Genomic DNA, 112,965 nt, shown 5'->3' with positions numbered 1-112,965 from the left:
CCGGTGTGCACGTCGGCGGCGATGCCCTCGATCTTGGTGCACCAGCCGGCGTAGTAGCGGAAGAACTCCGAGCCGACGGTCACCGTGCCCTGCGCCTGCAGCGGCGTCATGCCGGCGTTCAGCGATTCGAGCTCGGCCAGGATCTCCGCGTTCTGATCGATCAGCTCGCCGACGCGCCACAGGATCTTGGCGCGCTCGCTGGGCGCCTGGTCCCGCCAGACACCCGACTCGGAGGACGCCTTCGCGCGGGCGACGGCGGCGTCGACGGCTTCGGGACCGCAGTCCTTGAACTCGGTGACCTGCTCCTCGGTGGCCGGGTCGACGACCGGGATCGTCTCACCGGAGCCGGGACGTTCACGGATCTCATCCAGCACGGCCTGCACCGACATACCTGCCCCTTCCCGCGACATTGCGATTTCGACAGCGAGGTTATGCGCTTAACCAGGGAATGTCCAGCGGCGGTCCAACTCCGCAGATGAGGTAAATTTCAGCGGCGGATGGTGTCAGATGCGCCGGTTTGCGGCCAGTTGGTTAGGTCGACGACCGTTCGATCAGGCGGGCGACCTCGGTCGGCTCGGACGACGGCGGCGCGGGAAGTCCCAGCCGTTCGAAGACCGCGGCAACCGCGGCGTCGGCGACCGCGCGCGGGTTGAACTCGACTGTCGTCAGCGGCGGCGTGCTCATCGCACCCATCGGGCTGGCATCGACGCCGATCACGGCGAGGTCGCCCGGACAGGACAGCCCTGCCTGGTGGATGCCGTACAGGACGAGGCTCGCGATCTCGTCGCTTTGGCCGCACACGGCGGTCACGCCCTCGCGCACCCAGCCGGCCACGGTGTCGGCGGCCGTGTCCAGGGTGACGACGCCGACGCGGACGGGCGGCAGGTCGCGCGATCGCGCGGCGTGCGCGACGCCCTCGAACCAGTAGTCGCCCAGCGCACGCCATTTGGCGATCCCGGTGTAGGCGAACGCGATCTGGCGATGGCCGCGCGACACGAGGTGGTCGACCCGCAGCTCGCCGACGGACAGGTGCGGGCAGTGCAGCGCGGGGAGCGTCCCCACCTCGATGTGCGGGATGCCCGCCGCCGCCACCGCGCCCGCCGCGGACGCGCTGAGCGGAAACAGGCTGGCGACCGCGACGGGGTCGAGACTCTCGATCGCCTCGACGACGTGGCTGTCGTCCTCGGCTTCGAAGATCTGCACCTGCAGCAGGCCCTGGCGCGCCAGTTCCGTGGTCATCCGGCTGCCGGCCTGCATCGGCATCTCGCCGACGGCCACGTGCGGCAGCACGTAGAGCACCACACCCCCCTTGCCGCGGGCCAGGTTTCGCGCGGCCAGGTTGGGCCGGTAGCCGAGGAGCTTCGCGGCCCGCTGGACCGCCTCGCGCGTTGCCCCGGATATCCTGCGGCCCTCGGCGTCGTTCAGCACATAGCTGACCGTCGCGGTCGAGACGCCGGCCAGCCGGGCCACGTCGGCGGTGGTGGGCCGCACGGCCTTGTTCGCGCTCACCTGCACCACCTTCCGGGCCGCACCCTGCCCCATGGTGGCACGCCTCGCCATGACGGACTAATAGTCGCTGACAATTGGCGACGCATCGAGGGGAACGCATTGAGTCACCGCGCTTCTGACGCGCCGCCACGTTGACACTGTGATCGGGATCATTGTCTACTAGTCCCTGTATCGGCACGCGAGGAGTGCGGCATGAACAAGGACGACCTGATCCTGATCAGCGTGGACGACCACATCGCGGAGCCGGCCGACATGTTCGACGCGCATGTCCCGGCCAAGTACAAGGAACTCGCGCCCCGGGTGGTCCTCGAGCCGGACGGCGTCCAGCAGTGGTACTACGGCGAGGTGCGCGGGCGGAACATGGGCCTGAACGCCGTCGCCGGAAAGCCTCGCGAGATGTACAACATCGACGCCTCGCGCTACGACGAGATGCGACCGGGCTGCTTCAACGTCGACGAGCGGATCCGCGACATGAACGCCGGCGGGCAACTGGCGGGCCTGAACTTCCCGAACTTCACCGGCTTTTCGGGCCAGGTGCTCAACCAGGGGCCCGACCGTGACGTGAACCTGGTGATGATCAAGGCCTACAACGACTGGCACGTCGACGAGTGGTGCGGCGCCTATCCGGGCCGGTTCATCCCGTGTGGCATCCTGCCGCTGTTCGACGTGGCCGAGGCCGCCAAGGAAGTGAAACGGTTGGCCGACAAGGGCTGTCACGCGGTGACATTCTCCGAGAACCCGGAGGCGCTGCAGATGCCGAGCATTCACACCAAGTATTGGTACCCGCTGTTCGAGGCGGTCTGCGAGAACGAGACGGTGCTGTGCACCCACGTCGGCTCCGCGTCGCGGTCGCCCCAGGTGTCGAGCGACGCCCCGCCCAGCGTGCAGATGACGGCGTCGTCGATGATGAGCATGTTCACCTTCACCGAGCTGATCTGGGCTGAATTCTGGTCGGACTTCCCGCAATTGAAGTTCTCGCTCACCGAGGGCGACGTCGGCTGGATCCCGTACTTCCTGTGGCGCGCCGAGCACGTCTACAACCGCCATTCGGGCTGGACGCTGGCGCAGTTCCCGCCCGGCTACCGCGGGCCGGCCGACGTGTTCCAGCGACACTTCTACACCTGCTTCATCAGCGACAAGGTCGGCGTGCACAACATGGACTGGTTCAACGAGGACATGCTGTGCTGGGAGTCCGACTTCCCGCACTCCGACAGCAATTGGCCGTTCGCCCCCGAGGACGTCATGGAGACCATGGGCCACCTGGATGACGCGGTGATCAACAAGATCACTCACGAAAACGCCATGGCCGCATACTCGTTCGACCCGTTCCGGTACATCCCCGAAGAGCACGCCCGCGCCGGTTCCCTGCGCTCCCAGGCCACCGATGTCGACGTCGTCACGCACGTCGGGCGCCTGGCCAGCCAGCGCGATCGCGACGCGTGGACCCGGATGACCCAGTTCGCGCTGCAGGCGCAGGTGACTGCCGAAGCGTCTGACATCTCCGGGCGCGCCACCACGCTGGGCCGGTGACGGTGGCCGCCCGGGCGCCGTTCGCCGGCTGGCGGGTGCTGGAGCTCTCCAACGGCATCGCGGTGTCCTATTGCGGCAAGATGTTCGCCGACGCCGGCGCCGACGTCGTCAAAATCGAATCCACCCAAGGCGATTCGATGCGTCGCTGGTCGGCCGGCGGTTCGGCCGGTGCGCTGTTCGAATATCTCGCCGCGGGCAAGAAGTCCGTGGTGAACGGCGCCGAGACCCCGGTGCTGCTCGCCGGGGCCGACATCGTGCTCACCGACCTGACCGACGGCTGGACCCTCGGCGGCATCACGGCCCACACCGGTCCGGCGGCGGTGGTGGTGGCCGTGACGCCGTTCGGCACCAGCGGCCCCTACGTCGAGGAGCAGGTGATCGCCAACGAGTTCATCCTGCAGGCGTTGTGCGGGTCGACCGCCGGCCGCGGCTGGCCGGGCGACGAGCCGGTGCAGGCGGGTGGGCGCCTCGGCGAATGGCTGGCCGGCACCTTCGCCGCCGCGGTCGCCGCCGCGACGGCCCGCCACGCCGCCCGGGGCGGGGTGGGGGACGTCGTCGACGTCTCGACGTACGAGGCGATGGTCATCGCGATGGGCGGACTGTCGGCCATGTCGGCCAGCGTGCTGGGCCCCGACTCCCTGCTCTACCAACGCGGCCTGGAGTTGCCGTCGATCGTTGCGACCGCCGACGGCATGGTCGGGTTCTGCACCATCACCGCGCAGCAGTTCTCCGACTTCCTGGTCATGATCGATCGCGCCGACCTGGTGGACGACGCCGAGCTGGCATCGTTCGCCGGCCGGGTCGAGCGGCGCGACGAGTTCCTCGGCATGGTCACCGAATGGACCCTGGCCCGCACCACCCAGGAGATCGTGGACCTCGCGGTGGCGTTTCGAATCCCGGTGGCGCCCATCGCCACTCCGGCGACCCTGGGAACCGTCGACCACTTCGTGCAACGCGGGGTCTTCGTCGAATCCGGGCTCGGGGTGCTGCAGCCGCGGGTGCCGTATCGCAGCCCGGCGATGGCGACCCGCGCGCCAGGCTCGCCCCCGCAGCTCGGCGCCGACCACGGGCGCGTCCACTGGCCGCCCCGTCCGCGGCGGGCGGCTGCAGCCGACGCCGGCGCGCTTCCGTTGTCCGGCATCCGGGTAACCGACCTGACCGCCTTCTGGGCGGGACCCGTCGCCACGCAGTTGCTGGGCGCCCTGGGCGCCGACGTGATCAAGATCGAGGGCGTCCGCCGGCCCGACGGCATGAGGTTCTCCGCCGGCCGCCCCCCGGACTGGGAACAGTGGTGGGAGTGGGGCCCGGTCTTCCTGTGCAGCAACAACAACAAGCGCGGCGTCAGCGTCGAGCTCGGCACCGACGCCGGCCGCGCCGTCGCGCTGGAACTCGTCGCGGCAAGCGATCTCGTGATCGAGAACTTCTCGCCGCGGGTGATGGCGAACTTCGGCTTGGAGTGGGACGCCGTCGCGGCCGCGAACCCGCGCGCCATCATGGTGCGGATGCCGGCGTTCGGGCTCGACGGCCCGTGGCGCGACCGCGTCGGATTCGCGCAGACGATGGAGCAGGCGACGGGCATGGCGTGGATGACGGGGCACGCCGACGGGCCCCCGGTGATTCCGCGCGGCGTGTGCGACCCGATCGCCGGGCTGCACGCGGCGTTCGCCGCGGTGGCGGCGCTGGTGATCCGGGACCGCGACGGCGCCGGGATGCTCGTCGAGTCGACCATGGTCGAGGCCGCGCTGAACGTGGCCGCCGAGATGCTGGTGGAGCACTCCCGCAACGGAATCGAGCTGCGGCGCGACGGCAATCGCGGCCCGGGCGCAACGCCGCAGGGCGTGTATCCGTGCCGGGGCGACGACGAGTGGGTGGCGCTGGCCGCGATGGACGACGCCGCGCGAATGGCGTTGGCGGGGCTGATCGCCCGGCCCGAACTCGGCCCGGGCGAAGACGCCTGGCGGGACCGGGCCGACGAGATCGACAAGCAGATCGCGGAATGGGCGGCCCGTCGCTCGGTGGACGATGCGGTCGGCGCGTTGCGCGCCGGCGGGGTGGCCGCGGGGCGGGTCACCGCGCCCGCGGACCTGCTGAGCGACCCGCAGTTGCTGGCCCGCGGCTTCTGGGAGATGGTCGACCATCCGGTGGCGGGCACGTTCCGGTGCACCGGGATGCCGTTTGCGTTCCTCGGCAAGCCGCGGCGCTGGATTCGGCGGGTGCCGCCGCTGTACGGCCAGCACACCGAGGAGGTGCTCACCGGCGTGCTGGGACGCAGCGAACGCGATCTGCACGACCTGCGCGCCGCAGGGGTCACCAGCGCGCGGCCGGCGGGATTGTGAGGTGGCGGTGACGCTGTGCGTGCCGCCGCGCCCCGGCGAGTTGTGCGCGCCGGTCCGATTTCTGGTGCGCCGGGACTCGGTGGTGATGGAACTGACCGCGCGGCACCGGATTACGGGTGTCGAGTGGGACGAAGGCGAGCGCGCGGTGGCGATGGTCGTCGAGCTCACCGACCCGCAAACGGCGCGGCCGATAGACGTGCGCATCGACGTGGTAGAAGTTGGCGCGACGCGCCCCGCATCAACCGGGGGGCGGGCCACGACGATCGGAACCATCGAGCGGGACGGACGCAGATACGACGTCGTGGGCACCTACCTGGGAGTTGTCGCGGATGAGAACTAGCCCGACCAAGCGCACCGCGGCCATCGTCGGGGTGCACAACACCCGCCAGGGACGCCGCCTGGACGGCGAAACGTCACGGAGCCTGGCGCTCAAGGCCATCCACGGCGCGCTCGCCGACGCCGGGCTGGGCCTCGACGACGTCGACGGAATCAGCGCGGGCCCGCTGTCCACCACGCTGATCTACGACCTGCGCCTCGGACCGGCCTGGCAGGGACTGGCTTTCGGGGTCGGCATGATCACCGAGGCGGTCACCGCGATCGAACACGGCATGGCCGACGTGGTCGTCCTGGTCGCCGCCCAGGCGGGCGAATACCGCGACCACGAGGCCACGGCGCCGTGGACGCGACCCGAAAACGAGTTCGTCGCGCCGTGGGGGATGTTCACCACCGCCGAGTTCGCGCTCATCGCCCGGCGCCACATGCACGTCTACGGCACGACCCGCGAGCAACTGTCCGTCGTGGCGGCGACCATCCGCAACAACGGCTCGCGAAACCCCAAAGCGGTTTACTACCAACGGGGTCCGTTCTCCCCCGGGGACATCACCGCGTCACGGCCGATCGCCGACCCGTTTCACCTCCTCGACTGCGCCACCACCTCCGAGGGCGGCTGCGCGCTCGTCGTCGCCAACCTCGACGCCATCGACGTGGCAAGCCAACCCCTTTACGTGCTGGGCAGCGGCGCGGACTTCCACGGCCCGTCGTATCAGCATCCACCGGCGTGGGACCTCGCCGGCCGGCGCGGCGATCACGTGAACGGCGTGGTCGGCCGGCGCGCGGCCGAGCGCGCCTTCGCCCACGCCGGGCTGCGGCCCGACGACGTCGACGTACTGGAGCTCTACGACCCGTTCTCCTTCGAAATCATCCGGCAGCTCGAGGCTTTCGGATTCTGCGGCGACGGCGAGGGCGGCCCGTTCGTCGCCGACGGCCACATCGCCATCGACGGCAGCCACCCGGTCACCACCGACGGCGGAACGATGTCCTTCAGCCACGCGGGCGCCAACCCGCAGATGATGCAGCGAGCCGTCCGCGCCGTCGAGCAGCTGCGCGGCCACGCCGGTGACCTCCAGGTGCCCGACGCGCATATCGCGTTGTGCAGCAACGGGGGAGCCGGGGCCCTGTTCACCACCGTGCTGATCCTGGGAGACGAACCGCGATGACTTCTCTGCGCCCCCAGGCCGGGCCCGTGCCCCATGCCAGCAGCCCGCTCAGCGTGCCCTTCTGGCAGGGCTGCCGGGCGGGCGAGCTGCGCTACCAGCGCTGCGCGGACTGCGGCCTGGCCAACTTCCCGCCGACCGAGCATTGCCGCCAATGCCTTTCGGCCGAAGTGGGCTGGGAGTGCAGCGGCGGCCTCGGCGAGATCTACAGCTGGACGGTGGTGCACCGCCCGGTCACCGCGGAGTTCGAACCGCCCTACGCCCCGGCGATCGTCACGCTGGACGAGGGCTACCAGATGCTGACCAACGTCGTCGGTGTCGCCCCCGAAGATCTGGCGATCGGCATGCGCGTGCGGGTGCACTTCCACGCCGTCGGCCCCGACGTGACCCTGCCGTATTTCACCAGCCAGAACTAGCCGGCCGTGAGCCCCGCGCGCAGCACCGACGGCCTGCCGGTCACCGCCTACCTGGTGCTGGGCGTGCTCGCGGCGAACGACGAACGCCTCACCGCCGGCGAGATCAAGTTACGGGCCGAACTCTCGGTGGGGCACTTCTATTGGTCGCCCTCGGTCAGCCACGTGCGGCGCGAGCTGAACCGGTTGCTGGAGCGGGGCATGGTCGGCGAGATCGGCGCACAGTCCGGCAAGCGCGCGATCACGTTGTACGAGACGACGGACGCCGGGCTCGACGCGCTGCGCCGGTGGGTCCAAGACTTTCCGGGCCAGGACCAGGTGGTGATCAAGCACCCCGTCATCCTCAAGACGTGGCTGGCCCGCGGCGGTGATCCGGAACGCGTGATCGACACGCTGGACCGGCATCTCGAGGCGACCCGGGCCCGGCTGGACGAGGCGCTGTGGTCGCGGCAGCGCTCCCGCGAACTCGGCATCACCGACGATCCGGACCAGCGTTTCTCGTTCGCCGTCCTCGACTACGCGATCCGCGGACTGTATGCGGAGATCTCCAATATCGCGCAGCTGCGTGACGAGATCGCCGGCGGCACAAGCCGGGACCCCGTCAAGCGGGTGCGACGGGCGAAGGGGCAGATCCGCCGCCGGGTGCCGAGGGATCCGGGGTAGCGCCGCGGTAGGCGGTGCCGCGCGCTTCGCGCTCCCACAGGATTTCGCCCTCGGGCACGGTCATTCCCTGGGCGATCAGGTCACGCTTGAGCACCTTGTGGGTGGCGGTGCTGGGCAGCTCGGCGGCGATGCGGACGTATCGCGGCCAGGCCTTCGGCGACAGGTCGGGTTGGGCGGCCAGGAACGCCTCGAGCGCGTCGGGATCGAGCTCGGCTCCATCGTTGAGCACGACCGCGGCCATCACCTGGTCGCCCACCCGCTCGTCCGGCACCGCGTACACCGCGGCGCGGTTGATCGAGCTGTGCCGCAACAGGATTCGCTCGATCGGCGCCGCGGCCATGTTCTCGCCGTCGACGCGCATCCAGTCGGCGGTGCGGCCGGCCAGATAGATCCAGCCCTCGGCGTCGCGGTAGGCCAGATCCCCCGACCAGTACATGCCGTGGCGCATGCGCTCGGCGTTGGCGTCGGGATCGTTGTAGTAGCCGGTGAAAAAGCCCGATCCGCTCGTGTTGACCAACTCGCCCACGGCTTCGTCGGCGTTGGCCAGCGCCCCATGGGCGTCGAAGCGGGCGACGGCGCATTCGGTGACGGTGTCGCTGTGGTAGATCGCGACCCCGTCGGCGCCGCGGCCGATCGAGCCCTTCGGCGTGCCGGGTTCGCGAATCACGATGACCGCGTTCTCCGTCGAGCCGAACCCGTCCTCGACCTGAACCCCGAAGCGGCGCCCGAACTCCTCGATGTCCTTGTCGTTGGCCTCGTTGCCGAACGCCACCCGTAGCGGGTTGTCGGCGTCGTCGTCGCGTTCGGCGGTCGCCAGGATGTAGGCGAGCGGCTTGCCGACGTAGTTCATGTAGGTGGCCCCGTAGCGGCGGATGTCGTCGAGGAAGTTGCTCGCCGAGAACTTCGCCGGCACGATCGACGCGCCGGAGGCCACCGCGGGCGCCCATCCCGCGACCACCGCGTTGGAGTGAAACAGCGGCATGGACACGTAGCAGGTGTCCTGCTCGGTCAGGCCGAAGCGCCCGACCAGGCTGAGTCCCGCGACGGTGGCCATCAGATGGGATACCTGTACCGCCTTGGGATTTCCGCTGGTTCCCGAGGTGAAGATCATCATGAACGCGTCCATGGCCGTGACGTCGCGGTGCGGGACCAGCTCGCCGGCGCCGCCGACGAATTCCTCCCACCGCGGTGTCGAGATGTCCAGGATTTGCGTGCCCGCCAGGTCCAGGCCGTCGAGCAGCGGCCGGTGCTCGGCGTCGGTCACCACGAACTGACAGTCCGCGCGGCGGACGTCGGTGGCCAGCGCTTCGCCGCGCCGCGTGGTGTTCAGGCCACACAGCACGTAGCCGCCGAGCCCGGCCGCCGCCATCTGGGCGAGCATCTCGGGCGTGTTTCCCAGCAGGGCGCCGATATGCAGCGGGCGTTGCGGATCGGCGGCGGCGATCAGGGCGGCGGCCCGCGCGGCCGACTCCGCCAGGTAGTGACTCCAATTCCATTGCAGATCCCCGTGTTTGACGGCGACGCCGGGGTCGGACAGGCGCTTGCGCAGCAGCGCCTGAATCGTGTCGTCAGCCATCGGGACGGTCCACCTTTATTTACGAGACGAGACGGTCCGTCTTATCGTAGCGGGTGGCGTTCCTCAGCCGCCCACCATCATCAGGCCGCCGTCGACCGCGAGCAGCTGCCCGGTGATGAAGCCCGAACCGGGGCCGGCCAGGAAGACCAGCATCGGCCCGAGGTCGCGCGCCGGGTCGCCCAGCGTCCCGCCGAGCGGGATCATCATCTGCATCTGTTGGTCGATGAGCGCGGCGGCGTCGGGGCCGAGGAACTCGCGCAGGCGGTCGGCCCCGGGGGTCTGCACCGCCGGCGCCAGCGAGTTGACGGTGACGTGGTCGGCGGCCCAGGCCTTGGCGGCCGAGCGCGTCCAGGCCTGCACCGCGCCCTTGGTCGCGGCGTAGACGGCCGAGATGGGGCTGCCCATAACGGCTTCCGAGGAGCCGAAGTTGATGATCCTGCCGCCCTTGGGATCCTGGGCCTTCATCACCGCGTAGGCGGCCTGGTTGGTCAGGATCGTCGCCTTCACGTTGGTGTCGAGCAGGAACGAGATGTCCTCGGCACCGACGTATCCGGGAATGCCCGCCTGCCACAGCCCCGCCGCATTGATTAACACGTCGAGGCCGCCCAGTTGCTCGACGGCCTGCTGCACCATCGCCGAAACCGCTTCGGCGTCACGCACATCGCACTGCAGCCAGGCGGCGAGGAGGTCGTCCGGCGGCGGGGTCCGGTGGTAGGTGGCGGCGACCTCGGCCCCCGCCGCGGTCAGGACTGCGACGGCGGCCGCGCCGATTCCGGTGGCCCCGCCGGTGACGAGGATTCGCCGGCCCTGCAAAGGTGCTGTCGCGTCTGGCATGGCGGCAACGCTAGCCGACGCCTACGTGAGCCTCAGGCCCGCACCGCGATCGACGACAGCAGGTCGGCGAGCCGCTCGGGCTGGTCCACCATCGAGAACGTGCGGGCCCCCTCGATCACCTCGAGCCGGGCGTTCGGGATGGTCGCGGCCAGGCGCTCGCCGTCGCCGAGCTCGAAGAACACGTCGTCGGCCGACCAGGCGATGAGCGTCGGCTTGTCGAACTCGGGCAACCGCGCGGCCACGCCCGCCGTGACCTCCGTGCGCAGCGAGCGGGTGAGCTGGCGCAGGTCCTCGGCGACGGCCGGGTCCGACAGCCCCGGGCGCACCCAGGCCGCCGTCAGGTCGTCGATGTCGCGGTGCGCCAGGCCGTCGAACGCGCGCTTGCGCGCGGCCGGCGCGCGCATGGCCTGGGCCACGGCCCGAAACGTCGCCTTGGACTTGGCCGCCAGAATGATCGGCTTGAGGATCGGCGGCGGAAAGTGTTCGAAGGCATCGCAACTCGTGAGCACCAGCGCGCCGAGCCGCTCGGGATGGTGCACCGCCACCAGTTGGGTGACCACGCCGCCGGTGTCGTTGCCGACCAGCACCACGTCCTCGAGGTCGAGCGCGTCCAGCACGTCGGCGACGATGCCGGCCACGCCGGTGATGCTCCGGTCGGCGCCCGGGCGCAGCGGCTGCGGGTGCGCGCCCAGCGGCCAGGTGGGGGCGATGCAGCGCAGGCCGCGATCGGCGAGGCGGGTGCCGACCTCGCGCCACAACTCGGCGCCCATCATGTAGCCGTGCACGAACACCACGGGCCGCCCGTCCTCGGGTCCGGTTGCTTCGTAGTGGATGGTTCCGGCACTAATGTCGATCGTCGGCATAAGACAACTCCTCAGCGAAGGTGGATTTACAAACAGGCTGTCTGTTCGTAAGTTACCAACAGGTTGTATGGAAATCAAGAGACGGACCCAGGAGGAGCGCTCCGCGGCGACCCGCGACGCGCTGATCTCGGCCGCCCGCAAACTGTGGGGCCTGCGCGGCTACGCCGAGGTGGGCACGCCGGAGATCGCCACCGCCGCGGGGGTGACCCGGGGTGCGATGTACCACCAATTCGCCGACAAGGCAACGCTTTTCGCGGGGGTGGTGGAGGTCGTCGAGCAGGACGTGATGGCCCGGATGGCAACCCTGGTCGCCGAGTCGAAAGCGACGACGCCCGCGGCCGCAATCCGGGCCGCCGTCGACGCCTGGCTCGACGTCTCCGGCGACCCCGAGGTGCGTCAGCTGATCCTGCTGGACGCGCCCAGCGTGCTCGGCTGGGCGGGCTTCCGCGACGTCGCACAGCGGTACAGCCTGGGCATGACCGAAGCGTTGCTCGGCGAGGCCATCAACGCGGGGCAGCTGGCCCGCCAGCCGCTGCGACCGCTGGCCCACGTGCTGATCGGCGCGCTCGACGAGGCGGCCATGTACATCGCGACGTCCGACGACCCGAAGCGCGCGCGCCGGGAGACCGGGGAGGTGCTGCGCCGCCTGATCGACGCGATGCTGTCCGAGCGTTGATCGTCGGCCGGCTACGGCGCGGGTTGGGACTGCCGGATGCGCGCCACGGCCTGGGTGCGGTTGTCGACGCCGAGCCGACGAAACGTGGCCAGTGCCGACTCCGCCGCGCGATGTCGCCGCCCACGCTCCACCGGATAAGTAGACCCGGCGCGGCTTCGAATTGTCGGGCGAAAAGCGCGAAGCGTCTAGCGGTGCTGGGCGAAGAACTGCCAGATCGTGTCGGTGGCGTTGAGCGCCGTCGACGGCCCGGGCGCCCCCGCCAGCTCCGTCAGCGGGCTGGGCTCGCCGCCGGGCCACTGGTGGCCCGCGCCGGCCACCGAGATCAGCTCCACGGTGCGCCCGTCGGCGCACCCGGCCGTCAGCGTGGTCACGCTCCCGGCAGTCGCCGAGGTCGGCGGCCCGCACCCGTCGATGGACCGCCAGGTGGCGTTGACCGCCTCCACCGCGGGGCCGTCCACGCGCGGATTTCCGTTGACCGCGAAGGCTTTTCCGGGCCCGCCGTCGTAGGGCACCCGGTCGTCGGCGGTGCCGTGGATCTGCAGCACCGATGTCGGCCGGGCCCGCGAGCAATCGGTCAGCAGGGTGCCGGCGACTGGGGCGATCGCGGCGAAGGTGTCGGTCTGGCAGCCCAGTCGGAGCGCCATCATGGCGCCGTTCGACATGCCGGTGGCGTAGACGCGGGCGCGGTCGATGGGGATCTGCGCTTCGATGGCTCCCACCATCGCGGTGAGGAAGCCGACGTCGTCGACGTTGCCGCGCTGGGGTTGCCCGCAGCACGTCCCGGCGTTCCAGGCGCGGTTGAGGCCGTCGGGATAGGCGACCAGGAAGTGCCCCCGGTCCGCCTCGGCGTCCCAGTGGTAGGACCGTTCGGCCTGCGCGCCGTTGCCGAAGCCGCCGTGCAGCATCACCACCAGCGGCGCCGCGCCGGGCAGCGCCTGCGGCCGGTACAGGTGAAAGGTCCTCTCGATCCCGCCCGCGACGATCGACTGGGTGGACCGCCCGACCGGAATCGACTGGGAGCCGGGCGTTCCCAGCGCGTGTCCGCCGCCGGTGCACCCGCCGAGCACGACGGCCAGGGCCGACACCAAACAGACGGCGAATGCCCGCATGCGCCCATCGTGACACCGCGATCGAGTTTTGACAAGTATCTTGTCAAGTTCGCCGAGGGTGGCACACTCGTCTGCATGCCCAATGCCGAATGGAAGCCCACCGTCCCGGCGCTGGTGAACCTGGTCGCAGCCTCGGGGGCGCCCCGCCTGCGGGCGGCGTTCGCCGCGGCCGGGCTCGACGGGATCCGCCCGGCGCAGGCGGTTGCCCTGGTGCCGTTGCGGGGCGGCGGGTTGCACGCGTCGGACCTGGCCGACCGGCTCAACGTGAGCCGCCAGGCGGTGGCCCAGGGGGTGGCGAGCCTGGAGCGGCACGGCTATGTCACCCGGGTGGCCGATCCCGAGGACGCCCGGGCCCGAATCATCGAGCTGACGCCGCGCGGTCGGCAGGCGCTGCGCGTGATGCGTTCGCACGCAATGGATTTGGAGAAGCGGTGGGAGCGGACCCTCGGGGCCCGCCGATTGGGCGAGTTGCGGGAAACCCTGCATTTGCTGCTCTCCGCGGACAGCGACGCCCGCAGGGCCCGAGTTGTACTAGGTTCGACCCAACGCGATGATTAGGAGGCCGCCGTGCCCATCTTCATGGTCGAGCGCAACTTTGCCGAGGAACTGGAACCCAGCCTCGAGATCGCCGACGGCATCAACCGGATCAACGACGACGCGGGCGTGCGCTGGATGTACTCGTTTCTGTCCGCCGACAAGCGCAAGACCTACTGCCTCTACGAGGCTCCGTCACCCGAGGCCATCCGGACCGCGGCCGCGCGCGCCGGGCTACCGGCCGATGTCATCGTCGAGGTGCGCGATCGCGTCACGTCCGACGGCGCGTTGACCGACATCTGAAGCGGGCTCAGCCCAGCAACTCGTGGTCGGCGGCGTACATCGCCGCCTGGGTGCGGTTGGCAGCGCCCGTTTTGATCAGGATGTTGCGGATGTGGTTGGCCGCGGTGTTGGTGCTGATGTAGAGGCGTTCGCCGATCGCGCGGTTGCTCAGCCCCTCGGCGAGTAGCCGCAGCACCTCGACCTCGCGGTCGGTCAGGCCATCGGGCCCCTGAAGATCTTTGGCCAGCAACGAATCCACCAGTTCGACGACGCGCTTCTGCCCGAGCGGCGCGGCAATGGCGCGGGCCTCGCCGGCCAGGCGCCGGGCGTCCTCGGGGCGGCCATGCGCCGCCGCGAACAACGCGTGGCGGGTCAGCGTGTCGCTGACATGAACCACCGCGCCCATCCGGCGATCCATCTCGAGCGCCGCACCGAAATGCCGCTCGGCCGCGGCGATGTCGCCGTCGAGCGCGGCGATCCGGGCGAGATAGCGGTCGGCGCTGCCGAACAGCGCGACGAACTGGCCGGCGACCAGATTCTTGCCGACATAGCGGGATACATACGGGCGCAACGCGTCCAGCGCCTCGTGGTTGCCCAGCTCCAGCGCCGCCTCGACCATGAATACGAGTTCCATCGGCCACTGCGCCTCGTCGGTGCGGTCGTCGAGTTTGCGGTTGAGCAGGTGGTTGAGGGCGCGGGTCATGCCGCCGTCGCAGCCCAACTCGGTGTACAGCGCGAGCAGCCCGGGCACCCACCGGCCGGCGAACGTCTCGCCGCCGTCGACGAACTCGGCGAACCGCCGCAGGTCCCCGGTCTCGCGCCGGATCATGAACATCTGGACACCATTGGAGCCCTCGGTGTCGAACGCGTCGAACAAATCGCCTGTGCGCAAGGCGATGTCGGCCCACCGCTCGGCGCCGGCAAAGTCACCGCGCAGGAAGGCCAACGCCTGTTCGACGCACGCGCCGACGAAGCCGAAGACCGGTTGCCCGATGGCCCGGCCGGCCCGCCGCATGTCCGCGGTCGACGCGGCCAGGTCGTCGGGCCGCCCGGCCAGATAGCTGACCATCGCGCGAAAATGCGACGACGCCCCCAGCGACTCGTAGTCGCGGCGCGCCAGCGCCATTCGCGACACTTCCGCCGAACGCTCCGCCTGGATCTCACACAGCTCCGGGGTGAGCCCGTGCCACAGGCTGGCCTTGAGGGTGTGCATCAGCGCCGCCGGATCGCCGGCCGCCCGGGCGCGGTCGATGGCGTTGGTGCCGACCTCGCGCGCACGCGCCGTCTCGCCGGCGAACGCCAGCGCCCGCCCGAAACTGCCGAGCGCCTGCACGTAGCGCGGGTCGTCGCTGCCCAGCCCGCTGGATTCCAGCGCCCCCGCGAGCAGGTCGGCCGCCGACGAATCCGATGGGCCGCGACGCCAATTGGCCTCCTCGTAGCCGACGGCGGCCGCCAGCCGGATCAGCGGGTCGTCCATCGCGCTGACGCGCTCGTAGATCGCGCCCGAGCGGGCGAAATCGCCGGCGCGCACGTGATTTGCGGCCGCGTCGAGGTCCAGCCTGGCGCGATCCGTGCGGCTCAGCTCGGGCAGCGACGCCGCCCGCTCGAACCAACGCGCCGCGTCCTCGAAGGCCAGGCTCTGTTCGGCCATCCGCGCCGCCTGGTGCGCATACCGCAGCGCCTGCTCGTGGTAACCCAGCACGTGCGCGCGCAGGTAGTGGTTCGCCAGGCGGGGAATCACCGCCGGGTCCGCGCGGCCCTCGAGCGCTTCGGCGGCCCGCGCGTGCAGGATCCGCAGCCGCGACGCCGCCATCCCACCGACGACGGCCTCCCGGGTGAGCGCGTGCACGAACGAGAATTCGCCGTCGGAGTCGCGAACCGGCCGGATCAGCCCGACGCCCTCGGCGGCGTCGACGGCCGCCAGCGTCGCGGGGAGATCGGTCTCGCCGGCGGCGATGAGCGCGGGCAGATCGAACGTCTCGCCCAGGACCGCGGCCTGCTCGATGACGCCCCGGACGCCGTCCCCCAGGCCGCCGAGGCGGCGGGCGATGGCATCGCCGATCGACGCCGGGACCGGCTGCTGCGAACCCAGCGTGGCCAGCCCGCCCCGGGCCTCCAGGTCGCCGACGAGTTCGGTCAAAAAGAACGGGTTGCCGCCGGTCTTGTCGCGCAGCAGGGCGGCGGCGGTGCGCGCCGCGGCCGGAGCCAATTGCTGGGTGCGCCGCACGAATTCGGCGATCGCCTCGGTGTCCAGCCCGGCGAGATCCAGGCGCCGGACGCCGTCGAAGCGGTGCAGTTCGGCCAGCCTGGTGGTGAGCTCGTCGGAGCGGTCGGGTTCGGTGCTGCGGAACGTGGCCACCACCAGCATCCGGGCGTCGGCGCAGCCGACCAGGACGCGTTCGAGCATCACGAGGGTGGGCAGCTGCGCCCAGTGCAGGTCGTCGAGGATCAGCGCGACCGGTCGATCGATCGTCAGACGCCGCAGGAAACCGGTCAGCGATTCGAACAGCGCCTGCCGGGGCGACGTGACGTCCTCGGCGGGGGCACCCTCGGGCAGGTGGCGGTCCACCCGGGGCGACAGCCGCCGCAGTTGCGGCCCCGCGTCGGCCAGAGCGGCCGCCAGCGAACCCGGCGGCGTGGCGGTCAGCAGCCGGTCCAGCGCCTCGGCGAACGGCGCGTACGGCACGTCCGCGTCGGCCGACGAGCCCCCGACAAGCACGGCGACGTCGTGGTCGGCCAGCGTCCCGGCCACCTCGGCGGCCAGGCGCGTCTTGCCCGCGCCGGGTTCGCCGCCGATGAATACCGCCTGGCGGTTGCCGCCCTCGACGCGTTCCCAGGCCTGCTCGAACGCGGCGAGCTCCGCGGCGCGGCCGACGAGCGGGCCGCGGCGACGTGCCATCAGGTCCGCCGGGAGCGGGGGCGGCACCCATTGCGCCATGGGATCAACGTAATCGCGCCGATCTTGGGTGGTCGATAGTCACTTCTGACTAATCGACCGGCCCGATCGACGACCGCTATGGCGTCTTGAGGAAGACGTCGTTGAGGGTGACGGTGCGCAGGTTGCGGTCGCGGATGATGTCGACGAGTTGACCGTAGACGTGCGTGACCGGCAGGTGGTTGAGGTGGCCGATGACGATGGCCTGAGGGGTGAAGTATTCGTCGGCCATCTTCACGATGTAGTCCTCGGTGATCAGGGTGGAATCCGACAGCGAACCCGACCACAGCGTCGGCACGGTGTAGCCGAGGTCGGCGGCCACCGCGTCGACGGCGGCGTTGCGCTTGGCGTAGGGGGGCCGCCAGTAGGGTTTCGCGCCGACGCCGTAGGTCTTCTTCAGGAATTGGTCGTTGCGGGTCAACTGCTCGGCGATCTGCTCCTTGGACAACGTCGTCAGGTCTGGGTGCGACCAGGTGTGGTTGCCCAGCTGGATCTGCCCGGAATCGACCAGCGGTCGAAGCATCGCCAGGTTCTCGGTCCAGGAGTTGTACACGCCGTTGACGAAAAACGTCAGCCGGATGCCGGTGTCCTCGGCGAACCGCGTATAGGCGCGCACCACCTCGCTGTTGACGCCGTCGTCGACGGTCAGTGCGAGCAGGTCGCCGTCGCCGGGAAGCTTGGTCAGCGCGCCGCCGCCCGGCAGCGGGATGCGCGCGCCGGGCGGCGGGGGCGGCAACAGCGCCGCCGGGGCAATCGGGCCCGAGGTCGCCACGTGCAAGGGGGATGTCTGGGCGAAGGTGCGCGGCTGCGGGTCGACGATCAGGCGGGCCGCGCCCACGCCGGCGACGGTGGCCGCGGCGAGCGCCCCCAGGAAACGTCGGCGGTTCAGCTCCGGCACGCCCCGGCCCTGGTCCGGGACGGGCCGGCTCCGGTGCGACGTTCGTGCGCGCGACCCGGCACCCCGGGCGCCCGCCTCGCGAAACGTCGCATACTCCGCCACCACAGCAGCGAACCGTACCATCGCGGGCTGCATTATGTCGGGTGCGTTACAGGAGGGTCAGCTGTGAATTCGGCGTCGAAAAGGTAACGGTCGCGCGCCCCGGGATCAGTGCGGCGCGCCCCCGCTGCGCTGCGGCAACGCGACGGGCTCGGCGTTGGGGGTGCACAGCGTCGAGGCCAGCCACGGCAGCGCCGCGGCGAACGCCTCGGCGGCGAACGGCCAGTCGTGCTTGCCCGGCTGGCTGACCACCGCGCAGTTGATTCCGTTGGCCGTCGCGGCGGCGCACAGCGCGTGAGCGGCCGCGTCCTGGCCCTCCGGGTTGGCCTCGGGGTCGGTGGTGGGGGCGCCGAGGGCGGGGCCGGCTTCCTGGGCGACGGTGCGCGGACCCGGCGACGCGGGGACGTCGAACCAGCCGGACAGCCCGGTGTAGGGACCGTGCCGGGAGATGACGGTGGTCGGGTCGAACGCGGACCACGCGGCGCCGTCGCCGCCGAACAACCGGGCGATGGTCTGGTCCTTCGAGCCGACGGCGGGGCTGCGGTCGCCGGCGATGTCGACGAACGCGCTGAACAGCTCGGGGTGCATGACGGCCAGGTCGACGGCGCAGGTGCCGCCCATCGACCATCCGGCGACGCCCCAGTTGGCCCGGTCGGCGCTGACCCCGAAGTTCGACACGACGAAGGGCACCACGTCCTTGGTCAGGTGATCGGCGGCGTTGCCGCGGGTGCCGTTGACGCACTCGGTGTCGTTGTCGAACGAACCGGTGGGGTCGACGAACACCAGCACCGGGGAGAAGCCGTGATGGCGGGCGGCGAAGTCGTCGATGGTGGTGAAGGCGCCGCCGGGGCCCAGCCAGTCGGCGGGGGTGTTGAACGCGGAGCTGATCATCATCACCGCCGGCAGCCGGGGCGGCGGGTTGCTGTTGAACCACGCCGGCGGCAGGTACACCAGTTCCTGGCGGTGCGGGAAATGCGACGCGTCGGCGCTGATGTTCACGGGCACCACGACGCCCTTGGCCGGTTTGGTGCCCTCAAGCTGCATCGCGGTGACTCTCAAGCGGTCGATCTGATTGGGCAGCGGTTGCGATGTCAACTGATTCCACGCGGCCATGACCGTTGAGAAGTAACCGACCCAGCCGTTCAGGGCCAGGGCCGCGCACAACACGCACAGGGGTACCGAAACCACCGCCAGGACGCGCCGCCACCAGCGGGCGCCCGGCCACCCCAGCAGCAGCACAGCGAGCGCGAGTCCGCTCATCGCGATCCACAGCCACAGCGACACCGGCGCCGGGTCCCCGGCCAGGCCGATCGAGGTGATGTACCAGTAGGCCAGCGCCGTGGCCAGCGCCGCGACGCCCAGCGCCACCGGGAGCGGCCAGCCCCGCCAGCGCCGCCGGCGCCAGCCGATCGCGGCCGCGGCCACCAGAAGCGCGAGCGCCTGCACCGCCACCGGCAACCACCCGTGCAGCAGGGACAGCTGTTCGACGAAATGAGGCAACGGTTGATGACCTTCGCTAAATCCGATCGGCGGGCCGGATCAACTATCCCACAGGATCGTCACGCGTCGTGCTCGCGAACGAGCGCAGGCGCAGGCTGTTGCCGACGACGAACGCGCTGGAAAGCGCCATCGCGGCGCCCGCCAGCATCGGGTTGAGCAGCCCTAGCGCGGCCAGCGGGATCGCGGCGACGTTGTAGCCGAACGCCCAGAACAGGTTCGCCTTGATCGTGCGCAGCGTGCGCCGGGCGAGTCGGATCGCGTCGACCGCGGCGCGCAGGTCGCCGCGCACCAGGGTCAGATCGGCGGCTTCGATCGCCGCGTCGGTGCCCGTGCCCATGGCGAGCCCCAGGTCGGCGGCGGCCAGCGCCGCGGCGTCGTTGACGCCGTCGCCGACCATGGCGACGACCTTGCCCTCGGATTGCATGCGTTTGACGGCGGCGACCTTGTCGGCGGGCAGCACCCCGGCGATCACGTGGTCGATGCCGACCTCGTCGGCGATGCGCCTGGCGACCCTCTCGTTGTCGCCGGTCAGCAGGACCGGTGTCAGGCCCAGCGCCTTGAACCCCCGGACCGCCTCCGCGCTGGTGGGTTTCACGGCGTCGGCGACGATCAGGACCCCGCGGACGTGGCCGTCCCACGCCACGGCGACGGCCGTGTTTCCTTCCGCTTCGGCGCGGGCTCTGGCCGCTGCCAGGTGTGGGTCGAGGTGCCGGTCGCCCTCGCCCGGCAGGCCTTGCCGCCCGACGACGACGGCGTGGCCGTCGACCACGCCCCGCACGCCGCTGCCGCCCTCGTTGACGAAGTCTCGGACGGGCGGCAGCGCGCCGAGTTGCGCCGCGGCGGCGTTGGCGATCGCCTGGGCGATGGGGTGCTCGGAGGCGTCCTCGACCGCCCCGGCGTAGCGCAGCAGCGTCGCGCGGTCTTCTGAGGAGGAGAAGCGCGGCGCGGCGATCGCGTCGGCGAGCGTCATCTTGCCGGTGGTGACGGTGCCGGTCTTGTCGAGCACGACGGTATCCACCCTGCGGGTCGACTCCAGCACCTCGGGTCCCTTGATCAGCACGCCGAGCTGTGCCGCCCGGCCGCCACCGACCAGCAACGCCGTCGGCGTCGCCAGCCCGAGCGCGCACGGGCAGGCGATGATGAGCACCGCGACCGCGGCCGTCAGCGCCGCCGTGACGGGGAAGCCGGCGGCCAGCCAGATCCCGAGCGTGACGACCGCGATGACGACGACGACCGGGACGAACACACCCGAGATGCGGTCGGCCAGCCGCTGCGCCTCGGCCTTGCCCGACTGCGCCGCCTCGACGAGGCGGGCCATCTGCGCCAGCTGGGTGTCGCCGCCGACGCGGGTGGCGCGCACGACGAGGCGCCCGCCGGCGTTGACGGTCGCGCCGGTGACGGTGTCGCCCTCGCCGACCTCGACGGGGACGGGTTCGCCGGTGAGCATCGAGGCGTCCACGGCCGAGGATCCCGAGACGACGATCCCGTCGGTGGCGATCTTCTCGCCCGGGCGCACCACGAACTCGTCCCCGACCCGCAACCGGCCGGCGGGAACGCGGGTTTCGGCCCCGTCCCGCAGCACCGCGACGTCCTTGGCGCCGAGCTCCATCAGGGCGCGCAGCGCCGCGCCCGCGCGCCGCTTGGAGCGCTTCTCGAAGTAGCGGCCGGCCAGGACGAACAGGGTCACGCCGGCGGCGACTTCGAAGTAGACGTTGCCCGTGCCATCCCGGCGGGCGACGGTCAACTCGAAGCCGTGGCGCATGCCCGCCCGCCCGGCCGTCCCCAGCACGAGCGCGTACAGCGACCACAGGAACGCCGACAGCGTCCCGACCGAGACCAGCGTGTCCATGGTGGCGGCGCCGTGCTTGAGGTTTGCCCACGCGGCCGCGTGAAATGGCCGCCCCGCCCATACGACCACCGGGGCGGCCAGGGCCAGGGACGCCCACTGCCAGTAGGCGAACTGCCACGCGGGGACCATCGCGATCGCGACCACCGGGCTGGCGAGCACGGCCGCGCCGATCAGCCGGGCGCGCAGCGACCTCAGCTCGGCGTCGTCAGAAGGTTCCTCGCGTCGGGGCAGTGCGGCGGAGTAGCCGGCCTTTTCGACTTCGGCGATCAGCGCCCGCGGGTCGTACCCGGCCGGGACGGAAACGGCGGCCTTCTCGGTCGCGTAATTGACCCGCGCGGCGACCCCGTCGAGCTTGTTCAGCTTCTTCTCGATGCGCATCGCGCAGGAGGCGCAGGTCATCCCCGCGATCTCCAGCTCGACGGTGTTCACCGCATCGGTATCCGCAGTCACGCCACCAAGACCGCCTCATAGCCCGCCTCGTCGACGGCGGCCAGGATCGCCTGCGCGTCGATGGGGGCCGAGCTCACGACGACCAGCCTGCCGGTGCGGGCGCTGACGTCCACGCCGTCCACCCCCGCGATCTGGCCGACCTCGGCCCGGACGGCGGCCTCGCAATGCCCGCAGCTCATTCCGGCCACCCGATACTCGGTTGACGTCATGACAATCCTCTCTCATACCCCTAGGGGGTACACACACTTTGGTCAACGCTGCCGTCCCTCGAGGTATTCCCACCGCGAAAGGCGGGCAGCACGATTCTGCCTGTCCCGCCGCTCGGTCACTGCCGCAGGTGTGAACCGCCGCCGATGTACCAGACCTGGCCCGTGATCCAGTCGGCCTCGTCGGAGAGCAGGAAGACGGTGGTTGACGGCCGCCTTGGCGGCGCCGTAGGCGACGTGGTGCGGGTCGCTGCCCAGCGCGGCGCCGGAGGACGTGTTGACGATGCTGCCGCCGCCCCGCGCGAGCAGGTGGGGGAGAACCGCGCGGATGGTGCGGACGTAGCCGAGCAGGTTGACGTCGAGGGTGCGCAGCCAGACGTCCCTCTCGGTGTCGAGGATGGTGGTGTCGCGCCCGAGGTTGTGATCGGACAGGTCGGCACCGACGTTGTGCAGGCCATGGATGGCGCCGAACTCCGCGAGGGTGGCCTCGACGAGGCGCCGCACCGAATCCTCGTCGGCGAGGTCGAATTCCACGGCGATGGCGCGGCCGCCGGACGCGGTGATCCGGCCGGCGGTGGCGGTGGCGCCGGCGATGTTGAGGTCGCCGATCGCCACGCGGGCACCCTCTGCGGCAAGGCGTTCGGCGGTGGCCGCGCCGATCCCGGTGGCGCCACCGGCGACGACGAACGTCGTGCCGGTCAGCCCGCGCATCACACGTAGCCGACGCCGATGTCGACCGAAACCTGGGTGGCGGTGACCAATCGGGATTGGTCGGAGGCCAGCCATGCGACGGCGTCGGCGATGTCTTCGGGCTGGGCGATGCCCTCGGGCAGCAACGGCTTGTGCAAGCCCCGAAGGTGTGGGTAGGTGTCGGCGGCCGACTGGAGCGCCTCGCGCATCCGCCCGGTGCCCATGGGAGTCGAAACCGCGCCAGGGTTCAGGCTGTTGACCCGGATGTTGTGCCGGCCCAGCTCGGCGGCGAACGCCCGCGCCATCCCGACGACGGCGTGTTTGCTTGCGGTGTAGTGGATCATGAACGACTGCATCTTGATCCCCGCTGCGGACCCGATGACGATGATCGACCCGCCGCGACCGCCGTCGATGATGTGCCGGGCGCCGGCCATCACGGTGTTCCAGGTGCCGATCACGTTGGTGTCGATGGTGTCCCGGAACGCCTGGGGGGTGATCTGGTCCCAGGGCGCCGGGCTGCAGATTCCCGCGTTGGCGACGATGACGTCGAGGCGGCCCAGCTCGCCCACCGCGCGGTCGACGGCGGATTGCAGCGCGTCGAAGTCGCGGATGTCGACCTCGGCGGTGACGACCTTTCGGCCGTTGGCGCCCACCAGCTTTCCCGTCTCCGCCAGGTCGCCCGGCGTGGGCGAGTCGTAGGGGACGCTGGCGGGCAGTGGCCCGGCGATGTCGACCGCGATGATGTCGGCGCCCTCGGCGGACAGGCGCACCGCGTGGGCCCGGCCCTGCCCCCGCGCGGCGCCCGTGATCAATGCGACCTTTCCCGAGAGTGATTGGCTCATCTGTGGTTTCGGTTCCCTTCCGTGTTGATTGCGGTGAGTCGCGGTCTTAGTCGCGCGCGATCTTGTCGAGCGGATTGGAGCGTTCGAGCATGCCGTACGCCTCCTCGCCATCCCAGGTGTAGCGGACGCCGGCCTGTTGCACCGCCGGGAAGCTGGACATCTCCTGTTTGAGGGCGTGCATGGAGTACATGTTGTCGTCGTGGTGAATGTCGTGCGTGGAAAGGACCGTCTCGCCGGCAATTTCGATCAGGCCGTCGGCGGTCTCCAGCGTCAGCGAGACGTCCTCGTGCGGGGTCTGTAGCCGGGTCAGCCACGGCGCGCGCACAGCGCGGGCGGGGATGAGGTCGCCGTCGCCGGTGAACACGTATCCCTCGTTGAACGTGGGCCGGCCGTCGTGGCGGGGCGGGTAGGCGATATAACCGAACGCCCGCCCGCTTGTGAACACGGCGGACTGCCAGCAGTGCCCCCAGAACCCGGCGAGCTTGCGCACGCCGGTCCGGCGGATCCGCAACCCGCTGCCGGTGAAGGCGTGTCGTTGTCCGGCGGCCCGGAATTCCCCTGCGGCGGTGAACAACTGCTCGTAGCGCGGCCCGCCCATGATCTCGCCGACCGCGGTGGTCTTCAGCTGTGTGTCCGCGTCGGGCCGCAGCGCCCCCTGCACCCAGGGCGGCACGGCCATCGTCGCCTCGACGTGAAAATCGATGTCCACCACCGGGCCGTCCTTGCTGCCCTGGATCAGGTCGGCCGACGAGGTCTGCACCGCGGGCCCCGCGTAGGACATCGTCCAGGTGGCGAAGGGTTCGACGCACCGGAACCCCAAGCCGCCGGCGCCCAGCACGGTGGGTCGCCCGTCGGGTCCCCGGGCCGGCTGGGAGGCACCGTTGGTGCGTAGCCGGTACACGCGCCCGTCGGGAAAGGCGACGTTGACTTGAATGTCGTGCGCGTCCCAGTTGGCGCCCACCGCCTCGATCCCGATGCGCGGCAGGCCGATCTCGCCGCGGTCGTCGACCACCCAGAAGCTCACGGAGTCACGCATTCCCGGATCCGCGGGGCGCTCGGCCAGCACGTATTCGCGTGACGGGTCGATACCGCCGGTCAGGTCAACGGTCATCAGGTCAGTGCCTCCTACGTTCGAGCGGTCCACCGGGAGGCGCTGTCGACATATCGCGCAAACCGGGGCCGCACCTCGTCGAAATCGATGCCGAACTCGACCGGGTCCGCGGGCGAGCTCGCCTCGCGTTCGGCGGCCGCCTGCGCCCACCAGCTTTGCATCCGCGCCCGGAACTCGCCGCCGACCGGGGTCCCCAGCCACGCATACAAGCCCGCCACCTCGCCGATCGGATCGGCCTGCATGGCCCGGAAATCGATGTCGTAGAACCGGTATTCGGCGCCGGCGGCGCGGAAACGCAGCGCCCGCTCCATGCCCAGCGACCAGTGCTCGACGTTGAGGCGACCGATGTACGGGCGGTCGATCTCGGCGCTGAACGACCCGATGATGTCGGCGTAGAGGTCGGCCACCGACAAGATGACGTCGGTGGGATCGCGGTGCGTCATCACGAACCGCGCGTCGGGAAAGACGGAGTCCAGGGCGTCGAGCCACAGCACGTGCGACGGGCATTTAAGCCGCCACGGGCGTGGCGGCTCGCCCCACTGCAGCAGCTTCATCACCCGGCGCTGATACCGGTACGTCGAGGTCAGGTCGGCGACCTGCACCAACCACCGTGAATACGAGGGGATTTCGGCGAACGACTGGAACATATGCGACGTGAAGTTCAGCGCCATCAGCTCATGGCATTCCATCGGCCCGTGCGTGTCGGCGGGCACGTGGTAGCGGCTGCCCACCATCTCGCCCTTGTCCGGCGGGATGCGCGGGTCGACGCCCCGCACGGTCGACGGCGGTGGGCAGGGTTGCGCGGACTCCCAGCGGCGCAGGTAGCGCACGTCGGGGTCCTGGGCCAGCAGCATCGACAACGCGGTGGATCCGGTACGGGGCAAACCCAATCCGATCAACGGGGTGGCGATCGGCACGTCGTCGATCTCCGGGTGACGGCGATACCAGTCCTCGACCTGCAGGCGCTGCGCGAGATAACCCACGACACGTTGGTGCAGGAACGCGCGGCCGCGATCGTGCAGCCGCGCCTCGTCCCGCAGCGAGGACAGCAGGATTTCCAGGCCTTCTGAAAACGTGTCCTCGCCGAAGTCGGCCAGGCCGGTCTGCGTTCGCGCCTCGCCCAGCACCTCGGCGGGCGTCAGCATGGCGTCAGCCCATCCATTGGCCACCGGCGACGTCGATGGTCTGCCCGCACATGTAGTCGGCCGCCTCCGACGCCAGGAATGCGACCATGTTGGCCGCTTCCTCGGGAAGGCTGGCGCGCCCCAATTGGACCTGGCTCGTGATGGCCTCGTGGATGGCACCGCGCCCGGCGCGCTGCCGATCGTCCTGCGGCGCAAGCAGATACTGGCGCATCTCCGGTTTGATCATGATGCCCGGCGCCACACCCAGCACGTTGACACCGCGCGGCGCGACCTCGTGGGCGAGGTTGCGGGTGAACCCGATGACGCCTGCCTTGCACGCGTTGTACACCACCAGGCCGCGCTGCTGAATGCGGCCGCCGACCGAGCCGATGTTGATGATCTTGCCGGAGCCCTTCGGAAGCATGTGCTGCAGCGCGGCATGCGCGCCGTACATCATCATGGTCAGGCTGCCCAGCACCGTGTAGTCGATCTCCGCCTTGGTCTGCGACTCGAAGGGCCCGGCCGCCACCATCACCGGGTTGTTCACCATGATGTCGAGGCCGCCGAGTTCATCGCGGGCCCGCCGCACCGCGTCGTGCACCTCGTCCCAGTCCGACATGTCGGCCTTGACCGGGACGGCCCGCACACCCCAGCGTCGCTCGACTTCTTTCGCCCGGCGCTCGACTTTCTCGAAGGTCCGGCCGATCAGCGCCACCTCGGCGCCGCAGCCGGCGAGCCGGTTGGCGATCGCCTGGCCCAGGCCGTCGCCCCCGGCGCCGGTGACGAAGGCCTTCTTGGCCGACAGGTCCATCAGGTCGGTCACCCGCTTGTCGATGATGTGCTCCGGTAGGCGATCCAAGCCCAGCAACTGAACCCAGTCCTGCTCGTCCTGCAGTGTCATCGCCAAACTCCTATACCTGTCAGACGCGGGCCCCATCGCATTGCCGACGATATGGCCGGATCGGGGTCGTCAGGTAATACCAAATCGGGAAATCAGTCATGCCGATTTTGTATGACTGGTAGATGTGGAGGCGATGGATACCCACCGCCTGAAGTACTTCTTGCGCATCGCGGAAGAGGGCTCGATCACCCGGGCGGCCACCGCGCTGGGAATCGCCCAGCCCGCCCTGAGCCGCCAGGTCCGGCTGCTCGAGGAGGACCTCGGCATCACGTTGTTCCAGCGGACCCGGCGCGGCGTGCAACTCACCGAGGAGGGTGAGCGCCTGCGTTCCTCGACGGCCGCGCCGCTGCGCCAGTTGGAGCTGGCGGTCCAGTACGCGGGGTCGCCATTGGCGCGGATCGAGCGCGGCTTGTTGCTGGGCATGCCGCCGACCACCGCGGGCGTGCTGGCGGCGCCTCTGCTGGCGAGCCTCGGCGCGGCATTTCCCAACGTGCACTTTCACGTCGCCGTCGCCGACACCGACGACCTCGTGCGACGCATGCTCGGCGGCGCGGTCGATCTCGCGGTGATCAATCCGGTGCCGGACGACCGGCTGTTCTACCGCCATCTGCTGGTCGAGGACCTCGTCCTCGTCGGCGGTCCCGCGTCGGACCTCGCGCCCGATCGGGCGGTCCGCTTTACGGAGCTGGCCGGATTGCCGCTCGTCATGCCCAGCGCTCAGATCGGGATACGCAACACGCTGGAGAACACCGCGCTGCGCCTCAAAGTCGCCATCACGAGCCGCTTTTCGACCGATTCCCACGAGGTGGCGAAGCGCCTCGTGGCGGCCGGACTCGGGTACGCCGTACTGCCGCCGGCCGCGTGCGTCGCCGAAGCCGAGGCGGGACGGCTGCGCCACGCGCCGATCTGCGAACCCCGGCTCACCCACCAGCTCGGGGTCGCCGCGACGTCCCAGCTGGACCTGCCGCGCGAATTCGGCGCGAAGATCGGCGTCCTGATTCGCGAAGAGGTCGCCCGGCTGACCAGGTCCGGCACGTGGCCGGCGACGTTCGAGCCGTCGTCGTCCTGGGACCCGAACTTCGCCGAGCCGCCCCAGGCGTAGCCTCGACTCACCGGACAGCCGGAAGGAGACCGTCATGACCGTCAGCGTCGTCGAAGCGGGGCCCCGCCAGGTGAGTCGATCGGTCGAAGTCGACGCCCCGGCCGCGGAGCTGTACGCGATGGCCGCCGATCCGCGCCGCCACCACGAACTGGACGGCTCGGGCACCGTGCGCGACACCATCAAGGCGCCGGCGAAACTCGCTGTGGGCTCGAAGTTCTCGACACACATGAAGATGTACGGCCTGCCGTACCGCATCACCAGCACCGTGACCGCCCTCGAGCCGGACGCACTCGTCGAGTGGCGCCACCCGATGGGTCACCGCTGGCGCTGGGAATTCGAGTCGCTCTCGTCCACGCGGACGCGGGTCACCGAGACGTTCGACTACAGCCAGGCCGGCGCGATCAAGAACGCACTGAAGTACTACGAACGGATCGGTGCCCGCAAGGGCAACGCCGCGGGCATCGAGGCGACGCTGGCCAAGCTGCGCGACCGCTACGCGGGGTAATTTTGCGATTTTTGCACCGTGGTTTCACGTTCGGCGACGTACTAGCCGACGGTGAGGTATGGACTGTGAGCCCATGGCTTTGGGAGTGAACGCAGGGCGGGATTTCGGGCCCGGTTCCCGCCCACGTTTCACAATGAAAGCCCACGATTCACAATCGATGCCAAGGGCTCGGCGCCGGCTCGCCCCTCAACGAGTTTGTCGCTCATAGGTGGGCAATCGAGACAGGCCACCGGCGCGGGGCGATGGAAGTGACGCTTCTCAATGCGTTGCGGCCTCGGCACTGCCGGGCCAGTTCCTGCTCAAGGATCTCGTGTTGATCGGCGTTGCGCTGTGGACCCTCGGCGACGCGCCGGCGGCGCGAAAAGCGTTCCCCTGACCAATTCCTTGGCCGAGCCGAGCGTGGCCGCGTAAGCCTCCGGCGTCAGGTTGCCGGCACGCTCCGTGAGGCCGCGCGCCAGCGCGTAGATCGCGTCGACCGCGGCCTGCCGGGTGGTGCCGCGCGGTAGCGCCGAGGCGTCCCGAACGATCCCATCGATGGTGTCGCGCAACGCTTTCAGCGCCGTATGCGGTGCCCGGCCGCGCGGGTGGAGGGTACTCTCGGCGCGCATCGCCCGGTCGAACGGGCCCAGGTGGGGGTATTCGCGCAGCAACAGGCCCAACTCGTCCAGGACCGCCCCGACGCGAGCGGCCACGTCGTCGCCCCGCGCGGCGGCGGCCCGCAGCCGTGGGGTCGCGATCTCGTCGATCTCGCCGACGGTCGCGGCGAGCAACTCGGACTTGTTGGAAAAGTAGTGATACAGGCTGCCGCTGGTCATGTCGGCGACCTTCGCGATCTCCCGAATTGTCGCCTGGGAGTAGCCCACTTCGGCGACACAGCGCATGGCAGCGCTGAGGATCCGTGCCCGGGTCCGCTCACCGTCGGCGCCCACCGGGCGACCCACACTCACCGCGCACCTCCGTGCCAGAACCGAACGTTAATCGATCGGCCGATTATATTCACACGGGTGAGGACGTCGCGATGACGCGGGCGCAGCGCGGCCGCCCCGTCGGCGCCAGCGGCGAGGAGACCCGCCGCCGGATCATCGCCGCCACCATGCGCTGCGTGGCCCGGGCCGGCTACTCGCGCGCGACCATCCGCGAGATTGCCCGCACCGCGGAGGTGACCAGCGCCAGCCTGTACAACTACTTCCCCAACAAATCGGAGTTGATCAAAGCGGCCGCCGCCGCCAGGACCGATGTCGCGTTGCCGCGGCTCCGCCACGCCGCCGGCCGCCCCGGCGGCGTCGTCGACCGCATCGAAGCCGTTTTGGACGAATCGGGCCGGCTGATGCGCGAGTACCCCGACCTCGCGGCCTTCGAGTGGGCCATTCGCGCCGAAACCGGTGACTCGGGGTTCGCCGAGTTCCGCGACATCATCGAGGTCATTCTCGGTCCAGTCGACCGGGGTGCGGTGGAAGCGGTCTACTCGCTGATCTACGGCCTGACGGAGTTAGGCGCGTCGCTGCCACCGCAGGACTACCACGCGGCCCTGGCCGCGGCCAAGCGGCTGATCCGCGGGACGCTGTTGGTCTCCAGCGGCGCCGAAACTGCATCCAGAGCGACAAAACGCTGAGATCCACGCGCTGAGCGCAGGCTCGGCGGGGAAGCAGACCCATTGATATGATCAATTGATTGATTATATAGTCGAGGCCGTGACCGAGACGGTGGCCGCGCTCGACGTCGACGCGCTGCGGCGCAAGTACGCCGAGGAGCGGGCGCGTCGCCTGCGCCCGGACGGCATCGCGCAGTACGTGCAGACGACGGGGGCGTTCGCCCGATTCGCCGAGGACCCGTGGGCAGACGGACGGTTCACCCGGCCGCCGCTCACCGACGAGGTCGACGTCGCGGTCATCGGCGCCGGCTTCGGCGGGCTGCTGACGGGGGCGCGGCTGCGCGAGCTCGGGGTCCGAAGCGTGCGGCTGATCGACCGGGCGGCCGACGTGGGCGGCACCTGGTACTGGAATCGCTATCCGGGGATCGCCTGCGACGTCGAGTCCTACGTGTACATGCCGCTGCTGGAGGAGCTCGGCTACGTTCCCACCGACAAGTACGCCAAGGGATCGGAGATCTTCGCCCACTGCCGGCGCATCGCCGAGCACTACGACCTCTACCGCGACGCGTGCCTGCGCACGGAGGTGCACGAGATACGCTGGCATGCAACAACTTCCCGCTGGATCATCCGGACCGACCACGGCGACGAGATGAGGGCCAAGTTCGTCTCGATGGCCAACGGCTATCAGGCCAAGCCCAAGTTGCCCGGCATCGACGGCCTGGGCCGCTTTCGCGGGCACAGTTTCCACACCAGCCGGTGGGACTACGGCTACACCGGCGAAAAGCTGGAGCACCTGGCGACACGGCGCGTCGGCATCATCGGCACCGGCGCCACCGCGGTCCAGTGCGTGCCGCACCTGGGCGCGGCCGCGCAGCACCTGTACGTTTTCCAGCGCACGCCGTCGTCCGTCGACGTGCGGGCCAATCAACCCACGGATCACCAGTGGGCCAACGCATTACGGCCGGGCTGGCAGCGGCAGCGCATCCGGAACTTCCAGGTCCTGACGGCCGGCGGGCAGGCCGACGAAGACCTGGTCGCCGACGCCTGGACGAGCATCACCCGCAAGCTTCCGGTCATGCGCCATGACGGCGCCGGCGCACCGAACTTCGAGCTCGCCGACTTCGCCAAGATGGAGGAGATCCGGGCCCGGGTCGACGAGATCGTGACCGACCCCGCCACCGCCCAGGCGCTCAAACCGTGGTACGGCTACTTCTGCAAGCGGCCGTGCTTCCACGACGACTATCTGCAGAGCTTCAACCGCGATAATGTGACCCTTGTCGATACCCGCGGTCGCGGCGTGCAACGCATCGACGAGGCCGGCGTCGTCGTCGACGGCGTCACCTACGAACTCGATTGCCTCATTTTCGCAACGGGTTTCGAGGTGGGCACCGACTACTGCCGGCGCACCGGGTTCGAGCTGATCGGCCGCGACGGTGTGACGCTCACCGACCGGTGGCGCGACGGCGTGCGCACCTTCCAGGGCCTGTGCGCCAACGGCTTCCCGAATTGCTTCATCGAGAGCATCGCCCAGGCGGGGCTGACGGTGAACTTCCCGTACCTGCTCGACGTGCAGGCCACCCACGCCGCGTGGATCATCGCGTGGGCGCTCGAACACGGCGTGACCGAAGTCGAGGCGTCAGGGGCCGCCGAGGCCGCCTGGGTCGACATGGTCGTGGCCCGCTCCGTCGCGACCGCCGAGCGGGCCAAAACCTGCACCCCCGGCTACTACAACCGGGAGGGAAAGGCCGACGCCAAGACCCGGCAGGGCAGCTTCTTCATCGGCGCGCCAACCGAATACGCCGACATGCTGGAGGCGTGGCGGGCGAACGGGGACCTGGACGGTTACGAGATCCGTGGCGCGGGGACCGGGCCGTGAAGTACCTGGTGGGAAAGGTGAGGGCAGCCACCCGCCGTGGACGCTCGCCTAAGGTGGCGATCATCGGGGCCGGCTTCGGCGGCCTGGGCGCTGCGGTCGCGCTGCGCCGCGCCGGCATCGACGACCTGACGATCGTCGACGGCGCCGACGGGGTCGGCGGCACCTGGCGGCGTAACACCTACCCCGGCGCCGCGTGCGACATCCAGAGCCATCTGTACTCGTTTTCGTTCGCGCCCAACAAGTCCTGGTCCCGCACCTACGCCCGGCAGCCCGAGATCCTGGCCTACCTCGAGTCCGTGGCCGACGGCTTCGATCTGCGCCGCCACCTGATGCTGGGCACGAAGGTGCGTTCGGTGCGATGGAACCCCGGCACGTGGCGCTGGGATTGCGAACTGGACCGCGCCGGCCAGGCCGCGACGCTGAGCGCCGACGTCGTCGTCAGCGCCGTCGGGCTGTTCGGGGCACCGAGGCTCCCCGACATCGAGGGCCTGACCGACTTCGCCGGCACGCTGATGCACACCGCGCAATGGGATCACGGCGTCGAATTGGCGGGCAAGAGCGTGGTGGTGATCGGCACCGGCGCCAGCGGGGTGCAGGTCGTGCCGGAGCTCGCGAAGATCGCCGAAGGCGTGACGGTGTTTCAGCGCACCCCGCCGTGGATGGTGCCCAAGGACGACCGACCTTACAGCGCAACCGAATTGGCGCGCTTTCGGTGCGACCCGTTGGCGGTGCGCCGCACGCGTTGGCAGATCTGGAAATTTCAGCACGACAACACCGCGACCTTCGCCGACGACCCGGTGGTGGCCGCGCGCACCGAGGTGGCGTCGTCGTTTTTGGAGCGCACCGTGGCCGACGCCGGGCTGCGCCGCGCGCTGACGCCGGATTATCCGTTCCGCTGCAAGCGGGTGCTGCTGGGCGACGAGTACTACCGGGCGTTGCAGGCCGAGAACGTCGAGCTGGTCACCGATCCCATCGCGCGGATCGCCGAGAGGTCGGTGATCACCGCGACCGGCCGGGCGGTCGGCGCCGACGTCATCGTGCTGGCCACCGGCTTCGAGACGTCGCGCTACCTGTCGGGCATCGACGTCATCGGGGTCGACGGGCAGCGGCTGCACGAGCTCTGGGGCGCCGAGCCGAGCGCCTACCTGGGTGTCGCGGTCGGCGGATTCCCGAACTTCTTCATGCTGTACGGCCCCAATACCAACCAGGGGGGCAACTCGATCGTCTACATACTCGAGGCCGGGGCGCGGCTGGTGGCCAGCGCCGTGAGCCGGGTGGCGCGCCGCGGCGGGTACGTCGACGTGCGTCCGGAGGCCGAAAGGCGTTACAACGAAGCGCTTTCCGCGGACCTGGAGCGCACCGTGTGGACCTTGTGCGACAGCTATTTCCGTTCGCCCACCGGCCGCATCGTGACCCAGTGGCCGTACACCGAGCTGGAATACGCGCGCCGCACCTGGCGGCTGCGGCCGCGCGAGTGGGTGCACCGCGCCGGCGGGTCAGCCGCCGGCCGCGGCCGCCCTGGCCCGCTCGGTCATCGAGGCGATTACCCCGCCGTCGTTGAGGATGTCGGTGCCGGTGAGATAGCCCGCTTTGTCGCTGGCGCAGAAGGCGAGTAGCTCGGCCATCTCCTCGGGCTTGCCCCACCGCGGGACCGCGGCATCGGCGACCATCGCGCCGGCACCGGCCTGCTCCTCGAGCCGGCCCATCTCGGTATCGACGGAGCCCGGCGAAACCGAGACGATGCGCAACCCACGCGCGTTGAACCTCTCCGCCTGCGCCTGGCTGTACCACCTCACGAAGCTCTTGCTCACGGCGTAGGCGATGCCGGGCCGGAGGTCCTCGGGGACGATGTCGCACGCCGCCAGCATGGCGTCCATGAAAGCATCGGGATCGTCGAGCGCCAGCGGAAATTGCGCTGTCGGAATGATTTCCGCGGGCAACATGTGGGCCGCCATCGACGCGACGTTGACGATCGCGCAGCCCTCGCGTGCTATCGCGTAAAACGCCTCGCCGACATTGACGGTGCCGACGGCATTGGTCCGCAGGATGTAGTCGGCAGGCCCCATGCTTGGGCTCACCCCCGCGGTGTGAATCACCGAGGCGAGCGCGCCGAGACCGCTCGCGGTGTCGAGCAAGTCCGCGACCGCGCCCCGGTCGGTGACGTCGCAGTGGACGGCCGTGGCAGAGATCCCGAGGTCTTGCAGGGTGGCGACCGCGCCGGCCAACCGGTCCTGGCGGACGTCGCAGAGGACCAGGGCGTGGTCGCGGCCGACGATCCTGGCCGTGGCCAGCCCCATCCCGCCCGCGCCGCCGGTGATCACCGATACACGATTCATAACCCTGGACCGTATACGTAGCACGATTTCAGGGGGAGCCGGGTTATGGCATTCAGGCCATTTCCCGCGCCCAGGCGATATGCCCCTCGAAGCCAAGCGAATTCGCCATCAGGCGGTAGCGGTCGCGGTAGTCGCGGTAGGCCGCGTCGTCGCCGCGTGCCTGCGCCTCCAAAGCCCGCATCGGCAACAGCCACAGCTCATTCAAGACGAACCCGGGCTCGGTAGGCACCGCCGCCAGCCGATCGATAGCGGCCTGCGCTTCGGCAAGGTCCTTCCTGCCACTCCTGCGCAGCAACGCTTGAACCAGAGCGGCGGTGGTCGCCGCCACCAACATCATGTCGGCGCAGGCGTATTCCTGTTCGATGGCCGGGCGCAACAGTTCGATCGCTCCGTCGAAATCTCCGATGCGGGCCTTCTCGTCAGCGAAGTGCTTGTCGGCCCAAACGGCCACCAAAAGCGTGAAGCGCTCTTGCAGGGCGGCTTCACGTGCCGCCGCGATCAGCGGGAAGGCATCGTCGCGTCGAGGGCCGCCAAGGGACAAGAGCACCACGCCGCGCACGTACTGGGCGCAGGCCAGCGCCAGATTGTCGCCGGATCGCTCGGCGATTGCGAGCACCTCCGCTGTCTCTTCCAGGTCCGCCGCGCCCGGAAGCCATACACCGTTCGAGATAAGCGAATTTCTGAACAACAGCATCACCGCGCGCAAGCTGGGCTCGAAGGCACGGACCATCGTGGTGGCCTGGTCCACGTCGGCTCTCCAACCCGCGTCTCCGAGCGCGCATCGCGCACAGCCCCGCAGCATGATCGTGCCCACCAATGGAGAGCCGACGATGAGATCGCCCTTGCTGGGGTCACCGTCGGCCAGGTCGATCAGCCGTTGCGCCAGCCGTACGGTGTCGGCCAGCTCGCCGCATTGCAGCTTGGCGGCGAGCGTGCTGTAGAGCAGCCCAAGCGTCAAGGTCGCGTCGCCGAGCGACTCCAGCAGGGTTTCGAGCTCGGAACCCAACCGCGATGCTTCGCGGAATCGGGCGTGCGTGATCAACGCCGGCACCCATCCGGCCATCGCCATGGCCAGCGACACCTTGTCGCCGGCGGCGTCGGCAAGGTCGCGCAGTTCGTCGAACCCGGTGTCGGCCATGCTGCCGCCGGCCAGCCAGGAACTGGCGCACAGCAAGGTCCGCGGTGAGATCCGCATTGCGGCTCGGTCGGTATCGGTGTCGGGCAGCCGGTCCGCGACGTCTTGCGCATGCCGCCAACTCGCACGTGCCGCAGTGAGGTCGCGATGAGTCAACCACGTCCCCGCGCGCATGTACCACCCGAAAGCCGCGTGCATGTCCCCCGCCGCTTTGAGATGTTCGGCGATCAGCGCCGCGTTCTCGCCGGTCGAATCCGGCTCGTGTTGCTCGATCACTGCGGCCAGCCGCCGGTGCAGCTCGGCCCGATCCGCTCTCAGTTGCGACTCGTACGCGACGGAGCGGATCAGCGGATGCCGAAACGCGTACTCGCTCTTCGGGGTAAAGGCGACCTGGTCGACCAGCTCACCCGCGACAAGCTCGTCGAGGGCCGGGTCGATACCCAGGGCGGCAACCAGATCCGGACTGAACCGCGAGCCGATGACCGCCGCGGCACCGAGCGTGCGTTTGGCCGCGGCGGTCAGGCGGTCGATGCGCGCAGCGATGACGGCCTGCAACGTGGCCGGCACCACGGCGTCGGCAGCGTCGCCGCGGAGCAGGTAGGAGCCGCGCTCGCCGTGAATCGAGCCCCGTTCGGCGAGGTCGCGGACGATCTCCTCGGCGAAAAACGGGTTGCCACCGGCACGTTCGGCGATGACGCCGCTCAGCTCGCCCAGCGAGGAATCGGTGCCGAGCAACTCGCCGATCAGCGCCGTCGTCTGCACCGCGCTGAGCGGCCGCAAGGCGATCGTCTGCGCCCCGGGGATCGCCGTGAACGCGCCGCGGTACTCGGGGCGATAGGTGATCAGCACTATCGAGGGGGTTTGGCGAATCACCGCCATGAAGTCGGCCAGCATCGACTCGCTGACCTCGTCGATCCAGTGGGCGTCCTCGATCACGTACAGCACGGGATCGGTCCGGGCCAGCGATGCGGCGTTGACCAGCGCGGTGAGGCGCCGCCGCCGGGCGTCGCCTTCGACGCTGGGCACGTCCACTGCGGGGTCGGCGACGCCGAGCAGGTCGTCCAGCAGCCACAGATCCTCGGCGTCGGCACTGGGAAATCGTCCCCGGAGTTGCGCGCGTGCGGCCTCGCCGGCCAGCCCGTCGACGCCGAGCCCGGCCCGCAACAGCCCAATCACCGCGTGGAACGGGATGTCGCTGGTGTGGGACTCGCAGCAGGTGGTAAAGACTTCCATGCCACGGCTTTTCGCCAGCGCCTCCGATTCACGGACGGTGCGGCTCTTACCGATGCCCGCCGGGCCGACGACACCGATGACGCAGCCGGTCCCAGCGGTGGCCTCGTCGAGGAGGCCGGCGATGGTGTTGAGTTCCCAGTTGCGGCCTACCAGCCGGGGGTCCGTTCTGCTGCGCCGATCGCCCCCGGCCGCGATCAGGCGGCGGGCCGGCACCGGAGCCTCGGACCCTTTGATGCGGACGTTTTCCGGCGTCGCGAGGGTCGCGGTGTCTTCGACCAGCCGGGCCGTCGACTCGCTGAGCATCACCCCACCGGGCGGCGCAACCGACTCCATCCGCTGGGCCATGCCCACCTGCGCACCGATCGCGGTGTAACCCAGTGCACCCGAACCGATTTCGCCGGCAATGACCTGACCCGAATTGAGGCCCACCCGCAGCTTCAGGTCGATGCCGTCGCGGTCATGGACATCGGCGGCGAGGCGTGCGGCCTCATCCTGCAGCCTCAGGGCCGCCAGGCACGCGCGGAAAGCGTGGTCCTCCAAGGCAACCGGCGCGCCGAACACCGCCATGATCCCGTCCCCGGTGAACTTGTCCACCGTGCCGCCGAATCGGTGCACCACCGCCGAGGCCCGCTCCACCAACTCGGCCATGATCTCGCGCAACCGTTCGGCGCCGACCGCGGCCGCGATGTCCATCGAATGCACGGCGTCGGCGAACAGCACCGTCACCTGCTTGTATTCCGCCGGCTTGTCCGGCGGTCCAACCCGCGCGCCGCACTCGTCGCAGAACTTCGCCGTGGCGCGCAACTGCGCGCCGCACGTCACGCACGCCTGTTCGGCTTCGGATGCCCGAGCCACGCGAGCACCATAACCCAATTGGCACGAATCGGTGGCTTACCAGCGGAAAACTCGGTACCGATGCGTTGCTGGGAGCTACTCGTCGGGTGCGTGGTGCGGGTGACCGCTGTGCCGAATCGCTTTCCCGACAAAAGGCGCCTGCAGGGTTGCGACCAGGTGCCGGCGATTGATGACCAGCCCGGCGAGGGCCATCGCGGTGTAGACCCCGCACAGCACCAGCCGCTGCTGCGTCGAGACGAGCGGGAACTGGACGAGGAACAATCCCAGCAGCGCCCACGCCGCGGCGCGCGAGAAGCGCAACCCCAGGATCAACGCGACCCCCATCAGGGTCTGGGTGGCCGTCAGCAGCACTTCCTCGACCTGACGCGAATCGAGCACCAGGGAGAATTTGCCGCCGCCCAGCACATGGGCCACCGGCAAGGACCCGATCAGCAGCGTCCACTGGTTGACCTTCGACGAGATCAGCGTGGCGATGGCCGCCGTGCCGTTGCCGCGGCTGGCGAAAATGACCGCGATGATGAACTCGGGGGCTTCGGAGGCCAGCGGGGCAAGCCACTGGACCAGCAGGAAGCGGTCGATGCCCAGCTCGGTGCCGGCGGCAACCAGGTTGTCCGCGAAGGGCTTTGCGCAGAGCAGGATCACCGCGCCCGACACGGCGAACAGCCCGATGACGGCGATGCGCCTGCCGCGGTCGGGGAGCTCGCCGAGCGCGGCGGCGGTGCCGATGAGGTCGGGTTCCTCGACGTCGCCATGGCTGACCTTGTAGAGGTAATAGCCGAACCAGCCCAGCAGCGCGAGGCCCACCCCAAGGTGGATTTCGCCGCTCGCCGGGATGGCGAACGCGACCACACCGGCGAACAACAGGAACCCGAGCTCCACGCGGTTGGCGGGCTCCAGCGCCAGGCCGGTGGATTTGCCGGCGCCGACTTTTCGCGCCACGAGCATGCTGACCAACACCACGACGGGCCAGCCCAAGCCCATCAGCAACCGGTTGGATCCCGTCATGTTGGCCGCGGCGTACTGGGTGTACTCGGCGTTGTGGCCGGAGGCGTACGCGTAGTAGAGGTCGACGGCGTACTCGGGCAGCACCGCGACCAGCGCGAGGACCGCGATCGCCAGCCCGCCGGAGACGTCGATCTGGGCGGCCTCGGCGGCCCAGGCCAGTAGGAAGCTGGCCGCCACCACCGCGGCGCCGAAGATCAGCAGGGCGGCGACCGGATCCGCGTGTAGCCCCGCCACCCGCATGACGACCGCCGGGGCCATGAATATCGCAGTCATCAGCGCCGAACGGAGCAACGTGAGCCGCCGCGCGCGCGGTGTCGTGGGGACCGCGGCAACGGGCCTGTCTGCGGCCAGCATCGTCATCCTTCACTTCATCGGAGGGGGTGCCGGTCTGGAAACGGCTCTTCTTGCCGTCGCGAACTGTTTTTCCACGTTACCGGTCGAACACCGGGCCAGCAACGTCGCAGGTCGCTGCGGCATGGGCCGGCAGGGGTCCGTCTTTGCTGGTTACTCGTACCGATGCAGAAAGTTCGGGCGGGCTGATCCGAAACTTTGGCAAACCTTCTGGCCGCGCGCGGCTGCGTGTCGAGAGTGAATCCGACGACGGCTTAGCGGCGTGGCGCGTCGCGAAATTACACTCGGGAACGTCAGTCCACCGGCCCCATCGCCGTGGCGCTCATCTGCTTCATGAGTTCGACGATCTGGTTGCGGGTCAGCGACGCCATCATCTGCGTGGCCGCGCGCATGTCCTCGCCCACCATCCAGGTCGGGCCGTTGCTCAGGTTCGCGAACGCCTCGGCGATGACGTCCTCGACCGCGGCGGCCCCCGGCGGCACGTCGTCGGGCGAGCCGATCTGCCCCCGGCTGTGCTCGAGTGCGCGCAACGCGGGCGTATTGGTCTTGCCCAGGATGAGGCCCAGGACGTCGACGCCCTTGTCGTGCAGTTCGGCCCACAGCGCCTCGGCGAGGACCATGTCGAACGCCTTGGAGGCGCCGTAGGCGACCATGTTGGGCCCGCCGGCCAGGCCGGCGCCGGACCCGAAGATGACGATGCCGCCGCTGCCGCGGGTGACCATCGCGGGCGCGAAGTGATGGCACAGCTGCATCGGCACCAGGCAGTTGCGCTGCACCATCGCCTCGGCCGCTTCGAGCGGAACATCGAGGAACGGCTTGAAGTTCGGATCGGCGCCCGCGCAGTACACCAGCATCCCGATCTCGAGGTCGTCGGTGGCCGCGGCGATCGCCGCCGCGGCGCCCGCCTCGGCAAGGTCGACCGCCAGGGTTCGTGTCTCGACCGAAAACCGCGAGTTGATTTCTGCCGCAACCCCTTCCAGTACCGCCTGGCGGCGGGCCAGCAGGACGACGTTGACGCCGCGCTCGGCGAGCCCCGCGGCGAACGCGGCGCCCAGGCCGTCGGAGGCGCCGGCGACCAGCGCCCACGGCCCGTACCTGGTCGCAAATGTCACCTCAATCGCCCCCGACCGTGACCAGCCGCACCTGGGTGTAGCGGCGGCGCACGATGCGCCACCCGGCTCCGGTGCGGACGATCTCGTCGTCGTAGAACCCGATCGCGTTGACGCCGGATGTGTTGTCGCCGGCCATGATCAGGCCGTCGATGTAGGTGCGCGCCGTGGCGCGGTCGCCGTCGAGCGTGATGGCCTGGTTACTCAGCCGGTGCATGGTGTGCCCCGCCATGGCGTGCACCTGTTCCATGAAATCGGTGACCGCGTCGACGCCCCGCCACGCGCCGATCACGCCGTAGTCGAGTTCGCAGTCGTCGGTGAACACGGTCCGGAACAGCGCCCAGTCGCGCCGGTCGATGCCGGTGGCGTAGCGCACCAGCAGCTCCGAGATGTCTTGGCGGTCTTCGCGTTCGGTCATCGGATGTCTCCGTTCGGATGGACCACGATGCGCGGCGGGCCGTCGGATTTGCGGGCCAGGTCCAGCGCGTCCGGGACCTCGTCCAGACCGATGATGCTGCCGACGCTGGGCAGCGGGTCCAGCCGCCCCGACGCGATGGCGTCCAGCGTTCCGTACCAGTCCTGCGGGTGCGGGCCGCCGCCGAACTGGATCGTGACGCCCTGGCGGGTGGCGGTGGTGACGTCCAGCGTGTCGCCGGTGTACCAGCCGCCCGCGCAATAGATCCGGGTGGCCATCTCGGCCGATTCGACGATGCTCTGCAGCAGCCCCGCGGCGCCGACGCATTCGAATATCACAGCGGGACCGGGCATTCCGCGCTCGCCGCGCATCTGCCGGAACGCGTCGAACGCCGACTTCTCGGCGGGGTCGACGAGGACGTGCGCGCCGAAGCGATCGCGGGCCAGCGCGCGGCGGTCGGCCTTGTAGTCGGCCACGATGATCGGGTCGACGCCGCGGTTGGCCAGCGCGGCGACCGCCGACAGGCCGATCGCACCGGCGCCGATGACGACGGGAATCTCGCCGGGCTGGAGCTGCGCCGAGCGCACGTAGAACTCGCCGACGGCGAACGCATCGGTCAGCGCGACCGCGTCGGCGGAGACGTCGCCCGGGACCGCCTTGGCGGCCGCCTCGGAAATCACCAGCAGCTCGGCGAAGCTGCCCTGCGCCTCCGGGTGCTGACCGATGATGCGCATGCCGCCGGCGCCGCCGTCGACCAGCCGAATCGGGATCGACGTCACCCGCGTGCCGACCGGGAACCGATCGGTGCAGCCGGGCCCGTGCCCGACGACCTCGCCGACGAACTCGTGGCCGAGCACGATGTCGCGGTCGGCGTCGTACAGCGACCGGCCCGTCGGATCGTCCACCGCCAATTCGGGGTGGTCCATGAAGTGCACGTCGGACGCGCAGATCGCGGTGCACAGCGTCCGCAGCAGCAATTCGCCCGTGCCCGGCGCGGGGTCGGCTGTCTCGCGGACCCCCAGCCGGCCGTCTCTCAACACAACTGCGCGCAAACGAAGCCTCGCTTGTTTTCTCGAATAATCGATATAAAATCTCGAATGTTCGGCATAACTGTAGGAAGCTCGCCGTAAGGGAGTCAAGCCATTCGCGGATCGCCGTCGGCGCCGACCTCCCGGGTGCTCGACGTTGTCGAGCTCCTCGCGCGGTCGGCGCACGCGCGCCTGCGGTTCTCCGACATCGTGCGCGAGCTCGACCTCACCCAGGCGACGGCACACGCGATCCTCAAGACGCTGTGCGACCGCGGCTGGGCCAGCCGCGACCCCGTCGCGAAGACGTTTGCCCTCGGCCCCGCCCTGGCCGTGGTGGCCGCGCGCACCGACACCGCGCGCCCGCTCGCGCATGCCGCCCGCGCCGCGGCGCTGCGGCTCTCGCGCGACGTCGGCTACGCGGGCTCCGTCGTCGAACGATTCGGTGATTCGTTGGTGGTCACCGCCTTCGAGGGTGATCCCGCCACGCAGCCGGCCGGCATCCCGGGTGATCGCATTCCCTACGCGCCGCCGTTCGGTGTCGCGCTGGCGGCCTGGGACACCGAGGAGGAGCAGCGGGCGTGGATCCGCCGCGGTGCGGGCACCAACGCCGACCGCGCGCAGCGTCTCGAACGCGTCCTGGAGCACACGCGCGAGCGTGGGTTCGACGTCGACTGGACGACGCCGGCGCTGGCGCAGGCCGTCCAGGTCGTCGGCACGCTCGACAGCCACGAGATGCCGACCCCGGTGCGACACATCCTGGACCAGCTGCTCGTCGAGTTCAGCACCATCGGCTTCCTCTCCGACGACAACCCGGGCCGGCGCAAGCAGCCGGTCGTCACGATCGCCGCGCCGGTGTTCGACGATCGCGGCCGGGTGGCCCTGATGCTGGCCGTGCATCCGCTGTGCCCGTTGAGCGCGCGGCAGGTCCGGGTCATCGGCAGGAAGCTCACCGACGAAACGGCGGCCATCGCCGAATCCCAGGCGCGGGCCGTCTAGTTTGGCAATACGGACATATGGGGGCGACCGTAGGGTGTTTCTGTGCTGACGAGCGGGTCGGTGGTTTGCGGGTACCGCATCGAGCGGGTGCTGGGAGCCGGGGGCATGGGCACGGTGTACCTGGCCGCCGACCCCAACCTGCCGCGGCAGACCGCGCTGAAGGTGCTCTCCGCGGAACTGTCCCGTGATCCCGACTTCCGGGCCCGATTCATCCGCGAGGCCGACATGGCGGCCTCGCTCGAGCACCCCCAGATCGTCTCCGTCTACAGCCGCGGGCAGACCGAGGACGGCCAGCTGTGGATCGCGATGCAGTTCGTCGACGGCATCGACGCCGACGCCGCGCTGCGCGACGGGACCATGGCCCCGCAGCGCGCCGTGCACGTCGTCGCGCAGGTGGCCAGGGCGCTCGACTTCGCCCACGCCCACAACGTGGTGCACCGCGACATCAAGCCGGGCAACTTTCTGCTGTCGGGGCCGGCGGGACCCGACGAGCGAGTCCTGCTGGGCGACTTCGGAATTGCCCGCGCCTTCGACGACGTCGGCCTGACCGCGACCGGCTCGGTGATGGCCACCGTCGCCTATGCGGCGCCGGAGGTGCTGTCGAATGCACCGATCGACGGCCGCGTCGACATCTACTCGCTGGGGTGCGCGTTGTTCCGGCTGCTGACGGGCCAGACGCCGTTCCCGGCCAGCAACGGCGCGGCCGCGGTGATGATGGCGCACCTGTTCAGCCCGCCGCCGCGGGTGACCGACGCGATCCCGTCGCTGCCCGCCGCGCTGGATCAGGTGATCGCCATCGCCATGGCCAAGGACCCCGCGGCCCGGTTCCGCTCGGCGGGAGAGCTCGCCGAGGCCGCCGCCGGCGCCCTGCGGGACCCCGCCCGCCGCGCGCCGCTGCCGCCCGTGCCGAGGGGGGCGGTCGGTCCCGCTCCCGTCGGCTCCCCGGCGCCGCCCTGGTGGCAGCACAGCGGGGCGCGCACGATGGCTCCCGGACCGCGCCCGCCCGGGCGGCGCCGCCGGCGGGGCCTGATCGGCGCCGCGCTGGCCGGCATCGTGCTGGTCGTCGCCGCCGCGGTCACCGTCGTCGCCTGGCCCGACGGCGGAACGGCGAACCAGGGTGGCGAACCCGGCGCGGGCCCGGGATCGGGGTCGGTGCCGGCGGCCGCGCAGGGCCCGCCGGCCACCGACGTCGCCACCGCCCAGCTGCGCTCGATCCTGCTGACGTCCGCCCAGATCCCGAGCGGAACCGGCGGGGGACCCCTGGTCCTCGAGCGTGACGGCACCACCCTGCTGGACGACTCCGCCACCCTCGACGACCCGCAGTGCGTGGGCGCGTGGGCGCCCGCGCAGCAGGCCACGTACCGCACGAGTGGCTACACCGGGGTGGCCGTGCAGGACCTGCGGGCCCTGAACGAGACGGCGTGGCAGGGCAGCGTCACCCAGGCCGTTCTCGCGTTCCCGCCGGACAAGGCCGGGCCGTTCTACATGATGCAGCGCGGACAGTGGGGTTTGTGCGGCGGCAAGGCCGTCACGGTGACCCAACCGGGAGCGCCCGGGCAAGCGTGGGAGTTCGGCCAGCCGACCACCACCTCCGGCGTGCTCACTTTGACCGCCACCCTGCGGGGCGGCGGCGGTACGTGCCAGCACGGCATCCAGGTGCGCGGCAACGTCCTGATCGACATCCGGCAATGCCGCACCGGTGGCGCCAACGTCGCGGCACTCGTCACCGCGACCGCCGCCAAGGTGCCTCGCCAATGAAGGGGTGGGAGAAATGACCGCGACGGCAACGAAATTCGCCACGGCCACCGCCGCGCTGGCCGCCGCCGCGATGGTGGCCTCCTGCTCGACCGTGACCGCCGGCACCGCGGTGTCACCGCGCAGCAGCGCCCCGGCACCGGCGGGGACCGCGGCCCCGGCCAATCCGCCCGCCGCGCAGCCACCCCCGACGACGGAGTCCGCCGAAGACCAGATACGCCAGACCGTCATGGCGTTTCAGGACGCCTACAACACCCAGAATTGGGACGCCTACACCGAACTGATGTGCGCGGCGATGCGGGCCGAATTCACCGGCCCCACCATGGATTACCTGAAAAAGACGCGCGTCCAGAACGGCCTCACCACGGTCAAGGTCACCTCGGTCGCGGTCACCGGCGACACGGCTACCGCGACGATGGACGCCCAGAACGAGGCCCTGGGCTTCCGCTCAGTGAGCCTGCCGCTCAAGCTCGAAGACGGTTGGAAGATCTGCAAGCCATGAGCACGCCATAGTGAGTGACGTGAAACGGCCAGCGCGACAGGCGAAACGGATCGCACTCGCGGTACTGCTCGCCGCCGTCCTGGTGGGCTGCCACCACGCGACCGTCGCGGGCACCGCGCGACCCGCCCCCCGAGCGCAGGCGACGCCGTCGGCGCCGGTCAACGTTTCGCAGCTCGACCCGGGCAACTATCCCACGGCCCCGGCGCCCCCACTGGGCGACGCCGGTTCCGAGGAGGCCGGGCGGCTCGTCGAGGGCCGCCGCATGGCCGCCTACGTCGTCGGGCCCTGGCAGGCCGACGCGTCGCTGTCCACCCCGGGCTCCAACTTCGCGGCCACGGTGATCAAAGACATCGACCAGTTCTCCCACGTCACGTGGGCGCCGATCGCCGGCGGCGCCTACCACCTCCCGTTCGTGGTCGGGTTCATGTCCGAGCGGCAGACACCTGGCCCCAATCCGCAGATGTCGCTGCGCAACGCGGTCCTGCGCTTCGCCAGCGCGGCCGCGGCGACGTCGGCCGCGCAGGGCATGCACGACCGGGCGATGCACATGCCCCGCGTCCCCGACGTCACCCCGATCGTGACCGAGCCGGAGCAGGAGCTGCCCATTCCCGGTCACCCCGATGCCGCCGGGGCGGTGCTGACCTTCCAGGACGGCACCCAGATGGTGCGGGAGTTGTCGGCCTTCACCGCGCACGGCCCCTACGTTCTCGCCCAAGTCGTGCGCTGCACCGCCGGGCCCGACTGCGAGGCGCCGCTGGCCGCGCGCGTGCTGGACCTGCAAGTGCCGCTGATCGACGCGTTCCGGCCCACCGACGCCAACCAATTCGCCACTTTGCCGCTGGACCCCACCGGGCTCGTGGCCCGCACCCTGCCGCTACCCGCCGATCAAGTCACCCAGATGTCCGGGGCCGCCTACGAGGCGGCGGGCGCACTGCACCTGGAAGACAACCCAGTCCAGGTCGGGGCCGCGCTGTCGGCCGCCGGCGTGGACTACGTGGCGACGAACCTGACCGCCGTGTACCAGGCTAAGGATCCCGCCGCCGCGCAGACGCTCGCCGGGGCCTACAGCGACATCGCGGCGAAAACCACTGCGGCCCAACCGGCTTCGCCGGTGCCGGGGCTGCCGCAGAGCCGCTGCACGCGTGTCGCGGGGTCCAACGGGCTGGTGCCCCGCTATTGGTGCCTGGCCGCGACGGACCGGTACACGATCAAAACCGTTGCGCGGCAACTCGACAACGCACACCAGCAGGTGGCCGCCCAATACCGGATGCTGAGCGGATAGCTGTGTCGCGGGACTACGTTGTGGACGACCTCGCCGGCTTCGTGGTCGGCGCCGAGCCGGCGGACCTGAGCGGGCCGGCGCGCGCGTCGCTGAAACGCAACGTGCTGGACAGCGTGGCCTGCGCCGTCGGCTCGCTGGACGGCGAGCTGATCGCCACCATCCGTGAACACACCGCGCAGTTCGGCGGCGCCCCGACCGCAACACTCGTCGGGGGCGGGCGGGCATCGGTCGACCAGGCCGCGTTTTTCAACGCGGTGCTGGTGCGCTACCCCGACCTGCTCGACACCTACCTGACGGTGGGCGGACTGTGCCATCCCGCCGACAATTTGGGTGCGGTGCTGGCCGTGGCCGAGCACGTCGGCGCAGGCGGCGCGGACTTCCTGCTGGCCCTCGCGGTCGCCTACGAGGTGCAATGCCGGTTCAGCGCCCAGGTTCCCCTTATGGCGCGCGGCCTCAATCACGCGCTGCAACTGGCGATGTCGGTCGCGGCCGGATCGGCGAAACTGCTCGGGCTCGACGCCGAAAAGACCGCCAACGCCATCGCCGCCGCCGCCGCGGACAACGTCTCGCTCGCCACCGTGCACGCCGAGCCGGTCTCGAACTGGAAGGGCATCTCCCCGGCGATCACCGGCATGCGGGCGGTGTACACGACGCTGCTGGCGGCCCGCGGCATCACCGGACCCAGGTCGCTGTTCGAGGGACCGCACGGCCTGGCGCAACTCCTCGATCAGCCCGTCGATTTCCAAACCGCCGACCGCGCGCTGGCCTGCGTGCAGCAGACCTACCTCAAGCAGTACTGCGCACTTATCCACGGGCAGGCCGTCATCGACGCGGTCCTGGCAATCCGCACCGACAACGGATTGCGCGGCGAGGACGTCGCGCGGGTCAACCTCGAGGTCTTCCAGGGCGCCTACGACTTCGCCGGCGGGGGAGCCTACGGCGACAAGGATCACCCCAATACCAAGGAGCAGGCCGACTACAACCTGAAATACCTCAGTGCGGTGGCGCTGCTCGACGGCGGCGTCGGTCCCGAACAGCTCGAGACCGAACGGGTGCTGCGCGGCGACGTGCAGGACCTGCTGGCGCGGGTGGAGGTCCGGGCCGCCGCCGACCTGACCGCGGACTACCCGCAACGCACGGCGATCCGCGTGCACGTGGTCACCCGCGACGGGCGGGAATTCCACTGCGAACAGAGCGATTACGAAGGATCGCCCACCCGGGCGCTGTCCTGGGCACGCGTCGTCGACAAATTCGGCTGGCTCGCCGAACCATTCTGCGGGCAAGCGCTGCGGGCCGACATCGTCGCCGCGGTCGACCGCCTGGACGAGATCCCGGTCGCCGAGTTCACCGCGCTGCTCGGCGCGGTGAGCCCGACCGCCCGGCGCCCACGGACCAGGGCCCGCTTCTAGGCCCGCTTCTGATGTCCCGTCGTGCGCGCCCCCTTGCATGGTGCGCCGTCGGCAGTCGATGATCGGCCATGCGCAAAGATCGCGGCGGCAACCGGTGGGAATTGGTCACCTGCGCGCTCGCGGGCCATGTCACCTACGCGCCGGACGATGAGGCGCTGGCCGACCGCCTCAGTGGCACCACGGGGCTGGGCGAAGTCTGGCGCTGCCTGCGCTGCGAGGAATTCGTCGTCGGCGCACCGCACGGGCGGGGGGATGCGCAAGACGCGCCGATGATCATGCGCGGCAAGGCGTTACGCCAGGCGATCATCATCAGGGCGCTCGCGGTCGAACGATTGTTCCGCGCGGTGGTGATCGCGCTGGCGGCGTACGCGGTGTGGAAATTCCGCGGGGCGCGCGGGGCCATCCAGGAGACCCTGGACCGCGACCTGCCGATCTTTCGCGCCGCAGGGTTCAAGGTCGACCAGATGACGATCGTGCACGAGCTGGAGAAGGCGCTGGCCGCCAAGCCATCCACCCTGGCCCTGCTGACCCTGATGCTGGCCGGCTACGCGCTGATCGAGGTCGTCGAGGCCGTCGGCCTGTGGCTGCTCAAGCGCTGGGGCGAGTACTTTGCGGTAGTGGCGACCTCGGTTTTCTTGCCGCTCGAGATCCATGACCTGGCCAAGGGCATCACGATGACCCGCGTGGTCACGTTCACGATCAACGTGGCCGCCGTCATCTATCTGCTGGTTTCCAAACGGTTGTTCGGCCTCCGGGGCGGCCGCAAGGCCTACGACGAGGAGCGCAAAGGGGAGCAACTCCTCGACGTCGAGCGCGCGGCGGCCCCGACCTGACGGGCGCGGTCACGCCAGTGTCCGCTTGGGGTGGATGAAGACGCCCTCGGCCTCGACGGTCACGCCGTGCTCGTCGGCGATGTGGCCCACGGCGAACGTCTTGGCGCCCTCGGTGCGCTCGACGTGGGCCTGCGCGCGCAGCGGCCGGCCGAGCGGGGTGCGGCGCCGGTAGCGCAGGGTCAGGGTGCCCGTGTAGGCCGGCCGGCCTGGCTGGTGGGCCGTGGCGCCCAGCACGTGGTCGAGGATCAGTGCAGAGACACCGCCATGGACGTGCTCCGGTGGGCCCTCGTAGGCCGCGCCGAGAACGAATTCCGACCACACCAGCCCGTCGGGTTCGTGGTGCATCACCAGCGGCGGAGCCACCGGGTTGCGCGCACCGACCACGACGTTGCCCCAGGCGATGTTCTGGCCCTCGGGCGTGCGGCGCACCCCGAAGGATAACGGCCGCAGGGCCTGGCTCAATTCGTCCGCGGCACGGTCGATCTTCGCCCGCGCGGCGGCCACCGTCGCGGGGTCGGCCTCGCTGCGGATGCTGACGTCGATGAGCCGGCGAATGGACTCGGCCAGCGGCACGTAAACCGATTCGAGCCGGCGGTGGTCGGCGCAGAGCTCCGGGTCAGACACATAGATAACCTAACAGTGCTGCGCGAGCGGACGGCGGGCATACTGCGCCACGAGGAACGGAGACTCCAATGGGCACCTACGCGATCAGCGGGTCGGCCTCCGGGATGGGCCGCGAGGCCGCGCAGCGGCTGCGCGCCGACGGGCACACCGTGATCGGCATCGACGTCAAAGACGCCGACATCGTCGCGGACCTGTCGACGCCACACGGCCGCGCCGGCGCCGCCGACGGCGTCCTGGCGGCGTGCGGCGGCAGCCTTGACGGCGCCGTGCTGGCCGCCGGCGTGGGCCCCAGCCCGGGCCGGGATCGGCCCCGCCAGATCGCGCAGGTCAACTACCTCGGGGTCGTCGAGCTGCTCGTCGCCCTGCGGCCCGCGCTGGCCGCGGCCGACCGCGGCAAAGCCGTCGTCATCTCCAGCAATTCCACGACCACGGTGCCCGCCGTGCCCGGACGGACCGTGCGGGCCTTGCTCGCGCACGACGCGGACAAGGCGGTGCGATCGGTGCGGCTGTTCGGCCCGGGCGCGCCGACGATGATGTATGCGGCGTCGAAGATCGCGGTCAGCCGGTGGGTGCGCCGGCATGCGGTGCTGCCGGACTGGGCGGGATCCGGGGTGCGCTTGAACGCGCTGGCGCCCGGGGCGATCATGACCCCGCTGCTGGAAGCACAGCTGGCCGATCCCAGGCAGGCCAAGGCGGTCCGGTCGTTCCCGGTTCCGGTCGGTGGCTTCGGCGACGCCGGGCAGCTGGCCGCCTGGATATGTTTCATGCTGTCAGACTCGGCCGACTTCCTTTGCGGCAGCGTTGTTTTCGTCGACGGCGGGACCGACGCCTACTTCCGTGCCGATGACTGGCCGAGGGCGCTGCCGGCGCGCCGCCTGGTCGGGTATGTGCGCCGGTTCAACGCCGGGGTGTGACGAGTCGGGCGGTGCGCCGCCGAATGTGCGTAACGCCACAAAACGGCTTTTCGTGACGTTCACCGCGGCGCGGCGCGGCCGTAAGGCGGGCCCGATGCAATTCAATTGAGACCAACCGGCCGAACAGAGTGAGGGGTGAACCGTGCCGACACTGCAGGACAGGCTGAGTCAGGCGCCGACCCATCTCGGCGCCCGCGCGCGCGAGGCCTTACAAGCGTTGCTGAGAGCCGAACCGCGCCAAGCGGATTCCAAACCCCCGATCATGCGTCGGGGCGACGAGCGCTGCTGACGCGGGGGGTGCGGGCCCGGCCGACTAGCCCGGCTGACGCTGCGCGCGCTCGCGTCTGCGGGCGCGGGAAGCCCGCAGGTTCGCGGCATTGCCACACGTCTTCACGTCGTGCCAGACGCCGCTGTTGTTCTTCGAGCGGTCGTAGAAGGTGGACGCGCACCGGGGGTTGTGGCAGCGCTTGAGCCGCCGCCAGGTGTCGGCGTGCTGGCTCAGCAGAACTTCTGCCCACAGCGCCGACGCCAGCCACCGCCAGCCGGTGCCGGCGGGTTCGAGCCGGACCTCGCCGGTCCGCGACAGCGTCAACGACGCAGGCGTCGCGGCGACGGTGCCGGCCCCTCTCCCGGTCGGGGGTCCCCCGGTGACCAGCGCCGCGATCGCGTCGCGCAGGGCCCGAAGCTTCGCCACATCCGCGGCGCCGAGCGGGGGCGGCCGCAGTTGGTGGCCGCGCGCGATCGACCACGCCCGCACCGCGCCGGCCGCCCAGTCCCCGGCAAGCGCGGTGTCCGCCAGCAGATCCGGCCCGTACCCCTCGATACCAGCGGTGTTGAGGAAGTCCTGAACCAGCGCCAAGCCCCCGGGCGCCGGTGCGATCCCGTACCGCTGTGACGCACGCCATCGCCCGGACATATCCAAAAGCTACTTGATTGTGTCCATGTAGTCCACTAGCCTGACGTAGGCTAAACACTTTCACCTATGTCAAGGAGCACCGGTCATGGTCAACATCCAAGGGGCGACGGTCGTGGTCACCGGCGGGCAGCGCGGTCTCGGCAGGTCCATCGTGGACGAGCTCCTGCGGCGCGGCGCGGCCAAGGTGTACGCCACCGCGCGGGCGCCGAAGCCCAGCGAGGATCCTCGGGTGGTCAGTGTCGAATTGGACGTCACCAAGCCGGATTCGGTTGCCGCCCTGGCGGTTACGGCGCCCGACGCCGACATCGTGATCAACAACGCCGGCATCATCGGGGCGTCGACATTGCTCAGCAGCGACATCGAGGAGGTCCGCGCTGTGTTCGAGACGAACTACTTCGGCGCGCTGCGCGTGGCCAAGGCGTTCGCGCCGATCCTGGCCGGCAACGGCGGCGGGGCGCTGGTCGACATCGCGTCCATCCTGTCCTGGTTGGCCGGTTTTGGCGGCTACGGGGACTCCAAGGCGGCACTGTGGTCGGCGACGAACTCGTTGCGCATCGAGCTCGAAAAGCAGGGCACGCTGGTCACCGGCGTGCACCTGGGCTTCACCGAGACGGACATGACCTCCGGATTCGACGTGCCCAAGAACGACCCGCGGCACGTGGCGCGCCAAATCGTCGACGGCATCGAGCGGGGGGACGCCGAGGTGCTGGCCGACGGCGACACGCGCCACACGAAGGCCGCCCTGTCCGGGCCGGTCGAGGCGCTCCGCGTGGGCTGAGGCGTGCTTGGATAGCGGCATGGAACCGCCGGAACGCATCGTGAGCGCGACCCGCGTCATCGCGGCCAGCGCCGATCGGATCTTCGAACTGATCGCCGATCCCGCCCGCCAGCCGAGCTGGGACGGCAACGACAACCTTGCCTCGGCCGCCCCGGGTCAGCGCGTGCGCCAGGTCGGTGACGTGTTCAAAACGACATTGACCATCGGTGCCGTGCGGGAGAACCACGTCGTGGAATTCATCGAGGGCAGCAGGATCGCCTGGCGCCCGGCCGAGCCCAATAGGCCGCCGCCCGGCCACCTTTGGCGCTGGGAGCTCAGCCCGATCAACCCGAGCCTCACCAGCGTGACCCACACCTATGACTGGACGGAATTGACCGACAGCACGCGGTTGGCCAGGGCGAGCTCGACGACGACCGACATGCTGCGCGAGTCGATGGACCGGCTCGCCGTGCTCGCCCAGGCCTCCGACGGGGAAGCCTGAGACTCAGCCCTTTTTGCCGCGCACCCACTGGAACGTGCCGACATTTTTGACCCGCACGCTGGCGAAGCCGTTGCTTTCCAGGATGTCGCCGATCTCGTCGTCGTCGAACGCGCGCGCTCCGGCGTTGGGCAGCAGCTGCCAAAACCGCGCGGCGCGGCCGGCGGTGGGGACCATGACCGCGAGCCGTCCCCCGGGCCGCAACACCCGGGCGATCTCGGCAAGGGTGGTAGCCGGATTCGGGATCAGTTGCAGAACGGCCAGCGAGACCGCCGCGTCGACGGTGTTGTCGCGCAGGGGAAGTCGCTGCGCGTCGGCCCGGATGAAGCCGACCTGCGGCCCCGCTTCGCTGCGCACGGCGCGGGCCAGCATGGGCTCGGAGATGTCGACGCCGAGGGCCAGCGCCCCAGGGCCGGCCGCGCGGGCCAGCGACGCGGTGACGTTGCCGGGACCCGAGCCGACGTCCAGCGCCACGCCACCCGGCGGGATGTGTAACCACTCGATGGGCAACCGCCATGCGCTGAGCAGCCGGCGCGACAGGGCCTGGGCGTTGTCGTACAGCATCGACCCGATCGGCGAGGCCCACGCCGCCTGGATCGGGCCGGTGTTCTTCTCGACGGCGTCGTCCCCGGCCGATGCGCCGAGCAGGTCCAGGTAGCCCTTGCTGACGTCGGGGTCCGCGGGCGGGTCGGCGAGCAGCTCCATCGCTCGTCGCAGCGCGGGCGGCAGCCAGACATGCACATCGCTCGTAGAAGAGGTCATAGACACCTTCTTACCGCCTGGCCACCGCGCGCTCGCGGACCAGGGCGCACAGGCGCCACTCGCCCGGCACCCCCTTGAGCGCGCTCTCGCCGCGATCGGCGAACCGGTGCCGCGAGCCGGTGACGATGTCACGCACCGTCGAGGACACCAGCACCTCGCTGGGCCCGGCCAGCGCCGCCACCCGCGCGCCGATGTGGACGGCCATCCCGGCGACGTCGCTTTTCGCCGCGCCGCGCACCTCCACCTCGCCCGCGTGGATGCCCACCCGCACCTCGATGCCCAGCACCCGCACCGCGTCGACGATGTCGTCGGCGCAGGCGAGCGCCGCGCTGGGGCTGGAGAACGTGGCGACGAATCCGTCACCGGCCGTGTTGACTTCACGCCCGCCGTAGCGCTGCAGCTCGTGGCGAATGATGGTGTCGTGGTTGTCCAGCAGGTCGCGCCAGCGGTGGTCGCCGAGCAGCGCGGCCCGCTCGGTGGAGCCGACGATGTCGGTGAACACGATCGTGGTGAGCAGCCGTTCGGCGTCCGAGCCGCCGCGCATGCCGGTGATGAACTCTTCGATCTCGTCCAGCATCGGACCGGTGTTGCCGACCCAGTACAGGGTGTCCTCGCCGGGTAGTTCGACCAGCCGCGCTCCAGGGATCTGCTCGGCGAGGTATTGGCCGTGTGCGACGGGGGTGAAGCTGGAGCCGGCCCGGTGCAGGATCAGCGTCGGCGCGGTGATGCGCGGCAGCGCGTGGCGCACGTCGCAGTTGCGGACCGCCAAAATCATCGCGCGGGCCATGCTGGGCGAGGCGGCGCGGTTGCCGGCCGCGTCCCACCAGGTGCGGAACGCGTCGTCGCGGGCGACGCTGGGCGCGATGATGCCGAGCATGTCGAAGCCTTGATCGACGGCGTCGGGATCGACCGCGACGGTGGTGTACGGGTCGACGGTGTCGACGTGCGCGCCCATCGGGTAGTCGGGCGCGTACATGGTGCGGGCCGCGCCGTTGATGACGACAAGGCTGCTGACCCGGTCGGGATGCTCGGCCGCCAGCACGAGCCCGGTCATCGAGGTGAAGCTCGGCGCCACCACCGTCGCCCGCTCGCACCCGACGGCATTCATGACCGCGACGACGTCCTTGGCCCAGAACTCGGGCCCGATCACGTCCACCGAGGGAACGCGCGACGACAGCCCGATCCCGCGCTGGTCCAGCCTGATGACCCGCGCGAACGACGCCAGCCGTCGGTGGAAGCGGTACATCGACGGCTCGGCGTCGACCGAGTCGATCGGAATCGACGGCCCGGGCAGCAGGACCAGGTCTATCGGCCCCTCGCCGAACACCTGATAGGCGATGTCCGTGTCGCCGCAACTGGCATACCGCGTTCGTCGCGCCCCTGGAAACCCAGACACGGCTATCAGGCTAGATCAGGGGACCGACAAGACGAACCCTCAGCGGCCGACGATCGGGACCAGGTAGCGAGCGGCGTAGTCGCGCACCGCCGCGGGATCCGAGGTGTCCAGCCGGTCGGTGGGGAACACGATGATGCCCAGCGCGACGCGCAGCAGGATGTCGGCGATGTTGGCCAGGTCCGGCTCGGGGATGTCGGTCCCGCAGCGCCGAAGGGTATGGGCGATCCCGTCGGCGAACCGCCGGATCGGGAAGACGTGCGATCGCGAGAACATGCCCAGCAGCTCGGGCTCGCTTTCGACGATCCGCGAATACAGCGGCGAGTCTTGAACCAGGCGCACCCCGAGCGCGAACGCCTCGATCACCGCCTGCTGCGGGGTGCAGCCCGCGGTGGCCCGGTCGAGCGTGCCGAAGAAGAGCTCGGCCTCGCGCCGTACCACATGCTCGAGCAGATCGTCCTTGCTCGGAAACCGCCGATAGATCGTGCTGCGGCTGACCCCGGCACGGGCGGCGACGTCCTCGATGTTCGCGCGGCGCACGCCGTAGGTCTCGAAGACCGCCCGCGCGGTATCGAGGATGGTGCGCTCGAGATCGGTGACCGCAGTGACCTCCGTGGGCATGGTCCCCCTGCTTTTGCGGGCTCAGACGACGGGTTGGTAGGCTTTGACACAAAGATACTAGTTTGTGTCTCTGGTGCACAGGCTCACGAGGAGTTCGGCAATGACCGCCCAGCACGGGACGTCCGCGGGTGCCCGCTTCGACAGCGGGGTCCGCGAGGCCGAGCCGATGCCGCTCGACGAGAACGACGCCGCCCCCCGGCTCGGGCCCGAGTCGCTGACGTGGAAGTTCTACGGCGATCACCGCACCCAGTTCTTCGGGTTCCAGCGCACGGCGGGCGTCGAGAACTGCATCGAGCAGCTCGCCCAGGGCGTGCTGGATCACTCGGTCGTCTTCAGCGACACGCTGGGCCGGGCCAGGCGCACCGCCCCGCCCCTGATGAAGACCGTGTACTCCGACGACCCGCACGAGTGGGGCCGCAAGGTCCGCGACTTCCACAAGCCGATCAAAGGCACGATCAGCGACGGCTCGCGGTATCACGCGCTCAATCCGGAGTTGTTCTACTGGGCGCACGCCACCTTCGTCGACCAGGTCATCTACAACACCGATACGTTCATCCGCCGCTTGTCGCGCGAGGAAAAGGAGCAGATCTTCTACGAGGGCAAGGTGTGGTACGCCCTCTACGGCGTCAGCGACCGCGGGCAACCGCAGACGTACGACGAGTTCGTCGCCTACTGGGAGGAGATGCTCGAGCGGTTCGTGCCCCACAAGACGGTCCTGTACGGCACCGGCTACATCCGCAAAGGGATCCCGGGCCCGCGCCGGATTCCCCGGCCGCTGTGGCGGGTGCTGTCGGCGCCGCTCAACGCCTACACCCGCCTGGTCCTGGTCGGGACCCTGCCGCCACAGATGCGCGAGGTGTGCCAGCTGGACTGGAATGCCAAGAAGGAGAGGCGATTCCAGCGGTTCGCCGCGGCGATGCGCGCGCTCAACCCGCTCATCAACCGGCTGCCTCTGACGGTCATCTACATGCCGTGGGCGGCCCGGGCGTGGCGGCGCGCGGGCATCGACCCCCGCCGGCTGCACAACCGCCCGGCATAACCGCATCTCCCGCCGCGGGCTGCTGCCGCGCGAAGATGGGTGGTTAGCCGGTCGCGCATCGGGGCATCCGCTACGTCGGTCGAGGGCCGGCGCAGTGGAATCCGAAGGAGAGCGGCCATGCAGATGACGGGCAACACGGTGCTGGTCACCGGAGGCGGCACCGGAATCGGCCGCGGCCTGGCCGAGTCGTTGCACCGCCTGGGCAACACGGTCGTCATCGCGGGGCGGCGCCGGGAGCCGCTGCAGGCCGTGGCCGAGGCGAACCCGGGCATTCAGACCCTATCGTTGGATCAGGGCGATCCGGCCGACATCCGCCGCTTCGCCACCGAGGTGACCGACCATTTCCCGGACCTCAACGTCGTCGTCAACAACGCCGGCATCCAGCGCGTCGAGGACCTCACCACCAGCGGCCCGAGCACGGCGGAGCAGACGGTGGCGATCAACCTGCTGGGCCCGATCCGGCTCACCGCGGCGCTGTTGCCGTCGCTGCTGAAGAAGCCGCGGGCGGCGATCCTCAACGTCACGTCGGGGCTGGCGTTCCTGCCCAGCGCGCTCACGCCGACGTACTGCGCCACCAAGGCCGCGCTGCATTCCTACACCCAGTCGCTGCGTTTCCAGCTGCGCGGGACGGCCGTCCGGGTGATCGAGATCGTCCCGCCGCAGGTGCAGACCGCGCTGCAGGGCGAGCGGGGCTTCCACGCCGACGCCATGCCCCTGGATGCCTACATCAACGAGACGATGACGCTGCTGCAGCGGCAGCCCGACGCCGACGAGATCCTCGTCGAGCGCGTCAAGGGATTCCGGTTCGCCGAACGCGACGGCGCGTACGACGAGATCTATCCCGTTTTCAACGAGGCGATCACCGCGGGCGCCGGCCGGGCGCCCAAAGGCTGATCAGCTGCCGAAGCCCCCGGGAGTCCCGACGGGAGCGGCGGCGGGGTTGCCGTTGAGGCGGGCGGCCGCGAAAGCCGCTCCCTTTTCGATCATCTCGCCGCCGGACGCGTAGGTGTCGTGGGCGGCGAAGTTCATCCCGTCGGAGCAGACCGGGTCTTCGGGGGCGCACACCTTGATCGTCTTCGACTGGTACAGCGGGCCGATCGCGACCGGCGGTTCGTTGAGGAAGTTCATCGCCCGGACGTTGGGCATGCCGAAGAGCACGACCGAGGCGACGTGGTCGGCAACGTCTGCCGCCATCGGTTTGGGCACCGTCGCGGGGTCGATGCCGTCCGGCACGGCGGCCGACGTGACGAAGCCCATCACGGCCGCGCCCTGCGAGTAGCCGCCGAGCACCATCTGGGTGTTGGGGCAGTCGTGCGCCATGGAGACGACGTGCGCGCCGGCGTCGCGGATGCCCTCCAGGCCGGTGTCCCAGTCGTTGCTGGCGGGGTAGTTGACCGCATAGGTGTCGAGCGACTTGCCGCCGATGCGCCCGCGCAGGTTGTCGATGAATGCCTGGCCCGTCGGGCCGGGGCCGGGGTCTTCACCGGTGCCGCGCGCGAATACCACTTGCGCGTCGGGACACTGGGCGGAGGCGGTGGGGATGGTGGGCGCGAGGATCGAGGCGCTGACCCCCGACGCCGCGACAACAGCGGGACCAAGATAACGGGCGAGGTGACGTGCGATCATGCCGCAATTGTGCCCTTGTGCACCGTTGACTAAACAGTTATTTTTCTGGCAATTTTTTGAGCTTTCGCGGCGCTGGGTCCGCGGATGCGGATCATCCGAGATCGCTTGGGTGCTATGGCCCCCCGCGAGCGCGCCGCGGTCGGTGTGTTTCGCTAGCTGTGGTCCGAGTCGAGGCGCGCGGTCAAGCCAGGAGCCGCGTCCCCCGGCGTGCCATTCGGAATGATTGCGGCAGTGAACGTGAACGCGATAACCCAGCCCTTCTCGAGGGCCGTTCGGGCGGCCACCGACCGATTGGCCAACCCCGCGCGGGTCACCGATCCCGACCGGCTGCGCGGCGCCGTCTCCGGCAAGACCGTGTTGGTGACCGGCGCGTCCTACGGCATCGGCGAGGCGACCGCCCGCAAGATGGCCGCCGCGGGGGCGACGGTGCTGGTGGTCGCCCGGTCGGCGGACCGGCTCGAGGACGTCGCGGCGGCCATCAACGCCGGCGGGGGCCGGGCCGTCGCCTATCCGACCGACCTGTCCGACGAGTCGGCCGTCAGCGAGCTGACGAAGCAGATCAGCGAGAACCACGGACCGCTCGACATCGTGGTGAGCAACGCCGGAAAGTCGTTGCGCCGGTCGCTGCATCACCAGTACGACCGCCCGCATGACTTCCAGCGCACCATCGACATCAACTATCTGGGACCGATCTGGCTGCTGCTGGGGCTGCTGCCGGGAATGCGCGAGCGCGGTGGCGGGCACATCGTGAACGTCTCGAGCGTCGGGGTGCGGGTCGTGCCCGGCCCGCAGTGGGGCGCCTACCAAGCGTCCAAAGGCGCTTTCGATCGCTGGTTGCGCAGCGTGGCACCGGAATTGCACGCCGACGGGGTCGACGTCACGTCGGTCTATTTCGCGCTGGTGCGCACCCGGATGATCGCGCCCACGCCGATCCTGGGCCGCCTTCCCGGCCTGTCCCCGGACGAGGCCGCCGACGCGATCGCCAAGGCCGTCATCGAGCGGCCCCGCACCAGCGAGCCACCCTGGGTGTGGCCCGCCGAACTGGCCTCGGTGCTGCTGGCCGGTCCCGCCGATCGCGCGGCCCGGCTCTGGTATCGGCGGTTCTTCTCCCGCCCCGACGAGGCGCGGCGATGACCGTCCTGGTGTCCGGGGACGGCGTGGCCGCCACCGCGGCCAGGGCGCTGCTGCGGTCGGGGCTGCTCAGCCCACCTTCGCCGATCGCCGGGGTGCGGCTCGTCAACGAGGCGCGGCGCGGCGGCACGAACCCCTACACCCTGTTGGCGGTCGCGGCGGCCCGGTGGCCCCACCGGACCGCGATCGTCGACGACGACGGTGCGCTGACCTACCGCGAGCTGCGTGCGGAAACCGAATCGCTCGCCACTGAATTGCCGGAATTGCCGGGCGGCGGCGCGGTGGGCGTCATGTGCCGCAACGGGCGCGGCTTCCTCGCGGCGTTCTTCGCGGCCGCGCTGGCCGGCGCCGACGTCGTGCTGGTCAACACGGATTTCCGCGACGACGCGCTGGGCGCGGCGCTGGACGCACACCGGATCACGACGATGATCGCCGACGCGGAGTTCGCCGAACGCGTGCGCGCCGCGACTGGCGCCGCAGCGTCGGTCGCCCTCGTCGACCCGGCGACCGTCGGTGCGCGCGACGAGCGGGGGCGGCCCGCCAGACCGGCGGTGGCCGCGCCCGGGCGGATCGTGCTGCTGACATCGGGCACGACCGGCAAGCCCAAGGGGGTGCCGCGCACTCCGCAGCTGCGTTCGGCGGTCGGCGTCTGGGTGACGATCCTGGATCGCACCGGGTTGCGCACCGGATCGCGAATCTCGGTGGCAATGCCTATGTTTCACGGGCTGGGCCTGGGCATGCTGATGCTGACGGTGGCCCTCGGCGGCACCGTGCTGACGCACCGCCACTTCGACGCCGAGGCCGCGCTCGCGCAGGCGTCGCTGCACCGCGCCGACGCCTTCACCGCGGTCCCGGTCGTGCTGGCGCGCATCCTCGACCTGCCGCGGCGGGTGCGGGCCCGAAACCCGTTGCCCTACCTGCGGGTGGCGCTGTCCAGTGGCGACCGGCTCGATCCCGCGCTGGGGCAACGGTTCATGGATTCCTACGGCGACGTGCTCTACAACGGTTACGGCTCAACCGAAGTCGGCATCGGCGCGCTCGCGACGCCGGCCGACCTGCGGGAGGCTCCCGAGACCGTCGGCAAGCCGGTCGCCGGCTGCCCGGTGCGCATCTTCGGCAAGAACGGCCGGCCCGTCGGGCCGCGCGTCACCGGACGCATCTTCGTCGGCGGCGAACTGGCAGGCGAGGGCTACACCGACGGCGGGGCGAAGGCCGTCCTCGACGGCATGACGAGCACGGGAGACATGGGCTACCTCGACAATGCGGGGCGGCTGTTCATCGTCGGGCGCGAGGACGACATGATCATCTCCGGCGGCGAGAACGTCTACCCGCGCGCGGTCGAGAACGCGCTCGCCGAGCACCCCGACGTCGCCGACAGCGCGGTCATCGGAGTCCCCGACGAGCGGTTCGGTCAGCGACTGGTCGCCTTCGTGGTCCGCCGCCCGGGCGGCCGCATCGACCCGGCGACGCTGCGGGACTACTTGAAGGGCAAGGTGTCCCGCTTCGAACAGCCGCGCGAGATCAACTTCGTGGATGCCATTCCGCGGAACCCGGCGGGCAAGGTCGTGCGCAAGGCGTTGCCGACCTGAGGGTCTCCGTGGGCGGCCTTGTCCGGCTCATCAGCCGCCGGGCGTTCCGTCCTCGTTGGGTTCCAGTGCGGCGACCCGGCCGGCCAGCCAGTTGGGCGCCAACACCGACACGGCGGTGGCGCCCGCCGTCGAACCGATTACGCCGGCCCAGGCGACCGGGCCCAGCGGCGTGCACCCGAAGAATTGGCTGACGCCGGGTGTTTGGACGATGGCGACCAGGACGCCCGCGCTGCCCAGCGCCGTGCCGATGACGAGGGGGCTGTGCCGGCGGGTCAGCAGGGTCTGCGCGAGCTGCGTGGTCACCAGCGCGGTGAGACCCATTGTCGCGGTGCGGCGTTCGGTGCCCGGCGTCCAGCGCCCGATCGCCCACGCCGCGGTCGCGCCCGCGGCCGTGACGGCGCCGCGGGTGACGATCTGGCGCATGAGCGGCGCGTCGAGCGAGGGCGGGGGTTCGGACAGTGCCGCGAGCTGAAAGGCCCGCTGCAACTCCTCGGCGTCGAGATCGGCCTCGGCTTCGGCGTCCTCCTCGGGCTGCGGGTACTGCGGCGTGACGGCGACCGCGAGCGCCGGAAACATGTCGGTGAGCAGGTTCACCAACAGCAGTTGGCGGGTGCCCACCGGCGCGCGGCCGGTGCCCAGCGCGGTCCCGATGATGGTGAAGAGCACCTCGCCGACGTTGCCGCCGACCAGAATGCTCACCGCGTCGCGCACACCACCCCACATGCCGCGGCCCTCGACCAGGGCGTCGAGCAGCACGCCGAGGTCGTCGTCGGTCAGGACGATGTCGGCGGCGCCGCGCGCGGCCGACGACCCGCGACCGCTCACCCCGATCCCGACGTCGGCCAACCGGATCGCGGCGGCGTCGTTGGCCCCGTCGCCGACCATCGCGACCGCTTGGCCGCCGCGCTGCAGCGCGGCGACGATCTGGACCTTCTGCTCTGGGCTGACCCGGGCGAACACCTGGACGTCGGCGGCGAGGCGGGCCCGGTCGTCCTCGTCGAGGGCGGCGAGTTCGGCGCCGCTCACCTCGCGGGCGTCCGAGGGCAGGCCCAGTTGTCGCGCGATCGCCCGCGCGGTCACCGGGTGGTCGCCGGTGATCAGCACCACCCTGCGACCCGATTCCACCAGCGCCTCGATCAGCGGCCGCGCCGACGCCCGGGCGGTGTCGGCCAGGCCGACGTAGCCGATCAACTCCAGGTCGTGCGCGGCGGCGTCGACCTCGTCGGCGTCGGTGTCCTCCTCGGTGGTCCCGTGCTCCCAGCGGCGCTGCGCCACGGCGAGCACGCGCAGGCCCTGTTCGGCAAGGCGCAACACCAGCGACTCGGCACGTTGCCGATCGGCGGCGGAGTCGGCGAAGCGGCAGCGCGGCAGGATCTCCTCGGGAGCGCCCTTGACCATCAGCATCGGCGCGGCCCCATCGGCCGCCGTGCCTGCCGCCACCGTGCCGATCGAGGCGGAGTAGCCCCGGCTGGACTCGAACGGCACCTCCGCGAGCACCGTCCAGTCCGAATCGCCTTGGCCGTTCAGGGAATTCGCTGCGGTGAGGATGGCTTCGTCGGTTGCGTGCGCGTGTCCCTGCCCGTTGTGCGGCTGGGTGCAGGCGCGGGCGGCGGCCCGCAACACCCCGACGGCTCGCGGGTCGGTGCCGTCGAGGAAGGGGTCGTCCGCGTTCGTGGTGTGCGGCACGCTGCGCACCAGCCGCAGCCGATTTTCGGTGAGGGTGCCGGTCTTGTCGAAACACACCGTCTGAACGCGGCCGAGGGCCTCGACCGCCCGCGGCGTGCGGACCAACGCCCCCTGCCGCGACAACCGCTGGGCGGCGGCGAGTTGGGCCAGGGTGGCCACCAGCGGCAGGCCCTCCGGGACGGCCGCGACGGCGATCGCGACGCCGTCGGCGACGGCCTGGCGCAGCGTGCTGCGGTGCGCCAACGCCAGACCGGCAACCGCCGCGCCACCGGCCAGCGTCAGCGGCAACACCTTTCCGGTCAATTCCCGCAGCCGCGCCTGCACCCCGGCGGCCGACTCCACGTCGGCGATCGCCGAAATCGCCCGCTGCGCAGCGGTTCCCGCCCCGGTGGCCACGACGATCGCCCGCGCCCGCCCCGCGACGATGGTGCTGCCCTCGAACAGCATGCTGGCCCGATCCGAATCGGCGACGGCGACGGGCTCGACCTGCTTGTCCACCGGCAGCGACTCACCGGTGAGGAACGATTCGTCGACCTCCAGGTCCTCGGCCACCAGCAGGCGCGCGTCCGCCGGCACCACTTCCGGGGCCGCCAGGTCGATGATGTCGCCGGGGCGCAGCGACTTCGCGCTCACGGTGACCGTTCGTTCGGTGGAACGGGCGGCCTCCAGCCTCCGGTGTGCCGTCGCCACGGTGGGCAGCACCACGCGGCGCGCGTGCTGGTCCTGCTCGGCGAACAATTCGGCGACCGCCGCCTCGGCCCGCAGCCGTTGCACCCCACCGGCGATGGCGTTGGCGGTCATCACGCCCGCGACCAACAGCGCGTCGATGTTGCTGCCGACGATCGCCGACGCCGCCGCCCCTACCGCCAGGATCGGGGTGAGCGGGTCGGCGAGCTCTGCGCGGGTGGCCACCAGCAAGCGCCCCGCCCGGGCCGCCGGTCCGCGCAGCGGCGCGACGAGCGGGTTGTAGGACAGGTCGTCGAGGACCTGCCGCCAGGGCGCGACACCGGGCTCGACGGCCAGGGGCCGGGTGCGGCCGGTCAGGCGCGAATAGACGATCTCGGGGTCCAGGGCGTGCCACGCGGTCAGCGGTTGGGGCGTGGGATCGGACAACCGCAGGACCCTGCTGGCCGAAAAGGCGCCCGCCACCAGGGCCGCCGCGGCGGCCGCGTTGACCGGGTTGAGCCAGCGCTGGATCGCCAGGGGGTTGACCGAGCGGGGGTCGCCTCCGGTCACCAGCAACAGGCCGGCCAGCGTGCTGCCGCCCTTGGCCAGGCGCACCGACGACTCGGTGGCCTCCCGGGCCACCGGCAGCGCCGACAGGATCCGCACCGCGGCTGCAAGGTCGGTGCCGGTGATGATGTCGGCGGTCCACGGCGTCGCGGCCTGCGGGTCGTCCAGGGCCACCCCGACGTCGGCGATGGCCAGCGCCGCCAACGTGTCGGTCGACGCGAAATCCCGGTGCAGGGCGGTGATCAGCAGCACCGGCCCGCGATCGGTTCGCAGGTCGCGGACCAATTGCAGCAGTGGCGTGCCGGCCGGATGACTCACGGCGACGCTGGCGGTGAGGTCCTGGGTCCCGGCGACGTGCCGCAGCACCACCCGGGCCCCGGTCCGGTGCGCGGTCTGCAGCAGCGGGATCGCGAACGGGTCGACCTCCCATCCCACGTCGACGCCGCCGACGCGTTCCCCGTCGACCACGAGGTCGGCGCGTTCGAGCCCCTGCGCCGGCGCCGCCGACGGCCCCTGCGCCCGCACCCAGCGCAGCCGCGCGCCGGTGGCCGGCAACTCGTCGGGGTCGGGCTCGGGTGCCTCCTCGCCGTGCAGCAGCGCGTCGGCGACCTCATAGACCCGGTCCTCGTCCCAGCCGGGGATATCGCCGCGCGCCTCGAGCACGGCGCGGGCGTCGCCGCGCAGCGCGGCCCCGTCGATGACGACCACCTTCACCCGATCCAGCCGGCGCAGCGCGCCCGGGTCGAGGATCAGCTGCCCGTCGTTGGCCAGCCCGCGGCCCAGGACCGCGGCGAACGACTGACGGCCCGCGTGCGCGGCGCGCGGCACGCCGGCCAGCAGCGCCCCCGCCGCATCCTCGGTGCCGCCGCCGGCCAGCAGCGCCCCCGCCGCCGCCACCAGCGACGCGTTGGCGGCCTGGTCCGTGTACTCCTCGACCGGGCCGGCCATCGACCCCTTCGCGGTGTCGATCGCGGCGTCGATCGCCCCGCCGACCATGACGTGGGAGACCTCGCCCGCGGCCGCCGCGGCCCAGTTGTGCCGCGGGGCGTGCGAATTCGGCCCGGCCGACGAGATGACCGGCACCACCGGGGCCTGCGGGCGCTTGGGCGTGGCCAGCTCCGGCTCCCGTTCCCGCCAGCGCTGGCGATGCGCCGACGCCTCGGAGATCTGCAGGCCCCGCTGCGCGAGGTCCAGCAGCGGGGTGCCCACGGCGTGGGTCAGCCCGTTGGCCAGGGCCGTCGACGCGCTGAGCGCGATGTCGGTGCCGACGCGGCCCAGCCGCGACTCCAGGACGGCCACCACCCGCGGCTGGTGATTGAGCAGGGCCGCCGCGGCGCGGGCGCTGCGGGGCGCGACGGGCAGCCGGCCCAACCAGCCGGTGACCGCGGCGCCGATCGCCGCGACGTCCATCGCCGCCGCGGTGAACGGCACCACGATCGCCAGGGGATTGCCGGGGTCGGCGAACGGCGCGGTCCGGACCGCCGGCTTCGGGCCCGTCGACGCCAGGTCGGTGGCCACGTTGCAGACCGTTTCGCGCACTTCGTCCAGCACATGATCGGTGTCGGCGTCGGCGTCGAGCTCGAGCACCAGCCGGCCCAGGGCTCCCTCGACGTGCGCCGAGGCCACCCCCGCGATCCTGCGGACCGGTTCCTCCACCACCGCGGCATGCTCGTGCCAGTCGGGGAACGGCAGCAGCGGATCGAGGTCCAGATGCAGCCGGTTCCCGCTCTGCCAGCGCACCGGCGGCGGGACGCCGTTACGGGAGGGGTCGGGCGCGGTGCCCACGCCGATCGCGCGGCCGGTCGTGTGCGCCATCGACTGGACCACCGGGCCGGCCAGCTCGACGACGGGGTTGGTGAACGTCTGAACGGCCTCCGCGGCACCCGCCGCGGTGGCGACGCCGGCTCGCACCAACTGGGCGGCTCCGCCGGTCACGCCAGCGACGACACTGGCCACGCCCGGAACCTTCACTCCACCACCCTTCGACTCCCGCGCCCAATGATCCTGCCGTGTTCGGGGCCTGTCCACATACCTCTCTGGGTGGGCGGCCGCGCGGTCACACCTACGAGTGCGGCGCGTCGAGACTCGCTTACCAGGGGGTGCAATCGCTTCCTGGCACACAGATTACCGGGTTCGCGGCGGGCCAAACCTGTTCGACGGGCGTGGCCGGACGGGCCCGGCGCCGGTGCGGGCACCGGTTGCGGCCGGAAGCGACACGGTCGCGTGTGATGGCTGCCGAACACGTTGGCGGGCAAGGCATTACGAGGGCGGGCCGGAAAACACGAATGCGCGGTAGCCGTCGACCGGCCACGCGCGCACGCTGTGGGTTCGCGGAATACGGGCTATAAAATCCGGTGATTCGCCCTGCCGACGTGATAGCCGGCCGGAAAAGACTTCTCGATGACCTGTAACTGGTGGTCAACCCTGGACTCGAGTTCGAGAACCACGCAGCTGTCGCTGACGGTTTTCGCTTCGAGAACTATGTACCGCTGACCACAATCGGTGATCGGGTCGCCCGAGTGCAATTTCTCGACCGCCACCGACTCCGGTGTTCCGTCCGCCTCCATCCATGACACGTTAGGTCAATTGCAGGGGTGAGGGAATAGGCCTCGCCGCCGCGCTAAGCGCGGTCTCCGCCCGGCTGCTTGAAGAACACGCTGACGCGAGAGATCAGGCCGTCCGCGCTGCGCTCGAACACGAGGCATTCCGGCCACGCGGCGACGGCGCCGTCGATGAAAAACGACTCGGTCAACTCGACGTAGGACAGGCGATCGTCCACGTGCGACACGCGGGTCACGTCCAACCGGTGGCGCTCGAGGTTGGTGATCACCTTGCGCAGGTAGGCGACGTAGCGCTGTTTGCCCTCGACGGCGTCGCAGAACGGGCCTTGCCGGGTAAAGCCGTCCTCGGCGATGGTCGTGGCCAGGCCGTCCCAATCGTGCGCGGCCAGACACCCAAGGTAGCGCTCCACCACGCCGGCGCCGGCGTCAGTCACACCGCGACCTCACGAAAAACACAGTAGGGCACCGCTTCGGCGCGCGGAAACACCGCTGAAAACACCGAAGGGCCGGCGACACGGCGAGAATGGTGCGATGAGTGCACCGGGCGCGGCCGGCCGGCCGGATTCGCCGGCCGAGGGGCCCACCTGCTACCGGCATCCCGATCGCCAAACTCACCTGCGCTGCAATCGATGTGAGCGGTACATCTGTCCGGACTGCATGCGCGCCGCCGCGGTCGGCCACCAGTGTGTGGAATGCGTCCGGGCCGGCGCGCGGACGATTCGGCGGCCGCGCACCCGCCTCGGCGGGCGGCAGCGCTCGGGCCCTCCGGTGGTCACCTACGCGCTGATCGCGTTCGACGTCGCGGTTTTCGTCGCGCAGCTGGCAGCGGGAGGCCTGGAAGAGCAGCTGGCCCTGTGGCCGCCGGCCGTCGCCGACGGCCAGCTGTATCGACTGGCCACCTCGGCGTTCGTCCACTACGGCGCCGTGCATTTGCTGCTGAACATGTGGGCGCTGTACGTCGTGGGTCCACCGCTCGAGATGTGGCTGGGCCGACTGCGATTCGGGGCGCTGTACGCGTTGAGCGGGCTCGGTGGCTCGGTGTTGGTCTATCTGCTGTCGCCGCTCAGCGCCGCAACCGCGGGCGCGTCGGGTGCAATTTTCGGTCTTTTCGCCGCGACGTTCGTGGTGGCGAGGCGCCTCGCCCTCGACGTCCGCGGCGTCGGGGTGGTCATCGTGGTCAACCTGATGTTCACCTTCGGCGCCCCGGCGGCGGGCGCGCGGCCGATCAGCTGGCAGGCGCACATCGGGGGGCTCGCCACCGGCGCCGTGGTGGCCGCGGCCTATGTCTACCCGCCGGTCCAACGGCGCAACGCGGTGCAAGCCGCGGTGACCATCGTCGCTGTGGCGTTGTTCGCCGCGCTGATCTGGTGGCGCACGAACGATATTGTCGCGGAGGTTTTCCCATGAGCTGGTTGGTCGCGCGATCCGAGCACACGCTGTCCGAGGACGTGCCGGCGCCACCGGACGACGTCCGCGATTTCTATGTCGATCTGGACAACATCAAAATGGTCCACCCGCTGATCGTGTCGGTGCAGGCCACGTCGCGCACCGAGACGCCGGAGGGCTACCTGCAGCGCTATCGCGTGGTGGACCGGATCCCGTTGGGGCCATTCACCATCCGGATCACCTACCGCGCGCGCCTGCAGGTCCGAACCGACGGCGACGTGCTGACCGTGATGACCGAGGCTGATCAGTCACCGGGGGTGCGCCTGCGCGGCACGGTCAGCTTCACCCCGATAGGCGGCGGCACCCGCATCACCGAGTGGATCCGGATCGCCGCGCCGCGCCCGTTGGCGCCGGTGACGGCGCGCGAGGCCGTCAAGGCGCACCACGAGATGCTGGCGGGCATCCGGCGCCACTTCGAGTCCCGGTGAGTCCCGCATGAGCCCCGCGTGTCGTCTGCCGAATCCGGCTGCGTCGCAACTAGGCTTGCTGCGATCAAGAGGAGGGGCAGCGACGTATCGGCAGCAACTTTGGCGCCGGACGAGGTGGTCAGGGCGCGCTAGCGGAGGACTCTGAGCCGGGCGGGAGGCACCCCGCCCCGGCGCGTGCTGCCCGGCGACCTCGATGGGTTGCCCCGGTGCGCCGCGTCGGCCGGCTCGGGATCTGGGACCAACCCGAACGGCGCAGCGGCATTCCCGCGCTGGACGGAATACGCGCGATCGCCGTCGCGCTGGTGCTCGTCGGGCATGGCGGCATCCCCGGCGTGGGCGGCGGCTTCATCGGCGTCGACGTCTTCTTCGTCCTCAGCGGGTTCCTCATCACCTCGCTGCTCCTCGACGAGCTCCGGCGCACCGGTCGCATTGAGCTGACCGGCTTTTGGATCCGGCGGGCGCGACGGCTGCTGCCTGCGCTGCTGTTGATGGTGCTCACCGTGGGCGCGGCCCGCGCGCTGCTGCCCAGCCAGTCGCTGGGCGGATTGCGCGACGACGCGATCGCCGCGTTCCTATGGGTGGCCAACTGGCGGTTCGTGGCCCAAAAGACGGACTACTTCACCCAGGGCGCCCCGCCGTCGCCGCTGCAGCACACGTGGTCGCTCGGAGTGGAGGAGCAGTACTACTTCATCTGGCCGGTCCTGCTGATCGCGGTGACCCTGCTGTTGGCCGCGCGGGCCCGGCGTTACTTCCGCCGGGCCACCGTGGGCGGGGTGCGGTTCGCCACGTTCGTGATCGCCACCCTGGGTGCGCTGGCCTCGGCGGCGGCCGCCATCGCCCTGGCCTCCGACAGCACGCGGGACCGGATCTATTTCGGCACCGACACCCGCGCGCAGGCGTTGCTGGTCGGCTCGGCGGCGGCGGCGCTGCTGGTGCGGGATTGGCCGTCGATGAACCGCGGCTGGTGCCTGATCGGGTCCCGCTGGGCGCGGCGCGTCGCCCGCCTCCTGCCGCTGCTCGGCCTGGCGGGTCTGGCGGCGGCGACGCACTATGCGACGGGCGCCGCGGGCGAGTTTCGCCACGGCCTGCTGATCGGGGTCGCCATCGCGTCCGTCCTCGTGATCGCCCCCGTGGCACTGGAACAGCGCGGGGCCGTCGCCCGCGTCCTTGCCCTGCCGCCCCTGGTGGGACTGGGCACCGTCTCCTACGGCGTCTATCTGTGGCACTGGCCAATCTTCTTGGCCCTCAACGGCGAACGCACCGGATGGTCCGGGCTGCCGCTGTTCGCGGCCCGCTGCGCCGCCACCGTGGCGGTTGCCGCCGCGTCGTGGTGGCTGATCGAACAACCGATCCGCCGCTGGCGGCCGGTGCGGGTGCCCCTGTTGCCGCTGGCCGCGGCCGCGGTGGCCAGCGCCGCCGCGGTGACGCTGCTGGTGATTCCGGTGGGCACCGGGCCGGGTCTGCGCGAACCGGGCCTGCCGCCGGGCGTGTCGGCAGTCGCCGCGGTGTCTCCCTCACCGCCCGGGGGCGGACGTCCGGCGCCGCGCGATCCCCACCGGCCCTTCACGGTTTCGGTATTCGGCGATTCGATCGGGTGGACGTGGATGCACTACCTGCCGCCGACACCGGGGTTCGCGTTCCTCGACCACACCGTCATCGGCTGCAGCCTGGTGCGCGGCACCCCCTATCGGTACATCGGGCAAACGCTCGAACAGCGGCCGGAATGCGACGGCTGGCCGATTAGGTGGTCGGCGCAGATCGCCCAGGACCAACCGGATGTCGCGCTGTTGATCATCGGCCGCTGGGAGACCGTCGACCGGGTCAACGAGGGGCAGTGGACCCACATCGGCGACCCGACGTTCGACGCGTATCTCAACGGCGAACTCGAGCGGGCGCTGAACATCGTGGGCTCCACCGGTGTTCGCGTGATGGTGGCCACCGTGCCCTACAGCCGCGGCGGCGAAAAGCCGGACGGGCGCTTGTATCCCGAGGATCAACCCGACCGGGTCAATCTCTGGAACACGATGCTGCGCAAGACCGTTGCCCACCATCGAGGCGTCCAAATCCTCGATTTGAACAAAAAGCTGTGCCCCGACGGCGTTTACACCGCCAAGGTCGACGGCATCAAGGTGCGCAGCGACGGCGTGCACCTCACGCCGGAAGGGGTGAAGTGGCTGACACCGTGGCTCGAGGAATCTTTGAGATAAACACCTAATTGCCGGTGCGGCAGCTGATTTCCATGCTGTCGGCGTCCCGGACGTTGAAGTTGAAGCTCACGTACCCGTTGGCCGGGTTGCGCACGCGGTCGAGATAGGGCCGGGTGTCGGCGGCATTGGCGTTGTCGGCCACCACCAGCGCGCCCGTAGCCAGCCGCGGTTCGAGCAGCTCGAGCACCGGCAGGTAGAGATCCTTCCAGCCGTCGAGCAGGACGAATTCGACGGGCCTTTCCAGGTCGGCCAGCGTGGTCAGGGCGTCCCCCTCGAGAATGGTGATCTCGTCGGCCAAACCGGTCTCGGCGAAGGTCTGCCTGGCCGCCGCGATCTTGGTGTTGCTGAGCTCGGTGGTCACCACCCGCCCGGTGCCGTTGTCGCGCACCGCCGACGCCAGGTGCACGGCCGAGATGCCGAAGGACATCCCGAATTCGACGACCGTGGCCGGCCGGGTGGCGCGCACCAGCGCATAGAGCAGGCGGCCGGCCTCCGGCGTCACCGGGATGTAGAACTCGCTCATGGCCTCGGCGCGCTCCTGCGCGCTCATCGGGCGGTCGAAATCGCCGTGGCGCTCACGCAACTTCGACATCTGATCCTTGGTTTCGGCGTACATCCGGTCGAGCACCGAAGCGACGTTCGGCTCCTGCAAACTGTTGGCCATGACGTCGAGGGTAGGCCCCGAGAGTTTGACGACCACCAGGCCGCGGGGCAAGATGGTCGTGCAAGCACCTCGGTAGGTGAGGCGTCTGCACGGATACAGGCCACTGACCCCGAACGTCGAGAGACGCCCCGGGTCAGGACAGCTCTTCCCGGACCCAAGGGTTGAGCCCAAGTGGCTTCCGGCTCTCAGCGAGCGGGATACGCCGTGCAGTGCCGAAGCTCCGGCGAGAGGGGTGCAACCGGCGGCCCGCCGGTTGTTCGTGCCTCTTCCGTTCAGGTGAATGTGACGACACCCGCGTGTGTCCCGGCCGTGAGGAGGTGAGGGCGAGATGAGTCCCGGCGACAGTTCTTATCCGAATTCCGTCTTGTCCCGATCCGGTTCCGGCCTTCTTTTCGCCGCCTGACCTTTCCTGGACGCCCGTCGGCCCCGCGCGTGGCCGGCGGACAAGTCCGGGCTCAGTCGACGCGGGCGTTCCGAACGCCACGAGCCGATCGGGCCCTCCGAAAGGGAAAGATCATGGCTTTTGTTGTTGCACAACGCTTTGCCGGTCTCACGAGCGGACCGGGCCGGATGGGCCGGCTGCTCGCCGGCAAGCTGCACGCCCGCAGCGCCCTGACTCCGCAGGAGCGGGCCAACCTCTACGTGTCGCGGACCCCGATCGCGGTGGTCACCGCGTCGCTCGGCGGGCATCCGTCGGACCGCGCGGGCACCTACCGGTGAATCGTTCGATTGCGTTGAGATAACGGAGAATTCGATGGCCTTGAGCTCGACCCGGCCGCTCGGCACGGCCTCGGTACCGGACACCACGCCGCGCGCGTCTGGCCAGGCCGTGCTGGATTCCGCGCACGCCGGCGACATCGTCGGCGCGTTCGGGCGCATCCGTCTGGACGGCACCGGCGGCGCGCCGGGTGGCCGCTGGCGGCGACTGCGGACGCTGATGGTCATCACCGGGCCCGGCCTGATCGCGATGGTCGGCGACAACGACGCCGGCGGCGTCGCGACCTACGCCCAGGCCGGGCAGAACTACGGGATGGGCCTGCTGTGGGCGCTGGCGTTGATGATCCCGGTGCTTTACGTGAACCAGGAAATGGTGCTGCGGCTCGGCGCGGTCACCAGGGTCGGCCACGCGCGGCTGATCTTCGAGCGCTTCGGCAAGTTCTGGGGCGCCTTCAGCGTCGGGGACCTGTTGATCCTCAACGCCCTGACGATCGTCACCGAATTCATCGGCGTGGCACTGGCACTCGGCTTCCTCGGCTGCCCCAGGATCGTCGCGATCCCGGCCGCGGCGGTGTTGCTGTTCGCCGTGGTGGCCGGGGGCTCGTTTCGCCGCTGGGAAGCGTTGATGTTCCTGCTGATCGCGGTCAACGTGCTGATCATCCCGATGGTGTTGCTGGTGCATCCCGCCCTGAATCGAAGCGCCGCGGGGTTGGTGCCGCAGTTCCCGGGCGGGCTCAACTCCACCGTGCTGCTGCTGGTCGTCGCGATCGTGGGCACCACGGTGGCGCCGTGGCAGTTGTTCTTCCAGCAGTCCAACGTGGTGGACAAGCGCATCACGGCGCGGTGGATCCCTTACGCGCGAGCCGATTTGATCATCGGGATCGTCGTGGTCATCGCCGGGGCGGCGGCGCTGATGGCGGTGACGGCCTTCGGGTTGGCCGGCACCGCCGACGTCGGGGCCTTCACCGATGCCGGCGCGGTCGCCTCCGCCCTGTCCAGGCATCTGGGCGGCACGGTCGGGATCCTGTTCGCCGTCATCCTGCTGGACGCGTCGCTGATCGGGGCCAACGCCATCGGGCTGGCCACCACCTACGCCATCGGCGACGCGATGGGCAGGCGCCACTCGTTGCACTGGAAGATCAGCGAGGCTCCGCTGTTCTACGGTGGCTACGCGCTGTTGCTCGCGGTGTCGGCCGCGGTGGCGTTCAGCCCCGATCACATCCTGGGCCTGGTGACCCAGGGCGTGCAGGCGCTCGCCGGGGTCCTGTTGCCCTCGGCGACCGTGTTTTTGGTCCTGCTGTGCAACGACCGCGCCGTGCTCGGCCCCTGGGTAAACACGGTGCGGCAGAACATCTTCGCGTGGACCATCGTGTGGTGTCTGGTGCTGCTGTCGCTGGCGCTGACCGCGACGACGTTCTTCCCGGGCCTGTCCACGGTCACCATCGAGGCCGGGCTCGCCGCCGGTGCGGCGGTGGGCATCGCCGGCGGTGCGGTCGCGATCATCGTCGGTCGGCGGCATCGCGACCTGCGTGAGGCAGAGGCCATCGTGGGGACGCTCGGCGGCGGCCTGGATCCCGAACAGGTCGACGAGCTCGACGACACCCCGCTTTTGACGCGCGCCGAACGCCGCGCCGTCCGCCGGCAGGACCGGGCGAGCTGGCAGACACCCGGCCTCGCCATGCTCGACCGGCCCGCCATGTCGCCGATCCGCCGGGTTGGGCTGTTGACGTTGCGCGGCTACCTGGTGGTGGCCGTCGCGTTCGTGATCATCAAGATCGTGCAGGCCGGGGTCATCGGACCGGCGATCTCGTTCTGAATCATCGCGAAACGTGCGGCAGCAGAGCGATTTTGCCGCGGGTGTGTCGCTTCTCGAGTTCTTCGAACGCGTCGGCGACCCGGTCGAGCGGATACGTCGCGGCGACCTCGAAATCCAGGGTGCCCGAGGCGACCAGGTCGGCCATCTCGGCGAGCACGTCGCGTGTCGACGCGTCCACGCTGCCCTCGGTCTTGGCGCCGACCTCGCCGGCCTTCGCAAACGAGATGATGGTGTCGATTCGCTCGGGCGCGACGCCGAGGTCCACGGCGAGCTGGACGTAGTCCGGGCCGAAGAGGTCGATGAACGCGTCGATTCCGTTGGGCGCCGCCGCCCGCAGCCGGTCGGCCAGCCCGTCGCCGTAGGGGATCGGGGTGACGCCGTGGGCGCGCAGCCAGTCCGAGTTGCCCGGCCCCGCGATGCCCAGCACCACCGCCGCGCGCAGGACCAACAGCTGCACGACGAGGCTGCCGACCCCGCCGGCGGCGGCCGACACGGCGACGGTCTCGCCCGGCTGCGGTGCGACCGCGCGCACGGCGGCGTACGCCGTCGCCCCGACGACGTACAGCGAACCCGCCACCTCCCAACGCAATTGGGGAGGCTTACGAATCAGTTGATCGACGGGCACCGCCGTGTGGGTGGCGTGGCTGGAGCGGCGGAAGCTGAACCCCAGGACCTCGTCGCCGACGGAGAACTCGGTGACGCCGGGCCCGGCGACCGTCACCACACCCGCCAGGTCGCTGCCCTCCCCGGAGGGGAAGGTGGCGGGGAAGATGTCGTGCATCGCGCCGGCTCGGATGGCGGCCTCGCCGGGGTTGATCCCGGCGGCGCGGACCTCGACCACGACTTCGCCCGGCCCCGGCGAGGGCATGTCGACGTCGGCCACGTACAACACGTCGCGGTCCCCGTAGCGATCGAACCGCACGGCGCGCGCCCTCGCAGCCGTCATCGTGTGCTCCTCAACCCCCGAACGGCCCATGCCCACGCCAGCATAGGCGCGCCTCCGGGCCGGGCGTGCCGCGTCCTTGTCCCGTCCGGCGTTTCGCAGTAGCGTCAGGCGCCGCGGCCGAACTGTGGATCGAGGCGGAAGGAACGCCATGGAGCTCGCTCGGATTGCCGTCGCCGGCTGGGCGGTCGCCACCATGGTCGTCGGCGCCGCGGCTTCCGGGTGCGGCGGTCGCCACGAGGCCGCGTCGCCGCCGCCGTCCACGTCTTCGACTACCAGCGCCGCCACCGCATCCAGCGGTTCGGTGACCAACCCGTCCCCGGGCCGGCCCACCGATTACAGCTCGTTGCTGATCAAGCCCAACGACATCGGCGGAGATTTCACCACTCCCCAACCGCCCGTACAGAATCCGAACAACGCGGCCGGTGTCGCACAGCTGTACGCCGGCCCCGACAACAGCCGGCTCATCGGGATCACCATCTTGATTGTCAACGATCCCACCGTCATCCCGGCGGGGATCGAGAACACCAAGACGAATTACGTCGGCAGGGTCAGCGGCACGTGGCAGCCGGTCGGCGTCGGCGCCAACGGCTTTGTGATTTCGGGGAGTTCGCCGGGCAACGCCCACGCGGTGACGGTGCTGTTATTCAGCGAGGGCAAGGCGATCGTGAACATCGAATTCGACAGCGCCCCGGACCATCCCGTCGATCCGGCCGTCGCGATCGAAGTCGGTCGCAAGCAGGACGCGGCGATCAAGGCCGGACTGCCGAGCTAGCACCCGCCCACGCCGGCCTAAAAGACGAAGACGGTCAGGCCACGACCTCGATGGGGTCGCCGACGTTGACCTGGTTGAAATACCACGCCGCGTTGTCCGGGCTCAGGTTGATGCAGCCGTGGCTGACGTTGGCGTGGCCCTGGGAATCGACCGACCACGGCGCCGAGTGAACGTACACACCGCTCCAGGTCACCCGAACCGCGTACTGGGCGGTGATCTTGTAGCCCTCGGGTGAGCTCAGCGGGATGCCGATGGTCCGCGAGTCCATCACCACGGTGCGCTCCTTCTCCAGCGCCGTGAAGTTGCCGATCGGGGTCGGGCGGCTGGGCTTGCCCATCGAGGCCGGCATCGTGCGCAGGATTTCCCCGTTGCGGCTGACCGTGAAGGTGTGCCCGGACAGGCTGGCGACGCCGAGGAATGCGTCGCCGGTGTCATAGCCCGTCGTCAGGGCCTGCACCCCGACCGAGACGTGGGTGTGGGCGGGCCAGTAGTGGTTCGGAACCCACTGGACGACGTTTCTCTCGAGCCACTCGAAATGGCCAGGCATCCTGACCGGCGACGTGACCCGGATGGAGCGTTCCGCGGCACCCCGGTCCGCGACGGGGGCGGTGAACGTGACCACGACGGGGTGCGCCACGCCCACCACCGCGCCGTTAGCGGGCGAAACCGAGGCAACTTTGGGCATCGGTTCGGGCAGCGGCACCGCCGCCACGCCGCGCGCGCCGCTGCCCAACGCGCCCATGCCCGCGATCGCTACCATCACGAACAGATAACGGACCGCTCGGCGCATGGCGTTCATCCTTCGGGATGCTTCAACGGACACAACGGTATTCTACTGGCTGTCGGATCATTGCGTTTCCCAGCAAACAATGACGGGTTCGCTGGGCCGACCGATAGCCGCTAGGGCGTGGCGGTGCTGGCCGGGTTGCGGCCGGCCAGGTGTCCGCTTTCCACGCCGGCCGCCGGGTCCAGTTCGCAGTCGATCACCGACGGTGCCCCGGAGGCGATCGCCTCGGCCAGCGCCGAGCGCAGCTCGGACGGCGTGGTGACGTGATATCCCTTGCCGCCGAACGCCTGCGCGATCAGCTCGTGCCGCGCCCGCGCGTTCAGCACGGTCGGCGCCGGATCGTTACCGGACGGCGACTCGTCGCCTCGGTACACCCCGCCGTTGTTGAGGATGACGACGGTCACCGGCAGCCGGTACCGGCAGATCGTCTCGACTTCCATGCCGGAAAAGCCGAACGCGCTGTCGCCCTCGATCGCGACGACGGGATCGCCGGTCTCGACGGCGGCGGCGATGGCGTATCCCATGCCGATGCCCATCACGCCCCAGGTGCCGGTGTCGAGCCGGTGCCGCGGCAACTGCATATCCAGGACGTTGCGGGCCAGGTCCAGCGCGTTGGCCCCCTCGTTGACCACGTATGTCCCCGGGTTGTCCTGCAGCACAGTCCCAATGGCGCCCAGCGCGTTGTAAAACCGCATCGGGTGCGGGTCTTCGGCGAGGCGCTCGCGCATCTTGGCGTCGTTGCGGGCCCGGCGATCGGCCAGTTCCGTGGTCCATTCCGTGGGCACGGAGACGGGATGCGCGGCCAGGGCCTCGCCCAGCGCCGATGTCACCGAGCCGATGTCACCGACCAGTGGCGCGGCGATCGGTTGGTTGCTGTCGAGTTCGGACGCCGCGATGTCGACCTGCACGAACTGGGCGTCGGCGGACCACTGCGGCGATTCCCCGTGGCCGAGAAGCCAATTCAGCCGCGCCCCGATCAACAGCACCACGTCGGCGCGGGCGATGGCCAGCGAGCGCGCGGCCGCGACCGACTGCGGGTGGGAATCCGGCAGCAGCCCCTTGGCCATCGACATCGGCAGGAACGGCATCCCGGTGTCCTCCACGAACTTCCGGATCGCGTCGTCGGCCTGCGCGTACGCGGCTCCCTTGCCGAGCACGATCAGTGGTCGCCGGGCCCGCCCCAGCACGGCCAGTGCCCGCTCGACCGCGTCCGGTGCCGGCAGCTGCCGCGGGGCGGGATCGACCACGCGCCACACGGTGTGAGACGCGGCCGCGGCGTCCAGCGTCTGGCCCAGGACCTCGCCGGGGATGTCGAGGTACACCCCGCCCGGGCGCCCGGAGACCGCGGTGCGAATCGCGCGGGCCACGCCCAGCCCGATGTCCTCGACCCGGCCGATCCGGTACGCCGCCTTCACGAAAGGCTTTGCGGCGCCGAGCTGGTCGAGATCCTGATAGTCACCGCGCTGCAGATCCACCATCGCCCGGTCGCTCGAACCCGAGATCTGGATCATCGGGAAACAGTTGGCGGTCGCGTTGGCCAGTGCGGGCAGTCCGTTGAGGAAGCCGGGCCCGGACGTCGTCAGGCACACACCCGGACGCCGGGTGAGGAATCCGGCGGCGGCGGCCGCGTTGCCCGCGGAGGCCTCCTGACGAAACCCGATGAAGCGGATACCCGACGCCTGCGCGGTGCGCGCCAGGTCGGTGATCGGGATGCCCACGAGACCGTAGATGGTGTCGACGTCGTTGGCCTTGAGGGCGTCCACGACGAGGTGGAAGCCGTCGGTCACACGTGTGGTCATGGGGGCAACTCCTCGAAGTGGTCCTCGGGTAGTTAGTGCCTCGACGGTAACGCGCGCACGGTAAGAAGGGTGGCTATGGGAACCAGCGACGAAACTTCAGGCCCGGCCATCGCGGACCTGGTCTCGACGGCGGCGGGAATCCGGCCGGACGCGCCGGCGCTCGTCGCCACCGCCGACCGCATCCCGCTCAGCTACCGCGACCTGATCGGGTTGGTCGACGACCTGGCCGGGCAGCTGCGGGAGGCGGGCCTGGAGCCGGGCGATCGGGTCGCGCTGCGGGCGGCCAGCAACGCCGAATTCGTGGTCGCCCTGCTGGGCGCGTCGCGGGCGGGGCTGATCGTGGTCCCGCTGGACCCGGCCCTGCCCGCGGCCGAGCAGCGCACCCGGCGCGAGACGGTGGGGGCGCGGGCGACGCTCGTCGACGGCGCCGGGCCGGGCACCTGGCCGATCACGGTGACGCCGGCCGCGGAGCGGGGCGCCAGTGAGGTGCGCCTCGACGCGGCCACGCCGCCGGAGCGCGCCGTGTCCACGCCCGCCGGGCTGCGCGACGACGACGCGATGATCATGTTCACCGGCGGGACCACCGGCATGCCGAAGATGGTCCCCTGGACCCACCACAACATCGCCGCGTCGGTGCGCGCGATCGTCGCCGGCTACGGGCTGGGCCCGCGGGACGCGACGGTCGCGGTGATGCCGCTCTACCACGGCCACGGGCTGGTCGCCGCGCTGCTGTCGACCCTGGCGTCCGGGGGCGCGGTGCTGCTGCCGCCGCGGGGCCGCTTCTCCGCGCACACGTTCTGGGACGACGTCGAGGCCGTGCGGGCCAGCTGGTACACCGCGGTCCCGACGATGCACCAGATCCTGTTGGAGCGCACCAGGACCGAGCGGCCGCGGACCGAGCGCGCCGCGCTGCGCTTCATCCGCAGCTGCAGCGCGCCGCTGACCCCGGAGGCGGCCCGGGCGCTGAACGAGACGTTTTCGGCGCCGGTGGTGTGCGCCTTCGGCATGACGGAGGCCACCCACCAGGTGGCCACGACGGGCATCGACGCGGCCGAGAACCCCGCCGCCACAACCGGTCTGGTGGGCCGATCGACCGGACCGGAAATCCGCATCGCCGCGCCCGACGGTCAGCCCATGCCCGCGGAGGCCGTCGGGGAGGTCTGGCTACGCGGTCCGACCGTGGTGCGCGGCTACCTCGGCGACTCGGCCATCACAGCCGCCAACTTCACCGACGGCTGGCTGCGCACCGGGGACCTGGGATCGCTGTCGCCGGCCGGTGACCTGAGCATCCGCGGCCGGATCAAGGAACTGATAAACCGTGGCGGGGAAAAGATTTCGCCCGAGCGCGTCGAGGGCGTGCTGGCCAACCACCCCAACGTGGTGGAGGTGGCCGTGTTCGGCCTGCCCGACGAGATGTACGGGGAGACGGTGGCGGCGGTGATCGTGCCCCGGGAGTCGCCGGCGCCGACGCCCGACGAGCTGTCGGCGTTCTGCCGCGAGCGGCTTGCCGCCTACGAGGTGCCCGCCACCGTCCGGGAAGCCGACGAGTTGCCGCACACCGCGAAGGGCTCGCTGGACCGCCGCGCCGTGGCCAACCGGTTCGGCGGGGTGTGACGGCCGTTGAAAGTCCGAGCGGTGACGCTCCCCCACGCGGCGCGCGCGCCCGAATCACCGATGCGGTAGGTCTGCACCAAAGTGGCCGCGGCGGCGACCATCACCAGCGCGCCGACCACCGCGTGCACAACGAATTTCACCGACCGGCCGCGTGCCTGGCGCAGGTGCACGGCGGTCAGCAACGCCACGGTGCCCGCCAGCGCCGCCACGATGTAGACGAGGGTCTCGCCGAGTTGCTCGTGTGTCGTCAGGACCGGTGACGCGGGACCGATCCGGTCCGCCAACCACGCGCCCGAGCTGGTGGTCAGGGGGACCAGCACGAGGGTGCCCACGGCCAGCACCAGCACCAGCCAGACCAGCCGTCGCCGCGCCGCGGGCCACAACACACACACGATCGCCAGGATCGCCGTGAGCGGGGCCAGGGCGACGACGAAGTGGTTGAGCAGGATGTGCGCGGGCAGCCCGTGGAACGTCGACATGCGCAAATATGTTGTCACGCCGTGGATTTCACCCTGGCGGCCGCAGACTCGGGCATGGGGTCGTAGCGGGCGAAGGAGCGGGTGAACGACGCCGCCCCGTGCGACAGCGAACGCAGGTCGATCGCGTACCGCGTCAGCTCGACCTGCGGCACCTCAGCCTTGACCACGGTGCGGTCTTGACCGACCGTGTTGGTCCCGAGCACCCGCCCGCGGCGCCCCGACAAATCGCCCATCACCGTGCCGACGAAATCGTCGGGCACCAGCACCGAGATCTCGTCGATCGGCTCGAGCAGCGTCACGTGCGTCGCCGCGGCCGCTTCCCGCAAGGCCAGCGCGCCCGCGGCCTGGAACGCGAAGTCCGACGAGTCGACGCTGTGCGCCTTGCCGTCGAACAGCGTGACGCGGATGTCGACGACCGGGTAGCCGGTGTGCACGCCCTTCTCCATCTGCGCGCGCACGCCCTTCTCCACGCTGGGGATGAAGTTCCGCGGCACCGCGCCGCCGACCACCTTGTCGACGAACTCGAATCCCGAGCCTTCCGGCAGCGGCTCCACCTCGATGTCGCACACGGCGTACTGGCCGTGCCCGCCCGACTGCTTGATGTGGCGGCCGTGTCCTTTCGCCTTGCCGCCGAAGGTTTCTCGCAGCGGGACGCGCAGCTCCACCGTGTCCACCGTGACACCGTACCGGTTGGCCAGCGCGTCCAGGACGACGCCGACATGCGCCTCGCCCATGCACCACAGCACGATCTGGTGCGTCTCCTGGTTCTGCTCGATGCGCAGCGTCGGATCCTCGGCGGCCAGCCGCCCCAGTCCGACCGACAGTTTGTCCTCGTCGGTCTTGGCGTGTGCCTGGATGGCCACCGGCAGCAGCGGTTCGGGCATCGTCCACGGCCTGAGCACCAGCGGCTCGGCCTTGTCCGAAAGCGTGTCGCCGGTCTCGGCGCGGCTGAGCTTGCCGATCGCGCAGATGTCGCCGGCCACCACCGCGGCCGCGGGGCGCTGCTGCTTGCCGAGCGGGAATGACAGGACCCCGATGCGTTCGTCCTCGTCGTGGTCGGCGTGCGCGTGGCTATTGCCTTGAGTCCCTTCGGGATCGCCGAAAAACGACGCAAAATGGCCCGACACATGAACCGTCGTGTCGGGCCTGATCGTCCCGGAGAACACCCGGACCAGGCTGACCCTGCCGACGTAGGGATCCGACGTCGTCTTCACCACCTCCGCGAGCAGCGGGGCTCCGACGTCGCACGCCAGCGTCGCGTGCGTGGCGCCGTTCGGCGTGAACACCTCCGGCAGCGGGTGTTCCATCGGGGACGGGAATCCGCGGGTGGCGACTTCGAGCAATTCCAGGGTGCCGACGCCGGTCGTGGCACACACCGGGATCACCGGGAAGAACGAAGCCCGGGCGACGGCGCGCTCCAGGTCCTCGATGAGCGCCGACTCGTCGATCGCCTCCCCGCCGAGGTAGCGGTCCATCAGGGACTCGTCCTCGGACTCCTCGATAATGCCCTCGATCAAAGCCCCGCGCGCCTCCTCGATGCGGTCGGCGTCCGCGGGGTCCGGCTCCTGGACGGTCCGCTTGCCGTCGCTGTAGGTGTAGCGCTTCTGTGACAGCAGGCCGATCAGGCCGTCGCAATTGTTATGGGAGGTCGGCAAGTACAGCGGTAGCACCTTGTCGCCGAACGCAGCCTGGGCGGCGGCCAGGGCCTCCTGGTAGTTCGCCCGGGCGTGGTCGAGCTTGGTGATCACCACGGCACGGGGCATGCCGACCTGGCTGCACTCCTGCCACAGCGACTTGGTCGGTTCGTCAATACCGCCGCAGCCCTCGTTCGCCGCGATCACGAACAGCGCGCAATCCGCGGCGCGCAGCCCGGCCCGCAGCTCGCCCACAAAGTCGGCGTAGCCGGGGGTGTCCACCAGGTTGATCTTGATGCCGCCGTGCGACAGGGACGCCACGGCGACGCCGACGGAGCGCTGCTGGCGGATCTCCGCGTCGTCGTAGTCGCAGACCGTGCTGCCCTCGGTGACCGAGCCCGGGCGCGTCAGCACACCGGCGGCGACCAGCAGCGCCTCGATTAGGGTGGTCTTGCCACCGCCGGAGGGCCCCACCAGAGCCACGTTGCGAACATCGCCCGGACCGTTCGCGGTGGGAGCGGCCCCCGTGCCCGCCGAAGTGTTCGCCTTGTCCGCCATGACTTGCCTCTCCAACGCCGTGTTCTCGACCATCCCGACCGGCAACGACCCTTCAAGGCAACTTTTCCCCCAACCGCGGCGCAGCACAAGGGTGCGGTCAGGCGTGCCAGGCCGACCACCGGTGCACGGTGATCGCGATGACCGGGCCGGTCAAGGAAACGGATTGGTACTGGGGATATTTGGCGCGCAGCAACCGGAGCCCGGTGTCGAATGCCGCGCCGCCGGCGTGGATGGCGGCGACTCCGTCGGCCCGGACCCACCACAACCGTGTCCAGTCGTCGGCGTAGTGATCGACGAGCAGACTGACCTGCGGGTTGCTCTCGATGTCGGCCAGGCGCCGCAGCCGCCGCGTCGTCTTGGGTTTCGCATCCACCGCGGTGTAGATCGCCTCGTGCTCGCCGTGCGGTTCGGTGCCGACGGCGAAGACCACCGGCACCAGGTGCGGCGTGCCGCCCGGCGTGGCCGTGGCCAGCCGGGCGACCGGGGACTGTGAAAACCGTGCTTTCAGGTCGAATCCGCCCACGCTGGTCAGCTTATGAATAGCAACCTGCATTACGGTTATACAGACGAAGTCGTGTCGCCCAGACCAGGAGGCTGGGCGAATTCTGATTCTTATCGGGATGCAGGAGGTGACGGGATGAGCAAATCGCACCACCGCTCAATCTGGTGGTCATGGTCGGTCAGCGTGCTGGCCGTGGTGGGGCTGGGCCTGGGGCTGGCCCCGGGCTTGTCGGTCGCCCCGGCTCACGCCAGGCCCGCCGTGCCGCTGGATCCGTCGGCGATCGTCGGGCAGGTCGGGCCGCAGGTGGTCAACATCAACACCAAATTCGGCTACAACAACGCCGTCGGAGCCGGAACCGGCATCGTGATCGATCCGAACGGCGTGGTGCTGACCAACAACCACGTGATCTCGGGCGCCACGGACATCAGCGCGTTCGCCGTCGCCAACGGCCAGACCTACGGCGTCGACGTCGTCGGCTACGACCGCACCGCGGACGTCGCGGTCCTGCAGCTGCGTGGCGCCGCCGGGCTCCCGACGGCCAATATCGGCGGCGGGGTGTCGGTCGGCGAGCCGGTCGTCGCGCTCGGCAACGCCGGCGGCCAGGGCGGGACGCCGTCCGCGGTCGCGGGCAAGGTCGTCGCCCTCAACCAGACCGTCTCGGCGACCGACACCCTGACCGGCGCCGAGGAGACCCTGGGCGGGCTGATCCAGGCCGACACCGCGATCCGGCCCGGCGACTCGGGCGGGCCGCTGGTCAACGGCGGCGGGCAGGTGGTCGGCGTGAACACGGCCGCCTCCGACAACTACAAGCTGTCCGGCGGGCAGGGCTTCGCGATCCCGATCGGCAACGCGATGGGCGTGGCCGGCCAGATCCGGTCCGGCGCCGGTTCCAACACCGTGCACATCGGCCCGACGGCCTTCCTCGGCCTGGGCGTGTCGGACACCAACGGCAACGGCGCGCGGGTCGAACGCGTGGTCGGCAGCGGCCCCGCCGCGGGCGCCGGCATCTCCGCGGGCGACGTCATCACCGGCGTCGACAACGTCCCGATCAACGGGGCCACCGCGCTGACCGACGTGCTGGTTCCGCATCACCCCGGGGACACCATCACCCTGCACTATCGCGCCAACGCGGGCGGCGACCGCACCGCGACGGTGACGCTGGCGGACGGTCCCCCGGCCTGATAATTCGCCGGATCGTGACCCGCCCCGCCGGATTCGGTTGCGGCCCAGCGTGGTTGGCGACCGGGCGGGGCGGGTGATTCCCGGCGTCGCACGTCGGGTACCCGTGGCATCGTGGAATTGATGAACGACGACGCAAAAGACGCTGTCGAGCACGATCCAGCCGCGGGAAGCCACGTCGAAGACGGGGTCGTCGAGCACCCGGACGCCGAGGATTTCGAAAACGCCGCCGCGCTGCCCGCCGACCCCACGTGGTTCAAGCACGCCGTTTTCTACGAGGTGCTGGTGCGGGCGTTCAGCGACGCGAACGCCGACGGGCAGGGCGACCTGCGGGGCCTGCTGGACCGGCTGGACTACCTGCAGTGGCTCGGAATCGACTGCATCTGGCTGCCGCCCTTCTACGACTCGCCGCTGCGCGACGGCGGCTACGACATCCGGGATTTCTACAAGGTGCTGCCGGAGTTCGGGACCGTCGAGGACTTCGTCGCCCTGCTCGACGCCGCGCACGAGCGCGGGATCCGGGTGATCACCGACCTGGTGATGAACCACACCTCGGAGTCACACCCGTGGTTTCAGGAGTCGCGCCACGACCCCGACGGGCCCTACGGCGAGTACTACGTGTGGAGCGACACCAGCGAGAAATACACCGACGCGCGCATCATCTTCGTCGACACCGAGGAGTCGAACTGGACCTTCGACCCGGTGCGCCGCCAGTTCTACTGGCACCGGTTCTTCTCCCATCAGCCCGACCTGAACTACGACCACCCGGGCGTCCAGGAGGCGATGATCGACGTCATCCGGTTCTGGCTCGGGCTGGGCATCGACGGGTTTCGCCTGGACGCGGTGCCGTACCTGTTCGAGCGCGAGGGCACCAACTGCGAGAACCTGCCCGAGACGCACGCGTTCCTGAGGCGCGTCCGCAAGGTCGTCGACGACGAGTTTCCCGGGCGGGTGCTGCTGGCCGAGGCCAACCAGTGGCCGGGCGACGTGGTCGAGTACTTCGGGGACGCCAGCACCGGCGGCGACGAATGCCACATGGCGTTCCACTTCCCGCTGATGCCGCGCATCTTCATGGCCGTTCGTCGCGAGTCGCGGATCCCCATCTCGGAAATCCTGGCGCAGACGCCCGAGATCCCGGACATGGCGCAGTGGGGGATCTTCCTGCGCAACCACGACGAGTTGACGCTGGAGATGGTCACCGACGAGGAACGCGACTACATGTACGCCGAGTACGCCAAGGATCCGCGGATGAAGGCCAACGTGGGCATCCGCCGGCGCCTGGCGCCGCTGCTGGACAACGACCGCAACCAGATCGAGCTGTTCACCGCTCTGCTGCTGTCGCTGCCCGGCTCGCCGGTCCTCTACTACGGTGACGAGATCGGCATGGGCGACGTGATCTGGCTGGGGGACCGCGACGGGGTGCGCACCCCGATGCAGTGGACCCCGGACCGCAACGCCGGCTTCTCCAAGGCCAACCCCGGCCGGCTGTACCTGCCGCCCAGTCAGGACCCGGTGTACGGCTACCAGGCCGTCAACGTGGAGGCCCAGCGCGACACCTCGACGTCGCTGCTCAACTTCACCCGCATGATGCTGGCGGTGCGCGGGCGACACGAGGCCTTTGCCATCGGATCGTTCGAGGAACTCGGCGGGTCGAACCCGTCGGTGCTGGCGTTCGTGCGCCAGGTGCCCGACGGCGCCGACAGTGGAGATACCGTGCTGTGCGTCAACAACCTGTCGCGCTTCCCCCAGCCGATCGAACTGAACCTGCAGCACTGGAGCGGCCGGACGCCGGTCGAGCTGACCGGGCACGTGCAGTTTCCCCGCATCGGTCACCTGCCCTACCTGCTGACATTGCCGGGACACGGGTTCTACTGGTTCCAGTTGTCCCCCGCATCCGAGGAGAACTGATGACCCAGCTGCCCTGGTCCGAGTGGCTGCCCCAGCAACGCTGGTACGCCGGGCGCAACCGCGAGCTGACCTCCGCGGAGGCCGGCGTCGTCGTCCCCCTGGGCGACGACCTCGACCTGGTGCTGGTCGACGTCGACTACGCCGACGGCTCCGCGGAGTGCTACCAGGTGATCGTGGGATGGAACACCGCGCCGCTCTCGGAGTACAGCGCCGTAGCCACGATCGGGTCCGCCGACGATCGGACGGGCTTCGACGCCCTCTACGACGTCGAGGCCCCGCGCTATCTGCTGTCCCTGCTCGACTCGTCGGCTGCCCGCGCGGCGGCCGGGGCCGACGTCACGTTCACCAAGGAACCGGGCGCCGATCTGCCGCTGGAGGCGATGCCCTACGTCTCCGACGCCGAGCAGAGCAACACCAGCGTGATCTTCGATCGCAGCGCCATCTTCAAGCTGTTTCGCCGGGTCAGTGGCGGCATCAACCCGGACATCGAGCTGAACCGGGTGCTCGCCCGCGCGGCCAACCCGCACGTGGCCAGGCTGCTCGGCACCTATGAGATGGCCCGTCCCGGCGACCCCGCCGACGAGGCGTGGCCCCTGGGCATGGTGACCGAGTTCGCGGCGAACGCCGCCGAGGGCTGGGCCATGGCCACCGCCAGCGTCCGCGACCTGTTCGCGGAGGGCGACCTGTATGCCCACGAGGTCGGCGGCGACTTCGCCGCCGAGTCCAACCGGCTGGGCGAGGCCGTCGCCTCCGTGCACGCCACGCTGGCCGAGCGGCTGGGGACGGCGGAGGCCCCCTTCCCGGTGGACACCGTGCTGGCACGCCTGGCGTCGACGGTCGCGAAGGTCCCCGAGCTCGAGGAGTACGCGGCCACCATCGAAGAGCGCTTCCAGAAATTGTCCGGCGAGACGATCACCGTGCAGCGGGTGCACGGCGACCTGCACCTGGGACAGGTGCTGCGCACGCCGGAGAGCTGGTTGCTGATCGACTTCGAGGGTGAGCCGGGCCAGCCGCTCGACGAGCGGCGGGCGCCGGATTCGGTGTTGCGCGACGTCGCCGGTGTGCTGCGCTCCTTCGAGTACGCCGCCTACGGGCCACTGGTCGACCAGGCGTCGAAGAACCCGGACAAGCAGCTGGCCGCGCGCGCCCGGGAGTGGGTGCTGCGCAATTGCGCCGCGTTCTGCGACGGGTATGCGGCCATGTCCGGGATCGACCCGCGGGATTCGGCGCAGCTGCTGGCCGCCTACGAACTCGACAAGGCGGTCTACGAAGCCGGCTACGAGGCGCGGCACCGGCCCGGCTGGCTGCCGATCCCGCTGCGGTCGATCGCCCGGCTGGTCGCCGTGTAGAGCGGCGCTTGGATCAACGCGCTGCGCGGAGCGGTCGGCGTCTGACAGCATGTCCGGCGTGCGCAGGGAGATCTTCAACAGCGAGGCGCGGTTGTCGTGGCTGTTGGCCGGGCTGGCCGGTGTGCTCGGCGCGACGGCATTCACCCACTCGGCCGGATACTTCGTGACATTCATGACCGGGAACGCGCAGCGGGGCGTGCTGGGTGTCTTCCGTGGCGACGTGCTGCTCTCGGTGACGGCGGGGCTGCTGCTGCTGTGCTTTGTCGCCGGCGTTGTGATCGCGTCGGTGTGTCGCCGGCACTTCTGGGTCGCGCATCCGCACGGGCCTACCGTGCTGACCACGGTGAGCCTGATGGCCGCCACCGCACTCGACGTCGCCGTGGGCGGCTGGGTCGAGACTCAGCTCGAGTTCACGCCAATCCTGTTGGTGGCCTTCGGCATTGGGGCGTTGAACACGGCGTTCGTCAAGGATGGCGAGGTGTCGATCCCGCTCAGCTATGTGACCGGCACGCTGGTCAAGATGGGTCAGGGCATCGAACGCCACCTCGCCGGCGGGACAGCGTCGGACTGGCTCGGCTACTTCCTGCTGTTCGCCGGCTTCGTCGTGGGCGCGGCGCTCGGCGGCTTCGTCAGCCTGGTGCTCGCCGGCTATCAGATGCTCGCGGCCGCCTCGGTCGCGTGTGCATTGACGACCGGCTACACGTACCTACACCAGGACCGCCGCGCCGAATTGAAGCATCGGCAGCAGCGCTGACCGGTGCGCTGCTGCCGATGCCGGCTTGGATGAGTTCAGGCCCCGTTGGCCGGCGCGGGAGCCGGAGCCGGAGGCGGAGCGCTGACGGCGTTGATCGTCTGGATGATGTCCGGCTTCATCGCCACCAGCTGCTGGTTCCAGTAGGGCCACGAGTGTGTCCCGTTGGCCGGGAAGTTGAACGTCCCGTTGCGGCCGCCCGCGGCCACGTAGGTGTTCTGGAAGGCCTGGTTGGTGCGCAGCGTCAGGCCCTCCAGGAACTTCGCCGGCATGTTGTCGCCGCCGAGATCGCTGGGCGTGCCGTTGCCGCAGTAGACCCACACCCGGGTGTTGTTGGCGACCAGACGCGGGATCTGGATCATCGGGTCGTTGCGCTTCCACGCCGGGTCGGACGACGGACCCCACATGCTGTTGGCGTTGTAACCGCCGGAGTCGTTCATCGCGAGCCCGATCAGCGTCGGCCACCAGCCCTCAGACGGGTTGAGGAAGCCCGAAAGCGATGCGGCGTAGGGGAATTGCTGCGGATAGTACGCGGCGAGGGTCAGCGCCGAGCCGCCCGACATCGACAGGCCCACCGCGGCGTTGGCGTACGGCGACACCTGCTTGTTGGCCTGCAGCCACGCGGGCATCTCCTGGGTGAGGAACGTTTCCCACTTGTAGGTGTAGTTCTGCCCGTTGCCCGACGACGGCTGGTACCAGTTGCTGTAGAAGCTGGACTGGCCGCCGACCGGCATCACCACCGACAGGCCGGACTGGTAGAACTCCTCGAAGGCCGGGGTGTTGATGTCCCAACCGTTGTAGTCGTCCTGGGCGCGCAGGCCGTCGAGCAGGTAGACCGCATGCGACCCGCCGCCCTGGAATTGGACTTTGATGTTGCGGCCCATCGACGGCGACGGCACCTGCAGGTATTCCACCGGAAGACCCGGCTTGGAGAACGCCCCCGCCGTAGCCGAGCCGCCGACGGTGGCGATCAGACCGGATAGCAGGGCGGCCCCCACCGCCGCGACAGCCAGCCGGCGCGGCGCGCCGGCTGCTGCACCGCGCAACTTTCGCACCTCTTCGAAGAACGACATAGCTCTCTACCCATCCCATCTGCCGCACGACGCGGTCGAATTGTTCGCCAGCGCAGTGAAACACAGGGGGAGGCCCGAATTCGCTTGTCGCGGCCGCGATGGTAGATCGCGGTTGGCTAACGATTGAGAGACGGTGCGGGATCGTCACATTCGGGTAACGAGCGACCCGCTACGCGACGAGGCGGCGTAACAGCGTTGCCGCCGCGGCGATGCCGGCCACCGCGGCGACCGCCAGCACGATGAGGTCGACGGGGTTGAACGGGGTGCCGATCAGCAGCGCCCGCAGCGCGTCCACCTCGTAACTCAGCGGGTTGACCTTGCTCAGCGCGCGCAGCCACCCGGGCATCACGTCGACCGGGTACAGCGCATTGGAGGCGAAGAACAACGGCATGGTGATGGCCTGGCCGATGCCCATCAGCCGATCGCGGGAAAGAACCAGCCCGGCCAGCGTCATCGACAGGCAGGCGAAAAACGCCGCGCCGAGCATGACCGTGGCCATCGCCGCCAGGATCCGCAGCGGATTGGCCGTCAGTCCGACGTTCATCAGGTACGCCAGCACCATCACCCCGACGACCTGGGCGACCGAGCGCACCCCGGCCGCGAAGGCCTTGCCGGTGATCAGCGCCGACGCGGGGGCGGGCGTCACCATGAGCTTGGCCAGCACGCCGGCGTCGCGATCCCAGATGATCTGTATCCCATAGAAGATCGAGATGAACAGCGCCGATTGGGCGATGATCCCGGGGGCGAGGAACGCGAGATAGGACACCGGGCCGGTGTCGATGACGTGCAGCTTGCTGAACGTCGTGCCGAAGATCAGCAGCCACAACGCCGGCTGCACCATCCGGGTGACGAACTCGGTCCGGTCGTGTTGCAGCTTCTGCAGTTCGACGATCGCGAACGCCCCGACACGGGCCAGCGTCGCCGGAACGCGTTGCCATCCGCGCGGCGCCCGGATCAGGGTGGCTGTGGCTACGCTCTCAGCTGACACGGCTGGCAATCCTTCTGCTGGAACGGATTTCGTGGAAGGTACCCGAAGCTTCGGTCTCGCCGGACAGGTGCGACGCGGCGTAGTGGCGGAACACGTCTTCCAGGGTGGCGTTAGGCGATGCCGCGGATATCCGGGCCTTCAGCTCTCCGGGAGTGCCCACGGCGCGTAGCCGGCCGCGGTGCAGCAGCGCGACCCGGTCGCACAGGGCGTCGGCCTCCTCCATGTAGTGCGTGGTGAGCAGCACGGTCATGCCGAATTGGGCCTGCATGCCGCGCACCTGCTGCCACACGCCGTCGCGGGCGATCGGGTCCAGCCCGACGGTCGGCTCGTCGAGTACCAGCAGCGAGGGGCGGTTGACGAGCGCCTGGGCCACCTCGAGGCGGCGCACCATCCCGCCGGAGTACGCGCCCGCCCGCCGGTCGGCCACATCGAGAAGCCCCATGGCGGTCAGCGCCTGTTCCACGCGTTCGGCCCGGCAGCCGCGCGGCACACCGTACAGCCGGGCGAACCATTGCACGTTCTGCCTGCCGGTCAGCGCGGGCTCGATCGAAAGCTGTTGGGGGACATAGCCGATATTGCTCCGAATGTCGGCGGTCTGCGCGCGGGCATCCATGTCGAAGATGCGCAGCTCGCCGTGCTGCACCGGGGTGAGGGTGGTGAGCATCCGGACCAGCGTCGTCTTGCCGGCGCCGTTGGGGCCGAGCAGGCCCAAGGTCTCGCCGGGCCGCACCCGCAATGTCACGTCGTCGACGGCGGTGAACTGGCCGTAGCGATGGGTCAGGTTGCGGCAATCGATGGCCGGCGGCCGTCGTTCGCTCATGCGCGCCGCTCCTGTAATCGTCGGGTCATCGTGTCCAGGACCTCCAATCCCTTTGCCAGGGACTCGATTTGATCGCCGTCGAGTTCGTCCAGCACCTCGGACAGCAGCGCTCGCCGAGCAGCCCGCGACGCGTCGACGACCTGCTGGGTGGGCTCGGCGAGCCGCAGCTGGCAGGCGCGCCGGTCGGCCTCGTCCACCGCGCGGAGGAGCAGGCCGCCGGCCACCAGCTTGGAGACCAGGGTCGAAGCCGTGTTGGGTACCAGCCCGAGTTCGGCCGCGGCGACGCCGACCGAGATCCCCGGTCGCCGGCCGACGAGCCACAACAACTCCGACTGCGACTCGGTGAGCCGCGCGGATTCCAATCCGCGACCGGCCGACCGGCGCAGTTGCCGGCGGAACCGGCCGACGACCCCGAATACCTCGGGGACCAACTCGGTGCGGGACGTCATCGCATCCATATTAGCTCTGTTTACGAGCTAAATATGTGTGCGAGCTGTGTAGGGGCTGGCCGCCGGCTACTTATCCGGACTTATCCAGACGGTGCAGGACCACGCCCGTCAGCGCGCCGTCCGCGACGCGCGCGGTCATGTAGCTGCAGAACGGTTGGCGGCGGCGATCGGTCGGCGAGCCGGGGTTGAGCAGGCGCAGACCGGTGTCCGTCGTCGTGTCCCAGGGGATGTGGCTGTGGCCGAAGACCAGCACGTCGCTGGCGGGATAGAGCCGGGACATGCGTGCCTCCCGGCCGGCCGTCGCGCCCGTCTCGTGGACCACGGTCAGGCGCAGCCCGTCCAGCACCGCGTCGGCCCGTTCGGGCAGCCGCGCGCGCAACGCGGGACCGTCATTGTTGCCCCAGCAGGCCACCAGCCGGGCGGCCCTGGATTCCAGCTCGTCGAGCAATTCGGTGGCCACCCAATCGCCCGCGTGCACGACGACGTCCGCCGTGGCGACCTCGTCCCATACTCGCGCGGGCAGGTCGCGGGCGCGCCGCGGGACGTGGGTGTCGGCAATCAGCAGCAGCCTCACGCCGCCATTTTGCTTCAAGCGCCCGGCGTCAGCCGCGCCGAGACTGCGCACAGCGCGCGTTTTCTCGGCTTTGGGAAGCGCTGTATGCAGTTTCGATCCCTACGTTGGGATCCGCTGCCCCCGCTCAGCCGCGTCCTCACCCGGGAGCAGGGGACGTACCAGGCGTCGCGTTCCGAAGGGGCGGAGCATATGGCTGGCGGGACGGGTGCGGACGATGCTCGGCCACCAGAACCAGCGCCCGAGCAGCGCCGCGATGGACGGTGTCATCAGGGAGCGCACGATCAGCGTGTCGAAGAGCAGGCCGAGGCCGATGGTGCTGCCGGCCTGACCGATGGACCGCAGGTCGCTGGCGACCATGGACATCATGGTGAACGCGAAGACCAGGCCCGCCGCGGTGACGACTCCGCCAGTGCTCCCCATGGAGCGGATGATGCCAGTTTTCAATCCGGCGCCGACCTCCTCCTGGAACCGCGACACCAGCAACAGGTTGTAGTCGGACCCGACGGCGAGCAGGATGATCAACCCGAAAACCGGGGCGATCCAGTTCAGCTCGAGGCCAAAGATGTGCTGCCAGAAGAGCACTGACAGACCGAACGCGGCACCCAGGGACAGCAGGACCGTGCCGACGATCGCAAGAGATGCAATCAGCGCCCGGGTGATGATCAGCATGACGACAAAGATCAGTGTCAGCGCCGCCAATCCCACGATCAGCAGGTCGTATTGCGATCCGGCCTGGATGTCGCGGTAGATCGCCGCGGTGCCGGCGAGATAGAACTTGGCGCCGGTCAAATTGGTTCCTTTCACGGCTTGCTGGGCGGCGGCCAGTTCCGGCTTCACCGCGGATATGCCCGCCGGGGTCGCGGGGTCCTTGTCGTGGGTGATGATGAAGCGTGCGGCCTTGCCGTCCGGGGAAAGGAAAAGCTTCAGGCCGCGCTGGAAGTCCGGATTCTGGAACGCCTCCGGCGGCAGGTAGAAGTAGTCCCCGCCACGGGAGGCGTCGAAGGCCTGGCCCATCGCGCTTGCCGTGTCGGTCATCTGACCCATTTGTGTGACAAGACCCGAAAAGCTGCTGTGCATGGTGAGCAGCGTCCCTTGCATCGACTTGGCGACGGCGATGATCGGCGGAAACTCAGCCAGCATTTGGGGCAAAAGAACGTCGACCTTGTCGAGGTCGTTGATCAGCGTGCTCATGTTCTCGCTGAACTTGTCGACGCCGTCGATCGCCTCGAACACCGACCGGGTCGCCCAGCACACCGGGATGTTGAAACAGTGTGGTTCCCAATGCAAATAGCCACGCATCGGCCGGGCGAAGTCGTCGAAATCCGCCAGGTGGTCGCGCATCTCGTTCAGCGTGGCCTGCGTGTCGTGCATGTCACCGACCATGCGATGGGTGGTGCCGCTCATTTGGCCCAGCAGGCCCTGCATGCGTTCCATCGAGCCGATCATGGCGCCGAGGTCGTCGCTCATCTTGAGCATGTCGGCCGTCCGGTCTCGCATGAACTGCAGGTTCTGCTGGATCGGAATCGATTGGGCGCTGATCTGGAACGGTATCGACGTGTGCTCGATCGGGCCGCCCAATGGCCGCGTGATGCTCTGCACCATCGCGATTCCCGGTGATCGGAAGACATCCTTGGCGAGCCGGTCGAGGATGATCATGTCGCCGCTGTTGCGCATGTCGTGGTCGCTCTCGATCATGAGGATGTCGGGATTCATTGTGGCGGCGCTGAAATGACGGTCTGCGGCTGCGTATCCGACGTTCGATGGCAGATGACGCGGTATGTAGGAGCGATCGTTGTAGCTGATTTTCATGCTCGGCATGATGAGGATGCCGACGATGGCGATGGCGAGCGAGGTGGCGAACACCGCACCGGGCCAGCGGACGGTGGCGGTGCCGACGCGTCTCCAGCCGTGGACTTTGGCGGCGCGTTTGGGATCGAGGAGGCCGAAGCGACTGGCCACGGCAACGACGGCAGGCGCCGCCGTCATCGCCCCGGCCACCACGACGAGCAATCCCAGCGCGGACGGAATGCCCAACGCCTTGAAGTACGACAGGCGCGCCAGGTGAAGGCAGAAGGTCGCCCCGGCTATTGTCAGGCCGGATCCCAAGATGATGTGTGACGTCCCGCGAAACATCGTGTAATAGGCGGCTTCACGATCCTGGCCGGCCTGGCGAGCCTCTTGATATCGGCCGACGAGGAAGATCGCGTAATCGGTTCCCGCCGCGATCGCCAGCGACGACAACATGGCGACGACGAACGTGCTGAACCCCAACAAGCCGTTGTTCCCGAGCAGTGCGACGAGCCCTCGGGCCGTGCCCATCTCGAATCCGACCATAACGAGCACCAGCAGGACGGTGCTGACGGAACGGTAGGCGATGAAGAGCATGACCATGATGACCACGCCGGTCACGCCCATCATCTTGAACATGCTCTTGTCGGCGGCTTCGTTCATATCGGTTGTCAGGGCAGCGGGACCGGTGACATAGGTTTGCAGGCCTTGGGGCGGTGCGGACCTATCGACAATCGCGCGCACGGCATCGATGGATTCATTGCCCAGCGTGCTGCCCTGATTGCCGGCCAGATTGAGTTGGACGTAGGCGGCTTTGCCGTCTCGGCTCTGGACGCCGGCGGCGGTGAGGGGGTCTCCCCAGACGTCCTGGACGTGCTGAACGTGCTTGGGATCGGCCCGCAGCTTTTTCACCAGGGCGCCGTAGTAGCGGTGTGCGTCATCCCCTAGCGGGCGATCGCTCTCCAAGACGATCATCGCGATGCTGTCGGAGTCCGACTCGTGAAAGGTCTGGCCGATGCGTTTGGCGGCGATCATCGCCGGCGCATCCTGTGGCGACATGGTCACCGCGTGGTTCCGTGCGACTGATTCAATCGGTGGCACAAGCACATTCAGGGCGACGGTCAACAGCAGCCATGCCACCAGGATCGGTACGGCGAACGTGCGGACAAATCGCACGAACTTCGGACGGGCGTCGCTCCGTGGGGCGTTGTCGACGTTCATGCGGCCTTCACCAGACAGGAAGCCTGGGCGTGGTGCCCGGTCGAAACGCTTTCGTTCTCGACGTGCCTGTCGACCGAGATTCGGCACCCGATGTTGGTGCTATTGCCTTGTGCGACAACGCTGGCCAGCACGGCCGGCGCCGTCGTGGCGACCGTCAAGGTCCACGGCAGGCCGGCGAAGTTCGCCTGACGCGGCTGCGCGTTCTTATCCAGATAGCTGACGCCGCCCGCCGTGTATGCGGGCCCGTAGACCTCGTACGTGATCCGCTTCACGTGCGAAGCCTCCAGGGGTGCCGCGCTGGCCGCGGTGGCGGAAAAGATCTCGTCAGATCCGAACACACCGCGCAGTCGCATGACCCCCTGACCTCCGAGCGCGACCGCTACCACGACGACGAGCGGTACCCAGGCCTTCTTGAGGAGCGCGAACATGGGACTGGGACTCCCTTCGTGGCCCGGCGATCGAGTCGACGAGGACTCGCGACCACGAGTGTATACCCAACGGGGTATGGTATAAAGAAGTCATGGCGATCGAAGGTAACGGCAGCAGAGCGCGCAAGGCCCAGGGTGTCGGGCACGACCCGGGAGACGTCGAGGGTGTCCTCACCCGATTGCGGCGGGCGCACGGTCAGCTCGGGGGTGTCATCTCGATGATCGAGCAGGGTCGCAGCTGCAAAGACGTGCTCACCCAGCTGGCTGCGGTGTCGAAGGCCCTGGATCGTGCGGGCTTCAAGATCATCGCATCCGGCCTGCGTGACTGCATCACGCGAACCGAGGATCAGCCAGCCGTTTCCATCGATGAGCTGGAAAAACTGTTTTTGAGCCTGGCCTGATTGGCCCGGCTGCCGAGGAAGGGGAGGGCCAGATGTCCCCCATCGAGACCGGTCGGACCGGACGGGCGGTCACGCTGTGGCTGGACCCCGTGTGTCCGTTCTCGTGGAATACCGCACGTTGGCTGCGCGGGGTCGCCGAGACGACCGACATGGCGCTCGATTGGCAGCTGATGAGCCTCGCGGTCCTCAACGAGGGGCGAGAACTGCCACCCGCGCAGCAAGCCCGGATGCGCGATTCGCAACAGATCGGCCGGCTGATGGCCGCCGTCGCGCGCGAGTCCGGCGAAGCCGGATGGATCGCCGCGTACTTCGCCTTCGGCGAGCGATACTTCGACCGTTCGGAACCCGTCAGCGCCGACCTCGTCGCGCACGTCCTGGTGACCGCGGGGGTGCGTGGCGCCGCGGCGGCGGCGGTTTCGGACGCATCCCTGGACGACTTCATCCGGAACCAGCACGAGGCGGGGCAGTCCGCGCTCGGTGAAACCGGGGGTAGTCCGATACTGCGGATAGGCCAACACACCTTCTTCGGGCCGGTGCTCACCGCGTTGCCGGCCGCGGAGGACGGGCCCGCTCTGTTCGATGCGGTCGCGACTTTGGCCGCAACTCCGCAGTTCGCACAGCTGCAACGACCGCGCACCGCGGCCTAGTACGGCGCTGAAAAGAGGAGGAAACATGACATCGGCGACATCGGCGTTGAGCACCACGCTGCACACCTCATTCGAGGATGCCGTGGAGCAAACCACAAAAGCACTGGCGGATCAGGGCTTTGGCGTGCTGACCTCGATCGACGTGAAAGCTACACTCAAGCAGAAGCTCGGCGAGGATATGGAGAACTATCTCATCCTTGGTGCCTGCAATCCGACGCTCGCGCACCGCGCGCTGGGCATCCACCGCCAGATCGGTCAGTTATTGCCATGCAACGTGGTGGTTCGTTCCGATCCCGCCGGCGGCGCCGATGCGGTTCTGATCGAGGCGATGGATCCCCAACTCATGGTCAAGGTGACCGGCGAGCAAGCGGGTCTGCAGGACGTCGCCGATGAGGCCAGCGCGAAGCTGCGGGCCGCCATCGGCGCACTCGGCTAACCGGGCGACGCTAGCCGCGTTCACTGCGCGCCTCGGCGCCCGTTTCGCCGGCGTCGATGGCGTCGTCGGGCCCGGTAGCGCCGACATAGGTACCGTCATCGTCTCCCTCCGAGGCGCGTGACCGCGTCTGGTGCACATCGGGTTCGACGTCGGGTTCGGCCTTGTGGCCCTTGGGTTCAGGCATGCAGTGGGGGGTTCCCGCGACGGTCGTTGCCAAACCAGCCCGGAGCCCCCGACAAACGCCCGCTATCGTTACCCGAATGCGCACCTTCGAATCAGTAGCCGAGCTCGCCGCGGCCGCGGGCGAGACCATCGGGCAGAGCGACTGGGTGACCATCACCCAGGAAGACGTCAACCTTTTCGCCGACGCGACCGGGGACCACCAGTGGATTCACGTCGACCCCGAGCGTGCGGCCGCCGGCCCGTTCGGCACGACCATCGCCCACGGGTACATGACGTTGGCGCTGCTGCCGCGGCTGCAGCACGACATGTACACGGTCAAGGGCATCAGGCTCGCAATCAACTACGGGCTCAACAAGGTTCGCTTTCCCGCCCCGGTACCCGTCGGCTCCCGGGTGCGCGCCCAGAGCTCGTTGGTCAGTGTCGACGACGTGGGCGACGGCGCGGTGCAGGCGACCGTGTCGACCACCGTCGAGATCGACGGTTCGCCCAAGCCGGCGTGTGTGGCGGAGAGCATCGTTCGCTACATCACGTAAGGCAGTGCCACAGGCCGGTATTCGCAGTGCGGGTCAGGCTTGGGCGCGGGTGTCGATGACCTGCTGGGCGATGTCGATCAGCTTGCTCTGGCTCTCCTGGGACAGCCGGCGCAGCAACTCGAACGCGCGCACCTCGTCGACGCCGTAGCGCTCCATGACGATGCCCTTGGCCTGACCGATGCGGTCCCGCGAGGACAGCGCCGACTGCATCTGTTCGCCGTGTCGTCCGGCCATGACCGCCGCGGCGGCGTGTGCGGCGAACACGGTCCCGATGGTCTCGGCTTCGGTATCCCACGCACCGGCGCGGAAGCTGAACAGGTTCAGCGCGCCTGCCGTCTGCTCCGCGGTGTACAGCTTGAATGACAGGCTGCCCAGCACGCCGTGCTGCACGGCCGCCGGGGAGTATTTACGCCACCGCGCCTCGGTGCGCATGTCGTCCGAGCGCACGATCGTGTCCTTCGTCAAAGCGGCGTCGGCGCAAGGCCCTTCGCCGAAGTCGTGCTGCAGCCTGTCGAGCTTGCCGACCAGGCTGTCGGTGTCGGCGACGGATTCGAAATCGCCGCCCTTTTTCACGAGCAGCACTCCCGCGACATCCGCGCCGGGTATCAGTTCCACCGCGGTGGCCGTCACATCGGCAAGCAGCCGGTCGAGGCTACGGGGGGCGGCGATCTCGCGGGCGAGCTCGGCCATCCGCACGGCGAGTTCGTGCTGGATACCGGGGTCTGACAATTCCATGGGTTTGGCCTCCTCCCGGCGACGGGCGTCGCCAGGTTTGGTCACATCCCCCTCGGGTACCCGCCGCCGATCAGGACTAACTCGACGCGCTAGGACGGCATCAATGTTCGTACACAACAAAGACCTTCAATTCGAGGTCCGGGTCAGCCAGCCCGACGCCCGGTTCGCCACCCTGCTGCAGGAGCAGTTCGGCGGCGCCAACGGCGAGCTCAAGGCCGCCATGCAGTACTTCACCCAGGCATTCGTGCTGCGCGAAAAGAACCCCAAGATGTACGACCTGTTCATGGATATCGCGACCGAGGAACTCAGCCACCTGGAAATGGTGGGGTCGATGATCACCATGTTGCTCGACGGACTCAACGACAACCTGAAGATCGCCAACGAGGCGTGCGACTGGATGCCCGCGGTCGCCAGTGCCGACGGCCGCGACCAGTTGATCCATCAAGTTGCGGTGAACCCGCTGTATCTCGCGCTGAACGGGGGCAGCCCGGACGTCAGCAACTCGCAGGGCGTGCCGTGGATGGGCTCCTATGTCAATGCCAACGGCGATCCCGCGGTGGATCTGCGCAGCAACCTGGCCGCCGAATCGCGGGCGAAGATCGTCTACGAGTACCTCAAACAGTTCACCGATGATCCCGGTGTACAGGACACCCTGACCTTCTTGATGACGCGCGAGGTGGCGCACTACCAGCAGTTCACCGCAGCGCTCAACGAGCTCCCGGTGAACTTCCCGCCTGGGCAGTTGCCGGGCGACCCGCGCTTCCAGAACGTGGCGTTCAACATGTCCAACGGCGGGGAATCGGTTCGCGGTCCGTGGAACCAGGGGCAGGGGCCGTGGCCCGAGGGCATGGAATGGGAGTACGTGGAGAAGCCGGAACAGCAGTGGCTGCAGGCCGCCACCCGCCAGAACAAGGGCGCGGAGGAGAATCCGGGTGGCTCACCGGCCGTCGCGGCCGAGAAGCCGTTCACTCACGAACAACACACGCCCACAGGCTAATTGGAACGCGGCAGGGTCAGCGCGTTTGCGGATCCGGCGGGTTGTCCTTGTCGCGACCGGTCACTGCGTCGCGCACATGGTCGACGACCGCGGCGCCCATTCCCACGGTCTTGAGCACGGTCGCGTTGGGTGGTGTGTCCGGATGCGGCCGCGTCGGCGCCAGTTTCTTTCCGGCTTCCAACTTCTCGCCGATCTTCTCCAGCTCCTCGCGGCTGATCCCCGCCTCGACCTGCGGCCAGACCACTTCCTGCTCATAGGCGATGTGTTCACGGGCGGCCTTGACGAACTCCTCGAGCGCCGCGTGGTAGCCGGGCTCGCCGGGCTTGCCGTCCTCGAGCCGCTGCAGCAGTTTCTTGCCGGCCTGCTCCTGCTCGATTGCCTTGTCCGCCAGCCCATCACCGTTCTCGAGCGCTTTTCGCACCGCCGGCCAGAAGATACTGCTCCTCGATCGCCTCGTGCTGAGACTCGGCGATGACGAGGTTGTTAACCATGGTTTCCAGGCCACTGCTGTGGGCGCCCGGGCCCGACGGCGCCCCGTCTAGGGTCTCCAGCATGCCCAGGACGCTCTTGTGGTCCTGACGAAGAAACGTGATCGCGTCCATGCCTTGCCTTCCCGTTGCGCCCGTCGCTCGAAATGGCCTGCGGGTACCCGGGGCCGGGGCATCGAAACGGGCGGCCCACCAGGTCGATAGTGCCGCCCCGCAGCGCCCCGCTTCGCCGGGCTCGCGATCGGCACTAGCCTGACGGGGGTGGCCCCCCGGTCGCGCCCGTCGCGCAAAGCCGATATCCGCGAGCTGTCACGCACCCTGGGCAGGGCGTTTTACGACGACCCGGTGATGACCTGGCTGCTACCCGACGACCGGGCGCGCACCGCGCACCTTTCCCGGTTGTTCGCCACGATGACGCGCCACCACCATCTGGGCCGCGGCGGCGTGGAAGTGGCCTGCGACGGGGCGGGCATCGGCGCGGCGGCGCTGTGGGATCCGCCGAACCAATGGCGGGAAAGCCGGCGCGGACAGCTCGCGATGACCCCGACCTTCCTGCGGGTTTTCGGCCTGCGGTCCATGCGCGGACGCGCCGTGCAGGAACTGATGAAGCGCGCGCACCCCGAAGAGCCGCACTGGTATCTGGCGGTGATCGGTAGCGACCCGGGCGTGCGCGGCATGGGCTTCGGCCAGGCGTTGATGCGATCGCGGTTGGACCGCTGCGACGCCGAATACTGTCCGGCGTATCTCGAGTCGTCCAAACCCGAAAACGTCCCGTATTACGAGCGTTTCGGCTTCACCGTCACGCGCGAGCTGCACTTGCCCGACGGCGGCCCGACGATGTGGGCGATGTGGCGAGCGCCCCGGTAACGGTTTTAAGAGCCGGGCGTCGGGGCAACCGTTGCGTATGTCTATCGAAAACGGCCCCGGCGACACGCTGAACCCGAGCGAAGGCACCGACTCCGACGAGGTGCGCAACGACGACGGCGACATCGTCGTCGACCCGCCCGACAGCTGGAGCGAGGCCGACCGGTTCGGGATGACGGCACGCGAAGCGCGCGAAGGCGAGTCCCTCGACGCTCGGCTGGCCGAGGAGGAGCCGGACGTGTCCGCCCGCGCGGCCGGGGAGGCCGACGACGGCGGCCCGCGGCGCGCCCACCGGGGCCAGATCGACGGCACCCCCGAAGACGGGGACTCGCTGTACGACGTCATAGACGAGCAAGCCGAGTAATCAGTGTTCGGCTGTTCACTCCGCGAACGGCCTGAGCCCCCCTAGGGAGCGCTCCGCCAGCCGGCGATGCCGATGGCGATCATCCGCAACTGCTTGACCGCGATCCGCCGGATGTCCTCGAGCGCCTCGGCGCTCTGCGCGTCCTCGATCGCCTCGGCGATGACGATCATCGCGTTGACGAACAGCGTCGCCAGGACGTTGAGGTCCTCGGTGCTCCACGCGCTCAGACCCGGGAAGCGGGCCAGGTCGGTGGCCAGCTCGGAGGTGATCAGCCGGATCTCGGTGCGGATGGCGTAGCGCAGCACGCTGACCCCGCTGTTGCGCTCGCGGGCGATCAGGCGCCAATGTTCGCGCCGGTCGGCGACGCTGGCGACCAAGATCTCGACCGACGACTCGATCACCCGGTTCGGGTCGAGCTTGCCGGCGCGTGCCTCGCGCAGGGTGTCGCGCAGGCTGCGGAACGACTCGTCGATCAATACCAGCCCCAAGGCCTCCATCGACTCGAAGTGGCGGTAGAAGGCCGCGGGGACGATCCCGACCTCCCTGGTCACCTCGCGCAGGCTCAAGCCGCCGAAGCTGCGGTCCTGCAGCAGCTTGAGCGCGGCGGCGATGATGGCCCGCCGGGTTGCCTCCTTGCGCTGCTCGCGCGACAGGCTCTCGCGCGAGCGCTCCCGGCCCGACCGATGCGCCCGTGAACTAGGAGTACGGCTGTTCACTGTGTGAACCCTACCACAAACCGGTAGTAAACCCTTGACTACCTGCGGTGTGCCGACGCACGGTGTACATATGTTCACTCAGACTTTGACTCAGACACTGAGCAAGCGGGTCCTGGGCTCCAACCTGGTCGACCTGCTCACCGGGCCGCACGGCGTCGACCGCTACACCGAGCTCGTCGCACCCACCTGGACGTCCGGCGACGCCCGCGCGAAGGTCGTCGACGTGCGGCGCGCCACCCCGCGCAGCGTCACCCTGACGCTCGCCCCCAACGAGGCATTCCGCTCCCGCTACACCGTGACGGCCGGTCAGCACGTCAACCTCACCGTCGACATCGACGGCCGCCGGCACACCCGCTGCTACTCGCCGGCCAACGCAGAGGGCGGCGACCACCTCGAGCTGACGATCGGCCGCCACGACGGCGGGCTGGTGTCGGGCCACCTGTACGAGCGGGCCCGTCGCGGCATGGTGGTCGGGCTGGACGGCGTCGGCGGCGACTTCGTGTTGCCGGCGGCGCGGCCCCGACGGATTCTGTTCGTCTCGGGCGGCAGCGGCATCACGCCCGTGCTGGCGATGCTGCGCACGCTGATCGCCGAGCGCCACCCGGGCGAGATCGCGTTCCTGCACTACGCCCGTTCACCCGAGGAGGCGTGCTACCGCGACGAGCTGGCCGCCATCCGCGGGGTGCGGGTGCTGCACGGGTTCACCCGTTCGGGTGCGGGTGACCTCTGCGGCCGCTTCGGGCCCGGCCACCTGGCCGCGGCCATGCCCGCACCCGACGCGGTGTTCGTCTGCGGGCCAACGCCTTTGGTAGAGACCGTGCGGGAGCACTGCGACAACGTGCACACCGAGAGCTTCGTGCCGCCGGTGCTCGACGCGCCGGCCAACCCGTCGGGCGGACGAATCACCTTCTCCGACAGCGGGATCGACGTCGTCGACGACGGCCGCTCCCTGCTCGAGCAGGCCGAAGCGGCCGGCCTGACGCCGCAGAACGGGTGCCGGATGGGCATCTGCCACACCTGCACCCGCCGCAAAACCTGCGGCACCGTCCGCAACCTGGTCACCGGCGCCGTCTCGACCACACCCGACGAGGACGTGCAGATCTGCGTGTCCGTCCCGGTCGGCGACGTCGACCTGTCCCTCTAGAAGGAGAGCAAGAGCCATGACAGACAACAAGATCACCCTGACCCCCACACAGGCCGAGGAATTCGGCCGCGAACTCGACGCCATCAGGGAACGCGTGATGGCCGACCTCGGCGAGATCGACGCCGACTACATCCGCCGGGTCATCAAGGCCCAGCGGGCGCTGGAGGTCGGCGGGCGCGCCCTGCTGTTCCTGCCGCCGGCCTGGCCGCTCGGCACCCTGATGCTGGGCGTGTCGAAGATCCTGGACAACATGGAGATCGGTCACAACATCATGCACGGCCAGTACGACTGGATGCGCGACCCGGCGATCTCCGGCCGCGCGTTCGAGTGGGACACGGCCTGCCCCGCCGACCAATGGCGGCACTCGCACAACTACATGCACCACACCCACACCAACATCGTGGGCATGGACCGCGACATCGGCTACGGCATCCTGCGGATGAGCGAGGACCAGCGCTGGACGCCGTACTTCCTCGGCAACCCGCTCTACGCCTTTTTGCTGATGGTGTTGTTCCAGTACGGCGTCGCGCTGCACGAGCTGGAAACCGAGCGGATCCGCTCCGGGGAGATCCGGCTCGCCGACAAGCGCGAGGTGCTGCGCGCGATCTGGAAGAAGACGCGCCGGCAGGCGCTCAAGGACTACGTCGCGTTCCCGCTGCTGGCCGGGCCGTTCGCCCCCTTCGTCTTTGCCGGGAACCTGTCGGCCAACCTGATGCGCAACGTGTGGTCGTACATGATCATCTTCTGCGGCCACTTCCCGGACGGGACCCAGGAATTCACCGTCGAGGAAACCAGGGACGAGTCGCGGGGCATGTGGTACTTCCGCCAGGTCCTCGGTTCGGCAAACCTGACCGGCGGCAAGCTGTTTCACCTGCTGTCGGGCAACCTGTCCCACCAGATCGAACACCACTTGTTCCCGGACATGCCCGCGCGCCGCTACGCCGAGATCGCGCCCGAGGTGCAGCGGATCTGCCGGCGCTACGGCATCCCCTACAACAAGGGACCCCTGCTGCGGCAGTTCGGCACCGTCGTGCGCAAGATCGTGAAGCTCAGCGTGCCGTCGAAGGAGCCCGCCGCCACTCCGGCGCCCGAACTGATCGCGGCGGCCTAAGCCTGCGTCGAGTCTGCGTACAGATCGCGTTTGGGGCCGGTGGAGTAGCGCTGGACGCAGTCTCGATGCGCTGGCCGCGATTCGCCGCGGCACGCGTCAGCCGTCGTAATCGACCCACACCGTGGGGCTGGTCGGATGGGCTTGGCAGGTAAGGACGTATCCGGCGGCTATTTCGGCGCTACCGAGTGCGAGGTTCTGCTCCATGCGCACCGTGCCGTCGAGTACTTTGGCCCGGCAGGTGCCGCAGGCACCGCCCATGCATGCGTACGGGGTGTCGTCACGAACCCGCAAGGCGCCCTCGAGGATGGTGTCGCCGGGGTGGAGATCGAACTTCGCATCCCGTCCGGACAGCGTGAAAGTCACTGCGGCCGGCCGGTAATCACGCCGGGCCTCGAGCAGCCCCGAGGCGGTCCCCTTCTCGAAGCCGGTAAACAGCTCCAGGTGCACCCGTTCCGGGTCGACCCCGTGGGCGATCAGCGTGTCACGGGCCTCGGTGCTCATCGCGGGTGGGCCGCACAAGAACCACTCGTCCACGCGGGCTGGCCGCAGCCTCGTCGTCAGCCACCGGTGAAGCTTCTCGGCGTCGATGCGGCCACACAACTCGGGGGTGTGCAGTGGGTCGTCGGACAACACGTCCACGATCGTCAGGCGATCCACAAACCGTGACCGCAGGCGGTCGAGTTCGGCCCGAAACATCGTCGACCGTTTGGTGCGGTTGCCGTAGACCAGCGTGAACCGGCTTTCGGCCTCGATCTCCAGAGCGGTCGTCAGGATCGACAGCACCGGTGCGATCCCGCTGCCCGCTGCCAGGCCCACGTAGTGCTTCCGGTGCGCCGGGTGCAGCGGCGTGCCGAAATGGCCGGTGGGGGTCATCAGCTCCAGCACGTCGCCGGCCTTGAGGTCCTCGGCGACAAATGTCGAAAACGCGCCACCGGGAATGTGTTTGACCGCGATCCGCAGCTGCTCCTGCGTCGCGGGCCCGCAGATCGAGTAGTTGCGCCGCGCCTTGTCGCCGCCGAAGCCGGTGCAGACCGTGACGTGTTGGCCCGCCCGAAAGCGGAACTGGCCGCGCAACTCGTCGGGGACCGCGAACTCGATCAAGGTGCTGTCGTCGGTGAGGTGGTCGACCGACGCGACCGCGATGGGGTGCGACACAGCGTGCGTCGGGATCGACCTCGCCGGCATCCGAACCGGCACCAGCCGCGCGAGTTTGCGGTTGAGCGCCTTCCACTCGCGAAACTCGGTCGGGTGCAGCTGCCGGCCGAAGACGGTGGCGATCGCGACCTGCCGCTCGAGGTATGCCGCCTCGTTGCGTTGCCACGTCTGCACGTAGCGGTAGAACGGCACCGACGGGTGCAGGTGGTGCACCAGGTGGTAGTTCTGCGACAACATCATCGGTGTGAACAGCCACTCCATCCCGACGCGGGCCCGGGTCGCGCGATAGCGGTCGGTGCGCTGGGTGGCCGCCAGCCCGTGATGGGGCAGCCAGTCGAACCACCATGCCAGGATGAAGATCCCGATGCGTTGCGGGATCAGAAAGACGACCGCGAGCGTCCACAATTTGCCGCCGACGATCGCCAGGGTCAGCCCCGTCGCGCTCAGGCCGAGCATCACCAGGGTCTCGGCGTTTTCGCTCGCCGGCCGGCTGCCCAGCCGGCGGATCAGGTAGTTCCCGTAGAACCCTTCGGCCAACGCCCACCGAAACGGCGCCTGCCATGCGGGGGTGTGCGACGCGAAGGTGTCGGGATCGTTGTCGTCGTCGTTGGCGTGCCGGTGGTGCTCGATGTGGATGAATTTGAACGACGGGAACGAAATGATCGGCACGACGAACACCCACGCCAGCCGCCCGATCAGTCCGTTCACCCGTCGCACGGTGCTGATCGAGTAGTGCACCGCGTCGTGCACGACGGTGAACATCGCGAAGGTGACCGCGGCGTTGACGGTAATCGTGACCCAGGCCGGAGTCACTCCCCGGGCATAGCCGATCGAGGACAGCACGAATGCCGCCAGCGCGGCGGCGAAGATCGCAAGCGTGGGCAACGCCAGCGCTGGTACCGACTCGCCGGGATCCGGCAGCGCCTGGCGAGCGGCGGTTCCTGACGCGTGGCTGTCTACATCGATGGTCGACATGCACACGCAACGTACCCAGCGCGCCGCCGCGCGGCCACGTCGCCGCCGGACCAACTCTGGCGGGATTGTTGTCTTTGGCGGACAACGACGCGGATTATTGTCTGGGGATGGTGGAAACGCGCCGCGCCAACGCCGCGGCGTCAATCGTGAATCGCCTCGGCGAGCGGCTCGACGAGTTGACCGACTCGGTGCGGCACACGTTGGTCAACGAGATCCCGGAGCTCGAGGGTGACTCCCAGCTGCAGGACCTGCTGCGAGACAACATCGAGCAGAACATCGACACGGCCTTCTCGACGATCCGCCACAACATTCCCATCGAGCACGTCGAGCCGCCGACGACGGCGCTGGAGTACGCGCGGCGACTGGCCCAACGCGGAGTGTCCGCGAATGCGTTGGTGCGGGCCTATCGACTCGGCCACCAGATCGTGCTGGACCGTGCCCTCGGCGAAACCCGCACCGCAAAACTGGATCCGCAACTGAGCCTGGATGTCTACGAGCACATCACCGTGGCATTGTTCACCTACGTCGACTGGATCACCCAGCAGGTGATCAGCACCTACCAGAGCGAACACGACCGCTGGCTGTCGAACCAAAATAGCGTTCGCACGGTGAAAGTTCACGAGCTTCTGGACGACGCCGACATCGACGTCGATGCGATGACCACCGCAATCGCGTACCCGCTCAAACGGATTCACTTGGCGGCCGTCGTTTGGTCTCGGCAGCCCGAGGGCGGCGACGAACTGCTGTTGATGGAGCGGTTCGTCCTGCAGTTGGCTCACTCGATCGGCGCTCAGGAGAGTTCGTTGTTCATCTCGGTGGATCGGCTGACCGGTTGGGCGTGGATCCCGCTGGCGGCGGAGGCCGCGGTGGACGCGGTCGCGCGGGCCCGCGCCTTCGTCGGCGCGCGAACCGATGGCCCCTGGATCACTCTGGGCAATCCGCTGCCCGGCGTCGAGGGTTTCCGCCGTTCGCACCGGCAGGCGCAAGACGCCCGCACCGTCGCGATTGCATCAGGCGCAAAAGCCCAACGAGTCACGGCGGCAAGCGATCCCGGCGTCACCACGGCGGCGTTGTTGGGCCACGACCTGGATGCGGCGCGCTCATGGGTGGGGGAGGTGCTCGGCCCGCTCGCGGCTCCGACCGACGGCGACGAGCGGCTTCGTGAGACCCTGCGCGTGTTCCTGCACTCCGGCTCGAGTTACAAAGCGGCCGCGGAAGAGCTACACCTGCATGTGAACTCGGTGAAGTATCGGGTCCACCGCGCGGTCGAGCGCCGTGGCCACCCGATCGGTGACGACCGGCTCGATATCGAAGTCGCGTTACTGCTCTGCCATTGGTATGGCGCGATGGTCCTCGGCTGAGTCGCTAACGCACGCCAGTTGGTGCTTCGGAGACTTTCACGAGTTTCACCTCGGGCCGCGCCGGCAGCCCGCCGGGCAAAAACCACCGGAAGGCGAGATTGCCCCGCGGATAGCCCAGCGTGGTCAGCGAATTCGGGTGCGCCGTCGGCCGGTTGGACAGCACGATGGTCACCGAGCCGTCCCCGTTGAGGACGGCGCTATGGCCATTGACCGAACAGCGTGCGTCGGCCGCGCCCACGGTGGCCATGAACTGGTTCCACACCACCATGTTCCAGAACCGGCACGCCGGCGGGCGGTGGGTGATGACCAGCGCCTCGTCGTCGTCGAGCACGAAACTGCCGTAGGAGTAACACGCGTCGCGCGCCGACCAGCCGAAGTTGGCGTCGGGCACCTGATAGGGATCGGCGAATTGGTTTGCCGCATGTGCGGTTTCGTGGCCGAGCGCATGCTGATCGTCGGCTCGGGTCCCCACCGCCAGCGGCACGATGGCGAACATGGTGCGCAGCCAGGTGGTGGCCGCCCGCAGGCTCGCGGCGGTTTCGGCGTCGCCGTGGCGGATCGGCTCCGGCACGTCGAGCGCCTCGATGCGCCACGAAACCGGCCGGCCGGTCAACGGGTCGGCCTGGTAGTCGCGCGTCATCAGCACGGCGGCGTCGGGGGTCGGGGGGAATTCGAAGCTGAAGTTGCCCTCGGCATCGATGTCGAGATCGGTGTCGCGGACGATCGCGACCACCCGGTCCGACCAGGCGCCGGGCGAGGGTTCGTTGTAGGAGGTCACCGAAAAGTACACGCTGTCACCGCGATTGCCGCTGACGCGGTAGCGCCGCCCCGGATCGACCGGGCACAGGTAGTAGTACGCATCGGTGTTGTCGCCGCCCCACCGGCGGTCGCGGCGAAACGGCGTGTTCACCGCGACGAACTGCGGACGGCCGGGTTCGGGGAACAGGTAGGCGTCCAGCGCGACGCCGAGCGTCGTGGCCAGGGTGCGGTAGCCGTCGGCGATGTGCCGGTCGTCGGTGACGGCGCGGTCGCCGTCGAGGAACGAGCGGTCGAGGCCGCCGAGGGTCTCGAGCAACTCTCGCCACGCGGCCGTCGATTCGTGTGTCATGCGCGGATTCCCTTCAGCAGCAACGTCGTCGTGCGATCGACCCAGGTCTCGCCGAGCGTGGCGCCCCGGGTGAGCATTGCGACCAGCGCAAGGCCGGCCACGGCCTCGGCGAGTTCGGCGGCGGTCACGTCGGGCCGCACGTCGCCCCTGGCGGTGGCGCGTTCCAGCCGCCCGGCCAGGCCGCCGGCGATGATCTCGGCGAACCGCTCCAGCAGCGCCGAATGCAGGGTCGGATCCGCCGCCATCTCGCCGACCAGCCCCGGCAGCGCCGCCCTGGCCGCCGGCGTCGTGAGAACCGCCATCGTGCGCCGTACCATCTCGCGCAGATCCCCGGGCAGCGAGCCGGTGTCGGGGATTTCGGTGGCCGCGCCGATCGGGAACACCGCCTCGTGCACGAGGTGCGCCTTGCTGGGCCAGCGCCGGTAGATCGCGGGCTTGCTGGTGCAGGCCCGCTCGGCGATGGCGGAGACCAACAGCCCCGCGTAGCCGGTCTCGGCGAGCAGGTCGACCGTCGCGCGCAGCACCGCGGCGTCGATACGCGGGTCACGGGGCCGGCCGAACTCAACAACCATTACGAAACTCAGAGTAACATAAGTCGCCGTGACCGATGTCGTTCGCCTGACCGACCTGGCCCAGCCGCAGTTCGGCGAAGGGGCCCAACAGATCCTGGACATGATGGCCGCGCTGGCCCCGGACTGCCCGCTGGACGCCGACGCGCTGCGCGCCAGGGCCAGCGCCGACACCGGCCTCACCGATTTCGGTCCCGACGACTACCGCGACCGCCTCGAGGTCTACCTCGCCGCGCTGCGCGACATCGACGGGCTGCACGCCGCCGGAGTGGTCAACTTCTACGGGCAGCTGCTGCAGCTGCTCAAGAACCGCCTTTTGCTCACCGACCTGCTGGCCCGCCACCCCGAGATCGACGACATCGCGCTGCAACCGCCGATCGTGATCGCCGGGCTGCCCCGCACCGGCACCACCCACCTGCACAACCTGCTGGCCGCGGCGCCCACCTTCCGCACCATGCCGTACTGGGAAAGCGTCGAGCCGTTCCCCTTGCCGTCTGAAGCCGGCCGGAGCGGGATCGAGCCGGATCCGCGGCGGGCCCGGATGGACGTCGCGGTCGGGGTGATCAACACCGTGATGCCGCATTTCCCGCTGATGCACGAGATGACCACCGACCACGTCCACGAAGAAATCCAACTGCTGGCCAACGACTTCTCGACGATGCTCTTCGAGACGCTGGCCGACGTGCCCCGCTGGCGCGACTACTACCAGGCCCACGACCAGACGCCGCACTACGAATACCTCGCCCGCCAACTCAGGGCCATGCAGTTCCTGCGCGGCGGCCGGCGCTGGCTGCTCAAGTCGCCCCAGCATCTCGAGCAGGTGCCGGTGCTGGATCGTGTCTTCCCGGGCAGCATCGTCGTGTTCACCCACCGCGACCCGGTCCCGGTGGCGTTGTCGATGATCGCGATGATCACCTACTCCGCGCGCATGCACCGCTCGCCCGTGCCGGTGCAGCGGATCGCGCAGTACTGGATCGACCGCCTCGAGGCGATGCTGACCGCCCTGGTCCGGGATCGCGACACCATCGGGCCCGAACGCTCGATCGACGTCCGCTTCGACGACTTCATGGCCGACGAACACGGCGTCGCCGAGCGCGTGTACGCGCTGGCCGGCGAACCGTTCACCGACGAGGCGCGCGCGGCGGTCACCGGCTACCTGGCCGGCCACCAACGCGGCCGGCTGGGAAACGTCGAGACTTCGCCCGAGATGTTCGGGTTGGGCCGCGACGCCCTGCGCGAGCGCTTCGCCCCGTACGTCGACCGGTTCCTGGCCTGACGCGCCGGTCCGCTACGTTTGCAAAGCATGGTCGCCATGCCCGCGCTGGACGGTGTCGAACACAGGTACGTCGAACTCGGGGACGGCGTGACGATCCACGTCGCCGACGCGGGGCCGGCGACCGGGCCGGCGGTGATGCTGGTGCACGGCTTTCCCCAAAACTGGTGGGAATGGCACGAATTGATCACTCCGCTGGCCGCCGACGGCTACCGGGTGCTGTGCCCCGACCTGCGCGGCGCTGGCTGGAGTTCGGCGCCGCGGTCCCGATACCTCAAAAACGACATGGCCGACGACCTGGCCGCGGTCCTGGACCGGTTGGGGGTCGCGACCGTCAAGCTGGCCGCGCACGACTGGGGCGGGCCGGTGGCGTTCACGATGCTGCTGCGCCACCCGGAAAAGGTCACCGGGTTCTTCGGCATGAACACCTCCGCGCCGTGGGCCAAGCCCGACATCAGGCTGCTGCGCAACATCTGGCGGTTCTGGTACCAAATCCCGATCGCCGTGCCGGTGATCGGCCCGCGGGTCGTCGGCGACCCCAAGGCCCGGTTCTATCGCCTGCTGTCGTCGTGGATCGGCGGGGATTACCTGGTGCCGGAGGACGACGTGCGGTTCTACGTCGAGTGCATGCGCGAGCCGGGGCACGCGCTGGCCGGCTCCCGCTGGTATCGCACCTTTTTGAGCACCGAGGTGTTCCGCTGGCTGCGCGGCGAATACGACGACGTCCGCGTCGACGTCCCGGTCCGCTGGCTCAGCGGCACCAAGGATCCGGTGCTCACGCTGGATCTCCTGGACGGATATGCCGACCGCATCAGCGATTTCGCGGTCGAGGTGGTCGAGGGCGCCGGCCACTGGATCGTCGAGGAGCGGCCCGACTTAGTGCTCGACCGGCTGCGCGCCTTCCTGCGCACCGAAAGCCCCACCTAATGCCGCGAAAGTGCAACTGGCAACGCATAACCCGAGTGACGGCGTCGGTAGTAGCACTCTCGCGGCGGGACGGGGTCACTCCACGCCGATGGTGACCTCGGTCGACTTGATGAACACGGTCGCGGGCTGACCGACCTTCAGCCCGAGTTCGGATGCGGCGTCCTTGGTGACCGACGACGTGACGACCTGGTCGCCACCGTCGAGCTTGACCTTCACGATCGCCATCACGCTGCCGAGGTCGACCTCGGTGATGGTTCCGGTGAGCTGATTTCGGGTCGAGAGCCGCATCGCGAGATCCTCCAAGCAGTCGAGGCGTTTGCGATGAGCCTAATGTCGCGGACCCAGCAGGGCTACGGACGCGTCCACGGCCGGCTCGACGATTTCGCGGACGGGCCTGCCGTCCTCGACGGCCAGCGCGGTCAGCTCGCGCAGCCCACCCAGCAGGACGACGGCCAGCGGCGCGGTCAACGGCGGCAGGTCCGCACGCCGGAATCCCGGGCTGGCGCTGAGGTCGATCAGCAGGCTGGACAACAGCTGCAGCCCGCTGCGCTGGGCCGGGCGGGCCACGGCCCCCAGCGAGGGGAGCTCACGAATCCAGCTCAGGGTGATGGCCGGGCGGGCCTCGATGTGCCCGACGTAGGCCTCGACGGCCTGACGAATCTGGTGATGCCAGTCGGCGTCCGGATCGACTGCCGCGGCGATGCTTTCGCCGAGCCTCTCGATGTCGGCGCGCAGCAGCTCCAGGAAGCAGTCTTCCTTGCTGGCGAACTGGTCGTAGAACGTGCGTTTGGAGGTGCGGGCGTGGCGGACGATGTCGGCGACGGTGCTGGCGCGGTAGCCCCGCTCACCGATCGAAGTGGCCAGCCCGTCGAGCAGCCGAAGCCGAAACGGATCGCCGAGGACCGCGTCGTCGGCCGCCGCCGTCACCGCTGTCGTCACCGCCCCGCGCCCCCTTCGGTCGAAGCCCGCGCCTTGTCAGAGCTGGTACCACAGAGTACCGTAACTGGAAAGGTTTTGGTACACCGCGGTACCATCCCCGACCCCGGGAGTGTCACCGGAATGAGCGAAGTCGTCACCGCCCCGCCGGCCATCAGGTTGCCACCGGCGGCCCGGATGCCAAAGATGCTGCAGGGCTTGTTCTTTGCGATTTCACGGCGCTGGATGATGGAGCGCCTGGCGCGCCGCCACGGCAGCGTGTTCACCGTCAACATCCCGATCTACGGGCGGGTGGTGATGGTCTGCGACTGGCGGCTGGCCAAGCAGGTGTTCACCACCAGCCCGGAGGAACTCGGGAACATCCAGCCCAACCTGAGCCGCCTGTTCGGCTCGGGCTCGGTGTTCGCGCTCGACGGCGACGACCACCGCCGCCGCAGGCGGCTGTTGGCGCCGCCGTTCCACGGCAAGAGCATGAAGAACTACGAGCGCATCATCGAAGAGGAAACCCTGCGGGAGACGGCCGGCTGGCCCCAGGGCAGACCGTTCGCCACGTTGCCGTCGATGATGCACATCACGCTCAACGCCATCCTGCGCGCGGTGTTCGGTGCCGAGGGCGCCGAGCTCGACGAGCTGCGCCGCCTGATCCCGCCCTGGGTGACCCTCGGATCGCGCCTGGCGCCGCTGCCCAACCCCCGACGCAACTACGGCCGGTTCAGCCCCTGGGGCCGGCTGGCCGAGTGGCGGCGCCGCTACGACAGGGTCCTCGACAGGCTCATCGACGCCGAACGGGCCGACCCGAATTTTGCCGAGCGCACCGACGTGCTCGCGCTGATGCTGCGCAGCACCTACGAGGACGGTTCGGCGATGTCGCGCAAGGACATTGGCGACGAGCTGCTCACCTTGCTGGCCGCCGGCCACGAGACCACCGCATCCACGCTGGGCTGGGCGTTCGAGCGGCTGACCCGGCACCCGGATGTGCTCACCGCTTTGGTCGAAGAGGCCGACGCCGGTGGTAACGAACTGCGCCAGGCGGCGATCCTGGAGGTCCAGCGCGCGAGGACGGTCATCGATTTCGCCGCCCGCCACGTGTACTCGCCGGTCTTCCGGCTCGGCGAGTGGGGCATCCCCCGCGGGGATTCGATCATCATCAGCATCGCCCAGATCCATAACGACGCCGAGGTCTTCCCCGCTCCCGAGCGCTTCGATCCGCGGCGCTACATCGGCGGCAAGCCGTCGTCGTTCGCGTGGATCCCGTTCGGCGGCGGCACCCGCCGGTGCGTCGGCGCCGCGTTCGCCAACATGGAGATGGACGTGGTGCTGCGAACGGTGTTGCGCCACTTCACCATCGAGACCACGACCGAGCCGGGGGAGGGATTGCACAACCGGGGCGTCGCTATCACACCCAAAGACGGCGGGCGCGTGGTGGTGCGGCGGCGCTGAGTCCGCACTTATTGGCCTGCTGGAATTCCCGTCGCCCGCCGCGGCAACTTCCAACCGGGCCGCACGAAGTGGCAGGTGTACCCGTTGGGGTAGTGCTGCAGGTAGTCCTGGTGTTCGGGCTCGGCCTCCCAGAAGTCGCCCGCCGGGCTGACCTCGGTCACCACCTTGCCCGGCCACAGGCCCGACGCCTCGACGTCGGCGATGGTGTCCAGCGCGATCCGCTGCTGCTCGTCGTCGACGTAGAAGATGGCCGAGCGGTAGCTGGGTCCGCGGTCGTTGCCCTGCCGGTCTTTCGTTGTCGGATCGTGGATTTGGAAGAAGAACTCCAGCAGCGCCCGGTAGTCGGTGACCGAAGGGTCGTAGACGATTTCGACGGCCTCGGCGTGCGTGCCGTGGTTGCGATAGGTCGCATTCGGGACGTCGCCGCCGCTGTAGCCGACCCGGGTGGAGACGACGCCGGGCCGCCTGCGGATCAGCTCCTGCATTCCCCAGAAGCAGCCACCCGCCAGGATTGCTTTTTGGCTGTTCGTCATTGCCTGTCCTCCCTGGGAACCTCGGGACCTGAACGACTCAGCCCAGGCTACACTCCGGCGATGACGTCCTTCTCCCGCAG

At 69.6% G+C, this 112,965-nt stretch carries 106 protein-coding genes, 2 pseudogenes and 1 riboswitch (2 of these 109 only partly in view); of the genes and pseudogenes, 52 read left to right on the top strand and 56 right to left on the bottom strand.

Annotated elements, in window-relative coordinates:
• Together AC5Y43_RS15165 and AC5Y43_RS15160 are read right to left on the bottom strand one after the other, a co-directional pair.
• Window positions 1-389 carry the beginning of an aldehyde dehydrogenase family protein gene (locus AC5Y43_RS15165; protein ID WP_499973727.1) on the bottom strand. The gene continues 1,066 nt to the left of window position 1, outside the view, so the window shows 389 of its 1,455 coding nt (coding positions 1-389); it begins with the start codon at window positions 387-389; the stop codon falls past the left edge of the window.
• A 142-nt stretch (window positions 390-531) separates the two neighbouring features.
• Window positions 532-1,542: a LacI family DNA-binding transcriptional regulator gene (locus tag AC5Y43_RS15160; RefSeq protein WP_499974027.1), complete on the bottom strand. Its 1,011-nt coding sequence runs from the start codon at window positions 1,540-1,542 to the stop codon at window positions 532-534.
• Between the two features lie 159 nt (window positions 1,543-1,701).
• On the opposite strand from AC5Y43_RS15160, the gene AC5Y43_RS15155 reads away from it, so the two are divergent.
• From AC5Y43_RS15155 to AC5Y43_RS15130, 6 genes are read left to right on the top strand one after another with little or no spacing between them, the layout of a single operon-like run.
• A complete protein-coding gene (locus AC5Y43_RS15155; protein ID WP_499973725.1) occupies window positions 1,702-3,039 on the top strand; it encodes an amidohydrolase family protein in 1,338 nt (445 codons plus the stop codon).
• Window positions 3,040-3,041: 2 nt separating this feature from the next.
• Window positions 3,042-5,375 carry a CaiB/BaiF CoA-transferase family protein gene (locus AC5Y43_RS15150; protein WP_499974026.1) on the top strand — a complete coding sequence of 778 codons (2,334 nt, stop codon included), beginning with the start codon at window positions 3,042-3,044 and terminating at the stop codon, window positions 5,373-5,375.
• A gap of 1 nt (window position 5,376) precedes the next feature.
• Window positions 5,377-5,715 carry a hypothetical protein gene (locus AC5Y43_RS15145; protein WP_499973723.1) on the top strand — a complete coding sequence of 113 codons (339 nt, stop codon included), beginning with the start codon at window positions 5,377-5,379 and terminating at the stop codon, window positions 5,713-5,715.
• Entirely contained in the window at window positions 5,705-6,871 is a 1,167-nt protein-coding gene (locus AC5Y43_RS15140) for a thiolase family protein (protein ID WP_499973720.1), read from the top strand. The genes AC5Y43_RS15145 and AC5Y43_RS15140 overlap by 11 nt, the downstream gene beginning before the upstream one ends.
• The gene (locus tag AC5Y43_RS15135; RefSeq protein ID WP_499973718.1) at window positions 6,868-7,284 is read left to right on the top strand and encodes a Zn-ribbon domain-containing OB-fold protein; all 417 of its coding nucleotides are present in this window, start codon (window positions 6,868-6,870) and stop codon (window positions 7,282-7,284) included. Before AC5Y43_RS15140 ends, AC5Y43_RS15135 begins: the two co-directional genes overlap by 4 nt.
• 6 nt (window positions 7,285-7,290) lie before the next feature.
• Complete coding sequence (locus tag AC5Y43_RS15130) at window positions 7,291-7,944, top strand: PadR family transcriptional regulator (RefSeq protein WP_499973716.1); 654 nt, start codon at window positions 7,291-7,293, stop codon at window positions 7,942-7,944.
• Here AC5Y43_RS15130 and fadD1 read toward each other — a convergent pair.
• The 3 genes from fadD1 to AC5Y43_RS15115 form a co-directional block, all read right to left on the bottom strand.
• The gene (gene fadD1 / locus AC5Y43_RS15125) at window positions 7,883-9,520 is read right to left on the bottom strand and encodes a fatty-acid--CoA ligase FadD1 (protein WP_499973713.1); all 1,638 of its coding nucleotides are present in this window, start codon (window positions 9,518-9,520) and stop codon (window positions 7,883-7,885) included. The genes AC5Y43_RS15130 and fadD1 overlap by 62 nt on opposite strands.
• A 63-nt stretch (window positions 9,521-9,583) precedes the next feature.
• Window positions 9,584-10,354, bottom strand: coding sequence for an SDR family NAD(P)-dependent oxidoreductase (locus tag AC5Y43_RS15120; protein WP_499973711.1), 771 nt, complete (start codon window positions 10,352-10,354; stop codon window positions 9,584-9,586).
• A 32-nt stretch (window positions 10,355-10,386) separates the two neighbouring features.
• Window positions 10,387-11,217, bottom strand: a complete 831-nt coding sequence (locus AC5Y43_RS15115) for an alpha/beta fold hydrolase (RefSeq protein ID WP_499973710.1) — start codon at window positions 11,215-11,217, stop codon at window positions 10,387-10,389.
• Window positions 11,218-11,284: 67 nt separating this feature from the next.
• Here AC5Y43_RS15115 and AC5Y43_RS15110 point away from each other — a divergent pair, with 67 nt between their 5' ends.
• On the top strand, window positions 11,285-11,893 hold the full coding sequence (locus tag AC5Y43_RS15110; protein ID WP_499973708.1) for a TetR/AcrR family transcriptional regulator: 609 nt from the start codon (window positions 11,285-11,287) through the stop codon (window positions 11,891-11,893).
• A 185-nt stretch (window positions 11,894-12,078) separates the two neighbouring features.
• On the opposite strand, the gene AC5Y43_RS15105 is transcribed toward AC5Y43_RS15110, so the two are convergent.
• Window positions 12,079-13,002 (bottom strand): CE1 family esterase, encoded by a 924-nt coding sequence (locus AC5Y43_RS15105; RefSeq protein ID WP_499973705.1) that lies wholly within the window; start codon window positions 13,000-13,002, stop codon window positions 12,079-12,081.
• Between the two features lie 75 nt (window positions 13,003-13,077).
• On the opposite strand from AC5Y43_RS15105, the gene AC5Y43_RS15100 reads away from it, so the two are divergent.
• Window positions 13,078-13,560: a MarR family winged helix-turn-helix transcriptional regulator gene (locus tag AC5Y43_RS15100; RefSeq protein WP_499973704.1), complete on the top strand. Its 483-nt coding sequence runs from the start codon at window positions 13,078-13,080 to the stop codon at window positions 13,558-13,560.
• A 9-nt stretch (window positions 13,561-13,569) separates the two neighbouring features.
• A complete protein-coding gene (locus tag AC5Y43_RS15095) occupies window positions 13,570-13,839 on the top strand; it encodes a DUF4242 domain-containing protein (protein ID WP_499973702.1) in 270 nt (89 codons plus the stop codon).
• 7 nt (window positions 13,840-13,846) lie between these two features.
• Here AC5Y43_RS15095 and AC5Y43_RS15090 read toward each other — a convergent pair whose 3' ends face one another.
• The 10 genes and pseudogenes from AC5Y43_RS15090 to AC5Y43_RS15045 form a co-directional block, all read right to left on the bottom strand.
• Entirely contained in the window at window positions 13,847-16,756 is a 2,910-nt protein-coding gene (locus AC5Y43_RS15090) for a helix-turn-helix transcriptional regulator (protein WP_499973700.1), read from the bottom strand.
• A 76-nt stretch (window positions 16,757-16,832) separates the two neighbouring features.
• Entirely contained in the window at window positions 16,833-17,642 is an 810-nt protein-coding gene (locus tag AC5Y43_RS15085; RefSeq protein ID WP_499974025.1) for a polysaccharide deacetylase family protein, read from the bottom strand.
• Between the two features lie 216 nt (window positions 17,643-17,858).
• Complete coding sequence (locus tag AC5Y43_RS15080; protein WP_499973696.1) at window positions 17,859-19,250, bottom strand: alpha/beta hydrolase; 1,392 nt, start codon at window positions 19,248-19,250, stop codon at window positions 17,859-17,861.
• Between the two features lie 43 nt (window positions 19,251-19,293).
• Window positions 19,294-21,549: a heavy metal translocating P-type ATPase gene (locus AC5Y43_RS15075; RefSeq protein ID WP_499973694.1), complete on the bottom strand. Its 2,256-nt coding sequence runs from the start codon at window positions 21,547-21,549 to the stop codon at window positions 19,294-19,296.
• Entirely contained in the window at window positions 21,546-21,758 is a 213-nt protein-coding gene (locus AC5Y43_RS15070; protein ID WP_499973692.1) for a heavy-metal-associated domain-containing protein, read from the bottom strand. Before AC5Y43_RS15070 ends, AC5Y43_RS15075 begins: the two co-directional genes overlap by 4 nt.
• Window positions 21,759-21,874: 116 nt before the next feature.
• Window positions 21,875-22,466, bottom strand: a pseudogene (locus tag AC5Y43_RS15065) (SDR family NAD(P)-dependent oxidoreductase).
• Window positions 22,466-23,287: a mycofactocin-coupled SDR family oxidoreductase gene (locus tag AC5Y43_RS15060; protein ID WP_499973691.1), complete on the bottom strand. Its 822-nt coding sequence runs from the start codon at window positions 23,285-23,287 to the stop codon at window positions 22,466-22,468. Before AC5Y43_RS15060 ends, AC5Y43_RS15065 begins: the two are co-directional and overlap by 1 nt.
• Window positions 23,288-23,333: 46 nt before the next feature.
• Window positions 23,334-24,398, bottom strand: a complete 1,065-nt coding sequence (locus AC5Y43_RS15055; RefSeq protein ID WP_499973689.1) for a DUF7064 domain-containing protein — start codon at window positions 24,396-24,398, stop codon at window positions 23,334-23,336.
• A gap of 14 nt (window positions 24,399-24,412) precedes the next feature.
• On the bottom strand, window positions 24,413-25,543 hold the full coding sequence (locus AC5Y43_RS15050) for a sulfotransferase family protein (RefSeq protein ID WP_499973687.1): 1,131 nt from the start codon (window positions 25,541-25,543) through the stop codon (window positions 24,413-24,415).
• 4 nt (window positions 25,544-25,547) lie between these two features.
• Window positions 25,548-26,423 carry an SDR family NAD(P)-dependent oxidoreductase gene (locus tag AC5Y43_RS15045; RefSeq protein WP_499973686.1) on the bottom strand — a complete coding sequence of 292 codons (876 nt, stop codon included), beginning with the start codon at window positions 26,421-26,423 and terminating at the stop codon, window positions 25,548-25,550.
• 133 nt (window positions 26,424-26,556) lie between these two features.
• On the opposite strand from AC5Y43_RS15045, the gene AC5Y43_RS15040 reads away from it, so the two are divergent.
• Window positions 26,557-27,525 (top strand): LysR family transcriptional regulator, encoded by a 969-nt coding sequence (locus tag AC5Y43_RS15040; RefSeq protein WP_499973682.1) that lies wholly within the window; start codon window positions 26,557-26,559, stop codon window positions 27,523-27,525.
• Between the two features lie 34 nt (window positions 27,526-27,559).
• Window positions 27,560-28,030 (top strand): SRPBCC family protein, encoded by a 471-nt coding sequence (locus AC5Y43_RS15035; RefSeq protein ID WP_499973680.1) that lies wholly within the window; start codon window positions 27,560-27,562, stop codon window positions 28,028-28,030.
• Between the two features lie 299 nt (window positions 28,031-28,329).
• Here the strand turns inward: AC5Y43_RS15035 and AC5Y43_RS15030 are convergent, their stop codons facing one another.
• Window positions 28,330-28,977: a TetR/AcrR family transcriptional regulator gene (locus tag AC5Y43_RS15030; protein WP_499973678.1), complete on the bottom strand. Its 648-nt coding sequence runs from the start codon at window positions 28,975-28,977 to the stop codon at window positions 28,330-28,332.
• 71 nt (window positions 28,978-29,048) lie between these two features.
• Between AC5Y43_RS15030 and AC5Y43_RS15025 the strand changes: the two genes are divergently transcribed.
• The 3 genes from AC5Y43_RS15025 (at window position 29,049) to AC5Y43_RS15015 (ending at window position 33,113) form a co-directional block, all read left to right on the top strand.
• The gene (locus AC5Y43_RS15025) at window positions 29,049-29,642 is read left to right on the top strand and encodes a TetR/AcrR family transcriptional regulator (RefSeq protein WP_499973676.1); all 594 of its coding nucleotides are present in this window, start codon (window positions 29,049-29,051) and stop codon (window positions 29,640-29,642) included.
• Window positions 29,643-29,721: 79 nt separating this feature from the next.
• On the top strand, window positions 29,722-31,497 hold the full coding sequence (locus AC5Y43_RS15020; RefSeq protein WP_499973674.1) for a flavin-containing monooxygenase: 1,776 nt from the start codon (window positions 29,722-29,724) through the stop codon (window positions 31,495-31,497).
• A gap of 53 nt (window positions 31,498-31,550) precedes the next feature.
• Complete coding sequence (locus tag AC5Y43_RS15015; RefSeq protein WP_499973672.1) at window positions 31,551-33,113, top strand: flavin-containing monooxygenase; 1,563 nt, start codon at window positions 31,551-31,553, stop codon at window positions 33,111-33,113.
• On the opposite strand, the gene AC5Y43_RS15010 is transcribed toward AC5Y43_RS15015, so the two are convergent.
• From AC5Y43_RS15010 to AC5Y43_RS14985, 6 genes are all read right to left on the bottom strand, one after another.
• Window positions 32,994-33,833, bottom strand: a complete 840-nt coding sequence (locus AC5Y43_RS15010) for an SDR family oxidoreductase (protein WP_499973670.1) — start codon at window positions 33,831-33,833, stop codon at window positions 32,994-32,996. The two genes, AC5Y43_RS15015 and AC5Y43_RS15010, sit on opposite strands and share 120 nt — an antisense overlap.
• 52 nt (window positions 33,834-33,885) lie before the next feature.
• On the bottom strand, window positions 33,886-37,056 hold the full coding sequence (locus AC5Y43_RS15005) for an ATP-binding protein (protein WP_499973668.1): 3,171 nt from the start codon (window positions 37,054-37,056) through the stop codon (window positions 33,886-33,888).
• 75 nt (window positions 37,057-37,131) lie between these two features.
• A complete protein-coding gene (locus AC5Y43_RS15000) occupies window positions 37,132-38,421 on the bottom strand; it encodes a calcium:cation antiporter family protein (RefSeq protein WP_499973667.1) in 1,290 nt (429 codons plus the stop codon).
• Between the two features lie 284 nt (window positions 38,422-38,705).
• A complete protein-coding gene (locus AC5Y43_RS14995) occupies window positions 38,706-39,524 on the bottom strand; it encodes an SDR family NAD(P)-dependent oxidoreductase (RefSeq protein WP_499973666.1) in 819 nt (272 codons plus the stop codon).
• 1 nt (window position 39,525) lies between these two features.
• Entirely contained in the window at window positions 39,526-39,939 is a 414-nt protein-coding gene (locus AC5Y43_RS14990; RefSeq protein ID WP_499973664.1) for a nuclear transport factor 2 family protein, read from the bottom strand.
• Window positions 39,936-40,988 (bottom strand): zinc-binding dehydrogenase, encoded by a 1,053-nt coding sequence (locus AC5Y43_RS14985; RefSeq protein WP_499973662.1) that lies wholly within the window; start codon window positions 40,986-40,988, stop codon window positions 39,936-39,938. The genes AC5Y43_RS14990 and AC5Y43_RS14985 overlap by 4 nt, the downstream gene beginning before the upstream one ends.
• Window positions 40,989-41,111: 123 nt before the next feature.
• Here AC5Y43_RS14985 and AC5Y43_RS14980 point away from each other — a divergent pair, with 123 nt between their 5' ends.
• From AC5Y43_RS14980 to AC5Y43_RS14955, 6 genes are all read left to right on the top strand, one after another.
• On the top strand, window positions 41,112-41,960 hold the full coding sequence (locus AC5Y43_RS14980; RefSeq protein ID WP_499973659.1) for a helix-turn-helix domain-containing protein: 849 nt from the start codon (window positions 41,112-41,114) through the stop codon (window positions 41,958-41,960).
• A 42-nt stretch (window positions 41,961-42,002) separates the two neighbouring features.
• Window positions 42,003-43,718: a serine/threonine-protein kinase PknH/PknJ gene (locus AC5Y43_RS14975; RefSeq protein WP_499973657.1), complete on the top strand. Its 1,716-nt coding sequence runs from the start codon at window positions 42,003-42,005 to the stop codon at window positions 43,716-43,718.
• 13 nt (window positions 43,719-43,731) lie between these two features.
• The gene (locus AC5Y43_RS14970; protein WP_499973655.1) at window positions 43,732-44,217 is read left to right on the top strand and encodes an Rv0361 family membrane protein; all 486 of its coding nucleotides are present in this window, start codon (window positions 43,732-43,734) and stop codon (window positions 44,215-44,217) included.
• Between the two features lie 19 nt (window positions 44,218-44,236).
• Window positions 44,237-45,499, top strand: coding sequence for a DUF7373 family lipoprotein (locus AC5Y43_RS14965; RefSeq protein WP_499973653.1), 1,263 nt, complete (start codon window positions 44,237-44,239; stop codon window positions 45,497-45,499).
• A 20-nt stretch (window positions 45,500-45,519) separates the two neighbouring features.
• A complete protein-coding gene (locus AC5Y43_RS14960; protein ID WP_499974023.1) occupies window positions 45,520-46,908 on the top strand; it encodes an MmgE/PrpD family protein in 1,389 nt (462 codons plus the stop codon).
• A gap of 68 nt (window positions 46,909-46,976) precedes the next feature.
• Window positions 46,977-47,741, top strand: coding sequence for a DUF2127 domain-containing protein (locus AC5Y43_RS14955; protein WP_499973651.1), 765 nt, complete (start codon window positions 46,977-46,979; stop codon window positions 47,739-47,741).
• A gap of 9 nt (window positions 47,742-47,750) precedes the next feature.
• Here AC5Y43_RS14955 and AC5Y43_RS14950 read toward each other — a convergent pair whose 3' ends face one another.
• On the bottom strand, window positions 47,751-48,365 hold the full coding sequence (locus AC5Y43_RS14950) for a PaaI family thioesterase (RefSeq protein WP_499973649.1): 615 nt from the start codon (window positions 48,363-48,365) through the stop codon (window positions 47,751-47,753).
• Window positions 48,366-48,433: 68 nt separating this feature from the next.
• On the opposite strand from AC5Y43_RS14950, the gene AC5Y43_RS14945 reads away from it, so the two are divergent.
• Complete coding sequence (locus AC5Y43_RS14945; protein WP_499973648.1) at window positions 48,434-49,279, top strand: SDR family oxidoreductase; 846 nt, start codon at window positions 48,434-48,436, stop codon at window positions 49,277-49,279.
• Window positions 49,280-49,592: 313 nt separating this feature from the next.
• Here the strand turns inward: AC5Y43_RS14945 and AC5Y43_RS14940 are convergent, their stop codons facing one another.
• Window positions 49,593-50,195 (bottom strand): CGNR zinc finger domain-containing protein, encoded by a 603-nt coding sequence (locus tag AC5Y43_RS14940; protein WP_499973647.1) that lies wholly within the window; start codon window positions 50,193-50,195, stop codon window positions 49,593-49,595.
• Between the two features lie 85 nt (window positions 50,196-50,280).
• On the opposite strand from AC5Y43_RS14940, the gene AC5Y43_RS14935 reads away from it, so the two are divergent.
• Together AC5Y43_RS14935 and AC5Y43_RS14930 are read left to right on the top strand one after the other, a co-directional pair.
• Window positions 50,281-50,973, top strand: coding sequence for an SDR family oxidoreductase (locus tag AC5Y43_RS14935; protein ID WP_499973645.1), 693 nt, complete (start codon window positions 50,281-50,283; stop codon window positions 50,971-50,973).
• Window positions 50,974-50,992: 19 nt separating this feature from the next.
• A complete protein-coding gene (locus tag AC5Y43_RS14930) occupies window positions 50,993-51,454 on the top strand; it encodes an SRPBCC family protein (protein WP_499973644.1) in 462 nt (153 codons plus the stop codon).
• A 3-nt stretch (window positions 51,455-51,457) separates the two neighbouring features.
• Here AC5Y43_RS14930 and AC5Y43_RS14925 read toward each other — a convergent pair whose 3' ends face one another.
• Genes AC5Y43_RS14925 through AC5Y43_RS14915 form a run of 3 tightly spaced genes read right to left on the bottom strand, consistent with a single transcriptional unit; the run spans window position 51,458 to window position 54,227 of the window.
• Window positions 51,458-52,213: a class I SAM-dependent methyltransferase gene (locus AC5Y43_RS14925; RefSeq protein WP_499973642.1), complete on the bottom strand. Its 756-nt coding sequence runs from the start codon at window positions 52,211-52,213 to the stop codon at window positions 51,458-51,460.
• A gap of 10 nt (window positions 52,214-52,223) precedes the next feature.
• Window positions 52,224-53,609, bottom strand: a complete 1,386-nt coding sequence (lipJ, locus tag AC5Y43_RS14920; protein WP_499973641.1) for a bifunctional lipase/adenylate cyclase LipJ — start codon at window positions 53,607-53,609, stop codon at window positions 52,224-52,226.
• A gap of 39 nt (window positions 53,610-53,648) precedes the next feature.
• The gene (locus AC5Y43_RS14915) at window positions 53,649-54,227 is read right to left on the bottom strand and encodes a TetR/AcrR family transcriptional regulator (RefSeq protein ID WP_499973639.1); all 579 of its coding nucleotides are present in this window, start codon (window positions 54,225-54,227) and stop codon (window positions 53,649-53,651) included.
• 100 nt (window positions 54,228-54,327) lie between these two features.
• On the opposite strand from AC5Y43_RS14915, the gene AC5Y43_RS14910 reads away from it, so the two are divergent.
• Window positions 54,328-55,266, top strand: a complete 939-nt coding sequence (locus AC5Y43_RS14910; protein WP_499973638.1) for an oxygenase MpaB family protein — start codon at window positions 54,328-54,330, stop codon at window positions 55,264-55,266.
• Window positions 55,267-55,383: 117 nt separating this feature from the next.
• Window positions 55,384-56,160 carry an SDR family oxidoreductase gene (locus AC5Y43_RS14905; RefSeq protein WP_499973636.1) on the top strand — a complete coding sequence of 259 codons (777 nt, stop codon included), beginning with the start codon at window positions 55,384-55,386 and terminating at the stop codon, window positions 56,158-56,160.
• On the opposite strand, the gene AC5Y43_RS14900 is transcribed toward AC5Y43_RS14905, so the two are convergent.
• Complete coding sequence (locus tag AC5Y43_RS14900) at window positions 56,161-56,892, bottom strand: cutinase family protein (protein ID WP_499973635.1); 732 nt, start codon at window positions 56,890-56,892, stop codon at window positions 56,161-56,163.
• 219 nt (window positions 56,893-57,111) lie between these two features.
• Between AC5Y43_RS14900 and AC5Y43_RS14895 the strand changes: the two genes are divergently transcribed.
• Window positions 57,112-58,026 carry an SDR family NAD(P)-dependent oxidoreductase gene (locus tag AC5Y43_RS14895; protein ID WP_499974022.1) on the top strand — a complete coding sequence of 305 codons (915 nt, stop codon included), beginning with the start codon at window positions 57,112-57,114 and terminating at the stop codon, window positions 58,024-58,026.
• The gene (locus AC5Y43_RS14890) at window positions 58,023-59,612 is read left to right on the top strand and encodes an AMP-binding protein (RefSeq protein ID WP_499973633.1); all 1,590 of its coding nucleotides are present in this window, start codon (window positions 58,023-58,025) and stop codon (window positions 59,610-59,612) included. Before AC5Y43_RS14895 ends, AC5Y43_RS14890 begins: the two co-directional genes overlap by 4 nt.
• A gap of 30 nt (window positions 59,613-59,642) precedes the next feature.
• Here AC5Y43_RS14890 and AC5Y43_RS14885 read toward each other — a convergent pair whose 3' ends face one another.
• The 3 genes from AC5Y43_RS14885 to AC5Y43_RS14875 form a co-directional block, all read right to left on the bottom strand.
• Complete coding sequence (locus AC5Y43_RS14885; protein ID WP_499973631.1) at window positions 59,643-64,502, bottom strand: cation-translocating P-type ATPase; 4,860 nt, start codon at window positions 64,500-64,502, stop codon at window positions 59,643-59,645.
• A 371-nt stretch (window positions 64,503-64,873) separates the two neighbouring features.
• Window positions 64,874-65,098, bottom strand: a complete 225-nt coding sequence (locus tag AC5Y43_RS14880; RefSeq protein ID WP_499973629.1) for a hypothetical protein — start codon at window positions 65,096-65,098, stop codon at window positions 64,874-64,876.
• 53 nt (window positions 65,099-65,151) lie between these two features.
• Window positions 65,152-65,526, bottom strand: coding sequence for a nuclear transport factor 2 family protein (locus AC5Y43_RS14875; RefSeq protein WP_499973628.1), 375 nt, complete (start codon window positions 65,524-65,526; stop codon window positions 65,152-65,154).
• A gap of 97 nt (window positions 65,527-65,623) precedes the next feature.
• On the opposite strand from AC5Y43_RS14875, the gene AC5Y43_RS14870 reads away from it, so the two are divergent.
• From AC5Y43_RS14870 to AC5Y43_RS14860, 3 genes are all read left to right on the top strand, one after another.
• Window positions 65,624-66,499: a rhomboid family intramembrane serine protease gene (locus tag AC5Y43_RS14870; protein WP_499973627.1), complete on the top strand. Its 876-nt coding sequence runs from the start codon at window positions 65,624-65,626 to the stop codon at window positions 66,497-66,499.
• Entirely contained in the window at window positions 66,496-66,966 is a 471-nt protein-coding gene (locus AC5Y43_RS14865) for an SRPBCC family protein (RefSeq protein WP_499973625.1), read from the top strand. The genes AC5Y43_RS14870 and AC5Y43_RS14865 overlap by 4 nt, the downstream gene beginning before the upstream one ends.
• Before the next feature lie 206 nt (window positions 66,967-67,172).
• Window positions 67,173-69,173 carry an acyltransferase family protein gene (locus AC5Y43_RS14860; protein ID WP_499973623.1) on the top strand — a complete coding sequence of 667 codons (2,001 nt, stop codon included), beginning with the start codon at window positions 67,173-67,175 and terminating at the stop codon, window positions 69,171-69,173.
• A 4-nt stretch (window positions 69,174-69,177) separates the two neighbouring features.
• Here AC5Y43_RS14860 and AC5Y43_RS14855 read toward each other — a convergent pair whose 3' ends face one another.
• Window positions 69,178-69,837, bottom strand: a complete 660-nt coding sequence (locus tag AC5Y43_RS14855; protein ID WP_499973621.1) for an O-methyltransferase — start codon at window positions 69,835-69,837, stop codon at window positions 69,178-69,180.
• A gap of 61 nt (window positions 69,838-69,898) precedes the next feature.
• Window positions 69,899-70,076: riboswitch (M-box (ykoK) riboswitch) on the top strand.
• 277 nt (window positions 70,077-70,353) lie between these two features.
• Between AC5Y43_RS14855 and AC5Y43_RS14850 the strand changes: the two genes are divergently transcribed.
• Both AC5Y43_RS14850 and AC5Y43_RS14845 read left to right on the top strand, forming a co-directional pair.
• Window positions 70,354-70,557 carry a hypothetical protein gene (locus AC5Y43_RS14850; RefSeq protein ID WP_499974047.1) on the top strand — a complete coding sequence of 68 codons (204 nt, stop codon included), beginning with the start codon at window positions 70,354-70,356 and terminating at the stop codon, window positions 70,555-70,557.
• 34 nt (window positions 70,558-70,591) lie between these two features.
• Window positions 70,592-72,370 carry an NRAMP family divalent metal transporter gene (locus AC5Y43_RS14845; RefSeq protein ID WP_499973620.1) on the top strand — a complete coding sequence of 593 codons (1,779 nt, stop codon included), beginning with the start codon at window positions 70,592-70,594 and terminating at the stop codon, window positions 72,368-72,370.
• 1 nt (window position 72,371) lies between these two features.
• On the opposite strand, the gene AC5Y43_RS14840 is transcribed toward AC5Y43_RS14845, so the two are convergent.
• A complete protein-coding gene (locus tag AC5Y43_RS14840) occupies window positions 72,372-73,316 on the bottom strand; it encodes an NADP-dependent oxidoreductase (protein ID WP_499973619.1) in 945 nt (314 codons plus the stop codon).
• A 148-nt stretch (window positions 73,317-73,464) separates the two neighbouring features.
• Here AC5Y43_RS14840 and AC5Y43_RS14835 point away from each other — a divergent pair, with 148 nt between their 5' ends.
• A complete protein-coding gene (locus tag AC5Y43_RS14835) occupies window positions 73,465-74,088 on the top strand; it encodes a hypothetical protein (protein ID WP_499973617.1) in 624 nt (207 codons plus the stop codon).
• Window positions 74,089-74,122: 34 nt separating this feature from the next.
• Here AC5Y43_RS14835 and AC5Y43_RS14830 read toward each other — a convergent pair whose 3' ends face one another.
• Together AC5Y43_RS14830 and oxc are read right to left on the bottom strand one after the other, a co-directional pair.
• Window positions 74,123-74,878, bottom strand: a complete 756-nt coding sequence (locus AC5Y43_RS14830) for a L,D-transpeptidase (RefSeq protein ID WP_499973616.1) — start codon at window positions 74,876-74,878, stop codon at window positions 74,123-74,125.
• Between the two features lie 110 nt (window positions 74,879-74,988).
• Window positions 74,989-76,674 carry an oxalyl-CoA decarboxylase gene (gene oxc, locus AC5Y43_RS14825; RefSeq protein ID WP_499973615.1) on the bottom strand — a complete coding sequence of 562 codons (1,686 nt, stop codon included), beginning with the start codon at window positions 76,672-76,674 and terminating at the stop codon, window positions 74,989-74,991.
• A gap of 75 nt (window positions 76,675-76,749) precedes the next feature.
• Here oxc and AC5Y43_RS14820 point away from each other — a divergent pair, with 75 nt between their 5' ends.
• On the top strand, window positions 76,750-78,288 hold the full coding sequence (locus AC5Y43_RS14820; RefSeq protein WP_499973613.1) for a FadD7 family fatty acid--CoA ligase: 1,539 nt from the start codon (window positions 76,750-76,752) through the stop codon (window positions 78,286-78,288).
• Here AC5Y43_RS14820 and AC5Y43_RS14815 read toward each other — a convergent pair.
• The 3 genes from AC5Y43_RS14815 to AC5Y43_RS14805 form a co-directional block, all read right to left on the bottom strand.
• Complete coding sequence (locus AC5Y43_RS14815; protein WP_499973612.1) at window positions 78,186-78,785, bottom strand: DUF2231 domain-containing protein; 600 nt, start codon at window positions 78,783-78,785, stop codon at window positions 78,186-78,188. The genes AC5Y43_RS14820 and AC5Y43_RS14815 overlap by 103 nt on opposite strands.
• Window positions 78,782-80,959: an elongation factor G-like protein EF-G2 gene (locus AC5Y43_RS14810; protein ID WP_499973611.1), complete on the bottom strand. Its 2,178-nt coding sequence runs from the start codon at window positions 80,957-80,959 to the stop codon at window positions 78,782-78,784. Before AC5Y43_RS14810 ends, AC5Y43_RS14815 begins: the two co-directional genes overlap by 4 nt.
• Before the next feature lie 97 nt (window positions 80,960-81,056).
• Window positions 81,057-81,482 (bottom strand): TIGR03668 family PPOX class F420-dependent oxidoreductase, encoded by a 426-nt coding sequence (locus AC5Y43_RS14805; RefSeq protein WP_499973609.1) that lies wholly within the window; start codon window positions 81,480-81,482, stop codon window positions 81,057-81,059.
• Between the two features lie 114 nt (window positions 81,483-81,596).
• On the opposite strand from AC5Y43_RS14805, the gene AC5Y43_RS14800 reads away from it, so the two are divergent.
• The 4 genes from AC5Y43_RS14800 (at window position 81,597) to AC5Y43_RS14785 (ending at window position 86,651) form a co-directional block, all read left to right on the top strand.
• Window positions 81,597-82,643, top strand: a complete 1,047-nt coding sequence (locus AC5Y43_RS14800) for a S1C family serine protease (RefSeq protein WP_499973608.1) — start codon at window positions 81,597-81,599, stop codon at window positions 82,641-82,643.
• A 120-nt stretch (window positions 82,644-82,763) separates the two neighbouring features.
• Complete coding sequence (gene treS / locus AC5Y43_RS14795) at window positions 82,764-84,548, top strand: maltose alpha-D-glucosyltransferase (protein ID WP_499973606.1); 1,785 nt, start codon at window positions 82,764-82,766, stop codon at window positions 84,546-84,548.
• Window positions 84,548-85,897 (top strand): maltokinase N-terminal cap-like domain-containing protein, encoded by a 1,350-nt coding sequence (locus AC5Y43_RS14790; RefSeq protein WP_499973604.1) that lies wholly within the window; start codon window positions 84,548-84,550, stop codon window positions 85,895-85,897. The genes treS and AC5Y43_RS14790 overlap by 1 nt, the downstream gene beginning before the upstream one ends.
• 58 nt (window positions 85,898-85,955) lie before the next feature.
• Entirely contained in the window at window positions 85,956-86,651 is a 696-nt protein-coding gene (locus AC5Y43_RS14785) for a YoaK family protein (protein ID WP_499973602.1), read from the top strand.
• Window positions 86,652-86,686: 35 nt separating this feature from the next.
• Here the strand turns inward: AC5Y43_RS14785 and ag85C are convergent, their stop codons facing one another.
• The 7 genes from ag85C to AC5Y43_RS14750 all read right to left on the bottom strand — a co-directional run bounded on the left by ag85C (window position 86,687) and on the right by AC5Y43_RS14750 (window position 93,989).
• A complete protein-coding gene (gene ag85C / locus AC5Y43_RS14780; RefSeq protein WP_499973600.1) occupies window positions 86,687-87,721 on the bottom strand; it encodes a diacylglycerol acyltransferase/mycolyltransferase Ag85C in 1,035 nt (344 codons plus the stop codon).
• Window positions 87,722-87,890: 169 nt separating this feature from the next.
• Window positions 87,891-88,709: an ABC transporter permease gene (locus AC5Y43_RS14775; protein WP_499973599.1), complete on the bottom strand. Its 819-nt coding sequence runs from the start codon at window positions 88,707-88,709 to the stop codon at window positions 87,891-87,893.
• Window positions 88,699-89,529, bottom strand: coding sequence for an ATP-binding cassette domain-containing protein (locus AC5Y43_RS14770; RefSeq protein WP_499973597.1), 831 nt, complete (start codon window positions 89,527-89,529; stop codon window positions 88,699-88,701). The genes AC5Y43_RS14775 and AC5Y43_RS14770 overlap by 11 nt, the downstream gene beginning before the upstream one ends.
• Window positions 89,526-89,978, bottom strand: coding sequence for a MarR family winged helix-turn-helix transcriptional regulator (locus AC5Y43_RS14765; RefSeq protein ID WP_499973596.1), 453 nt, complete (start codon window positions 89,976-89,978; stop codon window positions 89,526-89,528). The genes AC5Y43_RS14770 and AC5Y43_RS14765 overlap by 4 nt, the downstream gene beginning before the upstream one ends.
• Before the next feature lie 70 nt (window positions 89,979-90,048).
• Window positions 90,049-90,552, bottom strand: coding sequence for a metallophosphoesterase family protein (locus AC5Y43_RS14760; RefSeq protein ID WP_499973595.1), 504 nt, complete (start codon window positions 90,550-90,552; stop codon window positions 90,049-90,051).
• 99 nt (window positions 90,553-90,651) lie between these two features.
• On the bottom strand, window positions 90,652-93,561 hold the full coding sequence (locus AC5Y43_RS14755; RefSeq protein ID WP_499973593.1) for an MMPL/RND family transporter: 2,910 nt from the start codon (window positions 93,559-93,561) through the stop codon (window positions 90,652-90,654).
• The gene (locus AC5Y43_RS14750; RefSeq protein WP_499973592.1) at window positions 93,558-93,989 is read right to left on the bottom strand and encodes an MmpS family transport accessory protein; all 432 of its coding nucleotides are present in this window, start codon (window positions 93,987-93,989) and stop codon (window positions 93,558-93,560) included. The genes AC5Y43_RS14755 and AC5Y43_RS14750 overlap by 4 nt, the downstream gene beginning before the upstream one ends.
• A 92-nt stretch (window positions 93,990-94,081) precedes the next feature.
• On the opposite strand from AC5Y43_RS14750, the gene AC5Y43_RS14745 reads away from it, so the two are divergent.
• The 3 genes from AC5Y43_RS14745 to AC5Y43_RS14735 are packed head-to-tail and all read left to right on the top strand — an operon-like array spanning window position 94,082 to window position 95,473.
• Window positions 94,082-94,390, top strand: coding sequence for a metal-sensitive transcriptional regulator (locus tag AC5Y43_RS14745; protein ID WP_499973590.1), 309 nt, complete (start codon window positions 94,082-94,084; stop codon window positions 94,388-94,390).
• 32 nt (window positions 94,391-94,422) lie between these two features.
• Window positions 94,423-95,037, top strand: coding sequence for a mycothiol-dependent nitroreductase Rv2466c family protein (locus tag AC5Y43_RS14740; protein ID WP_499973589.1), 615 nt, complete (start codon window positions 94,423-94,425; stop codon window positions 95,035-95,037).
• Window positions 95,038-95,062: 25 nt separating this feature from the next.
• The gene (locus tag AC5Y43_RS14735; protein WP_499973587.1) at window positions 95,063-95,473 is read left to right on the top strand and encodes a DUF302 domain-containing protein; all 411 of its coding nucleotides are present in this window, start codon (window positions 95,063-95,065) and stop codon (window positions 95,471-95,473) included.
• A 10-nt stretch (window positions 95,474-95,483) separates the two neighbouring features.
• Here AC5Y43_RS14735 and AC5Y43_RS14730 read toward each other — a convergent pair whose 3' ends face one another.
• Window positions 95,484-95,657 carry a hypothetical protein gene (locus AC5Y43_RS14730; RefSeq protein WP_499973586.1) on the bottom strand — a complete coding sequence of 58 codons (174 nt, stop codon included), beginning with the start codon at window positions 95,655-95,657 and terminating at the stop codon, window positions 95,484-95,486.
• Window positions 95,658-95,733: 76 nt separating this feature from the next.
• Here AC5Y43_RS14730 and AC5Y43_RS14725 point away from each other — a divergent pair, with 76 nt between their 5' ends.
• Window positions 95,734-96,189 carry a MaoC family dehydratase gene (locus AC5Y43_RS14725; RefSeq protein WP_499973585.1) on the top strand — a complete coding sequence of 152 codons (456 nt, stop codon included), beginning with the start codon at window positions 95,734-95,736 and terminating at the stop codon, window positions 96,187-96,189.
• Window positions 96,190-96,222: 33 nt separating this feature from the next.
• On the opposite strand, the gene AC5Y43_RS14720 is transcribed toward AC5Y43_RS14725, so the two are convergent.
• A complete protein-coding gene (locus AC5Y43_RS14720) occupies window positions 96,223-96,924 on the bottom strand; it encodes a GAF and ANTAR domain-containing protein (protein ID WP_499973584.1) in 702 nt (233 codons plus the stop codon).
• Window positions 96,925-97,027: 103 nt separating this feature from the next.
• Here AC5Y43_RS14720 and AC5Y43_RS14715 point away from each other — a divergent pair, with 103 nt between their 5' ends.
• Window positions 97,028-97,921 carry a manganese catalase family protein gene (locus AC5Y43_RS14715; protein ID WP_499973582.1) on the top strand — a complete coding sequence of 298 codons (894 nt, stop codon included), beginning with the start codon at window positions 97,028-97,030 and terminating at the stop codon, window positions 97,919-97,921.
• 16 nt (window positions 97,922-97,937) lie between these two features.
• Here the strand turns inward: AC5Y43_RS14715 and AC5Y43_RS14710 are convergent.
• Window positions 97,938-98,523: pseudogene (locus AC5Y43_RS14710) on the bottom strand (hemerythrin domain-containing protein).
• Window positions 98,524-98,670: 147 nt separating this feature from the next.
• Here AC5Y43_RS14710 and AC5Y43_RS14705 point away from each other — a divergent pair.
• Together AC5Y43_RS14705 and AC5Y43_RS14700 are read left to right on the top strand one after the other, a co-directional pair.
• Window positions 98,671-99,276, top strand: a complete 606-nt coding sequence (locus tag AC5Y43_RS14705) for a GNAT family N-acetyltransferase (RefSeq protein ID WP_499973581.1) — start codon at window positions 98,671-98,673, stop codon at window positions 99,274-99,276.
• Window positions 99,277-99,313: 37 nt separating this feature from the next.
• On the top strand, window positions 99,314-99,637 hold the full coding sequence (locus tag AC5Y43_RS14700) for a hypothetical protein (RefSeq protein ID WP_499973580.1): 324 nt from the start codon (window positions 99,314-99,316) through the stop codon (window positions 99,635-99,637).
• A 41-nt stretch (window positions 99,638-99,678) separates the two neighbouring features.
• Here AC5Y43_RS14700 and AC5Y43_RS14695 read toward each other — a convergent pair whose 3' ends face one another.
• On the bottom strand, window positions 99,679-100,353 hold the full coding sequence (locus tag AC5Y43_RS14695; RefSeq protein WP_499973579.1) for a TetR family transcriptional regulator: 675 nt from the start codon (window positions 100,351-100,353) through the stop codon (window positions 99,679-99,681).
• A gap of 70 nt (window positions 100,354-100,423) precedes the next feature.
• Here AC5Y43_RS14695 and AC5Y43_RS14690 point away from each other — a divergent pair, with 70 nt between their 5' ends.
• Entirely contained in the window at window positions 100,424-101,497 is a 1,074-nt protein-coding gene (locus tag AC5Y43_RS14690) for a ferredoxin reductase (RefSeq protein ID WP_499973577.1), read from the top strand.
• 16 nt (window positions 101,498-101,513) lie between these two features.
• On the top strand, window positions 101,514-102,608 hold the full coding sequence (locus tag AC5Y43_RS14685) for a fatty acid desaturase family protein (protein ID WP_499973576.1): 1,095 nt from the start codon (window positions 101,514-101,516) through the stop codon (window positions 102,606-102,608).
• A gap of 96 nt (window positions 102,609-102,704) precedes the next feature.
• Here AC5Y43_RS14685 and AC5Y43_RS14680 read toward each other — a convergent pair whose 3' ends face one another.
• On the bottom strand, window positions 102,705-104,738 hold the full coding sequence (locus AC5Y43_RS14680) for a fatty acid desaturase (RefSeq protein WP_499973575.1): 2,034 nt from the start codon (window positions 104,736-104,738) through the stop codon (window positions 102,705-102,707).
• Between the two features lie 107 nt (window positions 104,739-104,845).
• On the opposite strand from AC5Y43_RS14680, the gene AC5Y43_RS14675 reads away from it, so the two are divergent.
• Window positions 104,846-106,099 (top strand): PucR family transcriptional regulator, encoded by a 1,254-nt coding sequence (locus AC5Y43_RS14675; protein ID WP_499973573.1) that lies wholly within the window; start codon window positions 104,846-104,848, stop codon window positions 106,097-106,099.
• 4 nt (window positions 106,100-106,103) lie between these two features.
• Here AC5Y43_RS14675 and AC5Y43_RS14670 read toward each other — a convergent pair whose 3' ends face one another.
• Both AC5Y43_RS14670 and AC5Y43_RS14665 read right to left on the bottom strand, forming a co-directional pair.
• Complete coding sequence (locus AC5Y43_RS14670) at window positions 106,104-107,207, bottom strand: DUF1214 domain-containing protein (RefSeq protein WP_499973572.1); 1,104 nt, start codon at window positions 107,205-107,207, stop codon at window positions 106,104-106,106.
• Window positions 107,204-107,779 carry a TetR/AcrR family transcriptional regulator gene (locus AC5Y43_RS14665; protein ID WP_499973571.1) on the bottom strand — a complete coding sequence of 192 codons (576 nt, stop codon included), beginning with the start codon at window positions 107,777-107,779 and terminating at the stop codon, window positions 107,204-107,206. Before AC5Y43_RS14665 ends, AC5Y43_RS14670 begins: the two co-directional genes overlap by 4 nt.
• Before the next feature lie 28 nt (window positions 107,780-107,807).
• Here AC5Y43_RS14665 and AC5Y43_RS14660 point away from each other — a divergent pair, with 28 nt between their 5' ends.
• On the top strand, window positions 107,808-109,052 hold the full coding sequence (locus AC5Y43_RS14660) for a sulfotransferase family protein (protein ID WP_499973570.1): 1,245 nt from the start codon (window positions 107,808-107,810) through the stop codon (window positions 109,050-109,052).
• 27 nt (window positions 109,053-109,079) lie between these two features.
• Window positions 109,080-109,976: an alpha/beta fold hydrolase gene (locus tag AC5Y43_RS14655; RefSeq protein ID WP_499973568.1), complete on the top strand. Its 897-nt coding sequence runs from the start codon at window positions 109,080-109,082 to the stop codon at window positions 109,974-109,976.
• Between the two features lie 75 nt (window positions 109,977-110,051).
• On the opposite strand, the gene AC5Y43_RS14650 is transcribed toward AC5Y43_RS14655, so the two are convergent.
• Window positions 110,052-110,264 carry a TOBE domain-containing protein gene (locus AC5Y43_RS14650; RefSeq protein ID WP_499973567.1) on the bottom strand — a complete coding sequence of 71 codons (213 nt, stop codon included), beginning with the start codon at window positions 110,262-110,264 and terminating at the stop codon, window positions 110,052-110,054.
• 39 nt (window positions 110,265-110,303) lie between these two features.
• Entirely contained in the window at window positions 110,304-110,915 is a 612-nt protein-coding gene (locus AC5Y43_RS14645) for a TetR/AcrR family transcriptional regulator (RefSeq protein ID WP_499973566.1), read from the bottom strand.
• 120 nt (window positions 110,916-111,035) lie between these two features.
• Between AC5Y43_RS14645 and AC5Y43_RS14640 the strand changes: the two genes are divergently transcribed.
• A complete protein-coding gene (locus AC5Y43_RS14640; protein WP_499973563.1) occupies window positions 111,036-112,352 on the top strand; it encodes a cytochrome P450 in 1,317 nt (438 codons plus the stop codon).
• An 8-nt stretch (window positions 112,353-112,360) separates the two neighbouring features.
• Here the strand turns inward: AC5Y43_RS14640 and msrA are convergent, their stop codons facing one another.
• Window positions 112,361-112,885: a peptide-methionine (S)-S-oxide reductase MsrA gene (msrA, locus tag AC5Y43_RS14635; RefSeq protein ID WP_499973560.1), complete on the bottom strand. Its 525-nt coding sequence runs from the start codon at window positions 112,883-112,885 to the stop codon at window positions 112,361-112,363.
• A 60-nt stretch (window positions 112,886-112,945) separates the two neighbouring features.
• On the opposite strand from msrA, the gene AC5Y43_RS14630 reads away from it, so the two are divergent.
• Window positions 112,946-112,965, top strand: partial view of a nuclear transport factor 2 family protein gene (locus AC5Y43_RS14630; RefSeq protein ID WP_499973558.1) — the 5' portion only. It continues 481 nt past the right edge of the window; the window shows 20 of its 501 coding nt (coding positions 1-20); its start codon is at window positions 112,946-112,948; the stop codon falls past the right edge of the window.

The sequence above is a fragment of the Mycobacterium sp. NGS57 genome (assembly GCF_059812405.1).
The sequence above is the reverse complement of the archived record's forward strand: the minus strand, read 5'-3'. Positions and strand labels throughout refer to the sequence as shown.

Coding starts and splice junctions, on each gene's coding strand:
- AC5Y43_RS14665 (WP_499973571.1), bottom strand. CDS start 107,779: ATGGTTGTTGAGTTCGGCCGGCCCCGTGACCCGCGTATCGACGCCGCG.
- AC5Y43_RS14650 (WP_499973567.1), bottom strand. CDS start 110,264: ATGCGGCTCTCGACCCGAAATCAGCTCACCGGAACCATCACCGAGGTC.
- AC5Y43_RS14970 (WP_499973655.1), top strand. CDS start 43,732: ATGACCGCGACGGCAACGAAATTCGCCACGGCCACCGCCGCGCTGGCC.
- msrA (WP_499973560.1), bottom strand. CDS start 112,885: ATGACGAACAGCCAAAAAGCAATCCTGGCGGGTGGCTGCTTCTGGGGA.
- AC5Y43_RS14690 (WP_499973577.1), top strand. CDS start 100,424: ATGTTCACTCAGACTTTGACTCAGACACTGAGCAAGCGGGTCCTGGGC.
- AC5Y43_RS14745 (WP_499973590.1), top strand. CDS start 94,082: ATGGCGATCGAAGGTAACGGCAGCAGAGCGCGCAAGGCCCAGGGTGTC.
- AC5Y43_RS14640 (WP_499973563.1), top strand. CDS start 111,036: ATGAGCGAAGTCGTCACCGCCCCGCCGGCCATCAGGTTGCCACCGGCG.
- oxc (WP_499973615.1), bottom strand. CDS start 76,674: ATGACCACACGTGTGACCGACGGCTTCCACCTCGTCGTGGACGCCCTC.
- AC5Y43_RS14730 (WP_499973586.1), bottom strand. CDS start 95,657: ATGCCTGAACCCAAGGGCCACAAGGCCGAACCCGACGTCGAACCCGAT.
- AC5Y43_RS14750 (WP_499973592.1), bottom strand. CDS start 93,989: ATGTTCGCGCTCCTCAAGAAGGCCTGGGTACCGCTCGTCGTCGTGGTA.
- AC5Y43_RS14940 (WP_499973647.1), bottom strand. CDS start 50,195: ATGTCCGGGCGATGGCGTGCGTCACAGCGGTACGGGATCGCACCGGCG.
- AC5Y43_RS14830 (WP_499973616.1), bottom strand. CDS start 74,878: ATGCGCCGAGCGGTCCGTTATCTGTTCGTGATGGTAGCGATCGCGGGC.
- AC5Y43_RS14910 (WP_499973638.1), top strand. CDS start 54,328: ATGACCGCCCAGCACGGGACGTCCGCGGGTGCCCGCTTCGACAGCGGG.
- AC5Y43_RS14820 (WP_499973613.1), top strand. CDS start 76,750: ATGGGAACCAGCGACGAAACTTCAGGCCCGGCCATCGCGGACCTGGTC.
- AC5Y43_RS14800 (WP_499973608.1), top strand. CDS start 81,597: ATGAGCAAATCGCACCACCGCTCAATCTGGTGGTCATGGTCGGTCAGC.
- AC5Y43_RS14845 (WP_499973620.1), top strand. CDS start 70,592: ATGGCCTTGAGCTCGACCCGGCCGCTCGGCACGGCCTCGGTACCGGAC.
- AC5Y43_RS14870 (WP_499973627.1), top strand. CDS start 65,624: ATGAGTGCACCGGGCGCGGCCGGCCGGCCGGATTCGCCGGCCGAGGGG.
- AC5Y43_RS14945 (WP_499973648.1), top strand. CDS start 48,434: ATGGGCACCTACGCGATCAGCGGGTCGGCCTCCGGGATGGGCCGCGAG.
- AC5Y43_RS15090 (WP_499973700.1), bottom strand. CDS start 16,756: ATGGCGCAATGGGTGCCGCCCCCGCTCCCGGCGGACCTGATGGCACGT.
- AC5Y43_RS15070 (WP_499973692.1), bottom strand. CDS start 21,758: ATGACGTCAACCGAGTATCGGGTGGCCGGAATGAGCTGCGGGCATTGC.
- AC5Y43_RS14680 (WP_499973575.1), bottom strand. CDS start 104,738: ATGTCGACCATCGATGTAGACAGCCACGCGTCAGGAACCGCCGCTCGC.
- AC5Y43_RS14810 (WP_499973611.1), bottom strand. CDS start 80,959: ATGGCGGACAAGGCGAACACTTCGGCGGGCACGGGGGCCGCTCCCACC.
- AC5Y43_RS14720 (WP_499973584.1), bottom strand. CDS start 96,924: ATGGAATTGTCAGACCCCGGTATCCAGCACGAACTCGCCGTGCGGATG.
- AC5Y43_RS14855 (WP_499973621.1), bottom strand. CDS start 69,837: ATGGCCAACAGTTTGCAGGAGCCGAACGTCGCTTCGGTGCTCGACCGG.
- AC5Y43_RS15105 (WP_499973705.1), bottom strand. CDS start 13,002: ATGCGGGCATTCGCCGTCTGTTTGGTGTCGGCCCTGGCCGTCGTGCTC.
- AC5Y43_RS15010 (WP_499973670.1), bottom strand. CDS start 33,833: ATGAATCGTGTATCGGTGATCACCGGCGGCGCGGGCGGGATGGGGCTG.
- AC5Y43_RS14835 (WP_499973617.1), top strand. CDS start 73,465: ATGGAGCTCGCTCGGATTGCCGTCGCCGGCTGGGCGGTCGCCACCATG.
- AC5Y43_RS14765 (WP_499973596.1), bottom strand. CDS start 89,978: ATGACGTCCCGCACCGAGTTGGTCCCCGAGGTATTCGGGGTCGTCGGC.
- AC5Y43_RS14930 (WP_499973644.1), top strand. CDS start 50,993: ATGGAACCGCCGGAACGCATCGTGAGCGCGACCCGCGTCATCGCGGCC.
- AC5Y43_RS15055 (WP_499973689.1), bottom strand. CDS start 24,398: ATGACCGTTGACCTGACCGGCGGTATCGACCCGTCACGCGAATACGTG.
- AC5Y43_RS15100 (WP_499973704.1), top strand. CDS start 13,078: ATGCCCAATGCCGAATGGAAGCCCACCGTCCCGGCGCTGGTGAACCTG.
- AC5Y43_RS15135 (WP_499973718.1), top strand. CDS start 6,868: ATGACTTCTCTGCGCCCCCAGGCCGGGCCCGTGCCCCATGCCAGCAGC.
- AC5Y43_RS15045 (WP_499973686.1), bottom strand. CDS start 26,423: ATGACACTGCAGGACGAGCAGGACTGGGTTCAGTTGCTGGGCTTGGAT.
- AC5Y43_RS14925 (WP_499973642.1), bottom strand. CDS start 52,213: ATGACCTCTTCTACGAGCGATGTGCATGTCTGGCTGCCGCCCGCGCTG.
- AC5Y43_RS15160 (WP_499974027.1), bottom strand. CDS start 1,542: ATGGGGCAGGGTGCGGCCCGGAAGGTGGTGCAGGTGAGCGCGAACAAG.
- AC5Y43_RS14675 (WP_499973573.1), top strand. CDS start 104,846: ATGGTGGAAACGCGCCGCGCCAACGCCGCGGCGTCAATCGTGAATCGC.
- AC5Y43_RS15035 (WP_499973680.1), top strand. CDS start 27,560: ATGACCGTCAGCGTCGTCGAAGCGGGGCCCCGCCAGGTGAGTCGATCG.
- AC5Y43_RS14755 (WP_499973593.1), bottom strand. CDS start 93,561: ATGAACGTCGACAACGCCCCACGGAGCGACGCCCGTCCGAAGTTCGTG.
- AC5Y43_RS14850 (WP_499974047.1), top strand. CDS start 70,354: ATGGCTTTTGTTGTTGCACAACGCTTTGCCGGTCTCACGAGCGGACCG.
- AC5Y43_RS14715 (WP_499973582.1), top strand. CDS start 97,028: ATGTTCGTACACAACAAAGACCTTCAATTCGAGGTCCGGGTCAGCCAG.
- AC5Y43_RS15140 (WP_499973720.1), top strand. CDS start 5,705: ATGAGAACTAGCCCGACCAAGCGCACCGCGGCCATCGTCGGGGTGCAC.
- AC5Y43_RS14915 (WP_499973639.1), bottom strand. CDS start 54,227: ATGCCCACGGAGGTCACTGCGGTCACCGATCTCGAGCGCACCATCCTC.
- AC5Y43_RS15060 (WP_499973691.1), bottom strand. CDS start 23,287: ATGAGCCAATCACTCTCGGGAAAGGTCGCATTGATCACGGGCGCCGCG.
- fadD1 (WP_499973713.1), bottom strand. CDS start 9,520: ATGGCTGACGACACGATTCAGGCGCTGCTGCGCAAGCGCCTGTCCGAC.
- treS (WP_499973606.1), top strand. CDS start 82,764: ATGAACGACGACGCAAAAGACGCTGTCGAGCACGATCCAGCCGCGGGA.
- AC5Y43_RS15025 (WP_499973676.1), top strand. CDS start 29,049: ATGACGCGGGCGCAGCGCGGCCGCCCCGTCGGCGCCAGCGGCGAGGAG.
- AC5Y43_RS14735 (WP_499973587.1), top strand. CDS start 95,063: ATGACATCGGCGACATCGGCGTTGAGCACCACGCTGCACACCTCATTC.
- AC5Y43_RS14700 (WP_499973580.1), top strand. CDS start 99,314: ATGTCTATCGAAAACGGCCCCGGCGACACGCTGAACCCGAGCGAAGGC.
- AC5Y43_RS14725 (WP_499973585.1), top strand. CDS start 95,734: ATGCGCACCTTCGAATCAGTAGCCGAGCTCGCCGCGGCCGCGGGCGAG.
- AC5Y43_RS14685 (WP_499973576.1), top strand. CDS start 101,514: ATGACAGACAACAAGATCACCCTGACCCCCACACAGGCCGAGGAATTC.
- AC5Y43_RS14770 (WP_499973597.1), bottom strand. CDS start 89,529: ATGAGCGAACGACGGCCGCCGGCCATCGATTGCCGCAACCTGACCCAT.
- ag85C (WP_499973600.1), bottom strand. CDS start 87,721: ATGTCGTTCTTCGAAGAGGTGCGAAAGTTGCGCGGTGCAGCAGCCGGC.
- AC5Y43_RS14790 (WP_499973604.1), top strand. CDS start 84,548: ATGACCCAGCTGCCCTGGTCCGAGTGGCTGCCCCAGCAACGCTGGTAC.
- AC5Y43_RS14935 (WP_499973645.1), top strand. CDS start 50,281: ATGGTCAACATCCAAGGGGCGACGGTCGTGGTCACCGGCGGGCAGCGC.
- AC5Y43_RS15040 (WP_499973682.1), top strand. CDS start 26,557: ATGGATACCCACCGCCTGAAGTACTTCTTGCGCATCGCGGAAGAGGGC.
- AC5Y43_RS15115 (WP_499973710.1), bottom strand. CDS start 11,217: ATGCCGACGATCGACATTAGTGCCGGAACCATCCACTACGAAGCAACC.
- AC5Y43_RS15000 (WP_499973667.1), bottom strand. CDS start 38,421: ATGACGATGCTGGCCGCAGACAGGCCCGTTGCCGCGGTCCCCACGACA.
- AC5Y43_RS15110 (WP_499973708.1), top strand. CDS start 11,285: ATGGAAATCAAGAGACGGACCCAGGAGGAGCGCTCCGCGGCGACCCGC.
- AC5Y43_RS14840 (WP_499973619.1), bottom strand. CDS start 73,316: ATGACGGCTGCGAGGGCGCGCGCCGTGCGGTTCGATCGCTACGGGGAC.
- AC5Y43_RS14655 (WP_499973568.1), top strand. CDS start 109,080: ATGGTCGCCATGCCCGCGCTGGACGGTGTCGAACACAGGTACGTCGAA.
- AC5Y43_RS14740 (WP_499973589.1), top strand. CDS start 94,423: ATGTCCCCCATCGAGACCGGTCGGACCGGACGGGCGGTCACGCTGTGG.
- AC5Y43_RS15050 (WP_499973687.1), bottom strand. CDS start 25,543: ATGCTGACGCCCGCCGAGGTGCTGGGCGAGGCGCGAACGCAGACCGGC.
- AC5Y43_RS14955 (WP_499973651.1), top strand. CDS start 46,977: ATGCGCAAAGATCGCGGCGGCAACCGGTGGGAATTGGTCACCTGCGCG.
- AC5Y43_RS14865 (WP_499973625.1), top strand. CDS start 66,496: ATGAGCTGGTTGGTCGCGCGATCCGAGCACACGCTGTCCGAGGACGTG.
- AC5Y43_RS14895 (WP_499974022.1), top strand. CDS start 57,112: ATGATTGCGGCAGTGAACGTGAACGCGATAACCCAGCCCTTCTCGAGG.
- AC5Y43_RS15120 (WP_499973711.1), bottom strand. CDS start 10,354: ATGCCAGACGCGACAGCACCTTTGCAGGGCCGGCGAATCCTCGTCACC.
- AC5Y43_RS14880 (WP_499973629.1), bottom strand. CDS start 65,098: ATGGAGGCGGACGGAACACCGGAGTCGGTGGCGGTCGAGAAATTGCAC.
- AC5Y43_RS14670 (WP_499973572.1), bottom strand. CDS start 107,207: ATGACACACGAATCGACGGCCGCGTGGCGAGAGTTGCTCGAGACCCTC.
- AC5Y43_RS14890 (WP_499973633.1), top strand. CDS start 58,023: ATGACCGTCCTGGTGTCCGGGGACGGCGTGGCCGCCACCGCGGCCAGG.
- AC5Y43_RS14905 (WP_499973636.1), top strand. CDS start 55,384: ATGCAGATGACGGGCAACACGGTGCTGGTCACCGGAGGCGGCACCGGA.
- AC5Y43_RS14990 (WP_499973664.1), bottom strand. CDS start 39,939: ATGACCGAACGCGAAGACCGCCAAGACATCTCGGAGCTGCTGGTGCGC.
- AC5Y43_RS15155 (WP_499973725.1), top strand. CDS start 1,702: ATGAACAAGGACGACCTGATCCTGATCAGCGTGGACGACCACATCGCG.
- AC5Y43_RS14900 (WP_499973635.1), bottom strand. CDS start 56,892: ATGATCGCACGTCACCTCGCCCGTTATCTTGGTCCCGCTGTTGTCGCG.